Here is an 82,088-nt window from a genome sequence, read left to right on the forward strand (position 1 = left end):
GTGAGCACCGGCATGTCACCCTTGGGCCTGTCCAGATCGAAGTCGAACAGCTTCTTGTCGCCGGTTGCCGCGGCCCTGGTCCCGCTGGTCAAGCTCTGGCAGGACGGCGCGGGCGTCGGCGACCTGTTCTCCGCCTCGCTGTGGCCCGCGGCGTTGTCGGCGGCGCCCGCGGCCGCCGCGGCGGTGCTGGCCGCCGGCACGGTCATCGCCCTGGTCGCGGTGCGCCGCGAACTGCCGGTCGCCGCCGCGGCCGGCATGGCGCTGGCGCTGGGCTCGCTCGCCGTGGTCGGCCACACCAGGGTGTACGGGCCGGGCGGGCTGGTGCTCGCCGCCGACCTGCTGCACCTGGCCACCGCGGCTCTGTGGTTCGGCGGGCTGCTCGGGCTGTGCCTGCTGTTCGTCCCCGACCGCCACCACCGGGTGTCCGAGGTCGCCTCGGCGGTGGGCCGCTTCTCGGCCGCGGCGCTGTGGCTGGTGGCTGGGCTCGGCGCGAGCGCGGTCCTGCTGTGGTGGCGGATCGCCGACAGCGTGGAGGGCCTGTGGACGACCGGCTACGGCCGCCTCGTCCTGGTCAAGCTCGTGCTGGTGCTCGCCGTCGTCGGCGTCGCCGCCTGGAACCGGTACCGGTTCGTCCCCTCGGTGCTCTCCGGCGCGCGCCGGGAGGCCACCCTGGCCGCGCTGCGCCGCACGGTCGGGTTCGAGGCGGCGGGCCTGGCCGTGGTGGTGGCCGTCACCGGCGTGCTGGTCTCGCAGACGCCGCGCGAGGAACCCGCCGCCGCGCCCGCGGCAGCCGCGCCATCCGCCTCCGCCGGGCCCAAGACGCTCACCGTGGCCGTCGGCGAGGGCAAGGCCACCATGGTGATCAGCCCCGGCAAGCGGGGGGTCAACGCGCTCCAGCTGTCCCTGGTGGACGGCAAGGGCGTGCCGCTCGTGCCGCACGAGACGCCGGAGCTGTCGGTACGGCTGCCCGCCTACGAGCTGGGACCGTTCAAGAAGCCACTGTCCACGACGGGCAAGGGCACCTACGAGGCAGCGGTCGACTTCCCGCTGGACGGGACGTGGACGGTGACGCTGGTCGTCCGGCTGTCGGAGTTCGAGAGCCCGGTCGTCTCCCAGAAGGTGGTGATCCCGTGAGATCCCGTGTCATCCGGGCCGCCGGGGTGGTGCTGGCCGCGGCCGCGCTGGTGCTGCTACCGGCTGCCCCGGCGCTGGCTCACGTGCTGTTGGAGTCCGCGCAACCCAACGGGGACGGGTCGGTCACGCTCACCTTCTCCTTCGACCACGGATGCGACGGCGCACCGACCGAGGCACTCGTCGTCCGGATCCCGGCCGGGTCCTCGGTACTGTCGGCCGGCCAGCCGGACGACTGGCGCAGCACGGTCAAGGGAAACACGGTCGAGTGGACCGGCCCGGGGATCACCGACGGCACCAAGGCATCCTTCACTGTGAAGGCACGCCTGTCGGGCAAGGCCGGCGCGCCGCTGCTCTTCCCGGCCACGCAGCGGTGCACCGGCGGCAAGGCGTACGAGTGGATCGGCGCCGACGACGCGTCGAAGGAGCCCGCGCCCCGGCTGATCGCCACCGCCGCCGTCCTGGACCCGGACCTCAGCCCGGCCCTTCCCCCTGCCGTGGGCGCGGACGGCGCCGGCGACGTCCAGGTGGCCGCGGCCCTGGGCGCCTTCACCGCTCTGGCGGCCATGACCGCTCACCTGACCCGCCGGCGACTCCGCCCATGACCGCCGGCCTGATCACCCCCGCCGGAATGCGCGCATACCGCGGAGAACGACGAGCGAGGCAAGGACCGGGAGATTTGCTCGGTCGGACGGACACGAGGCGATCTGATCAACGGATCATACAGCCGGTTCGGCTGTGGGTGCCGAATATTGCGTCACAGGGGCTGATCTGGGGTTTTGCTGTGCTCGATGACTCGGCTCCGGCAGGATCGCAGGATGGCTCTGCGGCTGCTGTACTTGATCGTCTTGCGGGTATTCGGCTGGATCGCGCTCCTCGCCCGATCGCAGGCGTCCAAGGACGCAGAGATCCTGGTGTTGCGGCATTAACTGGCTGTTCTCCGCCGTCAGGTGGCCGTGCCCCGGCCGTCGTGGGCGGACTGGGCGATCGTTACCGCGCTCGCGCGACTCCTGCCCCGAGGCCGCCGATGTCACCTGTTCGTCACACCGCGGACGCTGCTGCGCTGGCATGCCGACCTGGTGAAGCGACGCTGGACCTACCCCAAGCAGGGGCCGGGACGGCCACCGATCCGACCCACCATCCGCGCTTTGGTGCTGCGCCTGGCCGCCGAGAATCCGGGCTGGGGTTACCGGCGCATCGCCGGGCAGATCGCCGGCCTGGGCCGGAAGGTGTCCCCGGCCACCGTGTGGGCCATCTTGAAGAGGGCCGGTTTCGATCCGGCGCCCCAGCGCGGCGGCCCGACGTGGGCTCAGTTCCTCAAGGCTCAGGCGTCCGGGATCTTGGCCTGCGACTTCTTCAGCGTCGAGACGGTCATGCTCGCGCGGCTGTACTGCTTCGCCGTGGTCGAACACGCCACCCGGCGAGTGCACGTGCTGGGGATCACGGCGAACCCCAGCGCCGACTGGGTCGCCCAGCAAGCCCGCAACCTGATACTCGACCTGGGCGACCGGATCGGCAGCTTCCGGTTCCTGATCAGAAACCGGGACAGTAAGTACACTGCTCTGTTCGATGAGGTGTTCACGTCCGAGGGCATCTGCGTGGTGCTTACCGCACCCCAGGCTCCTCGGATGAACGCGATCATGGAGCGGTGGGTGGGCAGCGGTGTCCGTCGCGAGCTACTCGACCGGATCCTCATCATGAACGAACGCCACCTGCGCAAGGTCCTCGCCGAGTAAGAGACCTCCTTCAATCTGCATCGACCGCACCGGGGCCCTGAAGCAGGCCAGCCCGCTCAGAGCGCTACCCGATCCGGTCGACGCGGACATCGATGTCTTCCGACGAGACCGGGTCGGCGGCCTCCTACACGAATACGCCCAGGTCGCATGAGGCGACACAATATTCGGCACCCACAGGGTCGCGGCCGGCTCAACGAGGCGGTGACCGGCGGCCCGCAGGGCGTCCTCCATCAGCCGGGTGCCGCGCCCTTGCCTGCCGTACCTGCCGGCGACCGGCATGATGAGCCGCACAGCTCCGGGCTGCGCGCCGTCGGCGGTCAGGCCGGGCTTCGCGGGACGGTGGCGGACTGGGGACCATCGGCGTTCCTGAGGTTCTCCTCCTCGGTGATGGCGACCCTGGCCATCGCCACCCGCAGGATCGGCGGTGCCATGAGCGACGTGACGACCGCGACGAGGATGATGATCGTGTACGTCTCCGGATTCAGGACGCCGAGCCGCAGGCCGACCATGGCGATGATGACCTCGATGACGCCGCGGGCGTTCATCCCCGCACCCAGCGCGAGCGCCTCCCAGGAGGTGAGCCGGCTGAGCCGGGCTCCGAGGAAGGCCCCGGCGAACTTGCCGACGACGGCGACGGTCAGCACCAGGAGGCCCGCGCCGAGGATCTCCGGTCTGGACAGGGCTGTCAGGTCCATGCGCAGCCCTGCGGTGGCGAAGAACACGGGGGCGAGCACGGCCAGGACGACGGTCCGCAGCGGGGCGAGCCCGGCGGGGTCGGGCTCGCCCCAGGTGCCGATGAGGATGCCCATCACGAAGGCGCCGAAGACTGCCTCAAGGCCCAGCGCGTGGGTGCCCGCGGCGGACAGCAGGATGAGGACCACCGTCACGGCGGTGACGGTGGAGGGCGTGCGTATCCACCGGTAGAGGCGGGTGACCAGCGGCTTTCCGACGAATGCCGCGAAGAGGAGCACCGCGAGCACGTACGCGATCGAGAGCACCACGTTCTGCGTGGCCAACCCGGTCGTGGCCATGACCGAGACGATCGACAACATGACCCAGCCGAACACGTCGTCCACCATTCCGGCGACCAGCGTGAGCTGGCCGATGTTGCGGTGCAGCAGGTTCATGTCGAACAGGGTCTTGGCGATGACCGGGATGGCGCTCACGCACATGGCCACCCCCAGGAAGAGCGCGAAAACCGTGCGGTCCTGGCTGCCTGCGGCCAGCGGCGAGGGCAGCAGCCCGGTGCCGATGCCCAGCACGAACGGGATGACCAGGCCGAACAGGCTGACCTTGGCGACCGTGGCGCCCCGCCTGCGCACCAGCCCCAGATCCAGATGGCTGCCGGTGATCCCCACCAGCAGCAGCACGCCGAGCAGGCCGACCGCGTCCAGCAGGTGGAACTGCTCCGCGTCGCGTGGCAGCAGCCAGGCGGTCAAGGCGGGAGCGGCATGCTGGAAGAGCGACGGGCCCAGGATGACGCCGGCGCACAACTCGCCGACCACGGCGGGCATCTTCCACCGTACGGCGAGCCTGCCGAGTGCCACCGCGACCAGGAGCAGCACTCCGACCTGGAGCAGGAACACCAGCGGCATGGCGCCGAGCGCTGGAACCGGCTGGGTCACCACGATGGATGAGTGGTTCACAGTGCTGCCTTTCTCGTGTCATCGGACTGGCCCGGCTCGCGGCGCGGGCGCGGGCCGCGGCTCGACGCACGATCGCGTGACTCCCCCGCCGCATGCCGTTTCGTGCGTTCCCGGCGCCCCAGGGCAGGGCTCCACGGTCTGCGAAGTGATACGCCCGGGACGGCGCCGGGGATGACGGCGCTTCCGCATGTCGGCTGTCCGGGCGGGACTGCAATGGATCTGCAATGGCCGCGGGGAGCATCTGAATCGACCAAGAAGACGAGCCCAGGAGGGACCGGTCACATGTCAGAACTCACGCAGTGGCAAGCCGAGGAGGTCGTCGCCGCCTGGCGCACCGGGCAGCAGACGGCTCAGGGGTTCGACGAACTGATCAACCCGGCAGGACCGCTGTTCGGCGCCGGTACGGACGACCTCACCTTCGAGCCGGCCACCTGGGGTAACACCCGGAGCCTGGCCAACACGCGTACCGCCAACACGGGTGAGATCAACACGCGGACGGCCAACACCCGCACCACCAACACCCGCCAGATCAACACCCGCACCACCAACACGCGCGACATCAACACGCGGACGGCCAACACCCGCGACATCAACACCCGCACCACCAACACCCGCCAGATCAACACCCGCACCACCAACACGCGGGAGATGGCGGGCATGAGAGGGCTCGCGAACACGCGCAGCATGGCGAACACGCGCAACACCCGTACCGTCCGGTTCGAGATGAGCGCGGTCTCCTAGCCGTGCGTATTTCCGACCGGACACATCTGCACCCACGGGTAACGAGACCGTGAGCGACACCGTGCCGGGTCACCTGCTGGAGCCTGCCCTGCTTCGGCTGGCGGCCCGGCTCGGCTCGGTTCCGGGGCTGGCCGAGGCGGAGCGCGATGCGCTGCACACCGCCGCCGAGACGGCGCTGCGCGACACCGTAAGCCGGCTCATCGAACGCGTCCTGCTTCTGGAGCTGCACGCGGCCCGGCTCACCGGCCGGCTCACCGCGGCCGATCCGGCGGCCCGGTGGGCGGAGTGGCAGACCCAGACGGCCGCTCCCGCCTTCTGGACCTCGCTGGGCCGCCACTACCCGACCTTGCTGCCCCGCCTGCGCCGGGTGATCGGCAACAGGTGCGCGGCGGCGCTGACGCTGGCGCACCGGTTCGTCACCGACCGCACCGCTCTCGGCCCGCTCATGGGCGGCGGTGGGACCGGACTGGTCGAGGTGCGGTTCGCGGCCGGGGACAGCCATCGGGGCGGGCAGACCGTGGTCCTCCTGGATTGCGAGAGCGGCCGCGTCGCGTACAAGCCGCGCCCGGTCACCGTGGACCGCGCCCTGGCACGGTTCCTGGAACGGGTGCTGCACGATGAACCTGCGCTCACCCGGATCCGGGTTCCCGAGGTCGTGTCCCGCGGCACCTACGGCTGGGCCGGCTACGTCGAGCACCGCTACTGCGACAGTGACGAGGAACTGCGTGCCTTCCATCGTGGGCTGGGGCACTGGCTGGCGGTGATGTTCCTGCTCGGCGGCAGCGACATGCACGCCGAAAATCTCATCGCCGCCGGGCCGGTGCCCGTCGTCGTGGACTGCGAGACGCTGTTCACGCCGCAGCCGCCCGCCATGGAGCCGGGTTTCTGCGACGCCACCGACAGGGCCGCGGCGCTGCTGGGTGGCTCGGTGCTGAGCACGGGCCTGCTGCCGGACCGCGGGACGGCGCTGGGCTGGCGAGGGATCGACCCGTCCGGGATCGGCTCGCTGCCCGGCCAGCAGCCACCCGCGGAGCTGCAGGTGATCCTGGAGGCGGGCACCGATCGGGCCAGAGTGGGCCGGGCCCGCGTGGAACTGCCCATGGAGCGGAACCTGCCGAGCCCCGACCCGGTGCTGGGTGCTTACTGGGACCAGGTGGTCGCCGGATTCACCGAGCTCACCGAGCGGTTGCGGGGGCTGGATGAGGCGGGTGAGCTGGAGCCGGCGCTCGACGGTTTCGCCGACGCGCCGGTGCGGGTCGTCCCCCGCTCCACCGAGTCGTACGCGGAGCTGGGCCGCATGTTGTGGCACCCGGCGTCGCTGCACGACGAGCCCGCCGCCCGCGAACGCGCCGAGGCCGTGCTCGCCCGCCAGGCGGTCAACGTGCCCGGCAGGCCGGACGATCCGGCCGTGATCGCGGCCGAGGTGTCGGACCTGCTCGTCGCCGACGTGCCCGTGTACTCCACCACGCCCCGCCGCGGACTGCTGACCGGGCCGCGCGGAACGATGTGGGGAGCGGCTGACGACCTGTTCGCCGGTACGCTGCGCCGCTGGCGGGCAGCCGACATCGAGGTGGAACGGCAGGTCATCCGATCCTCCGTGGTGGGCGCGTACCTGAACGACGGGTGGCTGCGCGGTGCGCGGACCCTGGTGCCGCGCCGGGTGCGCACCTCGGGCCTGGACCGGCGCCGGCGTACGGCGGCCGCGGGGATCGTGCGCGGGCTGGCCGCGTCCGCCGTGCGCGGGGACGACGGCAGTGCCACGTGGATCGGGCCGGTGCTGGACTCGGCCGGCTGGGCGGTGCTGCCGCTCGGGCCGGACATGTACGGCGGCACGGCGGGAATCGCCGTGCTGCTCGCGGGCTACCAGCACGAGGCGGAGCACGGCCGGGCCGATCCGGTGCCCGAGGCGGCCGAACTGCTGCGAGCCGTGCTGCGTACCCTGCGCGCCACCGGGGATGCCCTGCTGGCGGCCGAGGCCCGGGAGGTCGCCGGAGGTTATCTCGGCATCGGGTCGCGGATCTGGGCCTGGCTGCTGCTGGAACGGCTCGGTGCGGTCGAGCCGGCCGAGGCGGTGTCCCAGGCGTCGGCCGTGCTGGCCGGCCTGTCGGCCTCGCTGGCCGGCGATGCGTCGTTCGGGCTGGTCGATGGGCTGGCGGGGGCGGTGGTGCCGCTGCTCAGGCTGGATGAGCGCGTCGAGGGAGGGCACGCCGGAGCGGTGGCGCTGGCCGATGAGATCGGGTCCCGGTTGGTGGCGGCCGCGGAGGTCCGCGACGGCGTCGCCCGATGGGTGAGCCCGGAGCCGTCCCTGGACTCCGCCGGGCTGGCCCATGGTGCCGCCGGGATCGGCTGGGCACTGTCCCGGCTGGCGGCGGCCACCGGGAACGCGGAGGCGGCAGCTCTCGCCGCCACCGCCGTCCGTCCGGAGCCGGAGCATCCGGCGACCGCCGCCGCCTTCGAGCAGCCCGAGCACCCCACGGTCGGCGCCGCGACCTGGGCTTACGGAGCCGGCGGGCTCGGGATCGTCGCGGCGGACGAGTTGCGGCGGGTGGCCCAGGGTGACCTGGTGAGCGCCGCGCGCCGGCGCGCCGTGCTGGGGCGGGCGGCGGCGGTGTGCAGGGTGGACGGCTTCGGCCGGAACCACACCCTGGCCCACGGGGACCTCGGCGCCTGGGAGGTGCTCACGCTCGCCGCCGCCACCGGCGCGCTCGACATCGACAGGGAGCGGCTGGATGCCCGCGTGCTCAGCGGGATCGAGCAGTTCGGCCCCTCCAGCGGGTTCGCCGGGAACGCGCTGGTGCCGGGGCTGCTGCCCGGGCTCGGCGGTGTGGCGTACCAGTTGCTGCGGATGCACCCCGGCTGCCCGCTGCCCTCCGTCCTGCTCCCCGACCCGGGAGCCGGCGAACTGACGGGACACGCTCGGCCATCGGCGGCCGGGCTCCGCCAAGGGGCTAGGGGGTGAGCGTGGCGCTGCGCAGGATCGCCACGTGCAGGGCGCTGGTGGCCGGTGTGGGATCGATGCCCAGCTCCTCGGCGAGCGTGGCCCGGAGCCGCTCGTAGGCGGCCAGCGCCCTGGCGGGCTCGCCGGCCAGCTCGTACGCCCGCATCAGCAGGCGGCAGGCGATCTCGTCGAACGGATCCTGCGCCACAGCGGACTGGGCGGCCAGTCGTGCCTCGGACGGACGCCGCCGACGCAGCGCGGCGGCGGCGGTCACGTGCAGCGCCCGCCGCAGGACGTCGGCCCGCGCCGCCCTGGCGGGCTCGACCCACGCCGCGTCCGTGACATCGGGGAACACCTCGGCGTCGGCGACGAGACGGACGGCGTCGCCCGCGAGCCGCATGGCCCGGCGCGCGTCGCTCGCCAGGACGCCTTCGGCGACGCCGGCCAGCTCACGCGCCTGCCACAGGTCGACGCGGACGTGCCGGCCCAGGCGGTATCCGCTGCGCCCGCCGAGCACGACGCCGGGGTCGAGCGTGGCGCGTAGCCTGCTGACCAGCGTGGCCACATTGTCCCCCGGTCGCGACGGCCACCTCTCGCCCCACAACGCCTCGGCGGCGATGTCCATGTGCACCAGCCGCCCGTCGGCCACGGCGAGCAGCGCGAGCAGCGTACGAGCCTTGCGGCTGCCCACCTCGGTGCCGGTCAGGCGGCGCGCCCCGACACAAACCGCGAACTCGCCGATGAGCCGCAGCCGCATCTCACGTCCACTGTCCACGAAGGCTCCCCCCGGCCACCGGACCACGGGCACGCCGGTGCCGGTGAGGCGGAGTCGGTCCATCACACGCTGTCCGTCCATCGCACGCTGTCCGTCCATCGCACGCTGTCGGTCCATCACGCGCTGTCCGTCCATCGCACGCTGTCCGTCCATCGCACGCTGTCCGTCCATCACGCGCTGTCCGTCCATCACGCGCTGTCCGTCCATCACGCGCTGTCCGTCCATCGCACGCTGTCCGTCCATCACATGCTCTCCCGTTCATCCGGCCCGGCCTCCGAGCAGCGCGTACACCTGTACGGCGAGCAGGCAGAGCACCATGACGCCCGCGCCCAGGGTGAGTCCCGCGAAGCCGAACGTGCCGACGACCGGGCCGGCGACGAGCCCGCCCGCGGCCGCGCACAGGCCCACCGTCATGTCGGCCGTGCCCTGGACCCGCAGCCGCCGCCCGGCGGGGACCGACTCGCTGAGCAACAGCGAGCCGGAGACCAGGCAGGCCGACCAGCCCACGCCGAGCAGGACCAGCCCGGCGGTGAGGCGCCAGGAGTCGTGGCCCGCCGTACCGGCCACCACGGTGGCCGCCAGCAGCAATGTCGCGCCGGTCACCAGGCCCGCCCGCCGCCCGAACCGGTCGCAGAGCCGGCCGACCAGCGGCGACAGGGCGTACATGCCCAGCACGTGGGCGCTGGCGGCGGCGCCGATGACGGTCAGGCCGGTGCCGGCCGCGGCCATGTGCACGGGGGTGATCACCATCAGCGGGAGCATGACGGAGTGGCTCACCACCATCGTCGTCACCGCCAGCCGCGCCGGTGGGGTGGTCAGGATCAGGCGCGGCACCCAGATCCCGCCGGGGCCGGGCCGGGCCGGCTCGCCGGCGACCCGCCGGGACAGGAGCAGGGGGTCGGGGCGGAGCATCGTCCCCGCCACGGTGGCCGCCACCAGGAAGGCCGCCGCCGCGAAGACGTAAGCGCCGGTCAGCGGGGGCAGGCCGGCCCGCTCGGCCAGCACGGCGGTGGGCCCGACCAGGTTCGGGCCGATCACCACGCCGGCGGTCGCGGCCCAGACGACGGTGGACAGGGCGCGGGCGCGCTGCGCGGGCGTGGCCAGGTCGGTGGCGGCGTAACGGGACTGCAGGCTGGTGGCGGTCGCGGCGCCGTACAGGATGAGCCCTGCCATCAGGACGGGCAGCGAGTCCGTCCAGCCGCCCAGGACGGCGACGCACGCGCCGACGAGGCCGGTGGTGAAGCCCGCGATCATGCCCCGGCGCCGTCCGAACCGCTGCATGACGAGCACGATGGGCAGGGCGAGCAGCGCCGCCCCTGCCACCTGCGAGCCCTGCGCGTATCCGGCGGCGGCCGGATCGCCGGCGACGGACGCGGCGAGCAGCCCGCCGGCCGTCGTGCCCGCCAGCGCCCCCACGCCGCCGACGACCTGCGTGACGGCCAGCACCCGTACGGTCCGCGCCTGAACGCGGGCCACCTCGGCGCCGGCGGCGGTCCTGTCCACGCCGGCGGGGTTCTCGACGTCCGTCACGGCAGCCGGTAGGCCAGCAGCCGGCCGTTGGCCGACACCGAGTTGTCGGCGACGTAAAGGGTGTCGCGGGTGAAGGACAACGAGCTGGGCATGGTCAGGCCCTCGGTGACGACGGGCACGGTCGTCCCGTCGCGCTCGACGCGGGTGACCCGGCCGGCGGGCGGGGGGACGGTGTGGGGGCTGCCGGTGTAGTCGACCTCAAGGACGTGCAGCCGTCCCCTGGCGTCGACGTCCATGTCGAGGATGGGCGACAAGCCCTCCGCGAAGACGCGCGGCTGCTGCCCGGGTACCACGTGCCAGATCCGCGCGACCTTGCCCGTGTAGGGGTATCCGGTGTACTCGCTGACGTAGTACGAGCCGCGCGGACCGCGTACCACCGAGGTGGGTACCGCCTGGACCTGCGCAGGACCGTTCGGCGTGGTCACCGTCTGCGCGGGGAACACCGCGACGACCGAGATGGCGCCGTCCCTGGCCACCCGCAGCAGCGCGTTGGCCCCGGCGTCGGCGACCAGGAACCCGTCGCCGTCCGCCATCGCGGCGTACGGATGGCACCACAGCCCGGCGAAGCCCGCGCCACCGTCCGGGTTGTGGGCGATCTCGTGGGCGGCCAGGTCCGCGAACGGCCGCAGTCCCTTGGGGGTCGCGTACGCGAGCGTGCCCAGTTCACGACCGGCCTCGCCGAGCGCCTCGCGCCCCGTGGGGTTGTTGGCCAGGCCCATGACGACGACCAGCCCCTTCGGGGTGAGGAGCATGTCGCTCGGCCCGTGCGCGAAGGCGCCGTCCTTGGTGCCGAGCGAGGCGGTGCCGCTGACGAGCGTGGTCTTGCGGCCGTGCGTGAACAGGGAGACGGCGCCCGTCCGGCTGAGGCACTGCTCCGCTCCCGCGCTGCCCGGGCTTCTGGGCAGGCACGGCTCCGTGCCCTCCCTCCCGGATTCGGCGACCAGCACCACACCGCCGGCCAGGGCGCGGATGCCGCGCGGGTGGGCCAGCCCTTCCGCGACGACGCGGGGCGCGGAAAGGACCGGCGACGCCGCGGCGGTGGCCTGCGCCGGGAGTGGCAGGGCGGCGCAGGCGAGCATGGCCGCCGCGAGAACGATGGCAGATCTCATGAGGGGACGTCCTTTCTGAGCGGTCCGCCCGCCGCCTCGGCGCCTTCGCGCAGAACGAAGCGGCGGAGTTTGCCGGTGTGCGTGCGCGGAAGCTCCGCGGCCACGCGGACCGACTTGGGCACCTTGAAGGCGGCCAGATGCTCGCGGGCCAGCGCGATCAGCTCCGGCTCCAGTCGCGCGGCGTCCACGCCGGGCGTGCCCGGCACCACGAACGCGCGCAACGCGGTCACGCCGGCGTCGTCGCGCACGGACACCACGGCCACCTCGCGGACGCCAGGATGCCGGGCGAGCACCGACTCGACCTCCGTCGGTGCCACGTTGATGCCGCCGACGACCTCCATGTCGTCGGTGCGGCCGTGGTGCACGTACGTGCCGTCGGCGCTGCGGCTCACCCGGTCGCGGGTGTTGAGCCAGCCGTCGACCAGCACCTTCGCGGTCAGCTCCGGTGCGCCGAGATAGCCCGGCATGATCATGGGGCCGCGCACCCACAACTCCCCGATCTCGCCGTCGGCGACCGGCTCACCGTCCTCGCCGCGGAGCTGGAGCTCACATTCCGGCACCGGCCGGCCGATGGTGCCGGGCGTGTTGTCCCAGACGGTGTTGGCGCAGTAGGCGTGACCAGCCTCCGTGGCGCCGATCTGCTCCAGCACCGGCGTCCCCAGCGCCCGGGTCAGCTTCGCCCCGAGCGCCGGGAGCAGCCGTTCGCCCGCCGAGACCGCGGCGCGCAGCGAGCCGAACCCCTCCTGCGGGCAGTGGTCGAGCAGCTTGGCGTAGAACCCGGGCACGGCGAACAGCAGCGTGACCCCGTACCGCCCGATCGCCGCCGCGACCTGCGCGGCCGTCGGCCGGTGCCCGAACAGCACCGCGCCCGCCCCGGTGAACAGCGGGAAGACCAGCGCGTTGCCGAAGCCGTAGGCGAAGTACGTCTTCGAGACCGACAGGAGCACGTCCTCGGCGCGCACGTCGAGCACACCCTTGCCGACACATCGCTGGTAGGCCGCGAGTTGCCCGTGGGTGTGCACCGCGCCCTTGGGTGTGCCGGTGGTGCCGGAGGTGTACTGGACGTACAGGGGCTCGCCGGGACCGGCGTCGATGGGCGCGGGGATCGGACGGGTGTGCCCCAGGGCGAGCAGTTCGCCGGCGGTGACGTGGCGGGCGGCGTCGTAGCGGCCGCTCAGCGCGGCGCCCGCGACGATCGTGTGCGGCGCGCAGTCGGCGACGATCCTGGCGTGGTCGGAGGCGGGGACGTCCGGGTTGACGATGACGGCCGGCGCGCCGATCCGCGCCGCGCCGAGGAACGCGGCGATCACGCCCATGCCGTCGGGGAGCGCGAGCAGGACCCGATCGCCCCTGCGCACTCCCCGGGCGGCCAGGCCCGACGCGGCGCGGGCGGCCATCCGGTGCAGGGCCGCGTGCGTGTGCGGGACGCCGTTGTCCCAGAACGCCGTGCGCCCCAGCCATCCTCCGCCTTCGGCGAGTTGCTCGATCTGCCGGGTGACGTTCATCGGGCCACCTCCGACAGCCCGCCGGCCACCAGTTCGCCCGGAGCGTGCCCCTCGTCCAGGCCCAGCAGCGCGGCGCACGCCTTGAGCAGCATCTCCTCGTACTCGTCGGCCGGGTCGGAGCCGAGCACGATGGCGCCGCCCGCGCCGATCCTGATGCCGTCGGGGGTGAAGACCGCCGTCCTGATCGTGATGTTCAGGTCGGCGGTCCCGTCGCAGCCCAGGAACCCGATCGTGCCCGAGTAGGGGCCGCGCGCCTCCGTCTCCAGCTCGTCGATGATCTCCATGGTGCGCAGCTTGGGCGCGCCGGTCATGGAGCCGCCGGGGAAGCACGCGCGCAGGCAGTCCACGGCCGAGGACTCGGGACGCAGCAACCCGCGGATCGTCGAGACGAGCTGGTGCACGGTCTGGTACGACTCGACCTGCATCAGGGCGGGCACGTGCACGCTGCCGGGCTCGCACACCCGGCCGAGGTCGTTGCGGAGCAGATCGACGATCATGAGGTTCTCCGCGCGGCTCTTCGGGTCGGTGGCCAGCGTGGTGCGCAGGCGCTCGTCCTCGGTCTCGGTGACGCCCCGGGGAGCGGTGCCCTTGATCGGTTTGCTCTCCACGACGCGGCCCTTGTCTATCTTCAGGAAACGTTCGGGCGAGGAGCAGGCGACCTGGACGCCGCCGGCCGACAGGTACGCCGCGTACGGCGCGGGGTTGCGGGCGCGCATCCGGCCGTAGAAGCGCAGCGGGTCCACGACGAGCGGCAGGCGCACCGCGTTGGTCAGGCAGATCTCGTACGACTCGCCCGCCAGCAGCTCATCCTGGCAGCGCCGCACGTCGGCCAGGTAGCGTGCGCGGCCACGTACCAGGCCGGCCTCCGCCACCGCGCGCGGGCCGGGGCCGCCCGCCGGGCCATCCCGGGGCGGCTGCGGCGCAGGCGTGATCCCGCCCGCGGTCGTGGCCGCCCACCTCAGCCAGGCGGCCGCCGCCCGCTCCGACTCCCGCGTGGCGACGCTCAGGGCCACCAGGTGCAGGGAGTCGTCGGCGTGGTCGACGACCGCGAACCGGTCGGGAAACATCCACACGGCGTCCGGCACCTCGGAGGAGTGCTTGGCCGAGGACCCGCAGTCGGCCTTGACCTCGTACCCGAGGTAGCCCATGTATCCGCCGGTGAAGTCGAACGGCAGCTCGGGCGCGTGCACCGACCGCCGCCGCAGCTCCCGGTCCAGGACCTCCAGGATGGATCCGGCGACCCGCCGCGTGCCGGCGCCGACCGTCTCGATGCCGACCTCCCCCTCACCGACCTGGTAGGTCAGCACCTCGCCGTGCGCGGGGGACGCCTCGGCCAGGTAGGAGAATCTGGCCAGTCCGGGACCGTGCCGGGCACTGTCCAGCCACATGGTGTGCCGGGAGCCGCCGAAGAGCGCGTGGTAGAGCGGCTCGCTCCCGGCGCGCAACGGGACCGACCGGGTGTGCGCGGTGTACTCCAGCAGGTCGGTGGCCCGCCCCGCCGGCCGGCCGTGGTGCCGTTCGGCGATGCGCCGGAAGTTCGCCAGCAGCCGCGCCCCGTACTCGGTCAGGACCGACTCGGGGTGGAACTGCACCCCCCAGATCGGACGGTGCCGGTGGCGCAGCCCCATGAGCACGCCGTCCTCCGCCCACGCGGTCGCCTCAAGGTGGCCGGGCAGCGGCTCGGGCACCCGCAACGAGTGATAACGCACTCCCCCGAACTCCTGCGGGATGCCGTGGAACAGCTCGTCGCCGGTGTGACGGACGCGGCTGACGTGCCCGTGCCGGGCGGCAGGCGCCCGCTCGACCGCCCCGCCGCCGACCGCCGCGATCCCCTGGTGCCCGAGACACACCCCGAGCACGGGTACGGTCGCCTCCCGCAGGACGTCGGCACATCGGCCGAAGTCCTCCGGGTTGCCAGGGTCGCCGGGACCTGGAGAGATGACCACGCAGTCCAGTTCCGCGGCCAACTCCACGCAGCGCGGGTCGTCATTGGCGACCACCACGGGGTCGACCCCGTTGATCTGCGCCAGCAACTGGAACAGGTTGTAGGTGTAGGAGTCGTAGTTGTCGATGAGCAGGCAACGGATCACCCCCGGCCACCGCCGATCACGGTCGTCTTGCGGACGGCGAGCATGTGCATGAGGCCGTCGCCGTACAGGGAGGGGGGCATCGTGGCCCAGGGCGGCACAGGGGCGGTGACCACCCGGCCGATGCGGGGTTCGTCCTCGGCGAGGCGGGCCAGGTGATCGTCGCCCAGCACGGTCACGACCAGGGAGTCGCGTAGGGGCGCCACGCCCTCGTCCGGGTGCCAGGGGGCGACGACGACGAACGGCGAGGTCAGCTCGGTGTGCACGGCCGGATGGCCGGAGCTCGGCGCCGACAGTACCACCGGGCGCACCGCGTACGAGCCGTCGTCCAGCGCGGCCAGCGGGTCTCCGCCGTAGTGCGGGGCGGTGTGGTCGGTCAGGCCGGCGGCCAGCTCGTCCAGGCGCTTGCGCAGGACGGTGGCGCGCTCGGCCGACACGGCGGGCAGCCGCGCCCGATCGTCGGTGACGAGGTGGGCCGGGGTGGGCGCGAGCCGCTCGGCCAGGACGTCGGCGAGCGCGCCCGGATCCTCGGTGGTGAGGATGGCCGAGACGTTGTCGCAGCGGACACCGCCGTCGCCGAGCACGCTGTCCACCAGGTGGTCGAGCTCGGCGGCGGAGGGCTCGTGGTCGATGACGAGCTTGCTGCGGCCGGGGCCGTTCACCCGGACGTCGCGCCGCCGCTCCCACTGCCGGGTGAGCTTGGGCGGGCCCTGCACGGCTCCGGCGTCCGCGCGCTCGACCAGCAGATGGCCGATCCGGTCCGGCCCCGGCAGCAGCGTGAGCTTCTCCGGCGCGACCCCGGCCGCGCGCAGCGCGCCCATGAGCCGGTGCGGCGTGAACGGATCGGCGCGTCCGGGGCGGATCATGACGCTGTAGCCGATCGACAGCGCCCGCACCCACAACGAGTTGCCCCCCGAGTGGGTGCCGAGGTTGGTGAGCATCGCGAAGAGCCGCCCGCGGGGGATCCAGCGGGCGGCGACGCCTTCCACGTCCGGGATCGGCGGCAGATCGAGCGCGTTGTACCGCCGGACATCGGCGAGCACCCGGGCCAGATAGTGCAGCCCGTCGCGGACGACGGGCTTCGGCACGCCGGTGGCCAGCGCGCAGCGGATCAGGTAGTCGTCGGGCGACTCGCCGTCCACCTCCTCGGTGAGCAGGATCTCGGCGGCACGCGAGAGCGTCGCCTGGTCGGGCGGCACGCCGTCGGCCGCGTCACGGACCCGTTGCACCGCCGGCACCGCGGTCAGCGGCGCGGCCAGGCGCACCTCCGCCACGCGGGCGCCGTGCACGCCGACGAGGTCGGAGTGGTCCTGACTGTCCATGGGCTGGCCGGCGACCAGCGGCCGGATCGTGGGGATTGCGGTTGGCATCGGCAGGTCTCCTGCGCGTTCGGTCGGTCATGTGGTGGCGGGCGCGAGGCCGCGCGTCAGCGGGCGAGCTCCTCCGCGAAGGCGGTGACCACGCGCCGCGCCTGCTCCGGGTTGAGGCGCGGGTCGCAACCGGTCCGGTAACGGCTGGGATCGATGCTGGGCAGCGGCGGCTCGGCGTGGTCCAGGCACTCGATGACGTCGTCCGGGGTGATCTCCAGATGCAGGCCCGCCGGGTGTACGCCGTGGTGGCGGGCGACGCGGACGAACGCTCGTGCCTCGGCGACGACGTGATCGACGACGCGGATCTTGTATCCGTCGTGGCGGCGCGTGTTGCCGTGCATCGGATCGCACAGCCAGAGTGGCCGGGCGCCGCTGTCGCGGGCGGCAGCCAGCAGGCGGGGCAACGACTCGGCAACGCGGCCGGTCCCCAGCCGGGCGACGAAGGCCAGCCGGCCGGGCTCCCGGACGGGGTCCAGCGCCTCGACGAGCGCGGCGACGTCCTGCGGGCCGGCGGCCGGGCCGAGCTTCACCGCCACGGGGTTGGCGACGCGCGCGGCCAGCGCCACGTGCGGGCCGTCGGCGTGGCGGGTGCGGTCGCCCACCCACAGCAGGTGGGCGGAGGAGGCGTAGGCCGCGCCGGCGATGCCCGCGGGCCGGACCAGCGGCTCCTCATAAACGTGCAGCAGGGCCTCGTGGCTGGTGAAGACGGGTTGGGGGGCGCGGGTGGCGGCCAGGTGGCCGAGCACCTCGGCGGACTTGTCGTAGGCGAGCAGCAACCGTCTCGCCCGGGGCGTGCGGGCGAGCGCTGTCGCGGCCAGGCCGTTCACCGCGTCACCCATGTAGATCGGCACGTGCGAGCCGTCCGCGACGGCCTCGGTGGGGTACGACCTCGGCTTGGCGAACTGACCGGCGATGCGGCCGACCACCACGGTTGCCGCGGGGTCGCGTAAGTCGGTCAGGATCGCCGCCAGTTCGGTGAGCTGCGCGACCTTGCGGGCGACGAGGCCGGGCAGCACCTCAGCGAACATCTCCGCGCAGTCACCGGCGTGCAGGATGAACCCGCCGCCCGTCGCGACCTCGGCGAGCCGCTCGCGCAGGGCGCGGGTGGACTCGTAGGACACGAGGGCGGGCCGCCGCGCGAGCTCCGCGACCACCGCGGCGAGGTCGCCGCCGGTGGACCAGTCGGGCATCGGCACGGCCGAGGCCGCGTCCGGCCGGGAGAGCAGCATCGAGTTCACCCTTCTGATGGGATGGAAACGGGTTCTACGGCTGGGCGGCGACGCGCTCCGCGATGGCGTCCCACAGGTCGTGCCGGGCCTGCAGCGCGGCGTTCAGCGTGAGCGCGCACTCGTCCCACTTGACCTGGTCGTCGCCGCAGAGGTCGACGAGCATCTGCATCGCCATCGGCGTGTGCTGCTCGCCGTCGACCTCGATGTGCCGCTCCAGGTAGTCGCGGAACGTTCCCAGGACGTCGGCGTGCCGGTCCATCCGCATGACCTGGTCGAACATCTCGGGAATGAGGTCCTCTCTGCCGAACGCGAACGCGGCGGCCTGGCAGTGCAGCGGCGCCTCGGCGATGATCCGCCAGGTCGTGCCGACGAACGCGGCGGCCGGCCCGGGGACCTCCGCCACTGCCAGCCCGGCGGGAACGGACCCGCCGGAGCGCAGGTGGGCGATGAACGCCTCGATGGCCGTGGTGTCGGCGCCGGCCTGCCGCATGCCGTCGACGTACAGCTCGAAGTGGCTGATGTAGCCGCCGGCGAGGGTGTCGCTCTCCTCCACCAGCACGATCTCGTTGACCAGCCGGCGGCTGGTCTCCGGGCCCTCCGGCACCCAGGGCACGCGCACGCAGGTGAGCTGCCGCTGGAGGCTCTTGAGCAGGGACATGAAGTCCCAGACGGCGAAGACGTGGTGCTCCATGAAGGTGACCACGTCGCCGAGGTCGTTGAGCGAGGTGTACATGGGGTGGGCGAGGATCTTGTCCCTGATCGGCTCGATAGCCTGCTGGAGGCCGTCCAGTCCCGGGTGCGAGATGCCCCACTTATAGCGATTTGTCGACATTTGGTGCTCCGGATTGTGTGGTCGGAATCTGAGATGTCACAGGGACGGACTCGGGCGGCACCTGCGGCGGCTCCTCCTCGGTGCCCAGCAGCCCGCGGATCTCCAGACGCTTGATCTTCCACGTGGAGGTGCGCGGGAAGTCGGCGAAGCGCCACTGGACCGGGCTCTCCAGGTGGGGCAGCCCGGCCACGGCCGCCGCCCAGCGCCCGCGGTCCAGCGGCCTGTCGTGCCGGGTGGCCAGGATGGGCGTGGGCCGCCCCGCCGGGTCCGGCACGACCACCAGCTCGGAGACCTCGGGCAGGCGCTCCATGAGAACGTCCTCGAGCCCCAGGTTGCTGTCGATTTCACTGATCTTGTCCACTTCACGGTCGGCCAGGTGGACCCGGCCCGCCCGGTCCCGCCAGCCCATGTCGCCGACGTACCACCAGCCGCCGGTGAGCTGGGACTGGAAACGCTCGTCCTCGCCCAGGTAGGTGCGGACCCGGCCGCGGGTGCGCACCTCCAGCCGGCCGATCGTGCCGCGGGGCGCCGGCCGGCCCGAGGAGTCGACGACCCGCAGCCGCACGAAGCCGGGCAGCGGGTAGCCGATGCAGCGGCCGTCCATCCGCTCCACGTTGCGCCTGGTGTTGAGCCAGCCGGTGAGCGGGCCGGTCTCGCTCTGGCCGAACAGCTGCAGCAGGGCCGGACGGCGATGCCGGGAGGCCGACAGGAGCTTCTTGACCGTGCCCGGATGGATGGCGTCGAAGGTGCTGCTGTAGTACCGCACGCCGGCCAGCGGGCCGCCGGTCTCCTGTGCGAAGTCCTCCCACAACACGAAGTTGTTCGGGTGGGTCTCCACGAGGGCCGGCCTGGTCGCCGAGAGCATCCTGCGGACCGTGGCGAGGTCCGGCTCGCTGATCACCGCGATCGGGTTGCCGTAGGACAGGAACACGCCGAGTGAGTTGAAGAACCGCGAGTGCACGAACGACATCGCCAGGAGCACCCGCGAGCGGTGCCGGACCGGCCAGGCCAGCAACTGCTGGGGAAGCAGGCGGTGGGAGAGCGTGCGCGTCGTGTGCACCATCAGCTTGGGCACGCCGGTTGTTCCCGAGGAGTGGGTGATGAGCGTCGCGTGGTCGGGCGGCAGATCGATCGGCGGGCGCCGGGGCGCGCCCGCCAGCGCCGCGAGATCGGTGAGCCGGAGGCCGTCCAGGCCGGACGGCACGTCCGGCAGCCCCGGCGCGTCGGTGAGGAGGACCTTCGCGCCGGAGAAGGTGCCCTCAGCGGCGAGCCGGGCGAACTGGGCGGTGTCGGTGACGATCCACGGCGACGACAGCCTGGCCAGCAGGACCAGGACCACGGAGGGGTCCAGCGCCGGGGACAGCATGACGGGCACCGCGCCCGCCCTGGCCGCGGCGCAGGCCAGCAGGGGCAGATCGAAGTTCGGGCTCTTGTAGACGGGAACGTACTCCCCCCGTCCCACGCCGGCCGCCCGCAGGCGGGCGGCGAGGTCGTCGACGATGTCGGCCAGCTCGTCGTAGTCGTAGGCGGTCCGGTCGGAATCGAGCACGCCGAGCGGCCGGTCCAGCTTGACCGTGGCGGCCGGATTCCGCCGCGCCGCCTCCTCGAACATCCGCCCGATGCGGAACGTCCGCCGCAGCGCCGTCCGCAGGATCGGCGCCAGCGCGCCCGCTCCCATCATGGTCTTCCCTCTTCGTCGCTCATGGTCGTCATCCGTCCTGGTCGGGTCGCCACGCGGCGAAGCGCCGCAGGCCGTAGAGCAGCGGGACGCCCGCCGCCCGCGTCACGTCGGTGACCTCGCCGAGCACCACCGCGTGATCCCCGACGAGCAGGCTCCTGGTCACCCGGCAGCCGGCGAAGGCGACAGCGTCCTCCATCAGCACCGGCTGGCCGTTGGCCGCCGAGAAGGCCCAGGTGACGAGGGCGAACCGGTCATCCACCGGCCGGGAGAACAACTCGGCGACGTGGCGTCCCTCGGCCCGCAACAGGTTCACCGCGAACCTGCCGCTCTCGCACAGCGCCTGCAGTGTGGAGCTCCGGGTGTGCAGGCAGATCAGCAACGTCGGCGGGCTCACGGCCACGCTCGTCAGCGACGAGCACGTCAGCCCGCGCGGGAAACCGTCAGCGCCGGTGCTGGTCACCACCGCGACGCCGGTGGGGAAGGATCCCATCAGCGCGCGGTAGTCGTCCTCCGCGCACGTCTGCTCGCCGAGCTCCGATGGCACGGCCATGGTCCTCGCTCCGTCGACTGCGCTCTCCATCGGATGCCCGTCACGCACCGCTCTGCCAGAGCCAGCGTTCTTCGCCGTATCCGGTCACCCAGCTGTACGGCCCGTAGACCAGGCTCTGGGTGAGCTCGGGCCGGGCGTGGAAGGCCGCGAGGGCCTGGCGCTGGGTGAGCGCCCTGGCCACGAGGGCGTCGGCGGCCGACTTGCGGGCCTGCCACGCCTCCAGCGGCTCGGTGCCGGTGACGAGTTCGGCCGGATAGTTCTGGCCGAGCAGCAGGCAGTCCACGCCGTCCAGCTCGTAGAAGGTGGGGGCGGCGGCGCGGGCGAGCCTGCGGGTGATCGGGTCCCGCAGGTGCAACGGCGCGCCCGCGGCATAGACGTCCAGCAGCGGCTGGATGCCGGAGACGTCGGTGGAGGTCCAGACCTCCCGCCAGAACGGCGTGTCGCGGCGCCGGTTGTAGCGGTAGTGCAGGGCCAGGAACCAGCGCAGCCCGTCCCAGCGGTTCGCGGTCACCCGGTTGAGCGTCTCGCTGGGCACCGGGTGCTTCCAGGACGCCGGCAACAGCGGCATCATCGACATGATCGTGAACACCAGCATGAGCAGGCTGCTGGACTCCAGCGGCTCCACGAACGCGTAGGAGTTGCCCAACGCGATCACGTTCCCGCGCCAGGTCTTCTCGTGCCGCCCGACCCGGAAGCGCACCGTCCTGAGGTCGCCGACCATGCCGTGCTGGCGGATCACCTCGTCGGCGGCCCGGTCACCGGACATGAAGGCCGAGGAGTAGACGTAGCCCACGTGGTCCTCTCCGGGCACCGGGATGCTCCAGCACCAGCCCGCGTCCATGGTCGCGGCCGTGGTGTACGGCTCGATCGCCTCGCTCTGGGCGGTGTAGCCGGTGACCGCCGTGTCGGTGAAGAGGCTGCCGGCGTAGCTGGTGAAACCGGTCTTCAGCGCCTCGCCCAGCAGCACGGAGCGGAACCCGGTGCAGTCGATGTACAGGTCGAAGTCGAGGCTGCGGCCGTCGGTCGTGCGCAGCGACTCGATCCAGTCCTCGCCGGACAGGCGGACGTCGCTGATCTGCGCGTCCACATGGTGAACGCCGCGCTCCACGGCGATCTCGGAGAGGAAGCCGACCAGGGCGCGGTTCTCCAGGTGGTAGGCGAACGGGAGGTCGTCCATCAGCGAGACGTACTCACCGTCGTCCGTGCGGAACACCGGCACCCGGTTGTGCAGCATGAACAGCGACTGCAGGGTGTACGCGTTCGGATCGTTCCTGGTCGCCATCGACCCCAGCACGCCGATGGAGTTGGCGCCCCAGTCGAAGGGGGCCATGATCCCGTCGGGATAGGGGCCCCAGTCGAACTTGATCCCCAGCTTCCAGGTCGGCTTGACCCGCTTGAGGAAGTCCAGGGCGTCGATGCCGAGATAGTGGTGCAGGAACGCCAGCAGCGGGGGTGTCGTGGCCTCGCCGACGCCGATGACGGGTATGGCGCTCGACTCGACCAGCGTGACGTCCAGCCAGGGCCGTTTGGCCCGCAGCGCCAGCGCCACCAGATAGCCGGCGGTGCCGCCGCCGATCACGCCGATGCGGCGCACGGCATGCGGGTCGTCGGGGTCGGGACGGGGTGCCTCGTGGGAGAGCGCGGCACGTTCCCGATCGGGGACGCGCGAGCGGAAGGCGCCCGTGCCGCCGGCCTCCGGGCCGGGCAGCAGGCTGGACAGCGCGCGCGCCTCGGCGCCCGGCATGGTGCCGGCCAGCAGATCGATCTTCTCCGACCAGGTCAAGCCGTGGCCGGCCGCGGATTTGCTCGTCATCTGTGCGTCTTCTCTCTCGAAGTGGCGCTTTGTCCGGGGAGTCGTCAGTACAAGCCGCCGCGCAGCGTGATGGGCCCGCGCGGACCATAGGGGGCCTTGTCCAGCCAGGCGCCGAAGCGCGGCAGGTGCGGAGCCAGCCGGGCGGCACCGGCCTGGGCCAGCCGGGACCAGGCGGACTCGGCGCGCAGATGCCGTAGCGCGCCTTCGACGCGGGCCCGGTTGTGCCGCGCCGCCTGCCGCCGCACCGTGTCGTAGTCCTCGACGGCGCCTCTCGCCCGCTCCACGCAGGTCGAACGGAGCGCGAGGCACACGGCGGTCGCCGCCGCCTCGGCGTCCGCGATCGAGCTGTTCATCCCGCGCGCGCCCAGCGGGGCGAACAGGTGCGCGGCCTCCCCTGCCAGCAGGACGCGCCGGTGCTCGTCGGCGAAGCCGGTGGCGACGCGCTGCAGGCAGGGATAGCGCGACACCCAGAGCACCCGATCCGCCTGCTCCCGCGAGACCACCTTCGGCAGCCACCGGCGCACGGCCTCGGGGTCGCTCAGCGCCTCGCCGTCCGCCGGATCCCGGCACTGCACGTCCACCTGGACACCGCCGGTGAACGGCACGATCAGCACGTTCCGGCCCTCGATCGCCGGATGCCGGTAGTGCAGGTGCCGTTCCGCCGGCACGCCGCCCGCGTCCTGTCCGGACAGGTCCACTGCGACCCGGTAGTCGCTGGAGCGGCCGCCGTCCATCTCGATCGCGATCGACGCGCGGACGGCCGACCTCGCCCCGTCCGCGGCGATGACGTAGCGCGCCCGCCACTCGCCGCCGTCCGCGGCCCGGACGGTCACCCCGTCCGGGTCGGACCGGACCGCGACCACCCGGGCTCCCCAGACGGGCTCCACGCCGGCGGCGCGGCACGCACCGAGCAGGAACCGCTCGGTGTCGAGCTGCCGCAGACTCGCGTACGGCGGCAGCCCGCTGCCCCGCTCGGTGTCGTAGCGGCGGGCGTAGACTTCCCTGCCACGGTAGAAGGTGCGCGCGACCTGCCACCGGACCCCGAATCCCGCGATCTTCCCGCCCAGTCCCGGGCTCAGCCGCTCCAGCCGCTCCAGCGTCTCCTGGTGCACGAACAGCGCCCGGCTGCCCGGCCGCTCCTGGTTCCGGGCGTCCGCCTCGATCAAGGTCACCTCGACGCCGAGCGACCGGGCGGCCAGAGTGGCGCTCAGACCGGCCGGGCCGGCACCCACGACCAGCAACTCCTGCTCATGGCTCATCGATCGGACCTTCCTAGTCGGTGATCCCCGCCGCTCGCACGGGACAGCCCCCATCGCTGATCGGCCAAGGGGCGAAGGCCGCTCACCTCGTACTCGGGGCGCGGCAACGGGGCATGGAGGCGTCGCTCAACGCAGTCCAACAGGCGGGAGGCCGACAAGTCCACTACCTGATTGAGTAGTGGACGCGCGGGAGGCCGCCTTTTATGGTGATGCCGAGAGTTCACCGGAGCAGCCGCGTCGAATAACTTTTCCGGGTGCGGCGCCCGGGCAAATTCAGGCGACCTCGTGAAGGAATTCCATGACGAATCAATCCGCGCGGCTGCCGCTGTTCCAAATGGCCCGAGAGAGCTATGGGGCCATGGGGAAGTTCGCGCAGACCGTGACGCAGAGTGCGCTGCGGTCAGGGATCGAGGCGGAGGTCGTCCACCTCGTGAAGATTCGGGTCTCCCAGGTGAACGGCTGCGCGTACTGCATCGACATGCACATCATCGACGCGCAGGCCGCGGGGATCACCGCTCAGCGGATCCACCTGCTGGACGCCTGGCGGCACTCACCACAGTTCTTCACCGAACCGGAGCAGGCCGCGCTCGGCCTGGCGGAGGCGATCACGCTGCTCGGGACCGACGCGGTGGACGACGACGTCTACCAGCGGGCCCGCAAGCACTTCACCGAGGAACGGACCGCCCACCTCATCTTCGTGACGACCGCCATGAACGCCTGGAACCGGCTGGCCATCTCCGCCCGGCTGGCGCCCGGCGCGTACAAGGGCCGTTCGTGAACGACAAGACGCGCTCACTCGGCCACCCGCAGGCCCGCACGCCACACCCAGGGAGTAGAGCATGTCCGCGGTAGACACGCGCGCGCCGGCGCCGGAGCTGAGCCGGCACCTCCAGGAGACTCTCGACTGGCACTTCGACCCGGCGACGGGGTCGAGGTTCTGGCTGGAACTCGCCGGTGGGCTCGGCTTCGATCCGCGCGCCGACATCCGGTCCGTCGCGGACCTGCGGCGCTTCCCGGACGTCGGGGAGTTGCTGCGGACCGTGCCGGCCGAGGATCTGATCCCCCGGGGCGGAACGGGCACGTACGAGGTGTTCGACTCCGGCGGGACGACCGGTGCGCCGAAGCGCGTGGTCGACGCCACTTCGCGGGTCGCCAACGCCGACTGGTGCGCCGACGTGCTCGACTCGCACGGCTTCCCCGCCAGGGGGAACTGGCTGCACATCGCGCCGTGCGGGCCACATGTGGTCGGCCGTACCGTCCGGCGGATCGCGGCCCGGCGCAACGGGCTGTTCTTCACCGTCGACATGGACCCGCGGTGGGTGAAGAAGGTCCTCGCCGACGGCCGCGGCGACCTCGCCGACGAGTACGTCGAGCACGTACTGGACCAGATGGAGGCGATCGTCGCCACCCAGGACATCCGGGTGCTGTTCATCACTCCGCCGATGCTGGAGGCGGCCTGCGCGCGGCCCGCCATCTACGAGGTCCTTTCCGAGCGCCTGGAAGGGCTGCTCTGGGCGGGCACCTCGGCGGGGCCGGAGACGCTGCGGCTCATCGAGGAAACGTTGTTCCCCGAGGCCAAGGTGTGCGGGATTTACGGCAACACGTTGATGGGCATCGCGCCACAACGCCCCCGCGAGCCCGGGGACGAGCAGCCCTGTGTCTTCAGGCCCTACCACCCGGCCTCGGTCGTGGAGATCGTCGACCCGGAAACCCGGGTGCCCGTGGCCTACGGCGAACGCGGTCAGGTGCTGATGCACCTGCTCTTCCGCGACATGTTCCTGCCCAACATCCTCGAACGCGACACCGCGCTGCGGATCACGCCCGGGGCGGGCGACGTGGTCGACGGGATCGCCTCCGTCCTCCCCGTCACGACCGAGGAGATCGTCGAAGGGGTCTACTGAGGCTCACCGGCGACCCGGCCGATCAGGGAGGAGGTGCCGTTTGGACACGATCAGCGTCTTCGCCGGAGGCGAGTTCGTCGCGGGTGAGCCGATCGAGGACGACCTGCTGGTGGCCGACTCGTGGCTGGTCGTGGACGGGGCGGTGCGTTTTCTCGCCGACCACGGCCGCCGCTTCCGCGTGGCCTGCGAGGCGGCGTCCCTGGCCGGAGACCTGGTCGCCGCGATGTGGCGGGCGGCTGTCGACGCGTTGCCCCGGCAGGGCACCTGGTTTCCCCGCGTCGAACTGTCCGCCTCCGGTGAACTGCGCTTTCGCGTGCGTACGGCACCGCCCAGGGGCGGGCCGCTGACCGTCTGGGCCCGGCCGCCCGGCGACCCCCGGCGCGTCCCCCACGTCAAAGGTCCTGACCTGACCACCCTCGCCGGCTTGCGGGCCGCGGCACAGCGGCACGGCGCTCATGAGGCACTGATCGCCACTCAGGAAGGGTGGGTGGTCGAAGGCGCCACCACGAGCCTGCTGTGGTGGGAGGACGACATCCTCTGCGTGCCTTCGAGTGAGCTGCCCGCGTTACCCGGAGTGACGACCGCCCGGCTGCAGCGCCGGGCCGCCGAGCTCGGCGTCCCGGTGGCCCGCCGGCGCCGGCGCCCGCAGGACCTCGCAGACCGTGAGACATGGCTGGTCAACGCGCTGCACGGCATCCGCCCCGTGCAGCGCTGGGCGGCGCCGGAACTCCTCCGCCCCGGTCCGGTCACAAGGGCTCCGTCCTGGCAGGCGTGGCTCGCGGAGCAGGCGGCGCCACTGCCTTCCCAGCCCGCACATTGAGCAGCGCAAGAGCCACTGAGAAAGCGGTTCCAGCACAATCCACTTTCATCCGTGACGGGCGGTCGCACGAATTAGTGCAAGAACGGCAGAAACCGATTGGGGGGACACAGGATGTCGGTCGGTTTTGACAGTTTCGAAAAATATAGAGGGCGTCCGTTGTTCAACGTTCTGCAGCAGGCAGGGCCCGGCTGGACGCTGATGCTGCTGGCGCAGGAGGGGGAGCTAGCCGAGACGCTGCGCTCGGTGGTGGCGGCGGCCCGCCTGCGGGGCATGCACATCCTGCACCGCCCGCAGCCCTGCGACACGGAGACCGGCCCGGCGGCCGCCGCCGCGCCCCGGCGCAAGGCCTGGGTGCTCCTGGTCACGCCGCCCGGCCTGGTGGAGAACGAGGCGAACCTCGATGCCACCGCGACCGACACCCTCGCCCATGCCGTACGCGAGATCCTGCCGGTGTCCTCTCAGGCCGCCGTCAAGCTGGCGGATCGGCTCCTGGACAAGCTGGACTCGCCGGATCCCTCCCTCGCGCCCCACCTGGTGACCGTGGTGGACGCCCACCTCGCCGACGGCCGGCTGGCCGGAGCCGGGACGCTGCTGCGCGAGACCCTGCTGCGGCCACTGCCCGACCACGTAGCGGCGGAGCTGCGTACCCGGCTGGTCCACGTGCTGGTCGCGGGCGGGCGGATCGCCGAGGCGATCACCGTCGCGCAGGCCGCGCCGCCCGAGCAGGGCCGGCATGACGGCGGTCACGACGACGCGCGGGCCGCACTGGCGTTCGCCCTCTACCTGCGTGATCCGGAACGAGCCGCGCTGCAGGCGGCGGAGCCGGCGCTGCCGGGAGCGGCGGCGGTGACCGCGTCCGCACTGGCCGGCGGCGCGTGGCGGCGCGGTGACGCGGCGCGGGCCACGCAACTCGCCCGGCAGGCCGTCACGATCGCCGGCGAAGGCGCCTCGCCGGTGTGGCGGATGCTCGTCCGGCTCGCCTACGCCCGCAAGCTCATGAGCGGCGGCCGGTACACCGAGGCCGAAGGCCACATCGAGCAGGCCACCAGCGAGCTGTCCCACCCCGGCGCGCCCAGCGTCTACGCCCCGGCCCCCGCCATCGCCCGAGCCGAGCTGCTGATGCGCACCGGCGACCTGGAGCAGGCGCTGGAGCTGGCCGAAGCCGCCCTGCGCAGCGCACGCGAGATGGACGCCGCCCTGCTCCTCCCACTCAGCCATGCGGTCCTGGCCGAGGCGAGCCTGCGGATCGGCGACCTCGACAGAAGCCGCTGGCACGCGGAAGCCCCGGCCAAGCTCCGCTGGGCCGGGCGGCCCAGCCTGTGGCCCGTGCACCCCGAATGGATCCGGGTGCGCATCGCCGCCGAGCTACACGGCCCGCAACACGCGGCCCGGCTTTTCGCCGCCGCGCACACCGACCTCGCCGCGTACGGACCGCTGCTGCTCGACGACCCCGGCACGGCCGTCTGGCTCACCCGGCTCGGCATCGCGGCGGGCGACGACGGACTCACCGATCAGATCCGCACCGCCGTGGAAGCGCTGGCCCGGCGCAACGTGCAGGCTCACCGCCTCTCCGTCGCCGCGCGCCACGCCAGGGGGCTGCGCGAGAACGACGTGACGGCGCTGCGCCGGGCGGCCGCCGAGCATTCCGACCTCTGGGATCAGGCCGGCGCCCTGGAAGATCTCGGGGCCCGGCTCGCCGCTCCACCCGCCGCCGATCTCATCGAGGCCACCCGCCACTACCAGTCGGCTCTGTGCCTGTTCGAGCGGATCGGCACGGTACGCGACAGCGAACGCGTACGCGGCCGGCTGCGGAGACTGGGGCAGGAGCCGGTGCCGCTCCGGCAGGGACCTGCCTTGTGGCGCGGGTTCAGCGAGACCGAGTGCCTCATCGCGCTGCTGGTGAGCCAGGGGCTGACCAATCATCAGATCGCCGGCCGGATCTCGTTGTCGGCGCACACGGTCAACTATCACCTGCGCAAGATGTTCCGGAAGGTGAGTGTCAACTCGCGCGTCGAGCTCGCCCGCCTCGTCAACGAAGCCGGCCGTGACTCCCTGGCCCTGCCCTTCGTTCCCCGCGCCCTGCCCTGAGCCTGGCCAGGAGAAGCCCGCGATTCTCGTGAACAGCGATGACGGCAGGGGAACCGGCATCCCGGAACGGCGCCGCGCCGTCTCCGGTGCTGGTCAGATCGCCGGCGCGGATCACAGTGCCGGTCACGGGCCGTTTCGCCTGTCCAGCCGGGCCCGAAAGCGTACGGCGTCGATGACGGCGCGGCGGTGGGTGCCTTGGCAGATGGTGGCGGTGTCGTCGAAGGCGTGCACCGTGAAGGCGAGGTGGCGGCCCTCGACCACGGTCAGCTCGGCCTCGACGGTGAGCGGGCTGCCCGGAGGAGTGGGCGCCTCGTGGCTGAGGTCGACGTGCACACCCAGGGTCTGCTCACCGTCGTCCAGGTGCCCATCGATGACACGCATGCACGCCCATTCGACGATACCGACCAGGTAGCCGGTGGCCAGTACGGCAGGCAGCGCGGTGAAGTGGCTGGACTCGGGCAGCAGATACGGCACCGTGCGCTCGGCCGGCACGATGTAGTCCAGCCGCGCGATCAATCCCGGTCGCAGTGAGGGCCGCAGGACCTTCTCCTTCCTGGGTGGTGGCGGGTCAGTCACCGATGGCGACGACGCCCGCCTTCTCAATCATCAACACGGCGCTACAGACCGGTACGACCGGCCGGTGCAGCATCCCGGCGGAAACGGAGCACGCCTGCCAGGGACCGAGTTCGACTGTTTCCCGCCCCTCGATCTCGATGCGGAACAGCCCGTCGAGGACGAAGAAGAACTTATCCTGCTCATCGTGCTTGTGCCAGTGGACCTCGCCCTGCATGACGCCCAGCCGGACCAGCACGTCCCCGACCTGGATCAGAGTCTGGTCGTACCAGGGGTCGTCGACCTGATAGGTGACCCGTGACAGCGAACCTTGAGCTGTGGCAACGATGTTCGAGCGGTCAGTTACACCGCCAGCTATAGATGGCGGTTCCAAGCTGTTGCCGGCGGGAGCCTGGCGCCGAGGACGAACGGGTGAGGGAGTGTCACCTTTACGGCTGACCTTGGTCGTTGCAGTGTTCAGAGGTTGGCAGGGTTGAGGCGGCCTTCGAAGCCGATCTGGAAGGCGTTCAAAGGTGCATTCCAGCGCATGGTCCATCTCTTGCGGCCAGGTCATGTCGCCCTTTCATGGTCACGTAGTACGTGGCTGCCGACGGCTACAGACCTGGGCGCAGTCCGGCGCAGTGCGGCGGGGGCGGCGATGCTCGGCACGGGTGTACAGGTCGAGGCGGACCCTGCAGTGGGGTGCCCGTGCCGGCAGTCAGATTGAGCCCCTGCATTCCCAGGGCGGTCGCCTCAACTGGTGGGTGGCAGGTCGATGATGCCGAGGAGTTGCAGCAGCGCGAGTGAGGCGAAGACGGCTAGGACGGTCCAGGCGACGGGGTTGCCGAGATTGAGCGTCCATCGGCTGCCGAGGCGTTGGTGGACGAGGATCGCGGGGTCGTGGCGGTTGATGTAGATGGTTCCGGCCAGGTGCCAGTACGGGTCGTCGTCGCGCTGCACGTAGCCGGAGCCGGATTCCCCGGGCAGGGCGGGGAGGCGGTGGCCTGCCTCGCCGACCCGGACGCCGAAGATCAGGAGGGCGGCCGCGATGGCGGCCATGGGCGCCCAGGTCACCGCCGTTGTCAGCGGCGAGGGCGTGAGGATGTTCCACTGCTGCAGGGCCAGCAGGAGCAGGGTCAGGTCGGCGCAGGCGGCGCCGGCCAGCAGCAGGGTGGCGATGCCACGCAGGTAGATGCGGTAGCGCCGGGCCGAGTTCGCCGGGTGCTCGGCGTCGGTCTCGGGTCTTGCGCGGATGAGGGCGGCCACGAGCACCGGGACGAGGATGGTGATCGCGGTCTGGGACAGCACGGGGGCGAAAGCGGTGCCGGGAGTGGTGGCGACGCGGTGGTGGGTGTCGATGCCGAGTCCGCGCAGTGTTGCCAGGGTGTCGGGCAGGCTGCTGTATCGAGTGAGTCCGATGGCCGTGGTGCCGGCCAGCAGGGTGAGCGAGGGAATCAGCAGCGGCCATGGTGGCCGTACCGGATGGGTGCGCCAGGTGGTGTCGGCGGTGACGGCCTGGCGGGTGCCGGCGTACCAGTCGCCGTGCCGTTTGGCGGCGCGGATCGCGCGGTGCGCGGCCGCGTAGAGCGCGATGTCGGCGGCGCACAGGAGCGCGGCGATGGTCGTGAGGACATCGGGGGTGCCGGCCAGGACGACGGCGGGAGCCGACCCGAGGGCGGCCAGTACGCCGAGGGTCACCACCGTGCGGGAGTAGCGGAGGCGTCGCGCGGTGATGGCCGGGTCGGCCACGCGTCCGGCGGGCACCCGTACGCCGAACGGCAGTGTGGGGCGGGCCAGCACCGGCAGCGCCCAGGCGGCGACGGTGAGCAGCGTCACCTGAGCGAGACAGGCGAGGACGAGCAGGGTCATACGGAGGGTTCCTTTGTGGTCCGCTGGTCGTGGAACGAGGTCAGGACGCCGCCGCACCGCTGGAGCACCTCCTCACCGGGCACGCCGTGCACGGTGGCCTCGGCCAGGAGGGTGCGTAGCCGCTCCTGCCAGTCGTCGGCGTAACCGGGGGCCGGGGGCCCGGAGCCGGGGTCGCGGCGGATCACGGCTCCGCTCTTGCGGTTGATGCGAATGATCCCTTCCTGCCGCAGCAGGTCGTAGGCCTTGTTGACGGTGTGGAAGTTGATCGCCAGGTCGGCGGCCAATTGCCTGGTGGAGGGCAAAGCCGATCCCTCCGCCAACTCCCCGTCGGCGATGGCCTCCACCACTCGATCGCGGATCTGCTGGTAAATCGGCACCTCGCTGTCGAGGTCGAGCGTCAGAAGCACGCCCACACTCTATCTGATATAGATGAGCTATAACAGATAGAAGAAGAGCGCATCGGCTCTTCCGTCCTTCCGGCGCGCGAAAGGCAAGACAGCCATTGAGTGCGCCGCGGCGTGCCTGCCCTGCGCATCGTCCTCAACCCCGGCACATCAACGCTCAGGTACGACGAACTGCTCATCAGCACCCCTGACGCCGCAGAGGCGGCCGATGCCGTCATGCGCGCCCAGCAACAACCCCGAACCCCCAGAAAGGATCATCACCATGCGGTCAACTCCCGCCCCGCACCTCGCCGATGCGCGCGAGGACCTCAACAGCTTTCGCCGGCGTGAACTGACGGTCTTCCTGCTCCTGGCCTTCACGATCCCGTGGCTGCTGTGGCTGTTGCGGACGCTCACCGGCGTTGACCTCGTCGCCGGCGGCGGCATGCTCGGTGCCGGTCTGGCCACGTTCGTGGTCGTGCGCTGGATCCGCCGGTCCGGCGACATCCTCCGCGAGACCGCGATGGCGCCGCTGCGCCCGAGAGGGCGGCTGGTGCGCTATTGCGTGATCGGGCTGGTGGCCCCGCTGGTGCTGGCGTTCCTGGCCGTGGCGATCGGCGCGCTGGCCGGAGTGTATCCGGTCGACCTGGCGGGCTTTTCCGGGCTGCGCGAGGTCTACGCGCCGGGGACGGCCGGGCAGGACGGCGTGCCCATCGGACCGATCCTCTCCGCCCTGGCCGTCAGCCTCGGGCTCGCGGTCGTGATGCTGCCGCTGGCCTTCTGCGAGGAATGGGCCTGGCGGGGTTTCCTGCTGCCCCGGCTGCGGCCGCTCGGGCTGTGGCCCGCGCTGCTGCTGGGCGGCCTGATCTGGGGGCTGTGGCACCTGCCCGGATACGTGGGCACCGGCACCGCCCACCGGCTGATCCCCTTTCTGGTCACCGCCGTGCTGTTCAACGTGCTGCTCGGCTGGCTGCGGCTGGCCTCCGGGCTCATCTGGCCCGGCGTGATCGCCCACGCCGCCAACAACACGCTGATCACCGGCTTCGTCAACGTCCTGTTCGCCACCGGTGACCTCGAGGCGCTGAGCAATCCCTGGACCATCGGCTTCAGCGGGTGGCCGGGCTGGCTGCTCATGCTCGCGGTCATCGCCGTCCTCGCGGGCAGCGGCGCGTTCCGCCGCGCGGCCGCGCGCGAGCCGGTGCCGGTCCGCGAGAAGAGGCGCGCCGGCCGGCTGCGGCGCCTCCTGGCGGGCGTCCTCGGTGTCGTGCTGGTGGCCGGCTTGACCGGTGCGGCCGTGGAGCAGTCGCTCGGGCCCACCGACCCGCAGCGTCATGCAGCCCCCGGACGCCTGGTCGACCTGGGCACGCACCACATCCATCTACGCTGCCAGGGCTCCCAGGGCCCGACGATCGTCTTCGCCTCCGGATGGGGCGACTCCGCCACGACCTGGGCGGATCTTCAAGGCACGCTCGCCGCCTCCGGACGGCGCTCCTGCGCCTACGACCGCGCCGGCTACGCCTGGAGCGGCCAAGCACCGGGCGATCAGGACGTCACTACGCAGGCCGGCGACCTGGCCGCGGTGCTGTCCCGCGCGGGCGAACCCGGGCCGTTCGTACTCGTCGGCCATTCCTGGGGTGGACACGTCGCGCGCCTGTTCCACGCCCGCCGGCCCGATCGCGTCGCCGGCATGGTACTGCTCGACCCCGCCGACGAACACAGCACGAACGATCTCGCTACCCCGGCCACGATCCAGGCCAAGGTGTGGTCCGCGGTGGCCGCCGTGGGCCTGCTGCGCACGGGCGACTGGATGGTCGACCCGCGTGAACCCCGGCTCACCCACGACAACGTCCCCGTCGTGTTCGGCTCTGCCACCTGGGAGGCCGCCGCCGCGGAGATGCGCGCCTACGACGCCAGTACCCAGGCCGTCCGCGAGCTGCCCCGAACCGCGGGATCGTGGGGCTCGCTGCCCGTGACCGTCATCAGCGCCCGCGGCGACCAGCAGACCATCACCCACCACCGGCAGATCGCGGCCCTGTCAACACGCGGACGCCACATCGTCGCGCCCATCGCCGACCACTACCTGCACCTGGCCGAACCAGCGCTGGTCCTTCACCACATCCGCCATATCGGAGGGCTGATGGGCCAAGTCGGCGCCTGGGGCGAAAACGTCCATCCGAACCGCCTTGGCTCCTTGAGACCAAGGGTTGGATTGACGCTGGAGCCCTCACCTGCGGGTGTTCCGATTGCGTCGTGAATGCGAGTGTCGGTTTCTTTGATCACTACTGGTGCTCCGCGGGCGGCATGCGTGTCTGGATCATATGAGCGCCGCAGGGAGTCGGACCCTGCAGCTGGTGGTGTATGCCGCTCGTCACCTGAGGATGCGTCTGCGTCACGTGAGCCGGCGTGCGCGGCGCCCTGACGTTTCCCGCTGCCGCCGGTCGGCGTCACAGGGCCAGGTCGCGGCGGCGGAGCCCGTACAGGCCCACGACCGTGACGGCGGTGGCCGTCAGGGTGAGGCCGATCAGCGTGCCGGGTCCCGGGTCGGCCAGGGTGGAGTAGTGGACGTGGGCGAACGGGGAGACCATGAAGAACACGTCGCTGACCAGGCCGACCTCCCAGCCGACCTCCAGGGCGACAGTCAGCGCCAGGGCGGTCCACCCCACGGCCGCGCCGGCGCGGCGGAACAGTCCGAAGGCCGCCACGGCGATGGCGGCCATCACCCAGATGCCGGGCAGGATGACCGTGGTGATGGCCAGGCCACCGGCGAAGTTCCCGTCGCCGAGGCCGAGCCCGAGCCCGGCGGCGACCAGGATGGCCACGGGCACCGCCACCGCGAGCACCAGGTGGCTGATCACCCAGCGGGTCCGGCTCACCGGGTGGGACAGCAGGAGTTCGGTGGCCGCCTCACCTCGCAGCCGCAGCACTGTCATGATCGCGTAGAGGGAGACGGAGTACACCGCCAGTTCGTACACGACGAGTTCGAAGAAGATCTCCGTGGGGTCGTCCGTTCCCGTGCGCCGCGCCCAGAAGTCCAGCGCGCCGCTGCGACCGAACGTCTCGATGGCGGTCTGCCCGCCCAGTCCGAGCCCGGCGCCGACGAAGGCAGCACCCGCGATCCAGGCCAGCGCCATGACCCGGTGCGTGCGCCAGGCCAGGCCGAAGGCGCCGCGCAGGCCGTTCCGGGCGTGGGCGGGGCCGAGGCGTGGCGGTACGAGACCGGCACCAATATCCCGGCGGGCCGACAGCGCGTAGGCCGCCCCCACCAGTGCCGCGACGAACGCCACGACCAGCCCGAACGTCCACCACTGCTCGTCGCCGAAGGCGCGGGCGCGCAGGATCCAGCCGTTCGGCACCAGCCAGCCCAGCCAGGCCAGGCCCGGCCCGCCCAGGTCGCTGACGCCCCGGACCAGGTAGAACGCGAAGAACACGGTGAAGGCCACGGCTGCGGCCGCGCGGGCGCCATGGGTCACCTGTACGGCCACCGCGGCCAGCGCGGCCCCCACCCAGCCGCCGGACGCGGCCATCAGCCCCCAGGCCAGCGATCCGTCCAGGGGAAGCCCGGCGCTCACACAGGCCAGGGTGATCAGCACGGCCAGGACGGCATTGGCGGCCAGCACGACGGCGAGGGCGGCGGTCAGCGGGGCGTGCCGGGCGACGGCGGCGGAGCCGACCAGTTCCCGCCTGCCCTGCTCCTCATCCGAGCGGGTGTGCTTGACCAGGAGGATGACGCTGGCCAGGGCGGCGAAGATCGTGGTGGCCGCGCCCCGCTGCTGGGCGGCGGCCGCGCCCAGGCTGTCGCCGTACGCCGGTCCCTGCAGCAGCAGGATCACCGGGTTGCGGGTGATCTCGTTCGCGTAGTGCAGGCGGGCTTCCCCGGTCGGGAGCAACCGGCCGATGGTGGCCACCGTGGTCGCGACGAAACCGGTGACCGACAGGATCCACAGCGGCTGCCAGACGCGGTCGCGACGCAGGATCAGCCGGATCAGTGCCGAGGTGTTCATCGGTAGTGCCTCATGAACAACTCCTCCAGGGTGGGCGGCTGGGCGGTGAGGTCGCGCACGCCGTACTCCACGAGCCGGGCCAGCACCTCACCGAGGTGGTCGGTGTCGGCCTGGAAACGCACCCGATCACCCTCGACCACGAGGTCGTGCGCCCCGGGCAGGCCATCGGACGGCATCCTGGCCAGCTCGGCCGTGACCGAGGTGCGGGTGAGGTGGCGCAGCCGGCCGAGCGTGCCCGTCTCCACGATCCGGCCGTCGCGGATGATGCTCACCCGGTCGCACAGCGCCTCGACCTCGGCGAGGATGTGGCTGGACAGCAGCACCGTGCGGCCCGCGCGGCGTTCCTCGGCGATGACCTCGCGAAAGACGGCCTCCATCAGCGGGTCGAGACCGGAGGTCGGCTCGTCCAGCAGTAACAACTCCACCTCGGAGGCGAGCGCGGCGATCAGCGCGATCTTCTGCCGGTTGCCTTTGGAGTAGGTCCGGGCCTTCTTGCGCGGATCCAGGCCGAACCGCTCGATCAGCTCCTCGCGCCGCTTGCTGTCGGTACGCCCGCGCAGGCGCCCGAGCAGGTCGATCACCTCGCCGCCGGACAGGCTCGGCCAGAGGGTGACGTCACCGGGGACGTAGGCGAGCCGCTGGTGCAGCTCGACCGCGTCGGCCCAGGGATCGCCGCCCAGCAGCCGGACCTCGCCGCCGTCCTTGCGCAGCAGGCCCAGGAGGATCCGCAGGGTCGTGGTCTTTCCGGCCCCGTTCGGGCCGAGGAATCCGTGCACCTCCCCTTCCCGCACGGTCATGTCCAGGCCGTCCAGCGCACGTACCTGGCCGAAGTTCTTGGTCAGTGCGTGGATGCTGATCGCGTCAGTCACCGGGGTGCTCCTTCCTGTCCTGGTCGGCGACGGCTTGGCTGATCTGTTCTCCCGGCCCCGAGGCGATCCACTCCCCCATGTGCGCGTACACATCGACCATGGCCATGCTGAAGCGGGCCAGGTTCGCCCGGCGCAGCGTGTCCGTGCCGAACCGGCGCGACAGATGCTCGTGCAGCACGATCGTGCCGAGATGCATGGCCGCCATCACGGCGGCGCGTTCGCGCACCTTCGCCTCGCCCGGGGGGAACTCATCCGGCCAGGTCTCGGAGAAGAACCGCTCGGCGGACTCGGCGCCCTCGTCGAACATCGCCGCCGCCACGGGCGATCCCTCCACCAGGGCCCGTGCGAGATAGCGGACGCTGAGCTCGCTCGCCTCATACATTCCCCCGATGAACTCAGGGGTGATCGCGGCCCCGTCCTGCACCTGACCCGCGGCACCCAGCATGGTGTCGCGGACATGCGCGTCGCAGGCCACGCGCAGCCCCTCCTTGGAGCCGAAATGGTGCTGCACCAGGCCCACCGAGACGCCGGCGGCGTCGGCGACGGCCTTCATCGTGGCGCCCTTGAAGCCGCGTTCGGCGAACTCCGCCAAGGCCGCGTCCCGGATCCGCGCGCGGGCGGTCAGGTCCTCGGGCGGCCGATCATAGGCTGAATGCATAACTGGGAAACTATATGAATATATGGTATCCCACAAGGCCATATTGCCTGTGGAATCACGAGATGGCATTGGGGCGTCGGCGTGATGCGTCAGGTGCTGGCCGAGGCGGTGGCCGCGCCGGACCGTGCACGCACCCCGGCCGACGGTGTGGACGCGATGCTGGCCGCGCTGGAGCAGCACACCGGCGCGGATCCGGCATCGTTGCTGGCCACGGAGGCATATCTGGCGGCCACACGCGACGACGAGCTTCGCGGGCAGATCGGCGGCCTCGTCGGTGAGTTCCGGCAGCAGTTCGGCCGCTGGCTCGATACGCACTGCGTCCCGGAACCTGAGGCGACGGCCGCGGTCCTGACGGCCGCCCTCGACGGCCTGCTGCTGCACCGGGGATGGGCGTAGGCCCGTCCATCACGTCCACGGCGGCCGTCCTCCACCGGCTCATCGGTCCGGACGTCCCACCGGCGACTCGTCCCTGAGCAAAGAAGGGCTCACCCATGGTGATCATCAAGCAAGCAAGGCCGCCGGCCGGGCTCGCCCGGCTGCTGTTCCGGCTTCCGCTGTACCTCTACCGGCTCGGTCCGGGGTGGGTGTTCGGGCAGCGCATCATGATCCTTCACCATGTCGGCAGGGTGACCGGGAAACGGCGCCAGGTCGTCCTCGAAGTCGTGGGCCACGACGCCCGAGCCGGCAGCTACGTGGTCGCGTCTGATGGGATACGCCGTCGACGGCTCGGAGGCGGACTTCCGAGCCGTGGGACGGCGCATCCCCTTCGTACGACTCGTGCCGCGAGACTCGCCCCACCTGCCAGGTCGCACGCTGTGAGTGGTCAGGCAGGGAGGAGGTCGGCGTGGCGCCGGTGACACCGGGCGTATGCGTCCAATGGCGGGACGTGGTCAGGGTGACGGAGATGTACGGACGGGCAGTCCGGTGAGTGATCGCCTGAAGCCGGGCCGCCAGCCGATCTCACCTGCCAGGGCGCGCCCGCCGGGATGCTCACACCGCCGGGTTCCACCGGTTCCAGGGTGTTGCGCATAATGGCGATCTCGGCGGGCCCGCCGTGGCGCAGGCGCTCTATCCGGCGGGCGGTGAACTCGCGTGAGACCAGGCGGCGCAGCCGCGTGCGGCCGGCGGGTCGTACGCGCCGAGTGTGCGCTGGCGTCCTACTGGCTAGTCGCTGACCTGCGGGATGTCAGGTTGTTTCGAATGATGAAGCCGAGTTCGTTCGGAATGACTTTGCATCTCGGATGCCTCATCTTCTGCGGAGCGGCTGTGACGCATCACTCGATTTGGGCCGTGACGATCCACGCCGAGGCAAGTAGTCGTACTGCGCTGTCGCGCTCGTAACGGCGCAATGCTTTCGCCAACGCGGACCGGGCTCGTGCCATGGCGGTCTCTTCAGCATCGGAAAAGAAGCCGGCCAGCTGAATGTCGAGCAGGAAATCCGCGGCTTGGGCGGCATCGTCGCCCAACTCGGTGAGGTACCCCACCGAGGATGCCGCCATGGCCGTGAAGCCCGCATCATTGAGTACGTCATCCGGGCCAGGACGGCGTCCCGCTCGCGCAGGTGCGACAGCACCCAGCGGGCGTGGATCAGCTCGAAGCCGGCCGGGGGGAAGTCGTCACGGGTGACGTCGTGCCGCAGCGCCTGCCAGGTTCCGTGCTCGGCTGCCGGGGCCAGATGGGTGAGGTCGATGTCGGTGGCGACGACACTGCCGCGTGGGCAGCGCTCGGCCAGCCAGGCGGCGGTACCACCCAGGCCGGCACCGATGTCCAGGCAGCGCCAGTGCGGCTGAATCGGCAGCCGGCCGAGCCATTGGGCGGTGTCGTCGTCCAGGGCCTGGGCGAGCGCGGCCAGGCGGTCACGCTCGCCGTCGGCTCCGTGGGCGAACAGGTGGTCGCCGTAGCGTTCGCTGGCTGCCACGCCTGGCTTGCCGTTGGACCGCAACGGGGTCACTCAGTAGGGCTTGTCGGCGGGGTCAGGCCAGATCATCGTGGCTCGCCGCAGCCGGATGGCCTCCTCCTGCCGGTGATAGGCGATCCACTCATCGACCAGGTTCTCGGGGTGGCCGAGCAGCCGGTTCATCGCCCGGATCCGGCCGAGTTCGGCCGGGTGGAGCTCGCCATCGGCCGAGCAGGCGCGGATGGCGTCGTGGATGAGGCCCCGGCTAGAGGCGTCCACCGACCCGCTCTGGGCCAGCACGGACTCGATCGTCTCATCGGCGGTGTAGGCGGACAGCAGCTTGAGCAGGTCGTCGCTGCAGCCAAAGGCCGCGAAGTACCCATGATCCAGTCACGTTCGGCAGGCGTGACCTCCCCGTCGCCGGCAGCACAGATCAAGAGCGCCCTGCCATACTGCTCGACGTCGAAGGCGGGTGGCTTGGAGTCGAAGGCCCAGGACTGCTTGAACATCGATGCCGCACCAACTTCTCGCGCGTCCATCGTGTCCGTCCCTCCTGCCACTCGGCTTGCTTTTCTCACCATGGCGGGACGGAACGGCACAGCACTATCCTCACCACAGCTACATAAAGTAGTTTCATAGATACGTTTAGTTGGCGTTGACGTGTGTACCGCCCAAGCTGCGCTCCACGCGGCTGCGAGCTCGGGGCTCTGTGGTACCTCTGACAACAAAGTGACGGCGGCCAGAGCACCCCGGACGCTTCCCACACTGGCGAGGAGACGTTCCTCTGGGTCCCCGGTCGTAGCCGGACGCGGAGGCCTGCTGCGGTGTCCGCGTCCGGTCACGGGGATGAGCTGGTCAGCTACCGGGAGACCGACCAATAGAAGTTGGGGGTGTAGCCGTCGTCGTGCAGGACGGTGTATTCGTTGGGGCTGTTGCCGTAGACGGGCCTGATGGCGTCGCTGGTGGTGTAGGAGACGAACTTGACGGTGCGCCAGTCGCCGGTGCGGTCGGGCTCGGCCCGCCACAAGAACTCATCGCTGCTGCCGCAGGTCTTGACCACGACGCTGGGCAGGCCCTCGGCCCAGCCGCCGGGGACGGCGCACTTGTTGGACTTGGCGTTGCGCATGCGGAACCAGACGTGGCCGCGCCGCGTTTGCCCTTCCTCGAAGAACCACTCGTTGGCCGGAGGGATCACGCCGGCTTCCCACGCCAGCACGAGGCAGGGATCGAAGTCGTTGCATGCCGGATTGGAGTAGCCGAAGTGGATGAGGTAGCCGTTGGTCTTGACGTTCTCCACCACATGGCGGCGTCCGTCGTCGACGAACGGCGGCGTCTCGGCGACCGGCGCGGGCGGGGGCACCGGCACGGGCGTGGGCGCCTGCCTGGCCTGCGCGGCTCGTACGGGCTGGGCCGCCGGGCCGGGCTCCGCGCCCGCCGATGCCGGAATGAGCAGGGCGCCGGCCAGCACGAGTGCTGACAGTCCGGTCGGAAGACCGATCTTGATGGTGGTACGCAGGGACTTCATGGGTTTCCCTTCATGAGAGAGCTGCAGGTGTGTGTCTGGACCGGGGTGACGGCCGCCCGGCCGGGTGGTCGAGACGACGGCCGCCCACGATGCGGGTCGCGGTGCAACCGTGGTGGATACGACGCAAGCCCACCTCGGAGGAGCGCGCCCGCGCGGTGCGTTCAACCGTGGTGGATACGACGCAAGCCCATCTCGGAGGAGCGCGCCCGCGCGGTGCGTGCAAGGCAAGGCTCGCCACCCACTTGGTGATCACGGTCACGGGGCTGCGGTCGTTGCTCAGGCGGCCCGCTGGCGGAACTTGTCCAGCGCGGCGATGAGGGCGGGCGGGTTGATGATGCCGTAGCCGTACTCGTAGTCGAACCCGGCCGTGCTGCGGTCTTCGGCAGTGCGCTGCAGCAGGGTGCGGAGCTGGGAGGGAAACAGGTGCGAGCCGGGGTGGCGGGTGCGCAGGGCCGCGATGACGCCGGCGGCGACCGGGCAGGCGGTGGAGGTGCCGGTGTCGGCGCGCAACTCGGTGGCCTCAGAGCCGAGGAAGTGGGTGTAGGAGCTGATGTCGGGTTTGTTGTCGGCCAGCCGGGCGGGGCCCTTGGTGGAGTAGCCGGCGCGTGTCCCGTGGATGTCGACGCCGGCCACGGTGACGGCCTTGGGGTGGCCGTTGGCGCCGACGATGTCGTAGAAGGCGTCGCGGTTGCTGTTGGGGCAGTCCTGGCCGCCGTTGCCGGCGGAGAAGACGATGTCGGCGCCGGCGACCTCCAGGCTGGCGAGGGCGACGTTGAACGGGTGCATCGGGTTGCCGGCGTAGTTGCCGGGATGCCCGGGCGGCAGATCGTCCTTTCTGGAGTTCAGTCCCCAACTGTTGCTGACCACCAGGGTGCGGGAGGCCTCGGGCAAGTTCATCAGCACCTGCCACAGGTGGGCGTAGGCGGCCACGGCGTCCGACAGCAGACCGGTCGTGGTGGACTGGAGGGTCCGCAGGATGGGGATGTCGAGCAGGACCGCCTTCGGCGCGGCGATCAGGGTGTTGAACGCGCACAGGCTGCCGTGGCCGACCGGGTAGCGGCCGGGGTCGGGCTCGGTGCCCCGCGGGTTCCAGCTGTTGTAGCCGTCGATGAGGCACGGGCGGCCGAGCTTGCCGGCGACATGTTCGTAGTTGATGCCGCCGTCCACGATCGCCACCCGGACGCCGTCCCCGTCGTAACCGTTCGCCTGCAGTTCTCCGACGTGCAGGAGTCGTTCGACGTCGTGCCAGTCGCCGACCGGCACATTGCCGTCGCAGGCCAGGGTGGTGCCGATGGACGGGTCGGAGAAGACGCCGGTCACCTCGCGTACGGTCGAGGTCAGCAGGTTCCACCGGGTGGGCAGGTCGTCGTCGGCGATCTCCCCGCGTACCAGCACCGAGGCGTGCTCGGCGGAGCGGGACAGGCCCAGTCGCGAGCCGCCGAGCGAGCCCAGCAGGCCACCGCTGCGGGGCGTGGCCATGGGGGCCAGGCCGGGCAGCGGCACCGGGTCGAAGGTCTGGTCGAGAAGGACACCGGGCAGGTCGCCGGCCACGTCGGCGACGGTGGAGACCACGCCGGGATCGAGGACCGAGGCGACGACGTCTTGGGGTGGGCGCAGTTGGATCAGGACACGCACGGGAGGTCACCTGCTCTGCGAAGGCGGTCACAGGACCGCTGAAGGAATGTGAGAGGAAGGCGGGCCGGGGCGATGGCCGGGTCCCTCCGCCCTCAGTGGAGGGACCCAGGTGATCATCACAGCGGGGACACGGCTACTCGCAGACGCAGTAGCGGTGCCCGCCACCGCCACCGCCGCTGCCGACCTGAACGAGGTAGGGACCGTTGGGCCCACACACGATGACGTAGCGAACCCCACCGATGACGATGCCGCCGCCGGTCCAGCCGCCGCCGGTGCCGGGCTGGACAGGAATGCCGCCAGTGCCGGGCTGGACGGGAATGAGGATGGGACCGTTCGGACCAGGCACGATCATGTACGTGACCCCGCCGAAAGTGACGGTCCCACCGCCGCCGGCCCCGCCACCACCGGTGCCCGGCTGAACAGGGATCAGGACAGGACCGTTCGGACCGGGCACGATCATGTAGGTGACCCCGCCGAAGGTGACGGTCCCACCACCACCGCCGGTTCCGCTGCCCGTGTCGGGTGTGGTGATGCAGTCCGGTTGTTCGTGTACGCAGATGGTGCTGATCGCGCTGACCGGGACGTCGGTGCGGGTTTCGTTGGCGTGGGCGGTGGCGGTGTTGTGGAAGGTGCCGGCCTGGGTCACCTTGGCTCGCAGGATCAGATGGGCGGTCTCGCCCACGGGCAGGGTGCCGACGTTCCACAGGCCGGTGGCGGGGTCGTAGGCGCCGGCGCTGGGGGTGGCGGACAGGAACCGCAGGGAGGCGGGCAGGCGGTCGGTGACCTGGACGCCGGTGGCCTGGGTGGGGCCGTGGTTCGTGACGGCCAGGTGGTAGGTGACGGCCTCGCCGACGGTGGCGTGCACCTGGTCGGCGGCCTTGACCAGGCCGAGGTCCACCGCGCGGGCGGTGTGGTGCGTGGAGGTGTTGGAGGTCGAGGTCAGATGTTCGACGTCGTCACCGTAGGTGTTGTCGTAGGTGACCTCGGCCTGGTTGACCAGAGCACGACCGGCGCCGTCGCGTTCCACCCTGACCCGGAACTCGACGGTGATGCCGTCGGGCAACTCCGTGGTGGGGCCGAGCACGCCGCCGTGCCCGTCGCCGGCGCCCTCGCCGAGAGGGACGGTCAGCCGGCGGGTTCCGGGGTCGTAGCGGCCGTTGCGGCCACTGGTCCTGTCGTCGGAGCCGGGTCCGCCGATGATGCGCAGCGAGCCGTCGACGTAGCCGGTGCCGGCGGGGATGACGTCGCGCAGGATGACGTTCTCGGCGGGGACGCCGCCCTCGTTCTTGAGGTTGACGCGGTAGGTGAGGGTGTCGCCGACCCCGGCTCCCGTTTCGGGGGCGACGGTCTTGCTCACCACCACGCAGGGCGCGGTGCCGAAGAAGATGCCGTCCAGGAAGTTGCCGACGGTGGCGTCACCGCCGGCGGCCGAGACGGACTTGAACGCGAAGCGGGTGGTGCTCTGCCCGGCCGGGACCGTGTAGACGCCGGTGTGCTCGCCCCAAGCGTCGGTGCCGTCGGTGAGGTCGCCGCTTTCGTGGTTCGGGGCGAACTCCTGCCCGCCGACCGGGGGCGGGCCGATCTGCACCCGCATGGTGTCCTCGCCGTTACGGCCGCGATGCAGCAGCCGCCAGTACAGCCGGGTGCCGGGGGTGGTGGGCAGGTCCTGGTACAGGGTGGAGAACTGGTTGGCGTTCAGTTCGGCGAACTGTCTGCCGTCGCCGGCGGGAACGCCCCGGTAGCCGTGCGGCCAGAACTCGATCTGGCCGTCGGTGGCGGTGGTGAACCAGCCGGGCACGTCGTTCTGGTCCTGGAAGTCCACGTCGGTGGTGGGGATGACGGGTTCTTCGAAGCTGCCGTTGATCAGGGCGATCCGCTGCGGGCAGCCGCCCGGGGCGGGGTGTTGGGGCATGGTCATGACAGGCGGGGCCTTTCTGGCTGAGGGAATGGCCGAAGAGAGCCGGAACCTAGGGCCGGCGCGGCGGAGCGCGTGGCTGGTGTTCGGGGAGTCGCAGCGCAGGGCCCGCCACCGGCAAGATGCGGCGACACTGCCGCCGAGGCCTTGCGGGAAGCCCGCCGGCCCGGGGACGACAGGCCATAGTTCGTCGTGCCACGGCCCGGTCAGACGGCGGGTTGGGCGTCCAGCGGGAGGTCTGGGCAGCTCACGGTGATGGAGACCAGCGCCTGCTTCTCGCGAGCGTCCACGCTCAACTGCCGGCGGTGTCTGATCGCGGTCCACTCGGCGATGTAGCGGCAGCGGATCGGCTCCTGGTGCGGCAGCCGGTCGGCCACGTCGCGGTCGGCCTTTTGCCGGTTGCCGCAGGCGGTAACGGCCATCAGGTGGTGCACGGCTTGCAGGTCGTTGGCGTAGGCGACGCGCTGCTCGACGGTCCAAGCTGAGGTGCCCGACTCCCAGGCTTCGGGCAGCGGCACGACGTGGTCAATGTCGAGCTTGCCCGCATCCTCGACGGTGATGGCTTCGGTGATCGGCACCTCGCGGCGGGTGTCGGCGGTGTTCGCCGTGAGAGTGCATCGAAGGGGGAGATGCATGATCCTCCAGCACATTGTGACTTTAAGCTACTTGCAGCAACTTTAAGTAATCATTGCTGGTTGTGGGCGGGAACTAGCTGTGCAGTGACAGCGACGTGGCGGTCCGGTGGTGCACATGAGACCCGCGGGGCCACGCATGCGAGCACACCACCGGATGCTCGGGCAGGAGCGTAGGCCCCACCAGGTGGCGCCCTCCTACGGTGTGCCGACGCTGCCGACCGGCGGATTCACAATCGTTGATCTTCGTATGACTTCTCGGCGTCCCTGCCGCAGCGACATGGCGAGCGGCCCGGCGAGGTCAAGACACAGCAGCACGGATCCACGACCTGCGGGAAATCGTGAATGCCATCCTGTACGTGCGAGATGGGATCGCCTGGGAGTACCGGCCACAAGACTTTCCGCCTCAGACGGCCTACGACCACCCCGGGTCGATGGCGGCTACGACAACACAGTGATCCGGCATGGCGCCCAGCGCGGGATCGCCGTCCAGGTGGTCAAGCGCCATGCCGGCAGCGGGCTTCAGACACTGCCACACCGGTGGGTGGCCGAGAAACTGGACAGCGAGATCGTCCGCTGGCCACCGCCCGGCAGGCTCGACTTCCGCCCCATAGGGGTGATCACCACAAAGATCGGTATCCGAACCGGCCGATTTTTGACACCCGTACCCACCGACAGACCCGGGCTGCCCACCGGCCCACCCCCTCGATATCAGGAACTGCGGGAGCGGGTTGGAACAGCCCGAACCGAACGTCACCTCGCTGCGCCGTCGCCACTGGGATGGCGTTTCGGCTTCCGGCGTGCGCCTAGTTGCTGTGATCAATGACGTTGCCGTTGAGGCAGGTGTTCCCGTGATTGCCCGTCCAGGCCGACGCTGCCGACACCACCGCCAATTCCTGGATACAGACGTCCGCGGCGGTGAAGTTCCAATTGTTGGCCGCGTTCACCCACCTTGCGCGAGACAACCGCCCACAACTCCCAGAGGACGAGCATCCGGACAGCGAGCGGTGCGACTTGCCCCGGAGCGAGCAGCGGGCGCGCGGCTCGGCGCGGCCAGCCACGAAGCGACAGAGCCCGGCCATACGGCCTCAGCATCACCTCTTGACCACGTAGACCTCCCGGGGCTATACATACCAATCAGTAAAACTACACAGTGTAACTTATTTATTACGTAGCGTTTCTGAGTCGAGAGCGGATCGGATGCCGATGCGCAAAGACGGGAAGCATCCTCGTACGTCCCTTTGATTTGAACCGCACCGGTTCGGCGGTATCTCCGAGCGCTCACCCCTGATCGTTCCGCGCTCACCAGCCATCCAGGCCCGGTCTCCCCCAGCACCCCCGGAGAACGCCATGATCAGACCTCGAGCGCTTCGCCATGCCAGCGCCGCCACCGCCACCGCCACCTGCATCCTGTCTCTGGTCTTGCCCGCGAGCATCGAACCCTCCCACGCCACCAGGCGGCCGAGTTCGTCGTGGCCGCCGACATGGCGTTCGACCGCGCAGTGCGGTATCGGCCTCCAGAGTGCCCGAGTACAAACTGATCGTCAGGTCGGTTTGTACAAGGGCATTGAGACCGGGCTGCCGATCTTCGCCACCAACGCGGCTACGATAGGCGGTGATGCCCCATCTCGCTGCTCTTCTCCAGGACGGAGATCGAGGCATGGAGCGTGGATGTCGGACCCCTTGGGTGCCGGCACGCCGGTGATGCCGTTCATTGCCCTGCTCGACCTGCTCGAAAAGCAGTGGGCCGCGCAACTGCGCCGAGTCTCACTGGTGTCGGAGACCGACGTTCCCGAGGAGATGGCGACGGCGGCGGCTGAAGCGCTCGGACACGTCTATGGCCACGAGGAGGTCGCCGTGCGCTGGCCGGCCTGCGTGGCGATCTCGCTCACCCGCATGGCGGCGGCCGGCGAGGCGTTCTGGCCTCGTTGGAGGGTGGCCACCAAGCGCCGGGGCAACGCGGCGGGTTGGGGTAAGGCGTTTCTGGCCGCGCTGGACTTCTTCGAGCTGCCGCGTGCGGCCACCGCCACACAGTCGATCATGCTGCACGCCGGACGACCGGCGCCGGAGCCGCCCCGGCGCCTGCTCGACCCGTTCGGCGGGGGTATCTCCGGGCCCGAGGGAGAGGACCTGCTCGTCTTCACCGAGGACGGCCGCGAGTTGACCGGGGACCTGCCGCCCGGTCCGGTCTGGGTCGCTCATCTTCGTGACGGCGTGCTGACCTCCGACGGCCCGCTGCGCACGATCGCCGAGGGCATACTGCCCTTCGGCTGGGAACACTGGCGGCTGGCGCTGATCTCACTGGAGGGCGGGAGCTGGCTGGCCGCGGCCTCATCCGGGGGCGACAGCCGCAGGAGGCCGGTACGGGGCAGGGCCGGGCCACGGCTGCTGCCGGGTGAGGCCGTCGGCGGCGTCAGCGCACCGGACGGCTCCGCGGTACTGGCCGGACCGCCTGCCCTGTGGCTGCCGCGGGGAGACTGGCGAGTCACGGTCGGACGTGCTGGTGACACGGTGCAGCGGGCCGACCCCGCCGACCTGTGGGCTCTCCTGCCCAGGCCCTTGCTCGGGACCTTCACCGTGACGATCTCGGGTGCGGACGGCCGGCCCGGACAACACACCGTCACCATCGCCGAGGGGCTGCGGGTCCGCTACGACCCGCCGATCCGGCTGTTCGAGGCAGGCGGGCTGGCTCCGGCTGACGTGTCCTTCCACACCGGTCCCGGGCTGACAGCGACGCCGCAGGCGCTCACTCTCACCGCCGCGCAAACGACGTGCCCGCTCACCTGCGTGGCATCCGGCCGCACGCTGCCGCTCACCGTGCGACCACCGCACATGCGGGTACGCGTGGATCGGCAGTGGCACACGGCGCCGCCCTGTCTGATGCCGGAGCACCGGTGGCTGCGGCTGGACCTGCCAGGCATGGTGAACCCGCCCATTGAGGTGATCGCGGGTGGCCGCGCCGTACAGGAGCTGACCGCGCACGCCCGGGGCGATTATCCGCTTGTACGCCTGCGTGACACCGTGCTGGCGCACGGTGAAATCACTCTCAGAGTACGAAATATCACTCTCGCGACAATGTCCTCTCCACTGGGAACCACGTCAGATCCCTGGCTCTGCAACTATTGACCCATGGATCCCCTCGCCACCAGCGCGCTCATCGCCGGCACCTACCGCCGGTACCTGCGCTCTCTGCTGCCCGTGCGCGAGCCCGCGATCGCCGAGGCGCTCGCGGAGCAGATCGAGGCCAGCCCGCTGCTGACCAAGGGGCCCCTGCTCGAAGCCACCCCGCCTTATCGGACGGGCGCGACCCTGCGCGAGCTGATCGGCCAGGGGGTGCTCGATCCCGCCTTCGCCACACTCGGCAGCAGGGCGCTCCCACTGGACCGGCCGCTCTATCTGCACCAGGAGCAGGCGCTGCGCAAGGCGGCGACGGGCCGGAACCTGGTGGTGGCCACCGGCACCGGCTCGGGCAAGACGGAAAGTTTCCTGCTGCCGATCCTGTCCGCGCTGACCGCCGAGGGCGACCCGCCGCCGGGGGTGCGGGCGCTGATGCTCTACCCGATGAACGCGCTCGCCAACGACCAGCTCAAACGGCTGCGGGAGCTGCTCGCCGCCGCGCCGCGGATCACTTTCGGCCGCTACACGGGCGACACCCCTGAGCGGGTCCAGCAGGGTGCCGCCCTGTTCGAGGAGCTCAACCCCGGCCGGCCCCGGCTGCCCAACGAGTTGCTCAGCCGCGAGGAGATGCGGGCCACCCCTCCGCATCTGCTGCTCACCAACTACGCGATGCTGGAGTACCTGCTGCTCCGCCCCGACGACCTGGAACTCTTCGAGCACGCCGAGCGGTGGCGGTTCGTGGTGCTGGACGAGGCGCATGTGTACGACGGCGCCAAGGCCGAGGAGCTCGGGATGCTGCTGCGCCGGTTGCGTGACCGGGTGGCGCCCGGGCGCAGGCTGCAGGCCATCGCGACCAGCGCCACGGTCGGTGACGAGGGCCCGGCCGTTCTGGATTTCGCCACGCGGTTGTTCGACACGCCGTTCGACGATGCCGACCTGGTGACCGCCACCCGGGTGGAGATGCCGTCCGGGCCGTTCTGGGGGCCGCTCACCGCGGCCGACTACCGCAAGCTGGCCGTGAGCGAGGATCCGGCGGCCGAGCTGGTACGCCGCTCCGGGATGTCGCACGCGGGCACGGCTCTCGCCCGCGAGCACGCGATGGCCACCCTTCGCGGGAGCCTCGCGGCCGGACCGAAGCCCGTCACCGAACTGGCCCGGCTGCTCTTCGAAGGTCAGGAGGAGCCGGACGAGGCACTGGCCGCGCTGGTGGCGGTGGGCGCGCGGATCACCGACGGCGCGGGCAGTCCGGTGCTGTCGGCTCGTTATCACCTGTTCGCTCGGGCCACCGAGGGTGCCTTCACCTGCCTGACCGGCCCGCACGTCGCGCTCGGTCGTCATGAGAGCTGTCCCACCTGCTCCAGCGCCGTCTTCGAGTTCGGCGCGTGCAAGCGCTGCGGCGCGGTTCACCTGATGGGCGCGGTCGAGCCGGCCGGTCGGCGGTTCACCCCCAGGGTGAGCGCGATGGAGTCCAGGGTCTGGCTGCTGCTCGGCGACACGCCCGAGCTTGCCGACGAGGACGACGAAACCCTGGAGGAGGGGCCGGAGACCGAGGCACAGGACGCCTTCCTGTGCGGCAGGTGCGGCGCCCTCCACGCGACCGCGCAGAGCCCCTGCTGCACCGGTGGCGCACTGCGTCCGGTACGCCGGCTGAAGACGAAGGCCAGCTCGCCCAGCGGCTGCCTGGCCTGCGGGGCGCGCGGCGCCGGGATGATCCGCCTGTTCGAGAGCGGTAACGAGGCCGCGGCCGCGGTCCTGGCCACCACGCTCTATCAGGCGCTGCCATCCATGCCGGAGCAGGAGGACCGGCCGGGCGGCGGGCGCAAGCTGCTGACCTTCAGCGACAGCCGCCAGGCCGCCGCCTACTTCGCTCCCTACCTGGAGTCGAGCTATGCCCAGATCCAGCAGCGCAAGCTGATCCTCGACGGTCTGGGCCGCGCCGTACGCCGCGACGACGACGCCACCGTCGACGACCTGGTGGACGAGGTGGTCGGGGCGGCCGGGGACGCGGGCGTGTTCGAGCGCCGCGCCTCGCGCCAGCAGCGGCGGCGCACGGTGGCGCTGTGGGTGATGCGCGAACTGGTGGCCATGGACGAACGCCAGTCGCTGGAGGGACTCGGGTTGCTGCGGGTCGAGCTCGACAGGGAGCCGGGCTGGCGACTGCCCGCTCCCCTGCTGGAGCTGGGGCTGAGCCCGGAGGAATGCTGGTCGCTGCTGGGCGAGCTGGCCCGCTCGCTGCGCCGGCAGGGCGCGCTGACCATGCCGGAGGAGGTCGATCCGCGCGACGAGCTGTTCGATCCCCGCCGTGGTCCGATCTACGTGCGCGGCGACGGCGCCGAGGCCAGGCTGAAGGTGCTCAGCTGGCTGCCGACGCGGGGTGTCAACCGCCGGCTCGACTACCTGCGCAGGGTGCTGGCCGTGCTCGGGTCCGAGGCGGACGCGCGGGAGATCCTCGACGGCTGCTGGAGGCTGCTCACCTCGCTGCGCGACGGCTGGCTGAGTTCGGCGGCTCTGCCCAGGCTCGGCCAGGTCTTCCAGCTCGATCACACCTGGCTGAAGCTGTCGGCGGCCGGGACGATCCACCGGTGTGGCCTGTGCCGCAGGATCAGCGCCGCCGCCGTGCGCGGGGTCTGCCCGACGCTCGGCTGCGCGGGCGCTCTGGCGCCTGCGGAACCCGATCTCGACGATCACCATCGGGCGCTGTACCGGTCCATGGCGCCGATACCGCTGCTGGCCAGGGAGCACACCGCCCAGTGGACCGGGCTGGAGGCCGCCGACATCCAGCAGCGGTTCCTGCGCGGCGAGGTCAACGTCCTGTCCTGCTCGACCACCTTCGAGCTGGGCGTCGATGTGGGCGAGCTACAGGCGGTCATGCTGCGCAACATGCCGCCGACCACCGCCAACTACATCCAGCGGGCCGGGCGGGCCGGGCGGCGCACCGGCTCGGCGGCGCTGGTGCTGACCTACGCCCAGCGGCGCTCGCACGATCTGTCCCGCTATCAGGAGCCGGAGGCGATGATCGCCGGGCGGGTGCGCGCGCCGTACGTGCCGCTCGGCAACGACCGCATCGACCGGCGGCACGCGCACTCCGTGGCGCTGGCCGCCTTCTTCAGGCACGCCAAGGAGACCTCGGGGGCGGTGTGGAAGACGGCGGGCGACTTCTTTCTGTCCGGCGCGAGCGCGCAGGTCGAGGCTTTTCTCACGCCGGTGCCCGACGGGGTGCTCCGCTCGTTGCGCCGGGTGCTGCCCGCACCCGTGCAGGCGCAGATCGGGGTCGGCTCGGGCGCGTGGGTGCGCGACCTCGCAGACCTGCTCGAGCAGGTGCGGCTGGAGCTCGCGGCGGACATCGAGACCTTCGAGGAACGCAGGAGGGATGCCTTCGACAAGCGCCGCAGCGATCTGGCCGCCCGCTTTGAGCGAACGGTCAACACGCTGACCCGCCGATCGCTGATCGGTTACCTCGCCAACAGGAACGTGCTACCCAAATACGGCTTCCCCGTCGACAGCGTCGAGCTGCGTACCGGACACTGCGACAACCAGGTGGGCGCCAGGCTGGAGCTGAGCCGGGACCTGTCCACCGCGATCTACGAGTACGCCCCGGGTTCCGAGGTGGTGGCCGGCGGCGTGCTCTGGCGCTCCGCAGGTGTCTACCGGCTGCCGGGGCGGGAGCTGATCAGCCGCACCTACGCGGTCTGCCGTACCTGCCAGCACTACCGCGAGGGCGACGATACGCTGGAGACGGCCTGCCCGGCCTGCGGCAGCGTTGGCGAGGGCGCGCCGCGCCAGTACTACGTGCCCGAGTTCGGCTTCGTCGCCGATCACCGGACCGCGAAACCGGGGACGGCGCCGCCGAGGAGCGCCTGGCACGGCTCCACTCACATCGTCTCTCTCGGCGAGGAACTCGCCGAGAGCCGGTGGACCTCCGCCGGCGGGGCGTCGGTGTGGTGCCGGTCGGGGTCGCGCGGACGGTTGGTCATGCTGTCGGAAGGAGCGGCCGGAAGCGGCTTCCTGATCTGCGACTGGTGCGGCTGGGGCACGCCGAACCGGGGCAAGGCGGCCAAATCGCACGTCAACCCGCTGCGTCAGGTCGAGTGCACGGGGCCGCTGCGCTGGCGGTCCCTGGCTCACAGCTTCGAGACCGACCTGGCCGAGCTGCGCTTCGACGCGCTGAGTTCAATGCCGCCGAGTCCGCGACCAGATTCGACGTCGCCGAGTCCGCGACCAGACTCGACGTCGCCGAGTCCGCGACCAGACTCGACGTCGCCGAGTCCGCGACCAGACTCGATCTCCGCCGCTCACTGGCGTTCCTCCCTGTACGCCCTGCTAGAAGGGGCGGCCGACGGGATGGAGATCAGCAGGAACGACCTCGACGGTGCGGTCAACCCCGGCTCCGACGGGCGCATCGGGCTGGTCCTCTTCGACACGGTGCCCGGCGGGGCCGGCGCGGCGCTGCGCGTGGCCAGTGCGCTCGACGTGGTCGTCGAGGCCGCGCTGCGCCGGGTCGCCTCGTGCGACTGCGGTGCCGAGACCTCCTGCTACGGCTGCCTGCGTACGCGTCGCAACGAACGCCACCACGACGAACTGAGCCGCGGCGCGGCCCTGCACGTCTTGGGCGCGCTGCGCGACCTGAGCGCCGCGTCTCCCTGAAGCGATGTGCGGAGTTGTCGGTCGTGTACGCCATGCTGGTTGAGCCTCGAGAACCTCTGAGAGCCGGATGAGATCTGTGAACCTCGAAGACGCACCTGGCGCGTTCGGGATCGACGCGTTCACGCTCGATGACCGGATGCGGCTGTTCCACTTCGCCGCGGCCGAGAAACGCCTGGAATACCTGTGGGTGCTACGTGCCTTCGACCGCGGGCGGGCCAACTACCAGGTGCTGCTGCACGCTTCCGGCGTACGCGATCTGCTCGACGAGCTCGGCGCCCCAGAGGTGGGCGATGTGCAGTCGCTGCTCGACTCGCTGAATGACTGGCAGCTGCTCGACCGCAGTTACGACGGCACCAGGGCGGCCAATCTGGCCGAATACCGCAACAGGCACTACATCTATCAGTTCACTCAGGCGGGCTATCGTGCCTATCGCGCGGTGGAGGAGGTGCTCGGGGCCAGGCTGGAGGACGCCCAGCTGTCCAGGCTGATCTTTCCCGACATCCTGGCCGACCTGGAGGCGCTGGCCGAGGCCAACAGGAGCGGCGACGGCGACGAGGTCTACCGCAAGCTCAGCCGCCTGGACCAGGTCCTCGGCGACATGGCGCAGCGGGCCGCCCGCTTCTATCTGATGCTGGGCGACCTGGCCCGCACGAACGACACCAGGCCAGAGGTGTTCCTGTCGCACAAGGACTCGTTGCTCACCCATATGCGCGAGTTCACCGCCGAGCTGGCCAGGTTCACGCCCCGTCTGGCGCGAGCCGTTCATGAGGTGGCGGATACCGGAGTCGACCGGCTGATCGCGCACGCGGCCGCGGCCGACGACCGGCTCTTCCGCGCGCCCGGCGAGCGAGAGGATGACTGGCGGCAGCGCTGGGCGGGCCTGACCCACTGGTTCGGCGACGGCGCGCACAGCGAGGCCGAGCGGCTGCAGAGCGCGACCGTTACCGCGATCGCCAACGTGCTCGCGCTGCTGCGCCGGGTGACCGAGGCGCGCAGAGGCGGAGTGAGCAGGGAGAGCCAGCTGCGGCACCTGGCGCAGTGGTTCACCTCATGCCCCGACGACGACGCGGCGCACGGCCTGTTCCAGGCCGTCTTCGATCTGGGCGGCCCGCGGCACCTGTCGGTCACGCACGAGGATCCCGAACTGGTCCCGGCGCGGCGGTCCTGGTGGGACGCGGAGCCTGTGCGCCTGGCCAGAGGGCTGGTCGAGGCGGGCAGGGAGCCGCGCATGTCCGGAGCCACCGCCAGGATCGAGCGCAACGACGCCCAGCGGCAGTGGCTGCGCACCGAGCAGCTCAAGCTGGCCAGGCAGCGGCGCGACGCAGCCGCCTCACTGGCCGGAGACGGAGTCTACGAGCGAGTCCTCGACGAGCCTGAGACCGTCACTCTGCTGAGCCTGCTCGATCATGCGCTCAGCGCCCGGGTGGCGACCAGCCGCCGGGTCACCGCGGGCGCCTCCGCCCATGGCGTACGACTGACGCTGCACCCCTGCGACGGCTCCACCACCGTGCGGACCGTACGCGGGCGCCTGCACCTGAACGGCATGTGGCTGGAGGTGTCGAGGTGAGTGTCGCTGAGCACGTGAGCCCGCTCGAGCTGGCCGACTACCAGCGGGCGGTTCGGCTGCTGCTGGCCCATCCGCTGATCACCGAGGTCCATCCGAACAGGGCGGCGCTGCCGCTGGTCCGCCGGTGGGCCGCCCAGCTGCGCTTCGACCTGCACGAGTTGCTCGGCTACCGGTTGGTGACCACGGCCAACACCGCGCGGCTGCTGCGGGTGCAGGACGATCTCGATCTCACCCGTCCGGCCGTGACCAGGACCGACCGGCCCTTCGACCGGCGCAGATACGCCTACCTGGTGCTCACGCTGGCGGCTCTGGGCCGATCAGGCACCCAGATCGCGCTCAGCGAGCTGGCCGAGGCCGTCGCCGCCGACGCGACCAGGATCGACGGCCTGGGCCTCGACACCGAGCGCAAGCCCGACAGAGACGCCTTCGTCGACGCGGTGACCTGGCTGACCGAGCGCGGCGCGCTGGCGCTGGCCGACGGCTCCGCCGCCGACTGGGCCAGCAGTCCCGACAAGGCAGAGGCGCTCTATGACATCGACCGCGAGGTCGTCTTCGCGATCTACCGGCCGAGCCGGGTGCTGCAACATCTGGGCTCGGTGACCGGGTTGCTGGAGACCGATCGCGGCCTCGTGCAGGGCGTGCACCGCGTCCGCGAGGCCGCCGCGCGCAGGGCCAGGCGGCTGGTGCTCGAGCGCCCGGTCGTCTACTACGCCGACGTGAGCGAGTCGCTGCGCGGCCAGCTGCGCCACCCCGGCCTGGCCGAGGACCTCGAACGGCTCACCGGTCAGGCGGTGGAGCGCCGCGCGGAGGGCTTGGCCTTGATCGACACCTCGGGCCGCCTGTCCGACATCCGCTTCCCCAGCGGCGGAACCCCCTCCCAGGCCGCGCTGCTCCTGTCCACGCGCATCGCCGCGCAGGTCGCGAAGGGAAAGCTGCCGACGATGCCCGCGCCGACCGCGGCCGAACGCACTCAGGCCGGTGCCGCGAGGATCGACGCGGGTCTGCCACTCCGAGGCGTGGTGGCCGAGCTCACCGTGGAGGAGCCTGGCACCGAGCCCGGACCCGAGCCCGAGCCCGGCGAGGGCGCGCTCTACCCGTTCCTCACCGACGCGTGGCTGAAGGGCGCGATGGAGGAGCTCATGAGCACCTATGGTTCCGCCTTCGCCGTCGCCTGGCGCGGTGATCCCGACCGGCTGCTGCGCGAGGCTCTACGCCTGCTGTCGGCGCTCGGGCTCGTCGCCCGCGTCGAGGGCGGCGTGCTCGCACTCCCTCTGCTGGCCCGCTACCGGGCCACGACCGCCGTGATCAAGCCACGACCCGCCAAGGAAACACCATGACGCGCTACGTCCCCACCCGGGCCGGGATCATCAACCTGTGGGACTACCGCGATGAGGAGTTCTCCTTCGCCAACGGCTGGCTGATCCTGCGCGGCCCCAACGGCTCCGGCAAGACCAAGGCGCTGGAGGTGCTCTTCCCGTTCGTGCTCGACGGGCGGATCGACCCCAAACGGCTCAACCCGTTCGCCTCCGAGGACCGGACGATGAAGTCCAACCTGCTCTTCCGCGGGCAGGACACCGCGCTCGGTTACGTCTGGCTCGAGCTGCGCCACCGCGGCACCGGCCAGACCGTCACCGTCGGCATCGGCCTGCACGCCCAGCGCCACCGCGACGCCCCAGTGCGCTGGCACTTCGTCGCCGAAGGCCGCGTCGGCGAGGACTTCTCGCTGCTCACACCCGACGACCGGCCGATGACCAGGAAGCAGCTCGTCGAGGAGCTGGGCGAGCACGCGCTCACCGCCTCACCGACCGACTACCGGCACGCGATCGACCAGCGGCTGTTCGGTCTGGGCAGAGAGCGTTACGAGCAGCTGATCACGCTGATCCTCACGCTGCGCCGCCCGCAACTGGCCAAGAACCTCGACCCGGGCAAGCTGTCCGACACCCTCACCGACGGGTTGCGTCCCATCGACGACGACCTGATCGCCGAAGCGTCCCGCTCGTTCGACGACATGGAGAGCGTGGCGCGGACCCTGGAGGGGTTGGTCGCCGCCGACGAGGCGACGCAGGCGTTCCTGTCCAGCTACACCACCTACCTGCGCACGCACTCACGCTGGGCGGCCGACGCGCTGACCCGCCGCCGCGACGACGTCGCGACTCACCAAGGAGCGCTCGTGACCGCCACCCGCGCGCTGACCGCGGCCGAGCGGGAGCAGGCGGAGGCCGAGGCGGCCATGGTGGCGGCCGATGAGGCGCTGGCCGGCCTGCGCGCCCGGCTGGAGCAGCTCAAGAGCAGCGCCGCCTACCAGGCCGTCGAGCAGCTCGCCGACCTCGAGCGGCTGGTCAGGACCTGCGCGGAGACGGCCGCCACCGCCGTCACCGAGCTGGAACGCCGGGCCGCCACCACGCAGAAGGCCCGCGTCCAGCTGTCCTCGGCCCAGCGCGAGCTGGCCGAGCTGGCGGCGGCGGTCTCCCGCACCTCAGCCGACCTGGCGGCCGAGGCAGCCGCCGCCGGGATCGCGTGGAGTCCCGGCGACTCCGAGCGCGGCGGTTTCGCCGATCGGGTGGGCGGCAGGGTCGCCGCCAGGACAGGCGATCTGCGGGCGGTCCGCGAGGCGCTCGCCACGGTGCAGAAGGCCGAGCAGGCACGCGACCTGGCCAAGGTGACGCTCGACCAGGCCATGACCGCGCTCGCCAGGGCGGAGGCCGCCGAGGCTGAGGCGGCGCAGGCGGTGGCCGGGGCACGAGATCATGCCAAGGAGCAGCTCTCCTCCTGGGCCGAGCACCACCGCTTCGACGTCGCGCCCCTGGAGGCGGCGCTCGATCAGGTGGGTGAGCCGGATGCGCCCGGCCTTGACACGGTGTTCGCGGGTCTGACGGCGGCTGCCGTCCAGGAGCTGCGTGACACGCTCGCGCGGCTGCGCGCGGAGCGGTCCGCGGCCGAGGCCGAGCGTGCCCGGGTGGGCGCCGAGCGGGCGCGGATCGCGGCGGAGCACGATGACGCGCCGCCGCCCTTCGCAGCTCGTACGGCTTCGCGCGAGGCCGGGGCGGGTGCGCCGCTGTGGCGGCTGGTCAGGTTCGCCGATCAGGTGCCGACCGAGCAGGCGGCGGCGGTCGAGGCGGCGCTGGAGGCGGCCAACCTGCTCGACGCGTGGGTGACGCCGGCCCCCGTGAGCGTGACGGCCGGGGATTCCGAGGGCTATCTGGAGCCCGGTGCCCCGGTCACGCCCAGCCTTGCCGAGTTGCTGGTTCCCGAGGAGGGTGCGCCGGTCTCCCCCGAGCGGATCACCGCGATCCTGCGTTCCGTCTCGCTCGGCGGGCAGACTCCGGCGATCACCGCCGACGGGCGGTTCGCCCAGGGTGTCCAGGTCGGCGCCCATCACAAGGAGCACGCCGAGTATGTCGGAGCCACCGCCCGGGCGCGCCGCCGTGCCGTACGTCTCGCGGAGTGTGACGCCAAGCTGGCTGAGCTGAGCGACACCATCACGGGTCTTGACCGGCAGCGGGCAGGCGCCGAGTCGGCGCTGGAGGCCATCGACGCGGCGTGCGCCGCGCTGCCCAGGACCGGACCGATCGCGGCCGCCCTGCACGAGCACCAGGGGGCAGCCGGCCGCCTGCGGGCCAGCAGAGAGAACGCCGACGCGGCACAGAGCGGCTATGACTCGGCCGTGGCCGCGTGCGGCGTGACCGAGCGCGCCCTGCGCAGGGTCGGCGCCGAGCACGCGCTCGACCCCGGGCGGGTCGAGCAGGTGGCGCAGGCCCTGCGGCGCTTCGAGAGCACGGCGTCCGCGCTGTCCGGCCGGTGGCGGGAGGAGGCGCGGCAGCGCGAGGCCGTCGGCGATGCCACCGAACGGCTGGAGTCGGCGGCCGACGATGAGGCGGCCGCTGAGCGGAGCGCTGCGACGGCGCGGCTGCGGCACACCGAGGAGGCCGCCAAGCTGGAAGTCCTCCAGCAGACCATGGGCGCGGAGGCGCGCCAGGTGCTGGCCGAGATCGAGGCGGCGGAAGGCGGCATCGTCGCCGCGTCCAGGACGGTCGAGTCGGCCAGGAACGCCGAGCGGACGGCGCTCACCGAGACCGCCACGGCCCGCGCCCGGCTGACGGCGGCACAGGAATCCCTGCAGGTGGCGGTGGGTGAAGAGCGCCAGACGGCCAGAGGGCTCGCACCCTTCGCCCAGCGTGAGCTGCTCGACGTGCTCAAGTGCCCGCCGGGCCTGACCTGGCCCGCGCAGGAGGCCGACTGGCTGGGCGAGCACGGGGGTGGTGGGGCGCCGTCTTGGGAGGGAGCACAACTGCCTGAGGCGGTGCGCGTCGTGCATGAGGCGATCCTGTCCGTGACCCGCGACATGACACCGACGGAGATCTCGCTCAAGCAGTCGACCACCCGCCTGACCAGGGCTCTGGACGACCTGCAGGCGCAGCTCACCGCCGCCGGGCAGGACTATCGCCCGGAGTGGGACGGAGCCGACGGAGTGATCGTGGTCAGGGTCGCCGACGAGGACGGCCTGCTGCCGGTGGGCGCCTTCGCCGCGAAGATGACCGAGGCCCGCCGCGACCAGCAGCAGCTGCTCAGCGACTCCGAGCAGCGCATCCTGGAGGACGCGCTGCTCACCCGGCTGGCTCAGCAGATTCACGACCGCACGGTCGATGCCCGAGACCTGATCAGGCGGATGAACACCGAGATGCGTTCGCGCAGGATGTCCTCCGGCACCACGGTCGGGGTGAGCTGGCAACTCGCCGACAACCTGGAGGAGGAGCAGCGAGCGGTCTGCGGGCTGCTCGACGCCGACGCGGCCAGGCTCGGTCCCGACGAGCTGAGCCGGATGCGCGCCCACTTCGCAAGCCAGATCAAGAACGCCAGGGCGCGCGAGCGTGAGCTGCCCTACCGCGAACTGCTCACCAAGGTTCTCGACTACCGCCGCTGGCGGCAGTTCACCTTCCAGCTCGTACGGCCCGGCGGCGCGGAAGAGCGGCTCACCCGCGCCAAGCACAGCCGCCTGTCCGGAGGCGAGCAGTCGGTCTCACTGCACCTGCCCCTGTTCGCCGCCGCCCACGCCATGCTCAACTCGGCCAGACCCGATGCTCCGCGGCTGCTCGCGCTGGACGAGGCGTTCGCCGGTGTCGACGACACCGGGCGTAGCGAACTGATGGGCCTGGCCGCCCAGTTCGATCTCGACCTGTTCATGACGGGCTACGACCTGTGGGCCACGCACGCGGCAGTGCCCGCCGCGGCCCACTACGACCTGGCCCACTCGCCCGTCGAGCACACGGTCAGCGCTCTGCTGCTGGTGTGGGACGGCGCCGAACTGCTGGCCGACGACGCCGGCGAGCTGACCGTCGCGCTCGGCTCCCCCGGAGTGCGGCGGGTGCCCGTTGGCTGATCTCCCCGCCCGTCTCCTGGCGGCCGCCCGCCGTCGTCTGGAGCGCACCGGAGGAGTGCTGGAAGGCTCCATCGGGCTGAACGCGCCCACCGACGACGAGCGGCGCGCCATCATCGGCATCACCGGAATCTACCGCCCGGAAGGCGTCAAACGGCTCACTGTGTCTCTGGCCGCGCTCGACGCCGCGATCCCCGGCGGGCTGCTCCAGGCGCTGGGCGGCCGGATCAGAGACAGGGCGGCGGAACGCGCCGCCGAAGAGGCAGCCAGGAAGGACCTGCTGGCCACTCCCTCACGGCATGCGGGAACCCCCTGGTTCTCCGACTGGCTGGCCGCGATGAGCTCCGATGGCACCCTCACCCGGCTGATCAGGCGCGGCGATGGCCACCTGGTCCGCCAGGCGTGCGCCGTGCTCGACCTGCTTCCCGCATCCTTCGTTCCGCTTCCGGTGCTGGCCGAGGCCGCCACGGGCGACACCAAAGCACTCGGCCGCGGCAGCCCGCTGGCCACGCTGGTGCTGCGCGCACTCACCCTGCGCACGCCCGGGGAGCCGGAGCGCATGAGCTCGCGACGAGAGAGCGACGAAGGAGCCAACGAGGAGCGAAGCGGGCGCGACCATGAGCACGCGCCGCGCGAGCTGTGGGAGTCGGCCGGGGTGATCCTCGACGACCTGGCCAGCCAGGTGCTCGTGCTCAACCTCAGGACTCTCGGCGACACCGTCGTGTCGCGCTGGCTCAACGACGCCGCCGCGCACGGCATCCCGTTCCGGCTCACCCTCCAGCAGCAGGTGGAGTACGAGATCATGCCTGACGTCGAAGAGATCTTCGTCTGCGAGAACCCTGCGGTCCTTCGCGCCGCCGCCGCCGAACTCGGCACGACGTCGGCCGCTCTGATCTGCACCGAAGGGATCCCCTCGGCGGCGTGCCACAAGCTGCTCATGGGTTGCCCCCGGCCGCGCTGGCGCGCCGACTTCGACTGGACCGGGCTGCGCATCCTCGCCTCCGCCCGGCTGCGGCACGGCGCGATTGCGTGGCGGATGGGGGCGGCCGACTACTCCGCCGGACTGGAGCTGGGCGAATCCACCCCGCTCACCGGCAGCCCGGCGGTCAGTCTGTGGGATCCGGCTCTTGCCGGCCGGATGGCTGCAGCCGGGCGCGCGGTCATGGAGGAACGCCTCATCCCCGTCCTCCTCTCCGACTTGACAAGGACACGGTGAACGGCCAGGAAAGGTCCGATCAGAAGAACATAAACACCCCCTACAGTTAGGACTCGTGGATCGAACTCAGGTCATGGTGCGGCGGCTGGGAGACGGCGAGCACGTCCGTGTAGGAGAGGTGCTCGCGCGCGAGCGAGGCGTCTTCACCGTGCGGTGGAACGACGACGGAACCGAGGAAAGTCTCCGGCTGGACCACCGCAATCTGCTCGTCACCGAGGGAACGCTTGCTTCGTCTCCTTGATGAACCCCGAGCAGATCAGCAAGAGGTTCACAGATGACCCCCTCCGCCTAGTGCTCCAACTACTCAACGAACACCCCAACGGGTTGAAGGCGACGGACATCAAATCCAAGCTGGTGGATGTCGGGCTCGCCGGGGAGTCGGTCGACAGAGCGTGGAGGTCGATCCAAACCAAGCTTGCCAAGCATGGCGATGTGGCGATCAAGGGGGGGACAAGACGGTCAAGACGTACGTCCACCGGGTGAAGCCGTCAAACGCCCCGCCGGCGCCATTGCCCGACGTCGGCACGCCAAAAGACGCTGACGTTCCCCAGGAGATCATCGCACCAGAAGTGGCCTCCGAGTCCGCTCCAGCGGAAGAGCCGGTCAAGCCGTTCCCAACCCGATTGGCCTCACTTCTCAGGTTCAAGCAGGCGCGTACTATCCCCAGTTCCTCGCCGAGCCTCTCCGTTCTGACGTTGCGCTCGGGCGGCTGGACTGTCCGGGCTTCCCCATGAGAAGAGCTGGACCGTCCAGCACGAGGGCTTCACCACCTGGCCCTGACGACACCTTCGTGGGTTCGGTGGTCCGGGCATCCTGTGCTGATCGCCTGAAGGTGGTGCTCGCCAGGCGGGAGCGGTCCGGATGCACCCTTCGCCAGGGCGTAGCCGGCCGGGCAGTCGAAGGATCCCCGGCCGTGTTCGGGGACGCGGACGGTGATCTCGGCCACGTTTTCATGGCGTTCCCAGCGCACGTGATACCTCCCCGCCGGGCTGTCGTAGGAGACCTCGGCCGCGGTTGCCAGGTCGAAGCCGCGAGGAGCGATCACCGCGTGCCGCCACCCGACGGAATCGGTGGCCTGTTTGAGCCCGGCGACGTCCTCGGTCAACCATGCGGCCACATAGCCGAGCATGAAGTGATTGGCAGATGCCTGGCCCGGCCTGTTCTGCCATGACTCGGCGAGGGCGGTGTTGCCATCGCGCACCATGGCGCCGTAGCCCGGACTGTGCGTCTGGGTGAGCAATCGGTACAGGAGGTCATGGCGGTCGGCTCGCCCGAGCACCCGGAACAGAGCGGGAAGAGCGATTTCGCCGACGGAGGCGTGATCGTCGTGTTCGACGAGCCCGGCGAGCTGGTGGACGACCTGACGATGGTGTTCGTCTGCGACGATTCCCGCATCGAGTGCCAGAGCCAGGCTGGCTTGAGAACCGCTGCCGATCCGGTCGGGGTCGAGCGCGTACTCCTCCCGCAACCGCCGGCGCACGCGGTCCGCGTCCCGCAGGAAGGGAGCGGGGTCCCTGCCCAGCGCGGTGGCCAGGGCGGCGGCGGAGGCCAGCATGGCGAGGTATCCGTGGCCGTGCACGAGCGGCGGTGGAGTGGACTCGTCCAGCGCGATCCAATCGGCCAGCCCGTCGTGGAGCAGTCCGTCCTTCTCCTGCGCGGACACGTAGCCGAGGTAACGCAATCCGGCGTCCCACGCGCGGCGGGCCGGTTCGAGGTCGCCGTAGACCCGCCACAGTTGCCCGGGCAGCCGCCAGATGGTGCTTCCCCAGTTCACGTCGTGGCGGAAGCCGCCGTCAAGGACGACCAATTCGGGGGCGATGCTCGGAATGAGTCCCTCGGCCGTCTGCGCGTCGATCATGTGTGTGATCAGGTCGGTGAAGTGGTCCCTGACGTCGTAGAGGTGGGAGACCGGGCCGAAGACCAGGTGGGTCTGTTCCAGCCAGCCGAGCTTTTCGCGGTGCGGACAGTCGGTCGGTACGCTCATCAGGTTCGACTGCACGGCCCGGTCGGTCAGGTCGTGGATCTTTTGCAGGGCCGGGTCGGAGCAGGAGAAGTGGCCCGTGCGGCGGTCGGCCGTCATCAGCTGCTGCGATCGCAGGTCGAGCGCGTCCGCATGGGTGCGAGGCACCTTGACCTCGATGTAGCGGTAGCCGTGATAGCAGAAACTCGGATGCCACTGCTCGGCGTCTCCGCCGGTGATGTAGGTGTCGAAGACCGGCCCGCCCGACGACGCCTGATCGGCTCGTCCGCGGGCGTCGAGGTGCTCGGCCGGCCACAGCTCGATGCGCGTGCCGGCGGGCACGCCGGGGCCGACGGTGAGCAGGGGCCGCCCCGCGTGGTTGACGCCGAAGTCGCAGACGAAACCGTTCAGGGTCGGTGTCCGGGTGACGGCGGTGAGCGTGTCGACGACCTTGACCGGAGGGGCCGCGCGGGTCCACGGGGATGGACCCGGATCGTCCAGCTCCACCGCATCGACCCAGGCGGTCGTTCCCGCTCGTGCGTCGTAATCCTCGCCGCCGTACCAGTGAGTGAACATGGTCGGCCCGAGCGCGGCACGCCATGAGCGATCCGAGCTGAGCGTCCGGGACGTGCCGTCGGTGTGGTCGAGATCGAGCCGGGCCAGCAACCGCGGTGCGTGGCGCGCCTCGGCGAACTTGCTGTACCTGCCCGGGACGTCACGGACGTGGGCGCTGCCCTCGCCCAGCTCGACGATCAGCTCGTGACGGCCGGGGGCGAGTCTTCCGGTGAGGTCGACAGTGGTCGCCGCGACTCGGGTGCGGAACTCGCTGACCCCGGGCTCGAGTTCGGCGTCGGTGAGGGGCCGGTCGTCGAGTGTCGCCGTCCACACGCCGAGTCCGGCGATGAGCAGTCGCGCGCTGCGTACCGGCCGATCAATGTCGAACCGGCTCGCCAGCACCGGAGCCCGGAACATGTTCTCGCCGGGTGTCACCCAGTCGGGATGGGTGATCCATACCGGGGTCGCGATGTCGCGTTGAGCTGGGGAAGGCTGCGAGTCGCAGGTCATGCGGGACCACCTCTGGCTCGATGAAGCCGGTACGGGCGAGGAAACGCACGGCGAATTCTGTGTCTTGCGACACATGCCTGTAACCGGTTAGAGTCCGCGATTGTAACGATTTAACGCCCGCGCTGTCCACGTGCGTGGCCTGACTCCCATGCGTCTGGAGCGTGACGATGACGCATCGCACACATCTCGGTGATCCGGTCAGCCGGCGGTCTTTCCTGCTGGCCGGGACGCTGGCGGGAGCCGCCGGACTGACCGGTGGCTGCGGCTTCTTCACGATCGCCCCCAGTACCGCGCAGACGCCGATCGCGATCGAGCCCGGTCAGAAGGAGGCACCCATGCTCGCCGCTCGCGTCAAGGCGGGCGCGCTGCCGCCTCTGCCGCGAAGATTGCCGGAAAAGCCGCTGGTCATCACGCCGAAAGAGCGTCCTGGGGACTACGGCGGCACCTGGCGGAGCGGGATACTGGGCGCGATCTCCATCTACCAGGCCTACACGTACGCGGCCACGGACGCCCTGCTCAACTGGGACGAGGCGTTCACCACGCCCACTCCGAACATCGCGGAGTCGGTCGAGATCGGCGAAGACGGCCGTCTGTTCACCTTCCGGCTGCGCAAGGGCGTGCGCTGGTCCGACGGCCACCCTCTGACCGCCGACGACATCGTCTTCGCCTACGAGGAGGTGATGAGCCACAGGGATCTCGGCGCAGGCGTTTCGCCCGAGTTCACCGTGGGCGGCACCGCAGGCGAGATCGCCAAGCTGGACGATCACACGTTCACGTTCAGGTTCGCCGCCCCGAACGGCTTCTTCCTGGCCAGGCTCGCCTCCCCGGCGGGCTACATCCTCACGCTCTATCCGAAGCACTACCTGATCGCATTCCACAAGGACCACACCCCGGACGTCGAAGGGAAGGCCGCCGACGCCGGATTCTCCACCTGGGGCGACTACTTCTATTCCAAGGTCGGTCGCGGCTATTGGGATCTGCCGCGCTGGCAGAGCACCGAATTGCCGACGGTGGCGTGCTGGGTGGTCAAAGAGCCGATCGGGCGGGGGTCGCGTCTGGTGCTGGAGCGCAATCCGTACTACTGGAAGACCGATCCGCAGGGGCGGCAACTTCCCTATCTGGATCAGGTGTCCCTGGACATCATCGGGGATGCCGAGTTGATGGCGGTGCAGGTGGCCAACGGCGAGATGAGCTATCCGCAGTCGGACGTGATGTCTCTGAGCAACAAGCCGGTGCTGGCCGCGAACAGGAATCGCGGCGGCTACCGGTTCGTCCCCTGCCTGACCGCCGAGCAGAACCAGGTGTCGCTGCAGCTCAACCTGAACGCCAAGGACAAGGGCCTGCGCGAGGTGTTCGGGCAGCGGGACTTCCGCATCGCGCTGTCCAAGGCCATCGACCGTCAGGAGATCATCGACGCCGTCTACCAGCGGCAGGGCGAACCCTGGCAACTCGCGCCACGCAGGGAGTCGCCGTTCTTCGACGAGGAACTGGCCAAACAGCACACCGAACTCGACCTGGCAGGCGCCCACGCGCTCCTGGACGGCATCGGCCTGTCCAAGCGCGGGGACGACGGGATCCGGCTGCTGCCCGACGGGCGGCCGCTGGCCTTCGACATGGCGGTGGTCACCCAGCAGCCGGAGGCGATCAGCGCGCTGAACCTCATCGCCCGGTACTGGCGCAAAGCCGGCGTCCAGATGCGCGTGCAGTCGATGGACCGTTCGCTGTTCAACCAGCGCAAGAGCGTCAACGAACTCACCGCGGCGGTGTGGACGGCCGGTGGCGGCCTCCTCGACGGACTGTACGACCCCCGCCTGTGGATGCCGCACAACGCCGAATGCCTGTGGGCTCCCGACTGGGCCACCTGGTACGCCAGCGGCGGCACCAAGGGTGAGGAACCGCCGGCGCAGGTCAAGCGGCAGATGAAGCTGTACGACCAGATCAACACGACCATCGGCCCTACCGAACAGCAGGCGCTGTTCAAGCAGATCCTCGCCATCGCGAAACAGGAATTCTTCACGATCGGGCTGTGCCTGCCGGTGGGCGCCTACACGGTCGTGCAGAACGGCTTCCGCAACTTCCCCGACGACTACATCTTCAACTTCATCTATCCCACCCCCGGCCCGCTGCACCCCGAGCAGTTCTTCCTGGAGGCGAAGTAGTCATGGGGAGATACCTCGCCCGACGCCTGCTCTACTTCGTGGTGGTGCTGTTCCTGATCTCGGTCGCGGCGTTCGGCGTCATCCAGCTCCCGCCGGGCGACTACCTGACCACGTACGTGGCCGGGCTGCAAGCCTCCGGGCAAGCGATCAACGAGGCCCAGGTCGCCGCGTTGTCGGAGCGATACGGGCTCAATGCGCCGTTCTACGTGCAGTACGGCAAATGGATCTCCAACGTGCTGTTCCACGGTGACTTCGGCTCCTCCTTCGAGTGGAACCAGTCGGTCGCCAGCCTGCTGGCCCAGCGCCTGCCGCTGACCGTGCTGCTGGCGGTGACGACGATGCTGTTCACCTGGGTGCTGGCCTTCGCAGCCGGGATCTTCTCGGCCGTGCGCAAGTACACCGCGGGCGACTACCTGATCACCGTGCTCGGCTTCCTCGGCATCGCCGTGCCCAACTTCCTCATCGCGCTCGTCTTCGCCTGGGTCAGCTCCACCGTCTTCGACCAGCCGGTCGGCGGGCTGTTCTCCGCCGAGTACGCCGACGCCCAGTGGAACCTCGGCAAGGTCCTCGACCTGCTGGCGCACCTGTGGATCCCGATCGTCGTCCTCGGCGCCGCGGGCACGGCCGGGCTGATGCGGATCCTGCGGGCGAACCTGCTGGATGAGTTGCACAAGCCCTATGTGGTGGCGGCCAGAGCGCGCGGCATCCCCGAGCGGCGGCTGCTGTGGCGCTATCCGTTGCGGGTCGCGCTCAACCCGTTCGTCTCCACCATCGGCTGGGTGCTGCCCGGCCTGGTCTCCGGCGAGGTGATCGTGTCCCAGGTCCTGTCCCTGCCGACCACCGGCCCCCTGCTCACGCGGGCCCTCACCAGCCAGGACATGTTCCTGGCCGGATCGATCCTGCTGATCGTCAGCGCGCTGACCGTGGTGGGCACCCTCATCTCCGACATCGCGCTGGGCCTCCTCGACCCGCGCATCCGCCTGGGGCAGAAGATATGAGCACCTCCACCAATGAAGCGGTCCTGTCCCAGTCGAGGTTGGTGTGGCGGGCCTTCAAGCGGCACAAGCTGGCCATGGCGGGCCTCGTGGTCACGGTGCTCACCTACCTCGTGGTCGTCTTCGCCGGGTTCATCGCACCGTACGACACCGAGCACTTCGTCGCGGACCGCACGTACGCACCGCCACAGGCCCTGCACCTGTTCGGCGACGACGGCTTCGGCCCGCACACCTACGGCCAGCGAGCAACCCAGGATCCCGAAACGCTCGACATCACCTGGACGACCGACACCTCCCGGCGCATCGACATCGGCCTGTTCGTCAAGGGAAGCGAATACTCGGTGCTCGGCCTGACCCTCGATCGGCACCTGATCGGCCCGGTCGACCCGTCGCAGACCGTGTACTTCCTCGGCTCGGATCGCACCGGCCACGACATCGCCTCGCTGATGGCCTACGGCGCCCGGACATCCATGACGATCGGCCTGCTCGGCGTGGCCATCGCGTTCGTCATCGGCATCACGCTCGGCGGCATCTCCGGCTACCGGGCCGGCAAGACCGACACCGCGATCCAGCGGGTCATCGAGTTCTTCATGTCCATGCCGACACTGCCGCTCTGGCTCGGCCTGGCCGCCGCGCTGCCGACGGACTGGTCAGCCCTTCAGCGGTACTTCGCGATCACCCTCATCGTCGCGGTCATCGGCTGGACCGACCTGGCCAGAGTGGTCCGCGGCAGATTCCTGGCCCTGCGCGAGGAGCAGTACGTCACCGCCGCCCGGCTGGACGGCTCCTCGGCGGCCCGGATCATCCGCCGCCATCTGCTGCCCTCCATGAGCAGCCACCTCATCGCCTCCCTGACCCTGTCGATCCCTGGGATGATCCTCGCCGAGACCGCGCTGTCCTTCCTCGGGCTGGGCATCCAGGCGCCCGACGTGAGCTGGGGCGTGCTGCTCCAGGAATCGCAGAACCTGCGAGCCGTCACGACGGCGCCATGGCTGCTCCTGCCCGGCCTGGCCGTCATCGTCGTCGTCCTGGCCCTGAACTTCCTCGGCGACGGACTGCGCGACGCCGCCGACCCCTACAGCCGATGACGAGAAGGAACGGCATGATCCTCAAGGTCGAGAACCTGCGTACCCGCTTCCACCACCACGACACCACGGTCGAGGCCGTGAACGACGTGAGCTTCGACCTGCCGCGCGGCACCACCCTGGCGATCGTCGGGGAGTCGGGCAGCGGCAAGAGCGTCACGGCGCGCTCGCTGCTGCAGATCCTGGACCCGGGCGGCCGTATCGAGCACGGCACGGCGATGTTCACCTCCGATCCCGGCGGCGAAAGCATCGATCTGCTGTCGCTGGATCCGCGCGGCCCGGAGATCCGGGCGATCCGCGGCCGGCAGATCTCGATGATCTTCCAGGAGCCGATGGCGTCGCTGTCCCCCATGTACACCGTGGGCGGCCATCTGGTGGAAGTGCTGCGCATTCACCTCGGCCTGGACAAGGCGCAGGCGTGGGAACGCGGTGTCCGATTGCTGGCAAAGGTGGGGATCCCACAGCCCGAAGCCCGCATGACGAGCTACCCGTTCCAGCTCTCGGGCGGGATGTGCCAGCGCGTCATGACAGCCATCGCCCTGGCCTGCGAGCCGCGCCTGCTGATCGCGGACGAGCCCACGACGGCGCTCGACGTCACCACCCAGGCCAAGATCCTCGACCTGCTCGACGAGATCAAGGCCACGGAGGAGTTGTCCATGCTGTTCATCACCCACGACCTCGGAGTGGTGGCGCGGGTGGCCGACACCGTGGCAGTGATGCGTGACGGCGACGTCGTCGAGCACGGCGAGGTCGACCAGATCTTCCATGACCCGCGCCACGACTACACCAAACACCTGCTCGGCTCTCGTCCCACCGCGTGGAAAGCACGCAGTCGTGTCACGTCCCCCGTCCCTGAGGACCAGGCACCACCCAGGATCGCCGCCGTCGACGACCTGTACGTCACCTTCGACGGGCAGGTCCACGCCGTACGCGGGGTGAGTTTCGACATCTACGCCGGAGAGACGCTCGGCCTCGTCGGCGAATCCGGATCAGGCAAGACCACCACGGGGCGCTGCCTGGTGGCGGCCCAGAAACCCAGCTCGGGCGACATCACCTACTGGGATGCCGACGGCGCCGAACACGACATCGCGGCGCTGGGCAAACGTGCGCTCAAGAAGCTCCGTACGCAGGTCCGCATGATCTTCCAGGACCCGTACACCTCGCTCAATCCCCGCATGACCCTCCTGGACATCATCGCCGACCCGTTGCGCGTCAACGGCCTGGCCAAAGGCGGAGAGATCAAGGAACGAGTGGCGCGGGCGCTGGAGACGGTGGGGCTCCACCCCGACCACATGAACCGCTACCCGCATGCCTTCTCCGGCGGCCAGCGACAGCGGGTCAACATCGCCCGCGCCCTGATCACCGAGCCGCGGCTGGTCATCGCCGACGAGGCCGTCTCGGCCCTGGACGTGTCGGTACGCGCCCAGATCCTCGAACTGCTCCAGCGGCTACAAGAGGAGCTGGGACTGACGTACCTGTTCATCAGCCACGACCTGTCCGTCGTCGAAGCGATCTGCGACCGGGTCGCCGTCATGCGGTACGGCAGGCTGGTCGAGGTCAACACCACGGCTGCCCTCTTCAGCGACCCGCAGGAGGACTACACACGAGAATTGCTGGACGCGGTCCCAGTGCCCGATCCCCGGCTGTACGCCTCATGACGGACACGAATGAGAGAATGACATCATGGCTTACGCCTCGAACAACCGCCCGACGATCAACGACGTCGCCGAGGCCGCGGGAGTGTCCAAGGGCACGGTAAGCCGCGTCATCAACGGTCACAACTGGGTCAGTCCGTCGTCCCGCGCGGCGGTGCTGGACGCGATCGAGCAGCTCGGGTTCGTGCCCAACAGGAGTGCCCAGAACCTCGCCTTCGCCCGTTCCAACTGCGTGGCCTGCGTGCTGTCGGAGCCGATCAGCATGCTGGCCGAGAACACGGTCTTCACCTCGCGGCTCGAGGGGGTCACCAAACAGCTGACCATGCGGGGCAAGAGCGCGGTGCTCATGTTCGCCGACCAGGACGAGGAGCGTGCCCACGTCGTCCGGCACGCGCAGGCGCGGCACGTCGACGGCGCCATCCTGATCAGCGCCGACCCTGACGATCCGCTGATCCCGCTGCTCACCGAGGCGGACGTGCCGTTCGTCACGACCGGCCGGCTGTTCGAGGAGCCGCGGCCCGGTCTGCCCTATGTGGCCACCGACGACCGGATGGGCGCGACGCAGGCCGTGGAGCACCTGCTCGGCATCGGACGCGAACGCATCGGGATCATCGCGGGGCCTCTCGCCTCAGCCGGCGCCCGAGTCAGGCTGGACGCCGCCCGAGGTATCCTCGACGGTCCGGAGCGGGTGGCCGTGGCCGGCGCCTTCACCCGGGCCGATGGCTACGCCGCCTGCCGTGACCTCCTGGAACGCTTCCCCGACGTGGACGGACTGTTCGTCGCCGCCGACGTGCTGGCGATCGGCGCCATGCGCTGTCTGCATGAGTCGGGCCGCACCATCCCGAATGATCTGGCCGTGGTCGGCTTCGACGACATCCCCGCCGCCGCGGGGCTCAACCCACCGCTCACCACTGTCGCGCCCGTTCCCGGCGGCGCCGAATCGGTGGTGGAGACCATCCTGGGCCGCATCGACGGGCGCGACATGCCGTCCGTGGACGTGCCGACCAGACTGGTCCGCCGCGCGAGCGCTTAAAACGTTTTCTTCGAAAGGTTTTCATGAAGTACCCGGTTACCCATGCCGTGAAGCACGTCCCGTGGGACCTCCCCGAGACCCGCCCCGCCATGGCCGGCATCGAGGACCGGCGGCCCGGTCTCGCCTTGACCAGCCGTTCCCTGTGGCGTGACGGCCGCCGCTGGATCCCTGTGACCGGCGAACTGCACTACAGCCGCGTCCCCCGGCGCCGCTGGCGGGAGGCGCTACGCCTGATGAGGGCGGGCGGGATCGATGTGGTCTCCACCTATGTGTTCTGGATCCACCACCAGGAGCGCCAGGACCAGGAGCCGGAGTTCGGCGGCGGGCTCGACGTGGCCGCGTTCGTACGCTCGTGCCAGGAGACCGGCCTGGAGGTGATCGTACGGGTCGGGCCGTGGTGTCACGGCGAGGTGCGCAACGGCGGCCTGCCCGACTGGCTGGCCCCGGCGCGCAGCGACGACCCGGCCTACCTGGCCGAGGTACGCCGCTGGTTCGGGCACCTGGGCCGGGAACTCGGCGAGCTCTGCGGTCCCGGCGGGCCGATCATCGGCATCCAGATCGAGAACGAGCTGTACGACCAGCCCGGCCACATCCGTACCCTCAAGGGCATCGCCCGCGACAGCGGCCTGCACGCCCCGCTGTGGACCGCGACCGCGTGGGGCAGCGCCGACATCCCGGTCGGCGAGGTCTTCCCTCTGTACGGCGGCTACGCCGACGGCTTCTGGGTGGACACCGCCGACGACTGGCACGACTCCTTCCGCACCCACTTCCACTTCTCCCACCAGTGGGACGACCCCGGCATCGGCAAAGACCTCGCGGGCGACAAGAGTAGCGGCGTGCCCGGCGCCAAACACCCCGACTTCCCGGCCGCCACCTGCGAGCTGGGCGGCGGCATGGCCACCGCCTACCACCGCCGCCCCTGGCCCACCGGCGCCGACATCGCCGCCGTGGCCCTGTGCAAGCTCGGCAGCGGCTCGGCCTGGCAGGGCTACTACATGTACGCCGGAGGCGCCAACCCCCGCCCCGGCCTGCAGGAATCCCAGGCCACCGGCTACCCCAACGACCTGCCGACGTACAACTACGACTTCCACGCCCCGATCGGCGCCCACCTGCAGACCCGCGACAGCTTCCACCTGCTGCGCAACCAGCACGCCTTCCTGGCCGCGTTCGGCGACCGGCTGGCCGGCATGAACGCCACCATCCCCGGCACGCTCAACGCCCACGACCGGGAGACGCTGCGCTGGTCGCTACGCTCGGACGGGCGCGAAGCGTTCGTCTTCATCAACAACCACCAACCCTACGAACCGCTGCCCGCCCACCACGGCGTGCGGTTCGGCATCGACCTCGACGAGGCCCGCGTCGTGTTCCCGCACCGGCCGATCGACCTGCCCAGCGGCACGTTCACGTGCTGGCCGGTCCGCCTCGACGTGCACGGCGTCACCATCAACTGGGCCACCCTCAGCATCCTGACCCTGCTGGAAGACGTGCTGGTCCTGACGAAGTCGCACGGGGTGCCCGGACACCTCGCGCTGCCCGCCGGAACGCGGGTGAGCGGCCATCCGGTGCTGGAGCGGGACGGGGAGGTGATCCTCGAGGACCTGCCCGGCTCGCGGGAGACGCTCCTCATCGAGACGCCCGAAGGGGCGCGGCTGCGGCTGCTGGTCCTCGACGCCGACGACGCCCGGCACGCCTGGCCGCTCGGCGGCGAGCGGCTGGCCATCTCCGAGGCCGACATCGTGGTACTGGAGGACGAGCAGCCGGCCGCCATCAGCACCGGTCCGGCCACGGTCGAGCTGTTCGACGGACACGCCTTCGAGCGGTACGAGATCGACCGGCCCCGCGTTCCCGTCCCCGTGAAGGTGATCCGGGCGACCGAGGCCACCTCGCCGCCGGAACGCCCGATCACCGTCCCCGGTCGCGCCTCGGCACCCGACGCGCGCACGTTCGCCGCCCACGCGGCCCGCTACACGATCACCCTGCCCACGGACACGCTGGTGGGTGAGCGTGTGCTCCTGCGCCTGGACTTGGTCGGCGACGTGGCCACCGCCACCATCGGGGATCGCACGGAGGACCTGTTCTGGGACGGCGCGCCGTGGGACATCGACGTCACCCCGGCGGATGGCGCGCCGGCGGTCGAGGTGGAAGTCATGATCTACCCCCTGGACGAGCGGACGCCGGTACGGCTGCCCGAGTCTGCGGAGAAGCAGCGGGCGGAGCTGAGTGCGCACATCGTCTCGGCCACGGTGATCGACTACCGGACCCAAAGACCCGACGCTGCGGGACCTGTCCCTGTGATGAAGGGGGTTGAGCTGGGCTAATTCTGTGCCGGCTTGTCTGCGGATCATGTTGTTGCCGCACGCGGATGATTAATCGGCACCCGCATCGGAGAGGACCTCGACGGCGTGGCGGCGGTGGGCGGCGAACAGCTCCAGCGCGGTCGTGGTGTCGCGCGAGCGCAGGGCGGTGACCAGCTGGCGGTGCTCGCGCGGGATGCACTCGAGGTATCCCTGGGTGCTGAGGTTGATCCGGGTCAGCAGAAACAGGTGGACCTGGCAGCGAACGGCCTGCCACGCCTCGGCAAGGCGCTGGTGCCGGGCCGCGGCGAAGACGGCGTCGTGGAAGGCGATGTCCAGCCGCACCATCTCGTGTTCGTCCGCGGCGCGGTCCATGAGGCCGGCCGTCTTGTCGATGGCGGTGAGGTCCTCCTCGGAGGCGTGTGCGATGACCTGCCGGACGGCGAGGTCTTCCAGGGCGCCGCGCAGGCTGTCGAGCTCGGCGACATCTTCGGGTGACAGGGTGGTCACCGTGGTGCCGCGGTGCCATTCGGAGCGGACCAAGCCTTCGTATTCGAGCGAGCGCAGCGCCTCGCGCACCGGACCGCGGCTGACGTCCAGCGTGCCGGACAGCTCCACCTCCCGCAGTGGGGCGCCGGGGGCGTAGGCCCCGCTGAAGATGGCCTCCCGGATGCGGGGTCGATCCCGGCCTGGTTCAGGAGGTTCCACCCGGGAGAAGCGGCGATCTTGTGACCGAGGCGGGTCAGTCCGCCGTGGATCCGCCTGTGGCCCCAGGCGGGGTTGTCGGCGGCCATGCGCAGCACCAGGACCTTGACCGCAGCCGCAGTCGGCGGCCTCCCGGGACGGCGCCGCCAGTTGTAGTCCCACGTGTTCGCCACGAGCCTGCGGTGCCCGGTCAGCAGGGTAGCCGGGGAGATCGAAAAGATCTTCGCCCAGCGGCGTCGGGGCATCAGAGACCAGAGCGCCGCCAGCCACAGGCGATCGGCCGACTCACAGCGCACTCGTGGGATCTGACGGCGCAGGACTGCGTTCTCGTGCCTGAGCACCAGCAATTCCGCCGCCTTGGAGACGTCACTGCGAAACAACAACGCGGGCAGAGACAGCAGACGTCGAGTGATGGCGTACACCGTGGACAAGAGCACGCACGATGATCCCAGGCAACCCGAACCAGTCGCCCACGCTCCCAGGAACGCCCGGCCCGACCAGGCGATGAACCCCGGCGCCGGCGACGAATCGTGTTCTTGAGCCCCACAGGGCTGACGATCCCCAAGTTCCTGCCGAGGCGCTGCCCACCGTGGAGATCGGCCGGCCGCTCGGACGGTCCCACTGAGGTCGCGGCGTCGCCACCGAGACGGCCCGCGCGGCACTGCGCTCCGGTTTCGTCCAGGCGAGCCTGGATCCTCATCGGCATGTGCCGCGCCTCCGCCCGCATCATGACGAACCTGGGCAGGAGTGGGAGACGACCGCCCCGGCCACCGGGCAGCCGGTGCGGGTCCTGGCGATCACACACGGTCACGACGATGCGATGCACCCCTCTGTGGCCCGGCCCTGATCAGGTGAACGAGGTCGGCTTCCACCACGGACGTGGGGGCCGTGGTGGAACGCGCGGCCCGAAGGAGTCCGGCGCGGTTCGCGTGGAAAGCCAAGAAAGCCATAAAGGGGACGATCGGGTCGGATCAAGCCGCTTTCAACGAGCCGCACAGGGTCAACTCTTCGATTTTCATCCAAGTAATTGATTCCCTTGTAGCGCCCTGACACGATCATAAAAGCGTCGGCAAGACCGAGCTGGCGTCAGAGGAAAGAAGGGAGGACGGCGCCACTTTTTAGAGGCTGTCAGAAAAGGCCCCACATTACCGTCGGGTTCATTCGAACTGCGTTTGGAGTTGCAAATGAGCGTCACATTCCGCAAGGCCGCCTATATGGCTACCATGACCGCCGCTCTCGCGATGGCGTCCCTGGCGGTGGGCAGCATCCCGGCCGGGGCTGCATCGCCCCCGCAGCCTGCTGGGGAAACGTCGTCCAAGCCCGTCGCCTCGGGTGGCCCGGTGGGCGAGGCCGACCCGTCCTTAAAGGCGGCTCCGTCCGAGGGCGGCAAGCAGTCCGGGATCAGCGTCAAGAACTTCCTGTGCTGGACCTCGTTCGACCCGGTCAATCCGCACGGCAAGCCGATGTATCAGTACTACAACAACTGCGCCAACCATGGCGCTTGGGTTCAGCCCGGCTTCTACATGGCAGGAAACCCGACCTTCTACCCGACCGCTTCGTGCACCTGGGTGCAGCCGAGCAACAACTCCAATAACTCGGACCTGAAAGTTTGGTATTACAGCAGCACAGTCGCCTCCGGCGCGACATACGTGACCAAGTTCTGCTAGAAAACTTGGCCCGGCTTTCGGTGGTGTCCTCGCCGACGGCCGGGGGCTGATCATCAACGCGTCGTACCGTGCCGGCCCGAGGGCTGGATACGCTCTGTGACGTGTCACCGTGGCGCCATCCCCGCGAGGTTGTACCCGCGGGGGTGGCGCTGTGCCGTTCACTGGCGGCAGGGAGAGGGCCTCGCTCCTGCCACTCGTCGATTCCGGGCTCCGCCGGTTTCGCGTGCCGTACGCGGCCTCAGGCCACCCGGGACACGGAAGCGCGTACGACAGCTGCGGCTTCTCATCCAGCCGGAAACCGTCCTGCGCCGGCACCCGCGACCTGATAGGACGTCGCCACGCCGGTATCTGCCGGCCCAAGCGACCTGGGCGCCCCCGGCCCGCTCCAGCCGCGCATGAACTCCAGCATGGATGGGCTTGTCGGCAGGCGCAGTGCTCGGGTGATGCCTCCGCTCGATCGCTACAGCCTCCGCCCTGCTCACCAAGCAGGACGGAGGCTGCTCGCTCTCCGGGGATCACCTGTTCACAGCGATCAACCGCAGACCGCTGGACACGCTCAGCAGAACACGGTTACGTACTGAGCTCCTTCGGCAATGGTATATGGATAGTGCCAGATGATCATATCGTGATCGTGCAGATTGCTACTCGGCGCCACCCATGTGCACGAAGTCTTGTTGGGATACAACTCCCCCTGCCACCAATATCCGGTGGTCACCCACGCGCCATGCGCGCCGCAGTTGTTGTAGTACTGCCACAACGGTCCACCCTGCGGATTGAGGGGGATGAAGCTGGTCCAGCATGGCCGTTCGATTTTGGTCGTGTATCGGACTCTTCGGCGTCCTTGAGCGGTCGGGACTTCAAGGTCGAGTCGCCGCCGATAATCTGGTCCGTCGGGGTGACGGGCTTCGGTGACACCGCCCCGGCGGTCGCGCTACCCGCCGTCGCCAGTAACGTCATCAGGAGTGCCGTGCTCATGGCTACTGCGGAAGTGGCCGTGCGAAGTGCAACGCTCATTGATCTCTCCTCGCGAATTCAAATAGAGCCAGTAGGTGATGCGCCACACGCCATCATTGGCCTATCGGGCGCCGCTCTGTTGATTCATTTCGCGTCTACTCTTCATCGATCATTGAACTACCAGAGCATGACATGGCGCCAAGTGAGCGGCAAATAGTTCTGCAAAAACAGAAATGTTCACCATGCTTATGCTCAGGGCCGTTGCGTTCTCATGTGGTGAAACCGAGTAGCTGAAGAGCGTCTGCTGGGTGGCTGCGGTAGTGGTCGGTGGCGGCGGCGATGTTGGTCCAGCCGATCAGGCGGGCCAGGCCGATGGCGAGGTTGCGCAGGCTGGCCATGGCGCGGGGTGCGGTGCCGGTGCGGATGCGGGAGGCGTCTTCGCGGTAGGTGACGTCGCGGATGTGGTGCAGAGCCTCGATGCCCCTATGGCCGCGGATCAGGGCGGCGAGCTGGGCATGCGTGGCACGGCCTGGTGGCAGGCTGGTGATGGCGTAGATGGTGACGATGGTGGTCTTGCCGGTGCGGTGGTCGGTGCGGCGTCGTTTGACCTGGATGGCCTGGGCGGTGTGCGGGAAGGGCAGGCCCGGGCGGACGGTGCAGATCTTCATGCGGTGGATCTCGCGGCGGCCGTGGCCCTGCTCGTCGGTGCGGTCGTTCAGGATGGCCTCGCGCCAGGGCAGGGCCTTGAGGCGGCGCAGGAGCGTGGGCTGGTTGCCCTTGACGATGAACAGATAGTGGCCGCCGGCGGCGATGATGTGGTGGGCGTGGTCGTGCTGGTGTGCAGGGCGTCGGCGGTGACCACCATGCCGGTCAGATCCAGGCGGGACAGCAGGGGTGTGAACGCGGGGATCTCATTGCTGTTGGCCTTGACCTGTTGTTGGGCCACGACGGTCTGCGTGTCGTGGCGGGTGGCGGCCAGCAGGTGGATGGCGCTCTCGCCGGTGCGGCTGCCGCGCAAGGTCTTGCTGTCCACGGCCAGGCCGGTGAGCGCGGTCCGGGTCGGAGGCCGGTCGTTGGTGGTGGCGGGCGGGCCGCAGTCGGCAAGCGTGGCCAGATAGGTGCAGGTCGCAGCGTCGAAGGCGTCGCCGTCCAGGCGGGCGAACAGCCGTCCCAGGGTGCTGGCCGCCGGTTGGACGGTGCCGGGCAGCCCGGCCCGGGAGCGCAGGTCGGGGTCGTATCCGGCGATGAAACGGGCGATCTTGGCCAGGGAGGTTGCTCCGCCGAGCACGGCGAGGAGGGATACCGCCAGTAAGGGGCCGAGCCGGTAGCGGCGGCCCCGGCGGCTTCTCGGGTCCGGGACAGTGTCCAGGAGCTCGGCGAGTGTGGGCAGGTCAGTCGGTGGATCGGTGACGGTGACGTGCTCCAGGTGGCGGGCGAGCACGTCGATCGGGGATGATGGCACGCGAACGCGGCCCCTGTTCTTGATCGACTGGCGTAGACACCCAACGATCTTCAGGGGTCGCGTTTGCCATCTGCCCGCCGGGGCGCCCTCAACCGCCCGGCTTCATCGACCCCGCGCGTGTCCCATCAGCCGAGAACGCAACGGCCTTGAGATCCTGGCCGAAGCCGGCATCAAGACCGTGATCACCGGCATCCCAATACCACGCATGAAGTCGATCAGGAGGCGGTCAGTGCAGTCGTGCCGTCATGAGCTTCTCGACCGCTGCCTCGTATGGAACGAACACCACCTGCGGCACGCTCTACGCGAGTGCGAAGACTTGTACCTACAACCAGCACAGAGCCCTGAACCAAACAGCGCCGCTGCTACTCACATGCCGCTTGACCAGCATGGATCGAATTCCGGCAGGCGCAGCGTTGCACAGCCGCAGCGACTCGGCGGCGTCGGGGGCCGCTGCTGCGCCGGACAGCACCGTCGCGGCTGGATGAGCCCTTCGCGGGCGAAGCACGCGAAGGCCGGCAGGGCGTCATCGACGGCCCGCTGATCGCTCCAGCCGCGATGACTGGGCACACCCATTTCCGACAGTCGCAAGGCCGCAGGAACTCGACCACGACAGCCACTGGCTGCTGCACTTGATCAGGACCGGCTGGCACGAGGAGACGGGGCCCGGTGGAACCGGACCCCGTCGCTCTATCGACTCTTGGCGATCAGCGCCGTCGTTGTCAGCGCGCTCGTGATCAGCGGGGTTGTGATCAGTGGGAGAAGATCACGCTGTGCAGGTCGACCGGGTTGGCGGCGTCGCTGGTGGAGACGCCGTACACGGCCGTGAAGGCGTTGCCGGCGGCGACGAGGCCGGTGTAGTCGCCGAGCAGGCGGCCCACGCTGGTGGAGGGGACCTTCCGGGCGTCGAACGGTCCTTCGAGGTGCTTCTCACGCCAGGAGCCGGGCTTCGTGCAGTTGTTCGAGCAGGTCACGGCCCACATGTCGGTGGGCAGGGTGGCGGGGTCGGAGGTGTTGTTGCGGAAGTCGTAGTAGGTGACCGCGACGGCGCCGGTTTCGGAGGCGGCGACGACCGGTACGGCGGCGGAGCCGGTGGGCGTCTTGTCCAGGCGGATCGGGGTGGACCAGGTCTTGCCGCCGTCGGCCGACCGCGAGTAGGCGACGTGGAAGGTGCCGTCGGTTTCCTGGCTGGGCCACACGGCGTTGACGTTCTGGGTGCCCGGCCGGGCGGCGAGCAGCGGCAGGGCGGCGTTGCGGATCGGGTCGCCGGAGTTGTCCGGGTCGGGGATGCGGACGCCGACGGCGAACGGGGCGGGGATGTTCAGCGTCGGTGCCGACCAGGTCTTGCCGCCGTCGGTGGAGCGGATGACCTGGGTGGAGGCTTCGGTGTCGGTCTCGTGGTGCATGCCGATCAGCAGTGTCCCGTCCGGGAGCGTCACGAGTTGGGTGCCGATGACTCCGCTGTTGGCCGGCATGTCGACGACCTTGCCGGTGGTCCAGGTGCGGCCGTCGTCGGTCGACTTGGCCAGGTAGACCGGCTGCTTCCAGGTTGAGGTGCCGTTGGTCGTCTCCTGGTCGACCCGGTCCCACACCGCGTAGACCACGCCGGGGTGGTACGGGTCGGCGGTCACCGTCGGCCGGTCGTTGAAGAAGTTGGGGTCGTCGTTGCGCTGCAGGGTGACCGGCGTCTCCCAGGTGTGGCCGCCGTCGCCGGAGCGGGACACCAGGATGGCGGTCACGTCCCCGGCTCGGGACATCGACAGGGACGCCGCGACCGCCGCGCCCGAGGGCGTGACGGTGACCCAGTTGTCCGTCGTGACGTCGTAGTCGCCGCCGTTGGCGCTGGTGCCGCCGTTGCACCGGGAGAAGGCGGGCAGGTTCGTGGAGCGCTGCCAGGTCTGGCCGTAGTCGTCCGACACGGCGGTGACCGCGCCGTTGCTGCCGTAGCGGTTCCATCGATCCTGCTGGTACACCGTGACGAGGTGCTGCGGCCGGTTCGGGTCGCGGGCCAGCGCGGGGAGGACCTCGGTGTTCGGGTTCAGGATGTAGCCGTCGGCCGGCGGAAGTCCGCAGCCTGCGGGTAGCGGGCTGGTGCCCGAGACGGTTTCGACGATGATGGGCCGATCGATGTCGGCGCTGTCCGCCACGGCGGGGTAGGCGGCGGTGCAGGCGAGCAAGAGGGCCGCTGCCGGTAACACGACCGCAAGGCTTCGAATCACGAGCATTCCTCATATTCGTTGAATGTGCAGAGTCGTCACCGGCAAGCCAAGGGAGCGTGCCCCGAGCCCGTCGTACGACGCAGCGAACATTACAAGAACATGATCGACTTTCCCATGAGAAATGAGAAATGAGGAGAAAATATGCTCTGAACTGCGGCTACTTATGACGGCCCGGTTGACCGGCCTGGCAACAGAGAAGCCGCTGCGTAGTCATCCGCTGGCGTTGCGCCCGGGTTTCGCTTGTAAGGGCCACACCGCCACTGTGTCCCGCTCGGAAATACGGTTTAGTGCTCTGAACTGGGGTTTGCTGCATGACCAAGGCAGCCGCTGCAACCATCGCAAGGTGTTGTTATCGAGGTGTCTGGCCAGGTCAGCCGATTCGCGGGAGGCGACCATCCAGCCGACGACGTAGCGGCTGAACAGGTCGATGATCGTGTAGAGGCAGTACCAGAGGCCCTTGTCCGGGCCGCGGAGTTTGGTGATGTCCCAGGCCCAGACCCGGTTGGGGGCGTCGGCGACCAGCTCGGGCACCGCCCGGGGCGGATGGGTGGCCTGCCGGCGCCGGTCGGTGCCCACCTCGCCGTGCTCGCGCAGGATCCGGTACATGTTCGCTTGTCCCGCGGGTCGGCCTTCGGCCGTCCGACCGGCCGGGCCAGCGCCTGCTCCGCACCGTGATCCCGCGCGGTGCGCCAGCTGGAGATCAGCGACGAGTACAGGCCCTCCCTGCGCAGCAACGCGCCCTTGCCCGCCTTGTCCAGACGGTCGTACTCCTCCAGGATCCGGGCCTTGTAAGCGGCGGAGTAGGAACGCGGACGCCCTCGTTCACGCACCTGAGGATCAGGAACCTCCGGATCCGGCTTGCTTGCTCCCACGAAGGGATGTCTCCTTCCCCACCCTCAGCACAGAGTTTCATGCCTATTTGCTACCTCTGTCCATTTTGGCAGGGAGGGGTCTCGACCACCAGGAAGTCACACGCGATGATCGCGTGAGCTTGCGCGGCCGGGAACTGCCGCCAGCTCGGCCCGGCTCGGCGGGGCGCCGGATCGATACCCGCCGCACGCATGCCCTCCCACACCGTGGAGGCGGCGTTCGGGTAACCCAGGCGCGCCAACTCGCCTTGGATTCTTCTGTGCCCCCAGGTCGGGTTCTCCCGCGCCATCCGAACGATCAGTGCCTTGACCGGCCGGCGGGTGCAGGGACGTCCCGGGCGTCGCCTGTCGGTGAAGGTCCATTAACCGGCCACGAGGGTGCGGTTGCCAGCGCAAGATCGTCGCTGGCGTGACGGGGAAGACTTCCGCCCATCGACGGCAGCGGATCAGCCGCGACAACGCTGCAAGCCTGAATCCGTCTCAGCTGATGCGGTTCGACCTTTTCATCCACACCAGTTGACGTCTCCTTCATCTCAGTTTATTTTCAAATGAGTTCATAAGCTCACGTAAAGGAGATCGGAGTATGCCGAAGACAGCCAGGAGAGCGGGGCGCGCAGTGTCGTACTTGTTCGGTGCGCTTGTTCTCGCCTCGTCGAGCATCGCGTTCACGGCGTCGTCCGTTCAGGCCGCCGCGTGTGACGTACAGATCGGCTACACCTACCGCAGCGGAAATCACATCTGGGGGTTCGGGAGCCTGTCCGACTGCCCCGCGAACGCGACCGCGAAGATATCGATCCAGTGGGAGCGCGGCTGGGAGTGGTGGGACTACCTGTCGACCCGCACCGTCAACGGCCCCGGCTACGACCAGTACGTCAGCTTCAACTGCGCGGGGACCGGCACGCACAACTTCCGCACCATCATCGAGCGGGACAGCGCGGCCCCTGGCGTAAGGATCAAGACCTCACGGGTCATCAGGCAGAGTTGCTGAGAGCAGCAGGGAAGAGAGTGCGGCATGCGATCGATCCGAGGACGGCTCACCCTGCTCGTGGCGGGCCTGACCGTACTGTCCGGCGTGCTCCTGGCCTCGCCGGCGACCGCGACCGACGTCCGGTCCGCGCGGGCGGCCACCACCACCGAGGCCCTCGCGACCTGGCACCACTGGGGTAATTTCGTCGATCCCAACAGGTGCCACGAACTGGGCCGGCAATTCGTCGAGATGGGACTGGCAGAGACGTACAAGTGCCAGCGCTATCCGGCTCCGCCATTCGTCGTGTTCGCCCTGTGGCTCTGGTTCTGACAACTGTGGGGGGGGGGGGGGGGGGGGCGCCCCCCCCCCCCCCCCCCCCACCGCCCGCCCCACACCCCCCCCCAAGT

At 70.4% G+C, this 82,088-nt stretch carries 57 protein-coding genes and 2 pseudogenes; 27 read left to right on the forward strand and 32 right to left on the reverse strand.

The annotated features are described in order from the left end of the window. The 3 genes from AB0I81_RS55515 to AB0I81_RS55525 form a co-directional block, all read left to right on the forward strand. A partial coding sequence (locus AB0I81_RS55515) for a CopD family protein (protein WP_360676940.1) occupies nt 1-1,134 on the forward strand: 1,134 nt, incomplete at its 5' end. Beyond that, nucleotides 1,131-1,736, forward strand: a complete 606-nt coding sequence (locus AB0I81_RS55520; RefSeq protein ID WP_360676942.1) for a DUF1775 domain-containing protein — start codon at nt 1,131-1,133, stop codon at nt 1,734-1,736. The genes AB0I81_RS55515 and AB0I81_RS55520, both read left to right, overlap by 4 nt. Before the next feature lie 474 nt (nt 1,737-2,210). After that, nucleotides 2,211-2,867 (forward strand): helix-turn-helix domain-containing protein, encoded by a 657-nt coding sequence (locus AB0I81_RS55525; protein ID WP_360676944.1) that lies wholly within the window; start codon nt 2,211-2,213, stop codon nt 2,865-2,867. A gap of 317 nt (nt 2,868-3,184) precedes the next feature. Here the strand turns inward: AB0I81_RS55525 and AB0I81_RS55530 are convergent, their stop codons facing one another. Further along, a complete protein-coding gene (locus AB0I81_RS55530; RefSeq protein ID WP_360676946.1) occupies nt 3,185-4,513 on the reverse strand; it encodes a cation:proton antiporter in 1,329 nt (442 codons plus the stop codon). A 282-nt stretch (nt 4,514-4,795) separates the two neighbouring features. On the opposite strand from AB0I81_RS55530, the gene AB0I81_RS55535 reads away from it, so the two are divergent. After that, entirely contained in the window at nt 4,796-5,254 is a 459-nt protein-coding gene (locus AB0I81_RS55535) for a DUF6229 family protein (RefSeq protein WP_360676948.1), read from the forward strand. A 49-nt stretch (nt 5,255-5,303) separates the two neighbouring features. Continuing rightward, on the forward strand, nt 5,304-8,213 hold the full coding sequence (locus AB0I81_RS55540; RefSeq protein WP_360676950.1) for a type 2 lanthipeptide synthetase LanM family protein: 2,910 nt from the start codon (nt 5,304-5,306) through the stop codon (nt 8,211-8,213). Here the strand turns inward: AB0I81_RS55540 and AB0I81_RS55545 are convergent. The 12 genes from AB0I81_RS55545 to AB0I81_RS55600 form a co-directional block, all read right to left on the reverse strand. Next, nucleotides 8,203-9,030, reverse strand: coding sequence for a BTAD domain-containing putative transcriptional regulator (locus AB0I81_RS55545; protein ID WP_360676952.1), 828 nt, complete (start codon nt 9,028-9,030; stop codon nt 8,203-8,205). The genes AB0I81_RS55540 and AB0I81_RS55545 overlap by 11 nt on opposite strands. Before the next feature lie 195 nt (nt 9,031-9,225). After that, the gene (locus AB0I81_RS55550; RefSeq protein WP_360676954.1) at nt 9,226-10,497 is read right to left on the reverse strand and encodes an MFS transporter; all 1,272 of its coding nucleotides are present in this window, start codon (nt 10,495-10,497) and stop codon (nt 9,226-9,228) included. Beyond that, nucleotides 10,494-11,606 (reverse strand): ScyD/ScyE family protein, encoded by a 1,113-nt coding sequence (locus tag AB0I81_RS55555; protein WP_360676956.1) that lies wholly within the window; start codon nt 11,604-11,606, stop codon nt 10,494-10,496. The genes AB0I81_RS55550 and AB0I81_RS55555 overlap by 4 nt, the downstream gene beginning before the upstream one ends. After that, complete coding sequence (locus AB0I81_RS55560; RefSeq protein WP_360676958.1) at nt 11,603-13,111, reverse strand: AMP-binding protein; 1,509 nt, start codon at nt 13,109-13,111, stop codon at nt 11,603-11,605. The genes AB0I81_RS55555 and AB0I81_RS55560 overlap by 4 nt, the downstream gene beginning before the upstream one ends. Continuing rightward, complete coding sequence (pabB, locus tag AB0I81_RS55565; RefSeq protein WP_360676961.1) at nt 13,108-15,201, reverse strand: aminodeoxychorismate synthase component I; 2,094 nt, start codon at nt 15,199-15,201, stop codon at nt 13,108-13,110. Before pabB ends, AB0I81_RS55560 begins: the two co-directional genes overlap by 4 nt. Next, on the reverse strand, nt 15,198-16,568 hold the full coding sequence (locus AB0I81_RS55570) for an aldehyde dehydrogenase family protein (RefSeq protein WP_360676963.1): 1,371 nt from the start codon (nt 16,566-16,568) through the stop codon (nt 15,198-15,200). The genes pabB and AB0I81_RS55570 overlap by 4 nt, the downstream gene beginning before the upstream one ends. 56 nt (nt 16,569-16,624) lie before the next feature. Further along, the gene (locus AB0I81_RS55575) at nt 16,625-17,797 is read right to left on the reverse strand and encodes a 3-deoxy-7-phosphoheptulonate synthase (protein WP_360677129.1); all 1,173 of its coding nucleotides are present in this window, start codon (nt 17,795-17,797) and stop codon (nt 16,625-16,627) included. A 34-nt stretch (nt 17,798-17,831) separates the two neighbouring features. Then, the gene (locus AB0I81_RS55580) at nt 17,832-18,629 is read right to left on the reverse strand and encodes a DUF3050 domain-containing protein (RefSeq protein WP_360676965.1); all 798 of its coding nucleotides are present in this window, start codon (nt 18,627-18,629) and stop codon (nt 17,832-17,834) included. Next, entirely contained in the window at nt 18,610-20,310 is a 1,701-nt protein-coding gene (locus tag AB0I81_RS55585; protein WP_360676967.1) for an AMP-binding protein, read from the reverse strand. Before AB0I81_RS55585 ends, AB0I81_RS55580 begins: the two co-directional genes overlap by 20 nt. Nucleotides 20,311-20,338: 28 nt before the next feature. Continuing rightward, on the reverse strand, nt 20,339-20,860 hold the full coding sequence (locus AB0I81_RS55590; protein WP_360676969.1) for a flavin reductase family protein: 522 nt from the start codon (nt 20,858-20,860) through the stop codon (nt 20,339-20,341). 40 nt (nt 20,861-20,900) lie between these two features. Continuing rightward, the gene (locus AB0I81_RS55595) at nt 20,901-22,673 is read right to left on the reverse strand and encodes a tryptophan halogenase family protein (RefSeq protein ID WP_360676971.1); all 1,773 of its coding nucleotides are present in this window, start codon (nt 22,671-22,673) and stop codon (nt 20,901-20,903) included. A gap of 44 nt (nt 22,674-22,717) precedes the next feature. Beyond that, nucleotides 22,718-23,932, reverse strand: coding sequence for an FAD-dependent monooxygenase (locus tag AB0I81_RS55600; RefSeq protein ID WP_360676973.1), 1,215 nt, complete (start codon nt 23,930-23,932; stop codon nt 22,718-22,720). 298 nt (nt 23,933-24,230) lie between these two features. Here AB0I81_RS55600 and AB0I81_RS55605 point away from each other — a divergent pair, with 298 nt between their 5' ends. From AB0I81_RS55605 to AB0I81_RS55620, 4 genes are all read left to right on the forward strand, one after another. After that, a complete protein-coding gene (locus tag AB0I81_RS55605) occupies nt 24,231-24,710 on the forward strand; it encodes a carboxymuconolactone decarboxylase family protein (protein WP_360676975.1) in 480 nt (159 codons plus the stop codon). 61 nt (nt 24,711-24,771) lie between these two features. Next, entirely contained in the window at nt 24,772-25,833 is a 1,062-nt protein-coding gene (locus tag AB0I81_RS55610; RefSeq protein ID WP_360676977.1) for a phenazine biosynthesis protein, read from the forward strand. A 40-nt stretch (nt 25,834-25,873) separates the two neighbouring features. Continuing rightward, nucleotides 25,874-26,653, forward strand: coding sequence for an aminotransferase class IV (locus tag AB0I81_RS55615; protein WP_360676979.1), 780 nt, complete (start codon nt 25,874-25,876; stop codon nt 26,651-26,653). 156 nt (nt 26,654-26,809) lie between these two features. Then, nucleotides 26,810-28,741 (forward strand): LuxR C-terminal-related transcriptional regulator, encoded by a 1,932-nt coding sequence (locus AB0I81_RS55620; RefSeq protein ID WP_360676981.1) that lies wholly within the window; start codon nt 26,810-26,812, stop codon nt 28,739-28,741. Between the two features lie 123 nt (nt 28,742-28,864). On the opposite strand, the gene AB0I81_RS55625 is transcribed toward AB0I81_RS55620, so the two are convergent. From AB0I81_RS55625 to AB0I81_RS55640, 4 genes are all read right to left on the reverse strand, one after another. Next, nucleotides 28,865-29,317: a thioesterase family protein gene (locus AB0I81_RS55625; protein WP_360676983.1), complete on the reverse strand. Its 453-nt coding sequence runs from the start codon at nt 29,315-29,317 to the stop codon at nt 28,865-28,867. Further along, nucleotides 29,310-29,867 carry a cupin domain-containing protein gene (locus AB0I81_RS55630; protein ID WP_360676985.1) on the reverse strand — a complete coding sequence of 186 codons (558 nt, stop codon included), beginning with the start codon at nt 29,865-29,867 and terminating at the stop codon, nt 29,310-29,312. Before AB0I81_RS55630 ends, AB0I81_RS55625 begins: the two co-directional genes overlap by 8 nt. Nucleotides 29,868-30,046: 179 nt before the next feature. Next, nucleotides 30,047-31,162 (reverse strand): hypothetical protein, encoded by a 1,116-nt coding sequence (locus AB0I81_RS55635; RefSeq protein WP_360676987.1) that lies wholly within the window; start codon nt 31,160-31,162, stop codon nt 30,047-30,049. Beyond that, nucleotides 31,159-31,569 (reverse strand): GntR family transcriptional regulator, encoded by a 411-nt coding sequence (locus tag AB0I81_RS55640; protein WP_360676989.1) that lies wholly within the window; start codon nt 31,567-31,569, stop codon nt 31,159-31,161. Before AB0I81_RS55640 ends, AB0I81_RS55635 begins: the two co-directional genes overlap by 4 nt. Nucleotides 31,570-31,828: 259 nt before the next feature. On the opposite strand from AB0I81_RS55640, the gene AB0I81_RS55645 reads away from it, so the two are divergent. Beyond that, nucleotides 31,829-33,799, forward strand: coding sequence for an alpha/beta fold hydrolase (locus tag AB0I81_RS55645; protein WP_360676991.1), 1,971 nt, complete (start codon nt 31,829-31,831; stop codon nt 33,797-33,799). A 190-nt stretch (nt 33,800-33,989) separates the two neighbouring features. Here AB0I81_RS55645 and AB0I81_RS55650 read toward each other — a convergent pair whose 3' ends face one another. From AB0I81_RS55650 to AB0I81_RS55660, 3 genes are read right to left on the reverse strand one after another with little or no spacing between them, the layout of a single operon-like run. Continuing rightward, complete coding sequence (locus tag AB0I81_RS55650) at nt 33,990-35,546, reverse strand: hypothetical protein (protein WP_360676993.1); 1,557 nt, start codon at nt 35,544-35,546, stop codon at nt 33,990-33,992. Continuing rightward, entirely contained in the window at nt 35,543-36,415 is an 873-nt protein-coding gene (locus AB0I81_RS55655; protein WP_360676995.1) for an ABC transporter ATP-binding protein, read from the reverse strand. The genes AB0I81_RS55650 and AB0I81_RS55655 overlap by 4 nt, the downstream gene beginning before the upstream one ends. Beyond that, entirely contained in the window at nt 36,408-37,073 is a 666-nt protein-coding gene (locus AB0I81_RS55660; protein WP_360676997.1) for a helix-turn-helix domain-containing protein, read from the reverse strand. Before AB0I81_RS55660 ends, AB0I81_RS55655 begins: the two co-directional genes overlap by 8 nt. A gap of 84 nt (nt 37,074-37,157) precedes the next feature. On the opposite strand from AB0I81_RS55660, the gene AB0I81_RS55665 reads away from it, so the two are divergent. Further along, the gene (locus AB0I81_RS55665) at nt 37,158-37,469 is read left to right on the forward strand and encodes a hypothetical protein (protein ID WP_360677131.1); all 312 of its coding nucleotides are present in this window, start codon (nt 37,158-37,160) and stop codon (nt 37,467-37,469) included. An 850-nt stretch (nt 37,470-38,319) separates the two neighbouring features. Here AB0I81_RS55665 and AB0I81_RS55670 read toward each other — a convergent pair. The 7 genes from AB0I81_RS55670 to AB0I81_RS55700 all read right to left on the reverse strand — a co-directional run bounded on the left by AB0I81_RS55670 (nt 38,320) and on the right by AB0I81_RS55700 (nt 45,624). After that, a complete protein-coding gene (locus AB0I81_RS55670; protein ID WP_360676999.1) occupies nt 38,320-39,024 on the reverse strand; it encodes a class I SAM-dependent methyltransferase in 705 nt (234 codons plus the stop codon). Next, on the reverse strand, nt 39,025-39,270 hold the full coding sequence (locus AB0I81_RS55675; protein WP_360677001.1) for a hypothetical protein: 246 nt from the start codon (nt 39,268-39,270) through the stop codon (nt 39,025-39,027). Nucleotides 39,271-39,829: 559 nt separating this feature from the next. Next, nucleotides 39,830-40,495, reverse strand: a complete 666-nt coding sequence (locus tag AB0I81_RS55680; protein ID WP_360677003.1) for a hypothetical protein — start codon at nt 40,493-40,495, stop codon at nt 39,830-39,832. A gap of 276 nt (nt 40,496-40,771) precedes the next feature. Further along, a complete protein-coding gene (locus AB0I81_RS55685) occupies nt 40,772-42,130 on the reverse strand; it encodes a S8 family serine peptidase (RefSeq protein ID WP_360677005.1) in 1,359 nt (452 codons plus the stop codon). 133 nt (nt 42,131-42,263) lie between these two features. Beyond that, nucleotides 42,264-44,048, reverse strand: coding sequence for a DUF11 domain-containing protein (locus tag AB0I81_RS55690; protein ID WP_360677007.1), 1,785 nt, complete (start codon nt 44,046-44,048; stop codon nt 42,264-42,266). 203 nt (nt 44,049-44,251) lie between these two features. After that, on the reverse strand, nt 44,252-44,680 hold the full coding sequence (locus AB0I81_RS55695) for a DUF1524 domain-containing protein (protein ID WP_360677009.1): 429 nt from the start codon (nt 44,678-44,680) through the stop codon (nt 44,252-44,254). An 803-nt stretch (nt 44,681-45,483) separates the two neighbouring features. Next, nucleotides 45,484-45,624: a hypothetical protein gene (locus AB0I81_RS55700; protein WP_360677011.1), complete on the reverse strand. Its 141-nt coding sequence runs from the start codon at nt 45,622-45,624 to the stop codon at nt 45,484-45,486. Between the two features lie 724 nt (nt 45,625-46,348). Between AB0I81_RS55700 and AB0I81_RS55705 the strand changes: the two genes are divergently transcribed. The 7 genes from AB0I81_RS55705 to AB0I81_RS55735 all read left to right on the forward strand — a co-directional run bounded on the left by AB0I81_RS55705 (nt 46,349) and on the right by AB0I81_RS55735 (nt 60,836). Continuing rightward, nucleotides 46,349-47,803, forward strand: coding sequence for a hypothetical protein (locus AB0I81_RS55705; RefSeq protein WP_360677013.1), 1,455 nt, complete (start codon nt 46,349-46,351; stop codon nt 47,801-47,803). 3 nt (nt 47,804-47,806) lie between these two features. After that, nucleotides 47,807-52,438, forward strand: coding sequence for a DEAD/DEAH box helicase (locus tag AB0I81_RS55710; RefSeq protein WP_360677015.1), 4,632 nt, complete (start codon nt 47,807-47,809; stop codon nt 52,436-52,438). Nucleotides 52,439-52,514: 76 nt separating this feature from the next. Beyond that, nucleotides 52,515-54,005 carry a TIGR02677 family protein gene (locus AB0I81_RS55715; protein ID WP_360677017.1) on the forward strand — a complete coding sequence of 497 codons (1,491 nt, stop codon included), beginning with the start codon at nt 52,515-52,517 and terminating at the stop codon, nt 54,003-54,005. Continuing rightward, nucleotides 54,002-55,342 carry a TIGR02678 family protein gene (locus AB0I81_RS55720; RefSeq protein ID WP_360677019.1) on the forward strand — a complete coding sequence of 447 codons (1,341 nt, stop codon included), beginning with the start codon at nt 54,002-54,004 and terminating at the stop codon, nt 55,340-55,342. The genes AB0I81_RS55715 and AB0I81_RS55720 overlap by 4 nt, the downstream gene beginning before the upstream one ends. Beyond that, entirely contained in the window at nt 55,339-59,382 is a 4,044-nt protein-coding gene (locus AB0I81_RS55725) for a TIGR02680 family protein (RefSeq protein WP_360677021.1), read from the forward strand. The genes AB0I81_RS55720 and AB0I81_RS55725 overlap by 4 nt, the downstream gene beginning before the upstream one ends. Next, nucleotides 59,375-60,595: a TIGR02679 family protein gene (locus AB0I81_RS55730; RefSeq protein ID WP_360677023.1), complete on the forward strand. Its 1,221-nt coding sequence runs from the start codon at nt 59,375-59,377 to the stop codon at nt 60,593-60,595. Before AB0I81_RS55725 ends, AB0I81_RS55730 begins: the two co-directional genes overlap by 8 nt. A gap of 55 nt (nt 60,596-60,650) precedes the next feature. Next, nucleotides 60,651-60,836: a hypothetical protein gene (locus AB0I81_RS55735; RefSeq protein ID WP_360677025.1), complete on the forward strand. Its 186-nt coding sequence runs from the start codon at nt 60,651-60,653 to the stop codon at nt 60,834-60,836. A 522-nt stretch (nt 60,837-61,358) separates the two neighbouring features. On the opposite strand, the gene AB0I81_RS55740 is transcribed toward AB0I81_RS55735, so the two are convergent. Further along, on the reverse strand, nt 61,359-63,620 hold the full coding sequence (locus AB0I81_RS55740) for a family 78 glycoside hydrolase catalytic domain (protein WP_360677027.1): 2,262 nt from the start codon (nt 63,618-63,620) through the stop codon (nt 61,359-61,361). Nucleotides 63,621-63,787: 167 nt separating this feature from the next. Here AB0I81_RS55740 and AB0I81_RS55745 point away from each other — a divergent pair, with 167 nt between their 5' ends. The 6 genes from AB0I81_RS55745 to AB0I81_RS55770 are packed head-to-tail and all read left to right on the forward strand — an operon-like array spanning nt 63,788 to nt 72,865. Further along, the gene (locus AB0I81_RS55745; protein WP_360677029.1) at nt 63,788-65,779 is read left to right on the forward strand and encodes an ABC transporter substrate-binding protein; all 1,992 of its coding nucleotides are present in this window, start codon (nt 63,788-63,790) and stop codon (nt 65,777-65,779) included. A 2-nt stretch (nt 65,780-65,781) separates the two neighbouring features. Continuing rightward, entirely contained in the window at nt 65,782-66,777 is a 996-nt protein-coding gene (locus tag AB0I81_RS55750; RefSeq protein ID WP_360677031.1) for an ABC transporter permease, read from the forward strand. After that, on the forward strand, nt 66,774-67,862 hold the full coding sequence (locus AB0I81_RS55755) for an ABC transporter permease (protein WP_360677033.1): 1,089 nt from the start codon (nt 66,774-66,776) through the stop codon (nt 67,860-67,862). Before AB0I81_RS55750 ends, AB0I81_RS55755 begins: the two co-directional genes overlap by 4 nt. A 14-nt stretch (nt 67,863-67,876) precedes the next feature. Beyond that, on the forward strand, nt 67,877-69,517 hold the full coding sequence (locus AB0I81_RS55760) for an ABC transporter ATP-binding protein (protein WP_360677035.1): 1,641 nt from the start codon (nt 67,877-67,879) through the stop codon (nt 69,515-69,517). 25 nt (nt 69,518-69,542) lie between these two features. Then, a complete protein-coding gene (locus AB0I81_RS55765; RefSeq protein WP_360677037.1) occupies nt 69,543-70,547 on the forward strand; it encodes a LacI family DNA-binding transcriptional regulator in 1,005 nt (334 codons plus the stop codon). A 23-nt stretch (nt 70,548-70,570) separates the two neighbouring features. Next, a complete protein-coding gene (locus AB0I81_RS55770; protein ID WP_360677039.1) occupies nt 70,571-72,865 on the forward strand; it encodes a beta-galactosidase in 2,295 nt (764 codons plus the stop codon). A gap of 48 nt (nt 72,866-72,913) precedes the next feature. Here the strand turns inward: AB0I81_RS55770 and AB0I81_RS55775 are convergent, their stop codons facing one another. Next, nucleotides 72,914-73,816: a GntR family transcriptional regulator gene (locus AB0I81_RS55775; RefSeq protein ID WP_360677041.1), complete on the reverse strand. Its 903-nt coding sequence runs from the start codon at nt 73,814-73,816 to the stop codon at nt 72,914-72,916. A gap of 914 nt (nt 73,817-74,730) precedes the next feature. On the opposite strand from AB0I81_RS55775, the gene AB0I81_RS55780 reads away from it, so the two are divergent. Continuing rightward, complete coding sequence (locus tag AB0I81_RS55780; RefSeq protein WP_360677043.1) at nt 74,731-75,213, forward strand: hypothetical protein; 483 nt, start codon at nt 74,731-74,733, stop codon at nt 75,211-75,213. A gap of 1,223 nt (nt 75,214-76,436) precedes the next feature. Here the strand turns inward: AB0I81_RS55780 and AB0I81_RS55785 are convergent. From AB0I81_RS55785 to AB0I81_RS55795, 3 genes and pseudogenes are all read right to left on the reverse strand, one after another. Further along, nucleotides 76,437-77,629, reverse strand: a pseudogene (locus AB0I81_RS55785) (ISAs1 family transposase). 749 nt (nt 77,630-78,378) lie between these two features. Further along, nucleotides 78,379-79,845 carry a sialidase family protein gene (locus tag AB0I81_RS55790; protein ID WP_360677045.1) on the reverse strand — a complete coding sequence of 489 codons (1,467 nt, stop codon included), beginning with the start codon at nt 79,843-79,845 and terminating at the stop codon, nt 78,379-78,381. 363 nt (nt 79,846-80,208) lie between these two features. Continuing rightward, nucleotides 80,209-80,448 (reverse strand): annotated as a pseudogene (locus tag AB0I81_RS55795) (DDE-type integrase/transposase/recombinase); the annotation flags it as partial. Between the two features lie 882 nt (nt 80,449-81,330). Between AB0I81_RS55795 and AB0I81_RS55800 the strand changes: the two are divergent. Both AB0I81_RS55800 and AB0I81_RS55805 read left to right on the forward strand, forming a co-directional pair. Continuing rightward, entirely contained in the window at nt 81,331-81,702 is a 372-nt protein-coding gene (locus tag AB0I81_RS55800) for a hypothetical protein (RefSeq protein WP_360677047.1), read from the forward strand. A 24-nt stretch (nt 81,703-81,726) separates the two neighbouring features. Next, nucleotides 81,727-82,011: a hypothetical protein gene (locus tag AB0I81_RS55805; protein ID WP_360677049.1), complete on the forward strand. Its 285-nt coding sequence runs from the start codon at nt 81,727-81,729 to the stop codon at nt 82,009-82,011. The last annotated feature ends 77 nt before the right edge of the window (nt 82,012-82,088 follow it).

Source organism: Nonomuraea sp. NPDC050404 (assembly GCF_040655495.1).
Lineage (GTDB): Bacteria > Actinomycetota > Actinomycetes > Streptosporangiales > Streptosporangiaceae > Nonomuraea.

Coding starts and splice junctions, on each gene's coding strand:
- AB0I81_RS55535 (WP_360676948.1), top strand. CDS start 4,796: ATGTCAGAACTCACGCAGTGGCAAGCCGAGGAGGTCGTCGCCGCCTGG.
- AB0I81_RS55545 (WP_360676952.1), bottom strand. CDS start 9,030: ATGGACCGACTCCGCCTCACCGGCACCGGCGTGCCCGTGGTCCGGTGG.
- AB0I81_RS55555 (WP_360676956.1), bottom strand. CDS start 11,606: ATGAGATCTGCCATCGTTCTCGCGGCGGCCATGCTCGCCTGCGCCGCC.
- AB0I81_RS55560 (WP_360676958.1), bottom strand. CDS start 13,111: ATGAACGTCACCCGGCAGATCGAGCAACTCGCCGAAGGCGGAGGATGG.
- AB0I81_RS55570 (WP_360676963.1), bottom strand. CDS start 16,568: ATGCCAACCGCAATCCCCACGATCCGGCCGCTGGTCGCCGGCCAGCCC.
- AB0I81_RS55575 (WP_360677129.1), bottom strand. CDS start 17,797: ATGCTGCTCTCCCGGCCGGACGCGGCCTCGGCCGTGCCGATGCCCGAC.
- AB0I81_RS55580 (WP_360676965.1), bottom strand. CDS start 18,629: ATGTCGACAAATCGCTATAAGTGGGGCATCTCGCACCCGGGACTGGAC.
- AB0I81_RS55585 (WP_360676967.1), bottom strand. CDS start 20,310: ATGATGGGAGCGGGCGCGCTGGCGCCGATCCTGCGGACGGCGCTGCGG.
- AB0I81_RS55590 (WP_360676969.1), bottom strand. CDS start 20,860: ATGGCCGTGCCATCGGAGCTCGGCGAGCAGACGTGCGCGGAGGACGAC.
- AB0I81_RS55595 (WP_360676971.1), bottom strand. CDS start 22,673: ATGACGAGCAAATCCGCGGCCGGCCACGGCTTGACCTGGTCGGAGAAG.
- AB0I81_RS55600 (WP_360676973.1), bottom strand. CDS start 23,932: ATGAGCCATGAGCAGGAGTTGCTGGTCGTGGGTGCCGGCCCGGCCGGT.
- AB0I81_RS55605 (WP_360676975.1), top strand. CDS start 24,231: ATGACGAATCAATCCGCGCGGCTGCCGCTGTTCCAAATGGCCCGAGAG.
- AB0I81_RS55610 (WP_360676977.1), top strand. CDS start 24,772: ATGTCCGCGGTAGACACGCGCGCGCCGGCGCCGGAGCTGAGCCGGCAC.
- AB0I81_RS55630 (WP_360676985.1), bottom strand. CDS start 29,867: ATGACCTGGCCGCAAGAGATGGACCATGCGCTGGAATGCACCTTTGAA.
- AB0I81_RS55635 (WP_360676987.1), bottom strand. CDS start 31,162: ATGACCCTGCTCGTCCTCGCCTGTCTCGCTCAGGTGACGCTGCTCACC.
- AB0I81_RS55645 (WP_360676991.1), top strand. CDS start 31,829: ATGCGGTCAACTCCCGCCCCGCACCTCGCCGATGCGCGCGAGGACCTC.
- AB0I81_RS55650 (WP_360676993.1), bottom strand. CDS start 35,546: ATGAACACCTCGGCACTGATCCGGCTGATCCTGCGTCGCGACCGCGTC.
- AB0I81_RS55660 (WP_360676997.1), bottom strand. CDS start 37,073: ATGCATTCAGCCTATGATCGGCCGCCCGAGGACCTGACCGCCCGCGCG.
- AB0I81_RS55665 (WP_360677131.1), top strand. CDS start 37,158: ATGCGTCAGGTGCTGGCCGAGGCGGTGGCCGCGCCGGACCGTGCACGC.
- AB0I81_RS55680 (WP_360677003.1), bottom strand. CDS start 40,495: ATGAAGTCCCTGCGTACCACCATCAAGATCGGTCTTCCGACCGGACTG.
- AB0I81_RS55690 (WP_360677007.1), bottom strand. CDS start 44,048: ATGACCATGCCCCAACACCCCGCCCCGGGCGGCTGCCCGCAGCGGATC.
- AB0I81_RS55695 (WP_360677009.1), bottom strand. CDS start 44,680: ATGCATCTCCCCCTTCGATGCACTCTCACGGCGAACACCGCCGACACC.
- AB0I81_RS55705 (WP_360677013.1), top strand. CDS start 46,349: ATGTCGGACCCCTTGGGTGCCGGCACGCCGGTGATGCCGTTCATTGCC.
- AB0I81_RS55710 (WP_360677015.1), top strand. CDS start 47,807: ATGGATCCCCTCGCCACCAGCGCGCTCATCGCCGGCACCTACCGCCGG.
- AB0I81_RS55725 (WP_360677021.1), top strand. CDS start 55,339: ATGACGCGCTACGTCCCCACCCGGGCCGGGATCATCAACCTGTGGGAC.
- AB0I81_RS55740 (WP_360677027.1), bottom strand. CDS start 63,620: ATGACCTGCGACTCGCAGCCTTCCCCAGCTCAACGCGACATCGCGACC.
- AB0I81_RS55745 (WP_360677029.1), top strand. CDS start 63,788: ATGACGCATCGCACACATCTCGGTGATCCGGTCAGCCGGCGGTCTTTC.
- AB0I81_RS55750 (WP_360677031.1), top strand. CDS start 65,782: ATGGGGAGATACCTCGCCCGACGCCTGCTCTACTTCGTGGTGGTGCTG.
- AB0I81_RS55755 (WP_360677033.1), top strand. CDS start 66,774: ATGAGCACCTCCACCAATGAAGCGGTCCTGTCCCAGTCGAGGTTGGTG.
- AB0I81_RS55760 (WP_360677035.1), top strand. CDS start 67,877: ATGATCCTCAAGGTCGAGAACCTGCGTACCCGCTTCCACCACCACGAC.
- AB0I81_RS55765 (WP_360677037.1), top strand. CDS start 69,543: ATGGCTTACGCCTCGAACAACCGCCCGACGATCAACGACGTCGCCGAG.
- AB0I81_RS55770 (WP_360677039.1), top strand. CDS start 70,571: ATGAAGTACCCGGTTACCCATGCCGTGAAGCACGTCCCGTGGGACCTC.
- AB0I81_RS55780 (WP_360677043.1), top strand. CDS start 74,731: ATGAGCGTCACATTCCGCAAGGCCGCCTATATGGCTACCATGACCGCC.
- AB0I81_RS55805 (WP_360677049.1), top strand. CDS start 81,727: ATGCGATCGATCCGAGGACGGCTCACCCTGCTCGTGGCGGGCCTGACC.